This is a genomic window from Halomonas sp. C22, from assembly GCF_007655045.1.
Taxonomy (GTDB): Bacteria; Pseudomonadota; Gammaproteobacteria; order Pseudomonadales; family Halomonadaceae; genus Vreelandella; species Vreelandella hamiltonii.
In genome coordinates this window covers 1-114,079 of the sequence record NZ_VBVC01000003.1, presented here as the reverse complement: position 1 = coordinate 114,079, position 114,079 = coordinate 1, and the positions used below count along the sequence as shown (strand labels likewise).

General features: G+C 60.9%; 98 protein-coding genes, 9 tRNA genes and 1 pseudogene (1 of these 108 cut by a window edge). 61 read left to right on the top strand and 47 right to left on the bottom strand.

Annotation, left to right across the window (positions count from 1 at the left end; genetic code table 11):
- From FEU76_RS07185 to FEU76_RS07165, 5 genes are all read left to right on the top strand, one after another.
- Positions 1-389: the end of a sigma 54-interacting transcriptional regulator gene (locus FEU76_RS07185; protein WP_446718804.1), read on the top strand. The gene continues 1,570 nt to the left of window position 1, outside the view; 389 of the gene's 1,959 nt are visible here — the last part of the coding sequence; the start codon falls outside the window, past its left edge; the stop codon is at positions 387-389.
- A 147-nt stretch (positions 390-536) separates the two neighbouring features.
- Entirely contained in the window at positions 537-2,009 is a 1,473-nt protein-coding gene (locus FEU76_RS07180) for a TolC family outer membrane protein (protein ID WP_144981681.1), read from the top strand.
- 66 nt (positions 2,010-2,075) lie between these two features.
- Positions 2,076-3,356 (top strand): efflux RND transporter periplasmic adaptor subunit, encoded by a 1,281-nt coding sequence (locus FEU76_RS07175; RefSeq protein WP_039176416.1) that lies wholly within the window; start codon positions 2,076-2,078, stop codon positions 3,354-3,356.
- Positions 3,356-6,544: an efflux RND transporter permease subunit gene (locus FEU76_RS07170; RefSeq protein ID WP_144981677.1), complete on the top strand. Its 3,189-nt coding sequence runs from the start codon at positions 3,356-3,358 to the stop codon at positions 6,542-6,544. Before FEU76_RS07175 ends, FEU76_RS07170 begins: the two co-directional genes overlap by 1 nt.
- Before the next feature lie 220 nt (positions 6,545-6,764).
- Positions 6,765-7,439, top strand: coding sequence for a hypothetical protein (locus tag FEU76_RS07165; RefSeq protein WP_096922566.1), 675 nt, complete (start codon positions 6,765-6,767; stop codon positions 7,437-7,439).
- A 6-nt stretch (positions 7,440-7,445) separates the two neighbouring features.
- Here the strand turns inward: FEU76_RS07165 and FEU76_RS07160 are convergent, their stop codons facing one another.
- Entirely contained in the window at positions 7,446-8,375 is a 930-nt protein-coding gene (locus FEU76_RS07160; RefSeq protein WP_096922567.1) for an alpha/beta fold hydrolase, read from the bottom strand.
- Between the two features lie 61 nt (positions 8,376-8,436).
- Positions 8,437-9,048 (bottom strand): TetR family transcriptional regulator, encoded by a 612-nt coding sequence (locus FEU76_RS07155; protein ID WP_039176404.1) that lies wholly within the window; start codon positions 9,046-9,048, stop codon positions 8,437-8,439.
- A 199-nt stretch (positions 9,049-9,247) separates the two neighbouring features.
- On the opposite strand from FEU76_RS07155, the gene FEU76_RS07150 reads away from it, so the two are divergent.
- Positions 9,248-10,279, top strand: coding sequence for a succinylglutamate desuccinylase/aspartoacylase family protein (locus FEU76_RS07150; RefSeq protein WP_039176399.1), 1,032 nt, complete (start codon positions 9,248-9,250; stop codon positions 10,277-10,279).
- A gap of 187 nt (positions 10,280-10,466) precedes the next feature.
- Positions 10,467-11,918 carry a catalase gene (locus tag FEU76_RS07145; protein ID WP_081137447.1) on the top strand — a complete coding sequence of 484 codons (1,452 nt, stop codon included), beginning with the start codon at positions 10,467-10,469 and terminating at the stop codon, positions 11,916-11,918.
- Between the two features lie 65 nt (positions 11,919-11,983).
- Here FEU76_RS07145 and dusA read toward each other — a convergent pair whose 3' ends face one another.
- On the bottom strand, positions 11,984-13,030 hold the full coding sequence (gene dusA, locus FEU76_RS07140) for a tRNA dihydrouridine(20/20a) synthase DusA (RefSeq protein WP_144982400.1): 1,047 nt from the start codon (positions 13,028-13,030) through the stop codon (positions 11,984-11,986).
- 133 nt (positions 13,031-13,163) lie between these two features.
- Here dusA and FEU76_RS07135 point away from each other — a divergent pair, with 133 nt between their 5' ends.
- A complete protein-coding gene (locus FEU76_RS07135) occupies positions 13,164-13,640 on the top strand; it encodes a hypothetical protein (RefSeq protein WP_144981675.1) in 477 nt (158 codons plus the stop codon).
- Between the two features lie 24 nt (positions 13,641-13,664).
- Here the strand turns inward: FEU76_RS07135 and FEU76_RS07130 are convergent, their stop codons facing one another.
- The 3 genes from FEU76_RS07130 to FEU76_RS07120 all read right to left on the bottom strand — a co-directional run bounded on the left by FEU76_RS07130 (position 13,665) and on the right by FEU76_RS07120 (position 14,895).
- Positions 13,665-14,249, bottom strand: coding sequence for a DUF2335 domain-containing protein (locus FEU76_RS07130; RefSeq protein ID WP_144982397.1), 585 nt, complete (start codon positions 14,247-14,249; stop codon positions 13,665-13,667).
- A complete protein-coding gene (locus FEU76_RS07125) occupies positions 14,197-14,424 on the bottom strand; it encodes a hypothetical protein (protein WP_144981672.1) in 228 nt (75 codons plus the stop codon). The genes FEU76_RS07130 and FEU76_RS07125 overlap by 53 nt, the downstream gene beginning before the upstream one ends.
- A 129-nt stretch (positions 14,425-14,553) precedes the next feature.
- Positions 14,554-14,895: a type II toxin-antitoxin system HicB family antitoxin gene (locus tag FEU76_RS07120; RefSeq protein WP_260851368.1), complete on the bottom strand. Its 342-nt coding sequence runs from the start codon at positions 14,893-14,895 to the stop codon at positions 14,554-14,556.
- 69 nt (positions 14,896-14,964) lie between these two features.
- Here FEU76_RS07120 and FEU76_RS07115 point away from each other — a divergent pair, with 69 nt between their 5' ends.
- Positions 14,965-15,540, top strand: coding sequence for a hypothetical protein (locus tag FEU76_RS07115; protein WP_186299112.1), 576 nt, complete (start codon positions 14,965-14,967; stop codon positions 15,538-15,540).
- A gap of 21 nt (positions 15,541-15,561) precedes the next feature.
- Here FEU76_RS07115 and FEU76_RS07110 read toward each other — a convergent pair whose 3' ends face one another.
- Entirely contained in the window at positions 15,562-16,086 is a 525-nt protein-coding gene (locus FEU76_RS07110; RefSeq protein ID WP_016914537.1) for a helix-turn-helix domain-containing protein, read from the bottom strand.
- 287 nt (positions 16,087-16,373) lie between these two features.
- Here FEU76_RS07110 and gltX point away from each other — a divergent pair, with 287 nt between their 5' ends.
- The 3 genes from gltX to FEU76_RS07095 all read left to right on the top strand — a co-directional run bounded on the left by gltX (position 16,374) and on the right by FEU76_RS07095 (position 18,182).
- Positions 16,374-17,852: a glutamate--tRNA ligase gene (gene gltX, locus FEU76_RS07105; protein ID WP_144981665.1), complete on the top strand. Its 1,479-nt coding sequence runs from the start codon at positions 16,374-16,376 to the stop codon at positions 17,850-17,852.
- 130 nt (positions 17,853-17,982) lie between these two features.
- A tRNA-Ala gene (locus tag FEU76_RS07100) sits at positions 17,983-18,058 on the top strand.
- Positions 18,059-18,106: 48 nt separating this feature from the next.
- A tRNA-Glu gene (locus FEU76_RS07095) sits at positions 18,107-18,182 on the top strand.
- A 376-nt stretch (positions 18,183-18,558) separates the two neighbouring features.
- Here FEU76_RS07095 and FEU76_RS07090 read toward each other — a convergent pair.
- Together FEU76_RS07090 and gltA are read right to left on the bottom strand one after the other, a co-directional pair.
- A complete protein-coding gene (locus FEU76_RS07090; RefSeq protein ID WP_144981662.1) occupies positions 18,559-19,440 on the bottom strand; it encodes an NAD(P)-dependent oxidoreductase in 882 nt (293 codons plus the stop codon).
- Between the two features lie 114 nt (positions 19,441-19,554).
- Positions 19,555-20,841: a citrate synthase gene (gene gltA / locus FEU76_RS07085; RefSeq protein ID WP_039176356.1), complete on the bottom strand. Its 1,287-nt coding sequence runs from the start codon at positions 20,839-20,841 to the stop codon at positions 19,555-19,557.
- A 486-nt stretch (positions 20,842-21,327) separates the two neighbouring features.
- Between gltA and sdhC the strand changes: the two genes are divergently transcribed.
- The 9 genes from sdhC to sucD all read left to right on the top strand — a co-directional run bounded on the left by sdhC (position 21,328) and on the right by sucD (position 33,062).
- A complete protein-coding gene (sdhC, locus tag FEU76_RS07080) occupies positions 21,328-21,705 on the top strand; it encodes a succinate dehydrogenase, cytochrome b556 subunit (protein WP_186299111.1) in 378 nt (125 codons plus the stop codon).
- The gene (gene sdhD, locus FEU76_RS07075; protein WP_016914532.1) at positions 21,699-22,046 is read left to right on the top strand and encodes a succinate dehydrogenase, hydrophobic membrane anchor protein; all 348 of its coding nucleotides are present in this window, start codon (positions 21,699-21,701) and stop codon (positions 22,044-22,046) included. Before sdhC ends, sdhD begins: the two co-directional genes overlap by 7 nt.
- Positions 22,047-22,049: 3 nt before the next feature.
- On the top strand, positions 22,050-23,822 hold the full coding sequence (gene sdhA / locus FEU76_RS07070) for a succinate dehydrogenase flavoprotein subunit (RefSeq protein WP_016914531.1): 1,773 nt from the start codon (positions 22,050-22,052) through the stop codon (positions 23,820-23,822).
- Positions 23,823-23,849: 27 nt separating this feature from the next.
- On the top strand, positions 23,850-24,560 hold the full coding sequence (locus tag FEU76_RS07065; RefSeq protein ID WP_016914530.1) for a succinate dehydrogenase iron-sulfur subunit: 711 nt from the start codon (positions 23,850-23,852) through the stop codon (positions 24,558-24,560).
- 333 nt (positions 24,561-24,893) lie between these two features.
- Positions 24,894-27,728: a 2-oxoglutarate dehydrogenase E1 component gene (locus tag FEU76_RS07060; RefSeq protein ID WP_039176946.1), complete on the top strand. Its 2,835-nt coding sequence runs from the start codon at positions 24,894-24,896 to the stop codon at positions 27,726-27,728.
- Between the two features lie 38 nt (positions 27,729-27,766).
- Positions 27,767-29,308 carry a 2-oxoglutarate dehydrogenase complex dihydrolipoyllysine-residue succinyltransferase gene (gene odhB / locus FEU76_RS07055; RefSeq protein WP_144981659.1) on the top strand — a complete coding sequence of 514 codons (1,542 nt, stop codon included), beginning with the start codon at positions 27,767-27,769 and terminating at the stop codon, positions 29,306-29,308.
- A 113-nt stretch (positions 29,309-29,421) separates the two neighbouring features.
- Complete coding sequence (gene lpdA / locus FEU76_RS07050) at positions 29,422-30,861, top strand: dihydrolipoyl dehydrogenase (protein ID WP_039176345.1); 1,440 nt, start codon at positions 29,422-29,424, stop codon at positions 30,859-30,861.
- Positions 30,862-31,023: 162 nt separating this feature from the next.
- Positions 31,024-32,190, top strand: a complete 1,167-nt coding sequence (gene sucC, locus FEU76_RS07045; RefSeq protein WP_016914526.1) for an ADP-forming succinate--CoA ligase subunit beta — start codon at positions 31,024-31,026, stop codon at positions 32,188-32,190.
- Entirely contained in the window at positions 32,190-33,062 is an 873-nt protein-coding gene (sucD, locus tag FEU76_RS07040; RefSeq protein ID WP_016914525.1) for a succinate--CoA ligase subunit alpha, read from the top strand. Before sucC ends, sucD begins: the two co-directional genes overlap by 1 nt.
- Positions 33,063-33,149: 87 nt before the next feature.
- On the opposite strand, the gene FEU76_RS07035 is transcribed toward sucD, so the two are convergent.
- From FEU76_RS07035 to FEU76_RS07025, 3 genes are all read right to left on the bottom strand, one after another.
- Positions 33,150-34,178, bottom strand: a complete 1,029-nt coding sequence (locus FEU76_RS07035; RefSeq protein WP_144981656.1) for a lysylphosphatidylglycerol synthase transmembrane domain-containing protein — start codon at positions 34,176-34,178, stop codon at positions 33,150-33,152.
- Entirely contained in the window at positions 34,156-35,274 is a 1,119-nt protein-coding gene (locus FEU76_RS07030) for a glycosyltransferase family 4 protein (protein WP_144981653.1), read from the bottom strand. The genes FEU76_RS07035 and FEU76_RS07030 overlap by 23 nt, the downstream gene beginning before the upstream one ends.
- A 143-nt stretch (positions 35,275-35,417) precedes the next feature.
- On the bottom strand, positions 35,418-37,358 hold the full coding sequence (locus FEU76_RS07025) for an exoribonuclease II (RefSeq protein WP_039176939.1): 1,941 nt from the start codon (positions 37,356-37,358) through the stop codon (positions 35,418-35,420).
- Positions 37,359-37,529: 171 nt separating this feature from the next.
- On the opposite strand from FEU76_RS07025, the gene FEU76_RS07020 reads away from it, so the two are divergent.
- The 7 genes from FEU76_RS07020 (at position 37,530) to FEU76_RS06990 (ending at position 45,068) form a co-directional block, all read left to right on the top strand.
- On the top strand, positions 37,530-38,333 hold the full coding sequence (locus FEU76_RS07020) for a Cof-type HAD-IIB family hydrolase (protein ID WP_039176336.1): 804 nt from the start codon (positions 37,530-37,532) through the stop codon (positions 38,331-38,333).
- 95 nt (positions 38,334-38,428) lie between these two features.
- Positions 38,429-39,145: a response regulator gene (locus tag FEU76_RS07015; RefSeq protein WP_016914522.1), complete on the top strand. Its 717-nt coding sequence runs from the start codon at positions 38,429-38,431 to the stop codon at positions 39,143-39,145.
- A 53-nt stretch (positions 39,146-39,198) separates the two neighbouring features.
- Positions 39,199-40,602, top strand: coding sequence for a sensor histidine kinase (locus tag FEU76_RS07010; protein WP_260851388.1), 1,404 nt, complete (start codon positions 39,199-39,201; stop codon positions 40,600-40,602).
- 168 nt (positions 40,603-40,770) lie between these two features.
- Complete coding sequence (locus FEU76_RS07005) at positions 40,771-42,045, top strand: ABC transporter substrate-binding protein (RefSeq protein ID WP_039176330.1); 1,275 nt, start codon at positions 40,771-40,773, stop codon at positions 42,043-42,045.
- Positions 42,046-42,141: 96 nt separating this feature from the next.
- Complete coding sequence (locus tag FEU76_RS07000; protein ID WP_016914519.1) at positions 42,142-43,056, top strand: carbohydrate ABC transporter permease; 915 nt, start codon at positions 42,142-42,144, stop codon at positions 43,054-43,056.
- On the top strand, positions 43,049-43,927 hold the full coding sequence (locus FEU76_RS06995) for a carbohydrate ABC transporter permease (RefSeq protein WP_039176323.1): 879 nt from the start codon (positions 43,049-43,051) through the stop codon (positions 43,925-43,927). Before FEU76_RS07000 ends, FEU76_RS06995 begins: the two co-directional genes overlap by 8 nt.
- A 19-nt stretch (positions 43,928-43,946) precedes the next feature.
- Positions 43,947-45,068, top strand: a complete 1,122-nt coding sequence (locus tag FEU76_RS06990) for an ABC transporter ATP-binding protein (RefSeq protein ID WP_039176318.1) — start codon at positions 43,947-43,949, stop codon at positions 45,066-45,068.
- Between the two features lie 27 nt (positions 45,069-45,095).
- On the opposite strand, the gene FEU76_RS06985 is transcribed toward FEU76_RS06990, so the two are convergent.
- From FEU76_RS06985 to FEU76_RS06970, 4 genes are read right to left on the bottom strand one after another with little or no spacing between them, the layout of a single operon-like run.
- Positions 45,096-46,136, bottom strand: coding sequence for a YcjF family protein (locus tag FEU76_RS06985; RefSeq protein ID WP_144981647.1), 1,041 nt, complete (start codon positions 46,134-46,136; stop codon positions 45,096-45,098).
- Positions 46,133-47,521: a YcjX family protein gene (locus tag FEU76_RS06980; protein ID WP_096922581.1), complete on the bottom strand. Its 1,389-nt coding sequence runs from the start codon at positions 47,519-47,521 to the stop codon at positions 46,133-46,135. The genes FEU76_RS06985 and FEU76_RS06980 overlap by 4 nt, the downstream gene beginning before the upstream one ends.
- A 46-nt stretch (positions 47,522-47,567) precedes the next feature.
- Positions 47,568-47,759 (bottom strand): hypothetical protein, encoded by a 192-nt coding sequence (locus tag FEU76_RS06975; protein WP_016914514.1) that lies wholly within the window; start codon positions 47,757-47,759, stop codon positions 47,568-47,570.
- 60 nt (positions 47,760-47,819) lie between these two features.
- Positions 47,820-48,689 carry a D-hexose-6-phosphate mutarotase gene (locus FEU76_RS06970; RefSeq protein ID WP_144981644.1) on the bottom strand — a complete coding sequence of 290 codons (870 nt, stop codon included), beginning with the start codon at positions 48,687-48,689 and terminating at the stop codon, positions 47,820-47,822.
- 129 nt (positions 48,690-48,818) lie between these two features.
- Between FEU76_RS06970 and FEU76_RS06965 the strand changes: the two genes are divergently transcribed.
- From FEU76_RS06965 to FEU76_RS06950, 4 genes are all read left to right on the top strand, one after another.
- Positions 48,819-49,061 carry a GlsB/YeaQ/YmgE family stress response membrane protein gene (locus tag FEU76_RS06965; RefSeq protein WP_009098790.1) on the top strand — a complete coding sequence of 81 codons (243 nt, stop codon included), beginning with the start codon at positions 48,819-48,821 and terminating at the stop codon, positions 49,059-49,061.
- 172 nt (positions 49,062-49,233) lie between these two features.
- Positions 49,234-51,699: a DUF1266 domain-containing protein gene (locus tag FEU76_RS06960; RefSeq protein WP_144981641.1), complete on the top strand. Its 2,466-nt coding sequence runs from the start codon at positions 49,234-49,236 to the stop codon at positions 51,697-51,699.
- Between the two features lie 211 nt (positions 51,700-51,910).
- Positions 51,911-52,453 (top strand): C40 family peptidase, encoded by a 543-nt coding sequence (locus tag FEU76_RS06955; RefSeq protein WP_144981639.1) that lies wholly within the window; start codon positions 51,911-51,913, stop codon positions 52,451-52,453.
- A gap of 54 nt (positions 52,454-52,507) precedes the next feature.
- The gene (locus FEU76_RS06950; protein WP_039176294.1) at positions 52,508-53,698 is read left to right on the top strand and encodes an MFS transporter; all 1,191 of its coding nucleotides are present in this window, start codon (positions 52,508-52,510) and stop codon (positions 53,696-53,698) included.
- On the opposite strand, the gene FEU76_RS06945 is transcribed toward FEU76_RS06950, so the two are convergent.
- Genes FEU76_RS06945 through FEU76_RS06925 form a run of 5 tightly spaced genes read right to left on the bottom strand, consistent with a single transcriptional unit; the run spans position 53,695 to position 58,502 of the window.
- The gene (locus FEU76_RS06945; protein WP_144981636.1) at positions 53,695-54,309 is read right to left on the bottom strand and encodes an ABC transporter ATP-binding protein; all 615 of its coding nucleotides are present in this window, start codon (positions 54,307-54,309) and stop codon (positions 53,695-53,697) included. The two genes, FEU76_RS06950 and FEU76_RS06945, sit on opposite strands and share 4 nt — an antisense overlap.
- Positions 54,302-55,123, bottom strand: coding sequence for an ATP-binding cassette domain-containing protein (locus FEU76_RS06940; RefSeq protein ID WP_144981633.1), 822 nt, complete (start codon positions 55,121-55,123; stop codon positions 54,302-54,304). Before FEU76_RS06940 ends, FEU76_RS06945 begins: the two co-directional genes overlap by 8 nt.
- Positions 55,124-55,156: 33 nt before the next feature.
- Positions 55,157-55,954, bottom strand: a complete 798-nt coding sequence (locus tag FEU76_RS06935) for an ABC transporter permease (RefSeq protein ID WP_144981630.1) — start codon at positions 55,952-55,954, stop codon at positions 55,157-55,159.
- Positions 55,951-56,946 (bottom strand): ABC transporter permease, encoded by a 996-nt coding sequence (locus FEU76_RS06930; RefSeq protein ID WP_096922587.1) that lies wholly within the window; start codon positions 56,944-56,946, stop codon positions 55,951-55,953. Before FEU76_RS06930 ends, FEU76_RS06935 begins: the two co-directional genes overlap by 4 nt.
- Positions 56,925-58,502 carry an ABC transporter substrate-binding protein gene (locus tag FEU76_RS06925; RefSeq protein ID WP_144981627.1) on the bottom strand — a complete coding sequence of 526 codons (1,578 nt, stop codon included), beginning with the start codon at positions 58,500-58,502 and terminating at the stop codon, positions 56,925-56,927. Before FEU76_RS06925 ends, FEU76_RS06930 begins: the two co-directional genes overlap by 22 nt.
- Before the next feature lie 106 nt (positions 58,503-58,608).
- Between FEU76_RS06925 and nikR the strand changes: the two genes are divergently transcribed.
- Positions 58,609-59,010: a nickel-responsive transcriptional regulator NikR gene (gene nikR / locus FEU76_RS06920; RefSeq protein ID WP_016914504.1), complete on the top strand. Its 402-nt coding sequence runs from the start codon at positions 58,609-58,611 to the stop codon at positions 59,008-59,010.
- Between the two features lie 63 nt (positions 59,011-59,073).
- Here the strand turns inward: nikR and FEU76_RS06915 are convergent, their stop codons facing one another.
- A complete protein-coding gene (locus tag FEU76_RS06915) occupies positions 59,074-59,556 on the bottom strand; it encodes an FKBP-type peptidyl-prolyl cis-trans isomerase (protein ID WP_081195595.1) in 483 nt (160 codons plus the stop codon).
- 178 nt (positions 59,557-59,734) lie between these two features.
- Here FEU76_RS06915 and FEU76_RS06910 point away from each other — a divergent pair, with 178 nt between their 5' ends.
- The gene (locus FEU76_RS06910; protein ID WP_039176271.1) at positions 59,735-60,016 is read left to right on the top strand and encodes a hypothetical protein; all 282 of its coding nucleotides are present in this window, start codon (positions 59,735-59,737) and stop codon (positions 60,014-60,016) included.
- A gap of 174 nt (positions 60,017-60,190) precedes the next feature.
- On the opposite strand, the gene FEU76_RS06905 is transcribed toward FEU76_RS06910, so the two are convergent.
- From FEU76_RS06905 to FEU76_RS06865, 9 genes are all read right to left on the bottom strand, one after another.
- A complete protein-coding gene (locus FEU76_RS06905; protein ID WP_144981624.1) occupies positions 60,191-60,658 on the bottom strand; it encodes a glycine zipper 2TM domain-containing protein in 468 nt (155 codons plus the stop codon).
- Between the two features lie 259 nt (positions 60,659-60,917).
- Positions 60,918-62,516, bottom strand: coding sequence for an isocitrate lyase (locus tag FEU76_RS06900; RefSeq protein ID WP_016914500.1), 1,599 nt, complete (start codon positions 62,514-62,516; stop codon positions 60,918-60,920).
- A 384-nt stretch (positions 62,517-62,900) separates the two neighbouring features.
- Complete coding sequence (locus FEU76_RS06895; protein ID WP_144981621.1) at positions 62,901-63,326, bottom strand: GNAT family N-acetyltransferase; 426 nt, start codon at positions 63,324-63,326, stop codon at positions 62,901-62,903.
- Positions 63,327-63,329: 3 nt separating this feature from the next.
- Positions 63,330-64,508, bottom strand: a complete 1,179-nt coding sequence (locus FEU76_RS06890; RefSeq protein ID WP_144981619.1) for a cupin domain-containing protein — start codon at positions 64,506-64,508, stop codon at positions 63,330-63,332.
- 48 nt (positions 64,509-64,556) lie between these two features.
- On the bottom strand, positions 64,557-65,942 hold the full coding sequence (gene purB / locus FEU76_RS06885) for an adenylosuccinate lyase (protein ID WP_100731185.1): 1,386 nt from the start codon (positions 65,940-65,942) through the stop codon (positions 64,557-64,559).
- A gap of 107 nt (positions 65,943-66,049) precedes the next feature.
- Positions 66,050-66,688, bottom strand: a complete 639-nt coding sequence (gene hflD / locus FEU76_RS06880; protein ID WP_081195600.1) for a high frequency lysogenization protein HflD — start codon at positions 66,686-66,688, stop codon at positions 66,050-66,052.
- Positions 66,685-67,842, bottom strand: coding sequence for a tRNA 2-thiouridine(34) synthase MnmA (gene mnmA, locus FEU76_RS06875; RefSeq protein WP_144981616.1), 1,158 nt, complete (start codon positions 67,840-67,842; stop codon positions 66,685-66,687). Before mnmA ends, hflD begins: the two co-directional genes overlap by 4 nt.
- A 73-nt stretch (positions 67,843-67,915) precedes the next feature.
- On the bottom strand, positions 67,916-68,362 hold the full coding sequence (locus FEU76_RS06870; RefSeq protein ID WP_144981613.1) for an NUDIX domain-containing protein: 447 nt from the start codon (positions 68,360-68,362) through the stop codon (positions 67,916-67,918).
- The gene (locus FEU76_RS06865) at positions 68,359-68,961 is read right to left on the bottom strand and encodes a pseudouridine synthase (RefSeq protein ID WP_144981610.1); all 603 of its coding nucleotides are present in this window, start codon (positions 68,959-68,961) and stop codon (positions 68,359-68,361) included. The genes FEU76_RS06870 and FEU76_RS06865 overlap by 4 nt, the downstream gene beginning before the upstream one ends.
- A 240-nt stretch (positions 68,962-69,201) precedes the next feature.
- Here FEU76_RS06865 and FEU76_RS06860 point away from each other — a divergent pair, with 240 nt between their 5' ends.
- The 3 genes from FEU76_RS06860 to clpA all read left to right on the top strand — a co-directional run bounded on the left by FEU76_RS06860 (position 69,202) and on the right by clpA (position 74,473).
- A complete protein-coding gene (locus tag FEU76_RS06860; RefSeq protein WP_144981607.1) occupies positions 69,202-71,436 on the top strand; it encodes an NADP-dependent isocitrate dehydrogenase in 2,235 nt (744 codons plus the stop codon).
- A 281-nt stretch (positions 71,437-71,717) separates the two neighbouring features.
- On the top strand, positions 71,718-72,041 hold the full coding sequence (clpS, locus tag FEU76_RS06855; RefSeq protein ID WP_371317426.1) for an ATP-dependent Clp protease adapter ClpS: 324 nt from the start codon (positions 71,718-71,720) through the stop codon (positions 72,039-72,041).
- A 155-nt stretch (positions 72,042-72,196) separates the two neighbouring features.
- Positions 72,197-74,473 (top strand): ATP-dependent Clp protease ATP-binding subunit ClpA, encoded by a 2,277-nt coding sequence (gene clpA, locus FEU76_RS06850; RefSeq protein WP_016914490.1) that lies wholly within the window; start codon positions 72,197-72,199, stop codon positions 74,471-74,473.
- 198 nt (positions 74,474-74,671) lie between these two features.
- On the opposite strand, the gene infA is transcribed toward clpA, so the two are convergent.
- The 3 genes from infA to aat all read right to left on the bottom strand — a co-directional run bounded on the left by infA (position 74,672) and on the right by aat (position 76,542).
- On the bottom strand, positions 74,672-74,890 hold the full coding sequence (infA, locus tag FEU76_RS06845; RefSeq protein ID WP_007111068.1) for a translation initiation factor IF-1: 219 nt from the start codon (positions 74,888-74,890) through the stop codon (positions 74,672-74,674).
- Positions 74,891-75,026: 136 nt separating this feature from the next.
- Positions 75,027-75,761 carry an arginyltransferase gene (locus FEU76_RS06840; RefSeq protein WP_039176223.1) on the bottom strand — a complete coding sequence of 245 codons (735 nt, stop codon included), beginning with the start codon at positions 75,759-75,761 and terminating at the stop codon, positions 75,027-75,029.
- Between the two features lie 31 nt (positions 75,762-75,792).
- Complete coding sequence (gene aat, locus FEU76_RS06835) at positions 75,793-76,542, bottom strand: leucyl/phenylalanyl-tRNA--protein transferase (RefSeq protein WP_081137501.1); 750 nt, start codon at positions 76,540-76,542, stop codon at positions 75,793-75,795.
- A 118-nt stretch (positions 76,543-76,660) separates the two neighbouring features.
- Here aat and FEU76_RS06830 point away from each other — a divergent pair, with 118 nt between their 5' ends.
- Complete coding sequence (locus FEU76_RS06830) at positions 76,661-80,053, top strand: DNA translocase FtsK (RefSeq protein ID WP_144981604.1); 3,393 nt, start codon at positions 76,661-76,663, stop codon at positions 80,051-80,053.
- Positions 80,054-80,202: 149 nt separating this feature from the next.
- The gene (gene lolA, locus FEU76_RS06825) at positions 80,203-80,856 is read left to right on the top strand and encodes an outer membrane lipoprotein chaperone LolA (protein ID WP_016914486.1); all 654 of its coding nucleotides are present in this window, start codon (positions 80,203-80,205) and stop codon (positions 80,854-80,856) included.
- A gap of 62 nt (positions 80,857-80,918) precedes the next feature.
- Here lolA and FEU76_RS06820 read toward each other — a convergent pair whose 3' ends face one another.
- Positions 80,919-82,253 carry a replication-associated recombination protein A gene (locus tag FEU76_RS06820; RefSeq protein WP_144981601.1) on the bottom strand — a complete coding sequence of 445 codons (1,335 nt, stop codon included), beginning with the start codon at positions 82,251-82,253 and terminating at the stop codon, positions 80,919-80,921.
- 237 nt (positions 82,254-82,490) lie between these two features.
- Between FEU76_RS06820 and FEU76_RS06815 the strand changes: the two genes are divergently transcribed.
- The 5 genes from FEU76_RS06815 (at position 82,491) to FEU76_RS06795 (ending at position 91,309) form a co-directional block, all read left to right on the top strand.
- Complete coding sequence (locus tag FEU76_RS06815) at positions 82,491-83,036, top strand: hemerythrin domain-containing protein (protein WP_039176212.1); 546 nt, start codon at positions 82,491-82,493, stop codon at positions 83,034-83,036.
- Positions 83,037-83,181: 145 nt separating this feature from the next.
- Positions 83,182-83,979 (top strand): glutamate racemase, encoded by a 798-nt coding sequence (gene murI, locus FEU76_RS06810; RefSeq protein ID WP_144981598.1) that lies wholly within the window; start codon positions 83,182-83,184, stop codon positions 83,977-83,979.
- Positions 83,980-84,028: 49 nt separating this feature from the next.
- Positions 84,029-85,138, top strand: coding sequence for a tRNA (uridine(54)-C5)-methyltransferase TrmA (gene trmA / locus FEU76_RS06805; RefSeq protein ID WP_144981595.1), 1,110 nt, complete (start codon positions 84,029-84,031; stop codon positions 85,136-85,138).
- A gap of 187 nt (positions 85,139-85,325) precedes the next feature.
- On the top strand, positions 85,326-90,149 hold the full coding sequence (locus FEU76_RS06800) for an NAD-glutamate dehydrogenase (protein WP_144981592.1): 4,824 nt from the start codon (positions 85,326-85,328) through the stop codon (positions 90,147-90,149).
- A 134-nt stretch (positions 90,150-90,283) separates the two neighbouring features.
- Positions 90,284-91,309 carry a quinone-dependent dihydroorotate dehydrogenase gene (locus tag FEU76_RS06795; protein WP_096922604.1) on the top strand — a complete coding sequence of 342 codons (1,026 nt, stop codon included), beginning with the start codon at positions 90,284-90,286 and terminating at the stop codon, positions 91,307-91,309.
- Between the two features lie 105 nt (positions 91,310-91,414).
- Here FEU76_RS06795 and rmf read toward each other — a convergent pair whose 3' ends face one another.
- Positions 91,415-91,624 (bottom strand): ribosome modulation factor, encoded by a 210-nt coding sequence (gene rmf / locus FEU76_RS06790; RefSeq protein ID WP_039176196.1) that lies wholly within the window; start codon positions 91,622-91,624, stop codon positions 91,415-91,417.
- A gap of 410 nt (positions 91,625-92,034) precedes the next feature.
- On the opposite strand from rmf, the gene rlmKL reads away from it, so the two are divergent.
- Positions 92,035-94,245 (top strand): bifunctional 23S rRNA (guanine(2069)-N(7))-methyltransferase RlmK/23S rRNA (guanine(2445)-N(2))-methyltransferase RlmL, encoded by a 2,211-nt coding sequence (gene rlmKL / locus FEU76_RS06785; protein ID WP_144981590.1) that lies wholly within the window; start codon positions 92,035-92,037, stop codon positions 94,243-94,245.
- Entirely contained in the window at positions 94,238-94,573 is a 336-nt protein-coding gene (locus FEU76_RS06780; RefSeq protein WP_144981587.1) for a glutaredoxin family protein, read from the top strand. The genes rlmKL and FEU76_RS06780 overlap by 8 nt, the downstream gene beginning before the upstream one ends.
- Before the next feature lie 6 nt (positions 94,574-94,579).
- Here the strand turns inward: FEU76_RS06780 and FEU76_RS06775 are convergent, their stop codons facing one another.
- Complete coding sequence (locus FEU76_RS06775) at positions 94,580-94,861, bottom strand: hypothetical protein (protein ID WP_039176935.1); 282 nt, start codon at positions 94,859-94,861, stop codon at positions 94,580-94,582.
- Between the two features lie 84 nt (positions 94,862-94,945).
- Between FEU76_RS06775 and pdxB the strand changes: the two genes are divergently transcribed.
- The 3 genes from pdxB to FEU76_RS06760 all read left to right on the top strand — a co-directional run bounded on the left by pdxB (position 94,946) and on the right by FEU76_RS06760 (position 98,232).
- Complete coding sequence (gene pdxB, locus FEU76_RS06770; RefSeq protein ID WP_144981584.1) at positions 94,946-96,091, top strand: 4-phosphoerythronate dehydrogenase PdxB; 1,146 nt, start codon at positions 94,946-94,948, stop codon at positions 96,089-96,091.
- Between the two features lie 98 nt (positions 96,092-96,189).
- Positions 96,190-97,269: a cobalamin-independent methionine synthase II family protein gene (locus tag FEU76_RS06765; RefSeq protein WP_144981581.1), complete on the top strand. Its 1,080-nt coding sequence runs from the start codon at positions 96,190-96,192 to the stop codon at positions 97,267-97,269.
- Positions 97,270-98,232, top strand: coding sequence for a GGDEF domain-containing protein (locus FEU76_RS06760; protein WP_144981578.1), 963 nt, complete (start codon positions 97,270-97,272; stop codon positions 98,230-98,232).
- A 72-nt stretch (positions 98,233-98,304) separates the two neighbouring features.
- Here the strand turns inward: FEU76_RS06760 and htpX are convergent, their stop codons facing one another.
- The 8 genes from htpX to FEU76_RS06720 all read right to left on the bottom strand — a co-directional run bounded on the left by htpX (position 98,305) and on the right by FEU76_RS06720 (position 106,812).
- Positions 98,305-99,210, bottom strand: coding sequence for a protease HtpX (htpX, locus tag FEU76_RS06755; RefSeq protein ID WP_039176182.1), 906 nt, complete (start codon positions 99,208-99,210; stop codon positions 98,305-98,307).
- Positions 99,211-99,336: 126 nt separating this feature from the next.
- Positions 99,337-100,584, bottom strand: coding sequence for a pyridoxal phosphate-dependent aminotransferase (locus FEU76_RS06750; RefSeq protein ID WP_144981575.1), 1,248 nt, complete (start codon positions 100,582-100,584; stop codon positions 99,337-99,339).
- A gap of 55 nt (positions 100,585-100,639) precedes the next feature.
- The gene (gene ylqF, locus FEU76_RS06745) at positions 100,640-101,599 is read right to left on the bottom strand and encodes a ribosome biogenesis GTPase YlqF (protein WP_081137518.1); all 960 of its coding nucleotides are present in this window, start codon (positions 101,597-101,599) and stop codon (positions 100,640-100,642) included.
- 94 nt (positions 101,600-101,693) lie between these two features.
- A complete protein-coding gene (gene msrB / locus FEU76_RS06740; RefSeq protein ID WP_016914471.1) occupies positions 101,694-102,092 on the bottom strand; it encodes a peptide-methionine (R)-S-oxide reductase MsrB in 399 nt (132 codons plus the stop codon).
- A 149-nt stretch (positions 102,093-102,241) separates the two neighbouring features.
- Complete coding sequence (locus tag FEU76_RS06735) at positions 102,242-103,828, bottom strand: gamma-glutamyltransferase family protein (RefSeq protein ID WP_144981572.1); 1,587 nt, start codon at positions 103,826-103,828, stop codon at positions 102,242-102,244.
- Between the two features lie 40 nt (positions 103,829-103,868).
- A complete protein-coding gene (locus tag FEU76_RS06730) occupies positions 103,869-105,194 on the bottom strand; it encodes a TRAP transporter large permease (RefSeq protein WP_039176169.1) in 1,326 nt (441 codons plus the stop codon).
- 3 nt (positions 105,195-105,197) lie between these two features.
- The gene (locus FEU76_RS06725; protein ID WP_026001778.1) at positions 105,198-105,707 is read right to left on the bottom strand and encodes a TRAP transporter small permease subunit; all 510 of its coding nucleotides are present in this window, start codon (positions 105,705-105,707) and stop codon (positions 105,198-105,200) included.
- A 1-nt stretch (position 105,708) separates the two neighbouring features.
- Entirely contained in the window at positions 105,709-106,812 is a 1,104-nt protein-coding gene (locus FEU76_RS06720) for a TRAP transporter substrate-binding protein (RefSeq protein WP_016914467.1), read from the bottom strand.
- Positions 106,813-107,120: 308 nt separating this feature from the next.
- On the opposite strand from FEU76_RS06720, the gene FEU76_RS06715 reads away from it, so the two are divergent.
- The 6 genes from FEU76_RS06715 (at position 107,121) to FEU76_RS06690 (ending at position 107,747) form a co-directional block, all read left to right on the top strand.
- A tRNA-Glu gene (locus tag FEU76_RS06715) sits at positions 107,121-107,196 on the top strand.
- Between the two features lie 25 nt (positions 107,197-107,221).
- Positions 107,222-107,296: transfer RNA gene (locus tag FEU76_RS06710), tRNA-Gly, on the top strand.
- Positions 107,297-107,330: 34 nt separating this feature from the next.
- Positions 107,331-107,406, top strand: a tRNA-Glu gene (locus FEU76_RS06705).
- Between the two features lie 22 nt (positions 107,407-107,428).
- Positions 107,429-107,503, top strand: a tRNA-Gly gene (locus tag FEU76_RS06700).
- A gap of 19 nt (positions 107,504-107,522) precedes the next feature.
- Positions 107,523-107,598: transfer RNA gene (locus FEU76_RS06695), tRNA-Glu, on the top strand.
- Positions 107,599-107,672: 74 nt separating this feature from the next.
- Positions 107,673-107,747: transfer RNA gene (locus tag FEU76_RS06690), tRNA-Gly, on the top strand.
- 185 nt (positions 107,748-107,932) lie between these two features.
- On the opposite strand, the gene FEU76_RS06685 is transcribed toward FEU76_RS06690, so the two are convergent.
- On the bottom strand, positions 107,933-109,561 hold the full coding sequence (locus FEU76_RS06685) for a methyl-accepting chemotaxis protein (protein WP_052196457.1): 1,629 nt from the start codon (positions 109,559-109,561) through the stop codon (positions 107,933-107,935).
- Positions 109,562-109,831: 270 nt separating this feature from the next.
- Between FEU76_RS06685 and FEU76_RS06680 the strand changes: the two genes are divergently transcribed.
- The 6 genes from FEU76_RS06680 to FEU76_RS06655 all read left to right on the top strand — a co-directional run bounded on the left by FEU76_RS06680 (position 109,832) and on the right by FEU76_RS06655 (position 113,751).
- A complete protein-coding gene (locus FEU76_RS06680) occupies positions 109,832-110,794 on the top strand; it encodes an ABC transporter ATP-binding protein (RefSeq protein WP_016914466.1) in 963 nt (320 codons plus the stop codon).
- The gene (locus tag FEU76_RS06675) at positions 110,791-111,564 is read left to right on the top strand and encodes an ABC transporter permease (RefSeq protein WP_016914465.1); all 774 of its coding nucleotides are present in this window, start codon (positions 110,791-110,793) and stop codon (positions 111,562-111,564) included. Before FEU76_RS06680 ends, FEU76_RS06675 begins: the two co-directional genes overlap by 4 nt.
- A gap of 38 nt (positions 111,565-111,602) precedes the next feature.
- On the top strand, positions 111,603-112,436 hold the full coding sequence (queF, locus tag FEU76_RS06670; RefSeq protein WP_039181225.1) for an NADPH-dependent 7-cyano-7-deazaguanine reductase QueF: 834 nt from the start codon (positions 111,603-111,605) through the stop codon (positions 112,434-112,436).
- A gap of 26 nt (positions 112,437-112,462) precedes the next feature.
- The gene (locus FEU76_RS06665) at positions 112,463-113,023 is read left to right on the top strand and encodes a nitroreductase family protein (RefSeq protein WP_144981569.1); all 561 of its coding nucleotides are present in this window, start codon (positions 112,463-112,465) and stop codon (positions 113,021-113,023) included.
- A 25-nt stretch (positions 113,024-113,048) separates the two neighbouring features.
- Positions 113,049-113,555: a YiiD C-terminal domain-containing protein gene (locus FEU76_RS06660; RefSeq protein WP_144981566.1), complete on the top strand. Its 507-nt coding sequence runs from the start codon at positions 113,049-113,051 to the stop codon at positions 113,553-113,555.
- Between the two features lie 108 nt (positions 113,556-113,663).
- Positions 113,664-113,751, top strand: a tRNA-Ser gene (locus FEU76_RS06655).
- Positions 113,752-113,941: 190 nt separating this feature from the next.
- On the opposite strand, the pseudogene FEU76_RS06645 reads toward FEU76_RS06655, so the two are convergent.
- Positions 113,942-114,079, bottom strand: a pseudogene (locus tag FEU76_RS06645) (ISL3 family transposase); the annotation flags it as partial.

The following is a 114,079-nucleotide window of genomic DNA, read 5'->3' as shown; positions in this document are numbered from 1 at the left end:
GCTATCCATGGCCTGGCAATATCCGCGAGCTCGAAAACGTCATCGAACGACAGGTGATCGTGACCCAGGACCGCCGACTCTGCTTCGACGACCTGTTGCCGCCTGAGCCCAGTGTGCCGGGGCAGGTCATGGCGGAGCGTGACAAGGGCGCCGAGCCTCTTGCCGAGACACCGATGACCGAACAGGCGCTACAGCAGCACCAGCGGGACAACGTGTTGAAGGCGCTGGCAGCGACACAGGGCAAGATCTCTGGCGCGGGCGGGGCGGCTGAGCTATTGGGCGTCAAACCGACGACGCTGGCCTCCCGGCTGCAAAAGTGGGGCATCGACCCGCGTCGATTCAGGCGTCGTGAATGTAAAAAGCCCCCTGCCAACGGTGCATTGGACTAAGGTAAAAGGTGCTGGACTGGGCAGGCACTTTGTACACACAAATTCGCCAAGTTCAAGGCTAGCATACATACATGAATGTAACTATAATGCCCACTCTTTCAGACTGGCGCTGCGCGTCTTCCAACGTTGACACCTAGAGGCAATCCCATGCGACTAGCACACTGGGCAGTCAATGCCCCTTTACGCCCCTTGCTACTGGCCGTGCTGACCTCCTCCTTCATTCTGCCTGCCCAAGCGGCCGACCTGGTCACCATCACCCGCGATGCGTTGAACAACAACGCTGCCCTTGCCTCGGCACGCGCCGAATTTTCTGGCGTGGAAGCGGGCCGGGACGTGGCGCGCGGCGGCTTGCTGCCTCAGGTGAATGCCTCCGGTAGTGTCGTGCACAACCAGCAGTACGAAAGCCAGGGTTCTGCGCGGGGGGCGGGCGTCGGCGTGGGTGCCGACCAGGCCGCGGTGGGGGTCAGCGATGACCGTTACAACACCGCATCGCTGTCGTTGGAAGCGACTCAGGCGCTGTTCAATGCCGTGACGCGCCAGGAGCTCAACCAGGCCGAGCGCCAGATCGATCAGCAGGTCTACCTTTTGGCCGCGACGGAACAGCAGCTGCTCATCGACGTGGTCAGCGCCTACTTCGATATTCTGCGTGCCCATGAGGTTCTGGAAGCGCGTCAGGCGCAAGAGCGCGCCATTGGCCGCCAACTGGAACAGGCCCGCGAGCAGTTCGAGGTCGGGCTGATTGCGATTACCGAAGTGGAAGAGGCGCGGGCCAGCTTCGACCAGTCTCGGGCCGACCGCATTGCCGCCGAGAGCAGCCTGCAAGTGGCGTTCGAAGCGCTGGAACAGTTGACCGGGCAGCGTTACGCCAACATCGATGCCTTGGGCGACGCCATGCCGATTGCGCTCCCTGCGCCCACCGACCGTGACTATTGGGTCGACCAGGCACTGGAGCGCAACCCGCAGGTACTGGCCCAGCGGGCAGGTATCGAGCTGTCTCGGGCCGGTGTGGAAATCGCCCGGGCAGGGCGTCTACCCACCGTGCAGGCGTTCGCCAACTATCAATACTCGGACAGCGACAGCGATGTGGTCAGTGGCTACAACTCTTCTAGCCAGGTAGGCGTTTCCGCCAACCTGCCGATTTACACCGGTGGCAGCACCAGTGCGCGTATTCGCCAGGGCACCTTCCAGCTCGAAAGTAGCCAGTACGACTTCGAGTCCCAGCGCCGCACCACGATTCAACAAGTGCGCTCGCTGTACACCCAGGTCAGCAATAACGTGGAAACCGTGGATGCTCGCCGCCAGGCCATCGTGTCTACCCGCAGTGCTCTGGAAGCGACGCGCGCAGGCTACGAAGTGGGTACCCGCAATATCGTCGATGTGCTGAATGCCGAGCAGAACCTCTATAACGCCATCGCCAGCTACGCCGAAGCGCGCTACGACTACGTGGTGAATCTGATGTCGCTGCGCCAGCAGTCGGGCATGCTGGACGTGGCGGCCATCGAGGAAGTCAATGCCTGGCTGACCGGTGACAGCGTCAACTTCACCCTGCCTGAAAGCAACGCGCCTGATACTTACCAGCGCGCGATGGACATTGGTGCTCCTCCTACCCCAGGCGCCTGAGAGCGGCCAACGGGGGCACGCCTGCGATCCGTCAACGTACAGAAAAAATGAATGGGAATTCGACGCATGAAAAGAGTGATGCACTCCACCCGGGCGAGCCTGGTGACGCTGATCGCCGTGCTGGCGCTGACCGCTTGTGGCCAGGAACAGCCGTCCCAGGAGCAGCAGGGCCAGCAGCAGGAAGCGCCACCCCACGCGGTGGAAGTCGCTGAAGTAAGCCGTCAGGACATTCCGCTCAACAAGTCCTATCCTTCGCTGCTGCGTAGCGACAGTGAAGTCACGCTGGTGGCGCGGGTCAACGGCTTTCTGGAAGAGCGGCATTTCGAACCCGGGCAAATGGTCGAGGAGGGAGATCGCCTCTACACCATCGAGCCGGACTTGTACCAGGCCACGGTGAACCAGCGTGAAGCAGACCTGCAGAGCGCCCGGGCAGAGCTGGCACGCGCCCAGCGGGATGCGCAGCGTTTCGAGCAGCTGCTGAGCCAGAACTCGGTCAGCCGCCAGCAGTACGACCAGGCGCTGGCAGAGCAGCGGGTTGCGCAGGCCAGCGTGGCACAGGCGGAAGCCGCACTCACCAGTGCCAATCTGGACCTGGGCTACTCCAACGTCACCGCGCCCGTGTCGGGCATGATCAGCTTGAGCCAGATCAACGTGGGCAACCTGGTCACGTCAGGCACTGAGCTGGCCACCATCACGCCCCTGGACCCGCTGGAAGTGCGCTTTCAGCTACCCCAGCGCGATGCCTTCGAGCTGCGTCGCCAGTTGGCCGACAGCGCCGGTGACATGTCCTCCATTACCGCCCATCTCAGCGTGCCCGGGTTAGCGGGTAGCGCCGGTGGTGAGCTGGCGGGCCGCCTGAATTTCCTCGGTTCCCGTGTGGATACCGGCACCAGTACGGTGCAAGCATCGGCCACGTTCGACAATCCTGACGGGGAAGTACTGCCGGGCCAGTTCGTGCGCGTACGCCTTGAAGGCCTGAAGCGCTTCGACGTCATGGCGGTGCCTGAAATTGCCGTTACCCAAGGGTTGATGGGCCCTCGTGTCTTCGTGCTGGATGACGAGAGCAAGGCGCGTGAGCGGACGGTTCAACTGGGCGATGTGGCTGGCCCCTGGCAGATCATCCTGGATGGCCTGGAGCCTGGCGAGCGTGTTGTGGTAGGTGACCCGGCGGGTATCGAGCCGGGCATGGAGATCGACCCGGTGCGTTTCGATGGCGATGCAGAACAGCTGGTCGATGACGTGGAAGAAGCCGAAGCGCAGGAGCAGCAGGAGCAGGCCGAAGCGGCTGCCGAGATGTCCGAAGGCGCCGGTGATGCGCCCGCGGAAGGGGAAGAGGGTGCTCAATAATGAATTTCTCTAACTTCTTTATCAGTCGTCCGATATTCGCCACGGTGCTGGCGATTATCCTGACGCTGGTAGGCGCGATGGCGATGCGGATATTGCCCATCGAGCAGTATCCCAGCGTGGTGCCGCCCACGGTCTCGGTACAGGCGCAGTTCCCCGGTGCCGATGCGGAGACCGTGGCACAGACCGTGGCCGCGCCCTTGGCGGAAGCCATCAACGGCGTGGAGGACATGCTGTACATGACCTCCAACAGCGCCGACAACGGCCTGATGAGCCTGAGCGTGGCGTTCAACATCGGCACCGATGGTGATATCAACACCATCAACGTCAACAACCGCGTGCAGGGGGCCTTGTCCCAGTTGCCAGAGGCCGTTCAGTCTCAGGGTGTCACCGTGGAGCTGCGTTCCGACTCCATTCTGATGCTGGTCGCGCTGACCTCGCCCAGCGGTGACTACAACAACGTTTACATGCAGAACTATGCCACGCTCAACATTCTCGATGAGCTGCGCCAGGTGCCTGGCGTGGGCAACGCCGAGGTGCTGGGGGGCGGCGAGTTTGCCATGCGGATCTGGATGGATCCCGACAAGCTGGCCCAGTACGACCTGACCCCGAGCGAAGTGGCCAGTGCCATTCGCGCTCAGAACACCGAAATTCCGGCCGGTAATCTTGCCGCGACGCCCCAGAGCGAGCCGCGTGCCTATACCTACACCATTACCGCTGGCGGGCGCCTTTCCAGCCCGGATGATTTCCGCAACATCTTCCTGCGCACCAATGCCGATGGCTCTTCACTGCGCCTGGATGACGTGGCACGGATCGAGCTGGGCGCCTCTTTCTACGGCGTGGATGCGCGGTTGAACGGCGCGACCATGACGCCCATCATCATCAACCAGCAGCCGGGCGCCAACGCGCTGGAGACGGCCAACTCGGTTCGGGCGACCATGGAAGAGCTGGCTGAACGCTTCCCGCCGGGGCTCGAGTACGTGACGCCTTACGATACGACGCTGTTCATCGATGCGTCCGTCGAGACGGTGCTCAAGACGTTCATCGAAGCGTTCCTGATCGTTATCGTGATTCTGTTCATCTTCCTGCAGAACTGGCGCTTTACGGTCATCGCCATGTCGGTGGTGCCGGTCTCGGTGATTGGTACCTTTGCCGGCTTCTACCTGTTCGACTTCTCGATCAACCTGTTGACGCTGTTCGCGCTGGTGCTGTCGATCGGTATCGTGGTTGATGACGCGATTCTGGTGGTGGAGAACGTCGAGCGGGTGCTCAGCGAAGAGGACGATATCAGCGTTCGCGATGCCACCATTCGCGCCATGAAAGAGGTCGGTGGGCCGGTCATCGCCACGTCGCTGATCATGGCGGCGGTGTTCGTGCCGGTGGCCTTCATGGGCGGCTTCACGGGCCAGATCTACCAGCAGTTCGCGATTACCGTGGCGATCTCGGTGGCGTTGTCGGCGCTGATGGCACTGACCTTCACCCCGGCGCTGTCCGCGATCTTCATCAAGCACAACCTGCACAAGACCCGTCAGTCCGCTTTCAAGCGAGCCATTACCACGCCGCTGCGCCTGTTCGATCGTTTCTTTGCAGGCTTCACGGCGCTCTACATGTGGTTCGTGAAGAAGCTGGTGCGCTTCTGGGTGCTGGCGCTGGCGCTGACCGTGGCGGTAGGGGCGGGCTCTTACTGGCTGTATGCCAATACGCCCTCCACGCTGGTGCCCGAAACGGACCAGGGGATCGTGCTGGTCAGCGTGTCGCTGCCGGACGCTGCCTCGCTGGATCGTACCCAGAACTACATGGCCGAGCTAAGTGCTGCCATTGAAGATATCCCTGGCGTGCAGTACTCCTCGGCGGTGGCGGGGTATGACATTCTGTCCAGCGCGGTAAACACCGCACGCGGGATCATGTTCGTCAACATGCAGCCTTGGTCGGAGCGCGACCTGACCGCCAATGAGCTGGTGGGCCGTATCATGCAGCTGGGTGCCAGCATCGACGGTGGTTCGGCCATGGCCTTCAACGTGCCGCCCATCATGGGGCTGTCGACCACTGGGGGCTTCACCGGCTACCTGCAATCCTTCGACGGCGCATCGCCCCGTGAGCTGTATGAAGCTTCGCTGCAGATCATGGGGGCGGCGAACCAGCACCCTGCGCTGAATCAAGTATTCTCCACGTTCAACGTGAACGTTCCCTCGTTCCGGGCGGAGATCGACCAGCAGAAGGCGTTGAGCTACGGCGTGGCCCTGGAGAATATCTCTTCGGCACTTTCCAATACCTTTGGTAATGGCTTCGTCAACTTCTTCAGCTACCAGAACCGTAACTTCCAGGTGTATCTGCAGAACGAGGACGAGTTCCGCAAGACCCCCGAAGACATCAACAATGTCTACGTGCGGGGCGGCAACGGTGAGCGCATTCCGTTATCCGAGTTCGTGACGCTGGAGCGCCAGGTAGGGCCTTCGGTAGTGTCACGCTTCGGGGTGTACACCGGGGCGCAGTTCCAGGGCGGGGCGGCTCCGGGCTACAGCTCGGCACAAGCCATCGCGGCCATGGAAGAAGTCGTGCTGGAAACACTGGGGCCGAACTGGGGCATGGGCTGGACCGGTACCGCGTATCAGGAGGCCAACTTGGGCAATACCGCCATGCTGGCCATCGTGTTCGGTATCCTGATGGTGTTCCTGATCCTGGCAGCCCAGTACGAGAGCTGGTCCTTGCCGCTGGCGGTCTTGACGGCCACTCCGTTTGCCTTCCTCGGGGGGATTGGCGGTATCGTGCTGCGCGGGCTGGATACCAGTGTCTACGTGCAAATCGGTATGCTGGTGGTCGTGGGGCTGGCGGCCAAGAACGCGATCCTGATCGTCGAGTTTGCCGAGCTGCAGCGTAAAGAGCAGGGCAAGACGATTCGTGAAGCCGCGATCACGGCGGCCGAGCTGCGCTTCCGGCCCATCGTCATGACCTCGCTGGCGTTCATCTTTGGTACGCTGCCGCTGGCCTTGGCCACCGGGGCCAGTGATGTCAGTAGCCACCATATCGGCACCACGGTGGCCGTGGGCATGGCGTCCGTCGCTATTCTGGGCAGCCTGTTCATTCCCAGCTTCTACGCCATGATTGCCACTGTTTCTGACTGGCTCTACCGCAAGCGTCATCCTGAACGCAAGGAGGATGAGCAGGCGGCGCTGGGTCACGATCAGACTTGACCTGATCGCCAGCGATCCACCAGACGGGCACCCCACGGGGTGCCCGTTTTTTGTGGGCGTCGGGCCAAAGGCTGACACGGGTCAATGCCCGAGCTACTGACATGGCTAAGATGAGCTAAGCTGAAAGTGACCATCGTTTTAGCCTGAGTAGCACAATAATGGTCGAAAATAGGCTCAGGCGAGAACAAGACCGGGCAACTTGCCCGGAGGAGAACACGCCATGCAAACCTTCATGTCTGCTGCTCTGCAGTTTCCGTCCATCGTCTTTGCCCTGCTGCTGATACTGGGCATTCTCTATTGGCTGCTGGTGTTGTTGCGACTGGCGCCGTTGGAGCTGTTCGAACGCGATAGCCTGCGCGATGACCACATGGCGAGCACGCTCGTCTCGCTGGGCTTTGCGGGTGTGCCCGCCTCACTGGCGCTGAGCCTGCTCGTTCTATTGGCAGGCGCCATATCGCTGGCCGTCGAGCTGCTGGTGCTGCGCTGGCTACCGCTGGGCATGTTGAGAGTGCCTGTGGGTGTGCTGGTGCTGTGGGCTTCCTTTGCCGTTGCTTCGCCGCTGGCGGCTGCCGTGTGTCACGCCCTGCAGCGTGGGCTGCATCGCTACCCGCCGTTCCAGCGCCGTTGCCTGCTGGGCGCCACGGCGGTAGTGGCCGAGCGCGACCAGCAGGGCGTTGCCACTGCTCGGCTGCTCAATGAGCCAAACAGCGTGGTGCGCCTGCATTGCAAGGCGGGGGATTGCCCCCAGCCGGGTGAGCATCGGGTATTGGTCAAATATCTGGCCAGTGAAGGGGCCTACCGCAGCGTCATGGAGCAGGACTACCTGGATACACGGGTACGCCTCAACAAGCTGCGCTTGCAGCACAAGCACCACCCCAATGGCTACCCGACGTAACCAGCCCTATCTACTGCCTCTCAGGTAGCGCCACACATCTGCCAGCCACTGGCTGAACGTGCCAGTTGGCTGGGCAGGTGTTGCCGTGGAAGAGGCGGCTAACGGAGTCGTCAGAAAGTGCTGTATGGGCTTGACCTGCTGAGCGTCGTTGAGCATCGGCGCATGCCCGCAGCCCGGCACGGTCATGGTCACCAACGACGGCTGTGACTCGGCCATTTTGGGCAGCGTTTCGGCGGCCAGCAGGGTAGAGGTTTCACCGCGAATGACCATGAGCGGGCAGCGTATCTTCGCCCAGTCGGCCCAGGTATCCCGTGGTGTATCGTGAATAAACTGCTCGCCTATGCGTGGGTCGAAGTGGTAGGTCCAACTGCCATCGGGCAGGCGTCGTGAGCTATTGAGCGCCAGCTCGCGCCACTCCGCTTCGCTGGTGATGCCGAAGCTGGCATAGTGCTTGACCAGCTCTGCCTGCAGGTTGGCAAAGTTGTTGAAACGGTGGGTGACGCCAAAGTAGCTCGACAGCGCAATCAGCCCTTCCTTATCGAGCTCAGGCCCAACGTCATTGAGGACCAGACGAGCAATGCGCGCTGCGTGTTGCTCGTCGGCGGCGATCAGCATACCAAGCAGCCCTCCCATGGAGGTGCCCAGCCAGTCCACCTGTTCCAACTGGTAGTGGTCCAGCAGCGCGATGGCAACGGTGACATAGTGGCTGTAAAGGTAGTCATGGGCGGGAAACAGCGACCAGCTCGATAGGCCGCGCCCTGGGGTGTCCGGGGCCAGTACGCGCCATTCGCTGCCGAGCTCGCGGGCCAGGGCGGCAAAATCACCGCCGTGGCGAGCCAGCCCGTGCCAAGCAATCAGGGTTCGTTTGGCGTCAGGGTTCCAGATGCGAACCGCAATCTCCAGCTCACGTACGCGTACAAACTCCAAGGCATCCATACACGGCTCCTGTCATGTGGTGCCTGTAGTATAGATGCAATGCTGCGGTGCAGTAGAGCGTTTACTTGCGCATCATGCGGATCAGCGTATCGATGATTTCTGCGCCGCGCTCGGAGACAGAAAAAGCATCCGGCGTGCGCAGCCAATCATGAAACAGGCCGCCGAGCGCGCACTGCATCAGGCGGGTGGCGGTTTCCGGGCTGATATCTTCGCGCATATCCTGCTGTTGCTGGGCCAGTTGGAACACCGGCAGCATTTCGTCGAAGCACTCTTCGCCGATTTCATCCTGCATGGCAATGGGGTTGATATCGCTGAAGAATTCACAGCGATGGAGCAGGATCGACAAAATACGCTGATGGGAAGGTTGTTCGATACGCTGCAAGCCCGCGTGGCAGGCCAGGCGAATGGCTTCCAGCGGTGAAACGTGTGGATCGGCGTTATTGACTTCATCGATCAATGACTGGAAGGGCATGCGCACCCGCTCCACCAGCGCCATGAACAGATCGCCCTTGTTCTTGAAGTGCCAATAGACGGCACCGCGGGTCAGCCCCGCATGGCGGGCAATCTGCTCAAGCGAGGTGCGAGCAACGCCTTTTTCGAAAAACACCTCTTCAGCCGCATCCAGCAGCGCTTCGCGCGTTGCCGCAGCCTCCGCTTTGGTTTTTCTTGCCATGGAACCTCACCTCACTCTCGACACGTATGCGGCGTATTTTATATGAACTCGCCGGTTTTTTACATTCAAAAGTGTATGGTTAATCAGAGAACTTCATAGCGTGCGTTAACAAAGATGTCGGATAATGCTAAATAGAGTTTTCAGACATCAGATTTTCCAACCTTTTAGCTACTGCACGATGCTTGATCGAGGAGTTGTCATGGCGCGAGCGCCTTTTACGCTAGCCGGGCATACCGTACTGCCCGGCCAACGGTTACAGATCGATGTGCCGGTGGCACGCCTCTACACCCACACACCGCTGCATATTCCCGTCGAGGTGGTGCATGGCCGCAAAGAGGGGCCGGTCATGCTGGTCTGTGGCGGTATCCATGGGGATGAAATCAACGGCGTGGAAATCGTGCGGCGCGTGCTGCGCTCGAAGTCCATCAACAGCCTGCGCGGAACGCTGATTGCCGTGCCGGTGGTCAATGTGTTCGGTTTCTTGCAGCAAACCCGCTACCTGCCCGACCGCCGCGACTTGAACCGCTGCTTTCCAGGCAGCGAAAAGGGCTCGCTGGGGGGGCGTATTGCCGCGCTGTTCAGAGATGAGATCGTCGATCATGCGACGCATATCATCGACCTGCACACGGGGGCGATTCATCGCACCAACCTGCCGCAAATTCGTGCGCAGTTGACCCCTGGCAGCGAAACCGAGCGCATGGCCGATGCCTTTGGGGCCCCGGTCATTCTGAATGCCGAACTGCGGGAAGGCAGCCTGCGCCACTATGCCCAGAACCTGGGCATTCCCGTGCTGACTTATGAAGCCGGTGAGGCACTGCGTTTCGATGAGTGGGCGATTGCGCCAGGTGTCAAAGGCATTCTCAGAGTCATGCGCCGCCTGGGGATGCTGAGTGGCGAGCAGCGCCGCCGTACCCCCGCCCCCGCCGAGTTGGCCAATGGCTCCAGTTGGGCGCGTGCGCCTATCGATGGCATTTTACGGCCCCAGGTGCGCCTGGGGGCGCGCGTGGCCAAGGGCGAAGTGCTCGGCAAGGTAGCGGACCCCTTCGGCAATGATGAGGGCGAGGTGCTGGCCATGGCCGATGGCATCGTGATTGGCATGAGCCGCCTGCCGCTGGCCAATGAAGGCGAAGCGCTTTATCACATCGCTCGCTTCGATGAGATAGAAGAAGCCGAGACGGCCATCGAAAGCTTTCAATCCAGCCTGGAACCGCCTCCCGACTCCCTGTATTGAGCTTTTTTGATAGCAAATATTGATCGCTTCAATAGCCAACGTTAAGGCGCCATGGATGGCGATATGCCTGCTTGTTGACTATACCTGTGGGGGAGCCAGCCAGCGCAAAGGCGAAATGCCTCGTGCGCTGTGGGCCATTTCCAACGACGCAACGGCGTCTGGTCGAATGTGACAAGGAGGAAGCGCCATGAGTAGCCACCAGCACCCCACCACCAATGAAGCCGGTATTCCGGTTGCCAGCGACGAGCACTCGCTTTCGGTCGGGGCCGATGGTCCCATCGTCATGCATGACCACTATCTGATGGAGCAGATGGCGGCCTTCAACCGTGAAATGATTCCTGACCGTCAGCCCCATGCCAAAGGCAGCGGGGCGTTTGGTCATTTTGAAGTGACTCAGGATGTCAGCCAGTACACCAAGGCTGGCTTTCTACAGCCTGGCAAGAAGACCGATGTGCTGATCCGCTTCTCGACCGTGGCAGGCGAGAGCGGAAGCCCGGACACTTGGCGGGACCCCCGCGGGTTTTCCATCAAGTTCTACACCGAGGAAGGCAACTTCGACATGGTGGGTAACAACACCCCCGTGTTTTTCGTTCGCGACCCGATGAAGTTTCAGCACTTCATTCACTCCCAGAAACGCCGGGCTGACAACGGCCTGCGAGACCACGACATGCAGTGGGATTTCTGGACGCTGGTACCCGAGTCGGCCCACCAGGTGGCATGGCTGATGGGAGACCGTGGCGTTCCTGCCACGTGGCGGCACATGAACGGCTATTCCAGCCATACCTATATGTGGGTCAATGAGGCAGGCGAGCGGTTTTGGGTGAAGTATCACTTCAAGACCGACCAGGGCATCAAGTGCATGACCCAGGAGCAGGCCGACCAGATGGCCGGTAGCGATGCCGACTACCACCGTCGTGACCTCTTCGAAGCCATTCAGCGGGGGGATCACCCTACCTGGACTTTGAAGATGCAGATCATGCCCTTCGAAGATGCCAAAACCTACCGCATCAACCCTTTCGACCTGACCAAGATCTGGCCCCATGACGACTACCCGCTGATCGAGGTGGGCAAGCTGACGCTGGACAGGAACCCCACTGATTTCCACAGTGAAATCGAGCAGGCCGCTTTCGAGCCCAACAGCATGGTGCCGGGGACGGGGCTGTCGCCGGACAAGATGCTGCTGGCAAGGGCGATCTCCTATGCCGACGCGCACCGTGCTCGACTGGGGGTGAACTACAAGCACATTCCGGTCAATACGCCCAAATGCCCGGTGCACAGCTATGGCCAAGGGGGCGCAATGCGTATTCGTCACGCCACCGATCCTACCTATGCACCCAACAGCAAAGGTGGCCCCAAGGCGGATGGGCAGCGCTTCCCGGAAGACGCCGTGTGGTCGACCGACGGGCAATTCATACGGACGGCCTACACGCTCAGAAAAGATGACGATGACTGGCGCCAGGCCCACGCGCTGGTGCGCGACGTGATGGACGACGCCCAGCGCGAGCGGCTGGTGTCCAATGTGGTCGGGCATCTCTCGGGAGGCGTCTCTGAGCCGGTATTGGCCCGGGCGTTCGAGTATTGGCGCAATATCGACCAAGAGGTGGGAGAGCGTATCGAGCAAGGCGTTCGCGAACAGTAGCCTCTTGAACGAAAACGCCCAGCGATCAGCTCGCTGGGCGTTTGCTCGGAACAGCCCGTTGGCCGTCAGGCCACGGGCTGTTTTGTTGTCTGCTCATCCACTGGCGGTGTATCGGTATCCGGCTCGCGCACCAGGCCGAGCGCGTCATCGAACAAGCGTAATCCCGCACCCTCTTTATGGGCGTGTTCCGACAGGTGACGGCGGAACCGGCGCCCGCCCGGGCAGCCCTGAAACAGCCCCAGCAAATGCCGCGTAATATGATTCAGCTTGGCGCCCTCATCCAGGCGCTGCTGAATATAGGGGCGGAAGGCCGTGGCCGCTTCCAGACGCGTGCGGGCCGGGCCGGGCTCACCAAACAGCTGCTCATCGACACCGGCCAGTAGCCACGGGTTCTGGTACGCCTCGCGGCCTACCATCACGCTGTCCACATGCTCCAGCTGCGCCTGGCACTCGGCCAGGGTTTTAATCCCGCCGTTGATGCCAATGTGCAGCTCGGGGTGGCTCTGTTTCAATCGATGCACCCGAGGGTAGTTCAGCGGTGGAATGTCACGGTTCTCTTTCGGGGATAACCCCTGTAGCCAGGCTTTGCGGGCGTGAACGGTAAACACGCTGCAGCCTGCCGAAGCTACGATATCAATGAACCGTGCCAAATCGGCGTCTTCATCCTGGTCATCGATACCAATACGGCATTTCACCGTCACCGGAATCGACACCGCCGCCTGCATGGCCTTGACTGCGGCGGCCACTTTTTCGGGGTGGCCCATCAGGCAGGCGCCAATCATGTTGTTCTGCACCCGGTCACTGGGGCAGCCCACGTTCAGGTTGACCTCGTCATACCCCCACGCCTCAGCGATCGCAGCACACTCCGCCAACTCTCCCGCATCGCTACCCCCCAACTGCAGGGCTATCGGATGCTCCACCTCGCTGTACCCCAAAAAGCGCTCACGCGGGGAGCCGTGCAGCACCGCACCGGTGGTCACCATCTCGGTATACAGCAGCGCACGCCTAGTCAGGGTGCGAGCGAACGCACGGTAGTCTCTTGTAGTCCAGTCCATCATCGGCGCGACGGAGAAAGTTCTATCCAGCGCTGGGCGGGCGGTGCCAGACTTCATGCGGGTTTGAGCGTTTGTGGTATCATTCATAACTGTTCATATTTACAGTGGTTAAGCGGCGTTTTACATGGTTCGTTGGTACATATCTGGTACTTGAGCCGCTTTGAATTTGGTACATCGAGGGGGGGCAAGTATGGCAACGATTCGCAAGCGCCGTAAGAAGGACGGCAGTTTCTCATATCTGGTGCAAATTCGCATTGCCCGCCGTGGGCAACCAGACTACTCAGAGTCGAAAACATTCCCCAGAAAGGCAATGGCTGAGGAGTGGGCGAAGCGCCGGGAGTTGGAGCTGGCCGCGCCTGGTGGCGTGCTTACCGCTAAGTGGAAAGGCGTTATTTTACACGATGCCATCGAGCGCTACCTGCATGAATTTGCCGACGGCGCAGGCCGTAGCAAGCGAGCCACCATCGAGCAGCTGCAGCGTTTCCCCATTGCCCGCGTCAAGATCACCGAGCTCAGCAGCGAGCAGATCATCGAGCACGCCCAGATGCGGCGGCGCAGTGGTATAAAGCCTTCGACCACCGCGCAAGATATCACCTGGCTGGGCATCATCTTAAAAACGGCACCCACGCCTCTGGGCATGAGTTGGTTGGGAGCTTTTGGTGAATAGCTCTAGGGGGTTTTTCTGATGTGCCTAGTCTTCAGTACGGCGTCGACCATAGATGAAGGCCGCGACCATGCCGCCTATATCCATGGCTGTGATCATCGCAGCTACGCCTGCATGGCCTAAGTACAAAGCAAAGGCAGCTACGCTGAAACCTGCCATTGCTACTGCTGCGGCCAGCAATTGGCCACGTAAATCACGAGTGGTTTCAGCACGTACAATAGTCGTTTCCGTACGATGTCTGTGTTCGCGTTCGCTATCCGCCCAATCGATTATTTTGGCTGCCGAACCAGGTACTATGTCCTCATAGCCGCGCAAAATGCTAGGAGGAGGTAGAGGCCCTTGGAATGCCGAGGTAGTACGTCGGCTTATGGCCACAGCAACGTCTGATTTATGGCGCTGCAATAGCTGGGTAAGTACTTGCTGCTCTTCATCTGAGAGCTCGTCTTTGCTTAGCAGAGAGCCAAGCTCGGCTAGCTCTTGTTGATCCTCAATCGAATCAGTTTCCTGATTCAACCGAAGGTTTTGATGATGCGGCGTGTGCTCGTCGTGATCCGTTTGATCAGGCTTCTGTGACTCGCTGCCGGGCTGTGGGCTTGATGAAGGTTTGGTCATATCGTTCAACAGCGCGATCCATGTCTTTACCGATCTGCTCCCAGTCAGAGCCGAGTCGTTCAAGATCAGTTTTATGAGCGTCAATCAAATCACGGTAACGAGTGTTTGGCTGGATGTCGATAAGGCTACCGACGGCGCTCAGTAGACGTTGACGGCGTGAAGATGAAATCTTCATGGTCTTGGCCTCCTTTGCAGCCTTTCTTTCACATCGGTTCACGGAAAATTCCGCCATGTCTGATGATCAGTTGGATATCTCAGTTATCTATAGTCTGACACTTTAAGTGGACAGCGCAAGGGTTGTCCATCACAACGCAGTGCTGCTGTGCCACCTGTTGGGGTGCACTTCGTTGATCTTGTGGCTTTTGTCCTGGTACGGGGTCACGTCGATATCGACGACGGCCCAGATCCAGCCGGTGAGGTCGGGGCTGTCCATATGGTGTTCGATGGACGTGGCTTCGGGGAGGGGGTCGCCGTACTCGACCGCGACTTCCAGCCAGCCATCGATGGCTTCTTTGGCGTTGGCCAGGGCCTCTTCGAAGCTGTCGCCTGCGGAGTGGCAGCCGGGCAGGTCGGGTACGATGATGCCATAGGCGTGTCCTTCAAAGCGCTTCTCAAGCCTGGTCTGATATTGGGTAAATGCTTGCATCACTTTGCGTTTTTTGTGGTCAAAAGCGGTATGGTAGGTATCCGCCAATAACAAGGGGAAGACGTGGTGATGGGGAAAGCGCTAGGTTACGCAGGAGCCGCTCTGCTGGGTGCATTGATGTTGCAGGGCTGCAGTGGTCCCGAAGAGGAGACGCCGGCAGAGACGGTTCAGGTGGAAGAGACCGCCGCGGCCGAGCCAGTGGCGGAAGCCGAGCCTATCGAGCCGCTGGAGGTGGAAGTCTCGACCTCTGCTCAATTACTCTCTGACCGCCGATTGATGATTGCGGGCCGGACCAACTTGCCGGACGGAGCCCAGGTACAGGTCGTGGTCGAGCGTGAGCTGAGCCGCGTGCGCTGGCAAGCGCGTACTCAAGTCAGGGAAGGGCAGTTCGAAGTCGGGCCGCTGGGTACGGGAAGTGGGTTGCCGGATGGCGGTTACGTGGTGCGAGTACAGCTTTCCGAAGCCGCTGTTCAGCCAGCCAGCGTGCGGGCACGCATTGGTGATCTGGGTGAGCATTTGGCGGGAGAGCTGGTCAGCCAATCCCGCCATGGGTTGGGTCAGGTGGCCACCTACTCGCGGCGTCTCTTGATAGGCAGTGAACCAAGACGAACGCGCGACCAGGTGGACGTGTTTGAGGACAATTAGGGACGGGGAGGTAAAGATGCTTTAGGCAGCACACCAGTGGGCAAGCAGAACGGCATGGATCGACGTGCTATTGGGCGCTTTTGTATAGTGCTCAATGACGTATTGATCATCCCGTTGTACCAGGTAATGCCCAGCCTTGTGAAACACGTGTGTCGGGCCGAGGAGCAGCAGGTCTCCCGCCGACGCTGGTGAAAAATCTGCTTCCTTGGCAGGTGTCACCATCACGCAAGGTGCTTTCCAGTCGATCTTCAACGGCAGGTGATGCGGCACGGTGATAGCAGTGGCCTGAACCTGTTCCCAGGGGAGGGGACCAGTATGGTTCAGGGTGAGCAGTTGCGGCGCGCTGTCTCCTTCCAATAGGGTAGCAAGTGAGCAATCCAGTGCGTCCGCGAGCGCCACCAGGCGTTCATGGCCGATCTGTTTGATTGCCCCAGATTCCCAATAAGAAATGGTGACATCCGACACGCCAACTTTACGTGCTAGGGCAGCTTTGTTGAGCTTGGCCCTAAGCCTCAGTTGCTTGATACGTGAGCCTAGCGATTCCATTTCATCTTCCTATCGATGAGCTAAATCAGCTCGTTAAATGTACTTCCACCTATTCGGTGGCGCTCAGAACACGCTGTAAACGATGAGAATCGTTCGCATGCATGAACACGAATCATGGGTACTTCACCATACTAAGCGATTGTGCTTTAACGCGCATCTTCCACACCGTGAACATTGAGCTTGGGTTATGACGCTTTTGAGGCAAACTCGTTCCCCTGCGGGTGCTGTTGGATATAGCTGGGGCGCGTATAATGTGGCGATGCATTTTCCGCCACAAGGATAGATTGATGACCGTACGTACTCGTATTGCGCCTTCCCCCACTGGGGACCCGCACGTAGGCACGGCCTACATTGCGCTGTTCAACCTCTGCTTTGCCCGTCAGCACGGTGGTCAGTTCATCTTGCGCATTGAAGATACCGATCGGGTGCGTTCTACCCCTGAATCAGAACAGATGATTCTCGACTCGTTACGGTGGCTGGGGCTCGAATGGGACGAAGGCCCTGATGTAGGCGGCCCGCATGGCCCTTACCGTCAAAGCGAGCGCGGCGAGATCTACGCCCAGTATGCGCAGCAGCTTTTGGATGCAGGCCATGCCTTCAAGTGCTACCGCACCAGTGAAGAGCTGGACGAGCTGCGTGAATCCCGCAAGGAAGCAGGCCTGCATCTGGCCCTGAAGCCTGCAGACCTGGCGCTGGATACCGCCGAGCAGGCGCGTCGTGAGCAGGAAGGCTGGCCGTATGTCATCCGCATGAACGTGCCCAGTGAAGGCGTCTGCGTGGTCAGTGACATGCTGCGTGGCACAATAGAAGTGGACTGGACGCAGGTGGATGCACAAATCCTGATGAAGTCCGATGGTATGCCCACCTATCACCTGGCCAACGTGGTCGATGACCATTTGATGGGCATCACCCACGTGCTGCGTGGCGAAGAGTGGATCAACTCGGCACCCAAGCACCAGCTGCTCTATGACTACTTCGGTTGGGAAATGCCCCAGCTCTGCCACATGCCGCTGCTGCGCAACCCGGACAAGTCGAAGCTTTCCAAGCGCAAGAACCCGACCTCGATCAACTATTATCGTCGCATGGGTTTCCTGCCCCAGGCCGTCACCAACTATCTGGGTCGGATGGGGTGGTCGATGCCGGACGAGCGCGAAAAGTTCAGCCTGAGCGAAATGATGGCTGAGTTCGACATTCAGCGGGTATCGCTGGGTGGGCCGGTATTCGATCTGGAGAAGCTGACCTGGCTGAACGGCGTTTATATTCGTGAAGACCTGGATGACGATGCGTTGCTGCTGGCGCTGCGCGAGTGGGCGTTCAACGATGCCTATGTCAAACAGATCCTGCCCCAGGTTCGCCCGCGGGTAGAGACGCTCTCGCAGGTGGTTCCGCTGGCGGGCCATTTCTTCTCTGGGCTGCCCTCGTTGGAAAAGCAGGATTTCGATGCTATCAAGCTGGAAGACGAAGAGCTGGTGAAGCTGCTGCAATTCCTGGTATGGCGCTTCGAAGCCGTCAATGCCTGGCACAAGGAAGCGCTGCTGACGGAAGTCAAACACCTGGCGGAACACTTCGAGCTCAAGATGAAGGCGTTTCTGGCGCCGGTGTTCATTGCCATTACGGGCAGTGCTTCCAGCACGTCCGTCATGGACGCCATGGCGATTCTCGGGTCGGACGTGACGCGGGCTCGCTTGCGCCACGCTATCGAGGTATTGGGTGGCGTATCGAAAAAGCAGGCGAAACGCTTCGAAAAAGAGTTCCGCGACCTGTAAACACTCGACCTGTACAGAGGGGCAGGGAGCGTCAGATGAGCGGCAAGCGAGATATTTGACGCTTCTTGCGAAAACAGGGTTGACGAAGGCGAGCGTAATCAGTAATATACGCTCCGTCTTCACGACATGTGGGGCCTTAGCTCAGCTGGGAGAGCGCAACACTGGCAGTGTTGAGGTCAGCGGTTCGATCCCGCTAGGCTCCACCATCATTAGCCCATGCTAACGATGTACCATGATGTAAAAAAGGTAGATACGTCCCATTCGTCTAGTGGTCTAGGACACCGCCCTTTCACGGCGGGAACAGGGGTTCGAACCCCCTATGGGACGCCACCTTCTTCTGGTTTTTTGTATTTCCCCCTTTTAAAAGTCTCGATAGCAACCCAATGTCGCGTTGCTTTTTCGGCTGCTTCCTGTTTGGCGTTTTAGCCAATTTATCGCTTTTTTTGTCAATATTGTGCTTGACTTGTCCACTTTTGCTCGTCTGGGTAAAGGGTTGTGCACAGCCTCGTGAATATGACATAAAAAATCAGCGTCTTAGCTTAATCTCTTTTAAATCAACGGCTTATGAGAGGTTAAAAAATGACCAATTTAAGGCTGGGTCACTGTTCATGGCGATTACGGGACGTTTTGTAGTGGTTGTGAACAGGGTTATCCACAGATAGTGTGGAAAACCCTGATCCGGCTGTCAGTGTCAAAATGTCAAGTGCTATTCGCCTTTGCGGAGACGCTTCAACAGCGAAGAGGTGTCCCATCGGCCACCCTGCATACGCTGGACGTCGGCATAGAACTGATCCACCAGTGCGGTGACGGGTAGCGTGGCGTCCAGTCTGCGCGCTTGCTCCAGGCAGATGCCCAGATCCTTGCGCATCCAGTCGACGGCAAAGCCGTGCTGATACTCATCGGCGATCATGGTCTTGTGGCGGTTTTCCATCTGCCAGGATCCTGCGGCACCTTTCGAAATCACCTCGATCACTTGATGCTGATCCAGTCCTGCCTGTTCGGCAAAGTGCAGCCCCTCTGCCAACCCTTGTACCAGGCCGGCGATGCAGATCTGGTTGACCATTTTGGTGAGCTGGCCGCTACTGGCGGGGCCCATGAGCGTGACAGCGCGAGCATAGTGGTCAAGCACGGGGGCGACGGCATCGAAAGGGGCCTGTTCACCGCCGCACATGATGGTCAGCGCGCCGTTTTCTGCGCCCTGCTGGCCGCCGGATACCGGGGCATCGATAAAGTGAAGGCTCTTCTGGCGACAGGCGGCATCCAGCTCCAGTGCCAGGTCGGCTGAGGCCGTGGTGTGGTCCACCAGATAGCTGCCTGGGGCCATGGACTGCAGCACGCCGTGTTCGCCGGTGGTGACCTGACGCACGTCGTCGTCATTGCCCACGCACACCAGCACCAGATCGGCGCCCTGGGCCGCCTCGGCGGGCGTGGCGTGGGCCGTGCCGCCGAACTGATCGGCCCATGCCTGGGCTTTGGCGGCCGTGCGGTTATAAACGCGGGTGGTCAGGCCCTGCTTGGCCAGGTGTCCTGCCATGGGATAGCCCATGACGCCCAGGCCGATAAAGGCAACGGTAGTAATAGAAGACATAAAGCACCTTTGTTGTTGATGGGGGAGTGGTGTCATGAAGGGGGTAGGCTGCACGCAAAAGGCCACCCGTGGGTGGCCTTTGTGTCGTTCAGTCATCGCCGTACAAGCCGCCGATTACTTCTTGGGGTAGTCACGCTGGTCATGACCAATGTAAAGCTGGCGCGGACGACCGATCTTGTAGCTTTCGCTGAGCATTTCGTGCCAATGGGAGATCCAGCCAATGGTACGGGATACCGCGAAAATCACGGTAAACATGTTGGTCGGAATGCCCATGGCCTTGAGGATGATGCCGGAGTAGAAGTCGACGTTCGGGTACAGCTTGCGCTCGATGAAGTATTCGTCTTCGAGGGCGATCTGCTCCAGGCGCTTGGCGATCTTCAGCTGCGGGTCATCGGCCAGGCCCAGCTCGGCCAGTACTTCGTCGCAGGTCTCTTTCATGACCTTGGCGCGCGGGTCGAAGTTGCGGTAAACGCGGTGGCCGAAGCCCATCAGCTTGAACGGGTCGTTCTTGTCTTTTGCCTTGTCCACGAAGCGCTGAATATTCTCTTCGGAATCGTCGCCGATTTCGTCGAGCATGTTCAGCACGGCTTCGTTGGCGCCGCCGTGTGCTGGGCCCCAGAGTGCCGCGATGCCCGCACTGATACAGGCAAACGGGTTGGCGCCGGTAGAGCCTGCCAGGCGTACGGTGGAGGTGGAGGCGTTCTGCTCATGGTCCGCATGCAGCATGAAGATGCGGTCCATGGCTTTGGCGTACACCGGGTTGATCTTGTACTCCTCGCAAGGGTTGCTGAACATCATGTAGAGGAAGTTCTCTGCATAGCTCAGGTCGTTGCGCGGGTAGTTGAAGGGTTGGCCAACGTTGTACTTGTGCGACATGGCGGCCAGGGTAGGCATTTTGGCAATCAGGCGAATCGCGCTGATGACGCGGTCTTCTTCCTGAGTGATGTCCATGTGGTCATGGTAGAACGCTGCCAGACCACCGACCACGCCACACAGGATCGACATCGGGTGTGCGTCGCGACGGAAGCCCTTGAAGAAGTTGTTGATCTGGTCATGCACCATGGTGTGATTGCGAATGCGCGATTCGAAATCGGTGTACTGCTCTTTTGTGGGCAGTTCACCAAACAGCAGGGTGTAGCACACTTCGACGAAGTTGGATTCTTTTGCCAGTTGGTCGATGGGGTAGCCGCGGTGCAGCAGTACGCCCTTGCCGCCATCGATGTAGGTGATTGCGGACTGGCAGGAAGAGGTGGCCATGAAGCCGGGGTCGTAGGTAAACAGGCCTTCGGCGCCCAGGCCGCGCACGTCGATGACGTCGGGGCCAAGTGTGCCGGAATACATGGGTAGTTCGATCGTCTTGTCGAGACCGTCTACCGTCAATGTCGCTTTCCTGTCAGCCATGATGGCCTCCTTTCGAGTTCGGTTTGGGACGTAAAGTCGTTGTTTCGCATGCCGCGCCGGCGAAAAGGCTTGCCCACTATAGAAGTGTGCGACATTTTGTCAATTAGCCTAAATGCTAGACATGCTTATACAGGATGTGTTGTTTTGGATAATAATTGTATATGATTGATCGGGATCTATAGTACCGAAGTGACAGAGGATTGACGATACGTTAACAGGCTTATCAAACCGTCCATCTAATGTCACTATAACCATGCTGCATCGCAAAATCGACTCAGACCATTGGCTATTTTCTTGCACCATGGTCGAGTTAAGTCTGAGATCGGTTTGTCAGCAGGGGCTAAGGTTCTTATAATCCACGGCGCGCGACCGGCAGGTAGGTGGTCGTGCCCGACTTGGCAACGGCCGAGCCCCTTCCAGCAACCACTGCCCGCTCGGGTTATGCCCGACCGTCGCTGAGCGGGCCAAGAGAGTGTGTATAACGCCGTGAATAGCAAACGACCCGTAAACCTAGACCTGACTACGATACATTTCCCACTGCCAGCGCTGACGTCGATTACGCACCGTATCACCGGCGTGATCCTGTTTGTCGGCCTGATTTTCGCTTTCTGGGCGCTGGGCAAATCCCTGTCATCTCCGGCTGGCTTTGACGCTGTCAGCAACGCCCTGGCGAACAACGTCTTCGCCAAGTTCGTTGCCTGGGGCCTGCTGTCTGCCCTGGCATTCCACTTCGTGGCAGGCATCAAGCACCTGCTCATGGATGCCAACATTGGCGTGACCCTGGAGGGTGGCGTGAAAAAAGCACAGGCTACGGTCGTAGTCAGTGCGGTTCTGATTATTCTGGCAGGAGTTTGGGTATGGTAACCAACATCACGAGTTTTGGCCGTAGCGGTCTGTCCGATTGGTTGATGCAGCGAGTATCTGCGGTCATCCTGGCCCTTTACACGGTCTTCATCGTCGCCTACCTGCTGTTTAACCCGAACCTGGATTACTACACCTGGAGCGGGCTGTTCGAGCAAACCTGGATGCGTATTTTCTCGCTGCTGGCCTTCATTTCCATTGCAGCGCACGCCTGGATCGGTTTGTGGACAGTCACTACCGATTACCTCAAGTCCACTCGCCTGCGCGTGGGTGCCCAGACGCTGATCATTCTGGCCATCTTCGTATACCTGGTGTGGGGCATCCAAATCCTGTGGGGAGCTTGATCTATGTCTAACCTTCGTAGCCTGACGTTTGACGCCATCATCGTGGGTGGCGGTGGCTCTGGCCTGCGTGCCGCTCTTGAACTGGCCAAGTCCGGTAAAAAGACAGCGGTACTGTCCAAAGTGTTCCCGACACGCTCCCACACGGTTTCTGCTCAGGGCGGTATCACCTGTGCGATTGCCTCCGCCGACCCGAACGACGACTGGCGCTGGCACATGTATGACACCGTCAAGGGCGGCGACTATATCGCTGACCAGGACGCTGCCGAGTACATGTGTTCAGAAGGCCCCAAGGCCGTCTTCGAACTCGAGCACATGGGCCTGCCGTTCTCGCGTTTCGACAATGGCCGCATCTATCAGCGTCCGTTCGGTGGTCAGTCCAAGAACTTTGGTGAAGGTGGTCAGGCCGCACGTACCTGCGCCGCCGCCGACCGTACCGGTCACGCGCTGCTGCACACCCTGTACCAGAACAACCTGAAGAATAACACCACGTTCCTGAACGAGTGGTACGCGGTGGATCTGGTCAAGAACGCCAACGGTGACGTGGTGGGCTGTATCGCCATGTGTATCGAAACCGGCGAAGTGGTGCACGTCAAGTCGAAAGCCACCGTGCTGGCGACCGGCGGTGCCGGACGCATCTACGCGTCGACCACCAACGCCCTGATCAACACGGGTGACGGCATCGGCATGGCGCTGCGCGCTGGTTTCCCGATGCAGGACATGGAAATGTGGCAGTTCCACCCGACCGGTATCTACGGTGCGGGCACGCTGGTCACCGAAGGTTGCCGTGGTGAAGGTGGTTACCTGGTCAACAAGGATGGCGAGCGTTTCATGGAGCGCTATGCGCCCAACGCCAAAGACCTGGCGGGCCGTGACGTTGTGGCGCGTTCCATGGTCATGGAAATCCTCGAAGGCCGCGGCTGTGGCGAGAAGGGCGACCACGTGTTCCTGAAGCTGGATCACCTGGGCGAAGAAGTACTTGGCAAGCGTCTGCCCGGCATCGTCGAGCTCTCCAAGACCTTTGCTCACGTCGACCCGGCCAAGGACCCGATTCCGGTCGTACCGACCTGCCACTACATGATGGGCGGTATCCCGACCAACATTCATGGTCAGGCGATCACCCAGGACGAGAGCGGCAACGACAAGATCGTCAACGGTCTGTTCGCGTGTGGCGAAGCTGCCTGTGTATCGGTACACGGTGCCAACCGTCTGGGCGGCAACTCGCTGCTGGATCTGGTGGTCTTCGGTCGCGCTGCGGGCATGTTCATCGAAGGCGCGCTGAACGAAGGTATCGAATATCTGGATGCCTCCGAGTCGGACATCGAAACCGCCATGAAGCGCATCACTCGCTGGAACGAATCTGAAGGCGGTGAAAGCATTCCTGAGCTCAAGGCCGAGCTGCAAAGCATCATGCAGAACTCTTTCGGTGTATTCCGTGAAGAGAAAAACATGCAGGAAGGTGTCAAACAGCTGGCGGAACTGCGTGGCCGCATCGACAATGCGCACCTGCCGGACAAGTCCAACGCCTTCAACACTGCCCGTGTCGAAGCGCTGGAGCTGGACAACCTGATGGAAGTGGCAGAAGCAACGGCGATTGCTGCCCTTGAGCGTAAAGAGAGCCGTGGTGCCCACTCGCGCTACGACTACCCCGACCGTGATGATGTCAACTGGCTGAAACACTCGCTCTACTTCCCGGCTAGCAAAGAGCTGAAGAAGCGCGACGTCAACTTCAAGCCGAAAACAGTCGATACGTTCGAGCCGAAGGTTCGCACCTACTAATCTCCGCACCGACGAGAGGGAGACACCATGTCAAATCTTCAGGTATCCGTGTATCGCTACAACCCGGAAACCGACTCCGCGCCCTACATGCAGGAGTTCCAGGTCGATACCAAAGGTCGCGATCTGATGGTGCTGGATGTACTGCACCTGATGAAAGAGCAGGACAGTGGCCTGGCCTATCGCCGCAGCTGCCGTGAAGGCGTGTGCGGCTCCGATGGCATGAACATGAACGGCAAGAACGGCCTGGCGTGCATCACGCCGCTGTCGGACGTCGTGAAAAACAACAAGCTGACTCTGCGTCCGTTGCCTGGCCTGCCGGTCATCCGTGACATGGTCGTGGACATGGGCTTGTTCTACAAGCAGTACGAGCGCATCCAGCCGTATCTGCAAAACGACACGCCAGCGCCCGCCATCGAGCGTCTGCAGTCGCCAGAAGAGCGCGACAAGCTGGACGGCCTGTACGAGTGTATCCTGTGTGCCTGCTGCTCCACGTCCTGCCCGTCGTTCTGGTGGAACCCGGACAAGTTCGTGGGCCCGGCGGGTCTGCTGCAGTCATACCGCTTCCTGGCCGACAGTCGCGATACCGCCACCCGTGAGCGTCTGACCAGCCTGGAAGACCCGTTCTCGGTATTCCGTTGCCGCGGCATCATGAACTGCGTGGCGGTATGCCCGAAAGGTCTGAATCCGACCCGTGCAATTGGTAAAATTCGTGAAATGTTGCTCGCAGATGCGACGTAACTCATTAATCCTGTGAAAAAAAAGCGACTACCACGTAAGTTGCATCACAAAGCTACTTAAATCGTGGCGCTTCGCTTGTTATCATAGGGGCTGCCATGGTGCGGCGACGCGCCGCACCATGGATCAGCCAAGTTTAAAAGCCGGTGCGACGAGTACCGGCTTTTGAGCATGAACTGGTAATGAAACGCGTCATCATACGTGTATGAACAAGGGCTACCGGCCTCAGGTCGGCGCCGCCGGCAAACGTCCCGCCCCGCCGGCAGGGCAATAGCGATGTCGTTGCACGCATGCAGCGATGCCGATACCACCCCATCAGTGCAGGGTGACCGAGAGATGCAACAAGGCATAATGGAGTTGATGTGGCGTTCCTCTCACGTTAGTGGTGGCAATGTCCACTACGTGGAAGCGCTTTACGAGCAGTACCTCGCCGATCCTGATTCTGTCTCAGACGAGTGGCGCAGCTATTTCGATCAGTTGCCGCGTGCTGAAGGCAGTGCCTCCCACGATGTTCCACTAAGCCCCATTCGTGATCAGTTCTACCAGCTTGGCCGTGAAAGTCGCCCAGGCCGGGTAGTCGCCGCGTCCGACAGCGGTGAAAACAAAAAGCAGGTCAAAGTCCTGCAGCTGATCAACGCGTATCGCTTCCGTGGCCATCAAAAGGCCAATATCGACCCGCTTGGTCTGCGTAATCCCACCCCCGTCCCCGACCTCGACCTGTCATTCCATCAGCTGTCCAAAGCTGATCTTGATACCGAGTTCCAGACAGGTTCTTTCTTCCTGGGTATTGATAAAGCACCGCTGCGCGAGATCGTCGACGCGCTGGAGCAGACCTACTGCCGCTCCATCGGCTGCGAAATCATGCACATCGTGGATACCGAAGAGAAGCGCTGGCTGCAGCGTCGTTTCGAATCGGTACGCAGCGCGCCCAAGTTCAGCGATGACGTGCGCAAGCACGTATTGGAGCGCCTGACGGCTGCGGAAGGTCTGGAAAATTACCTGGCCTCCAAGTACCCGGGTACCAAGCGCTTCGGCCTGGAAGGTGGCGAGTCGTTCGTACCGATGATGGACGAACTGATTCAGCGCGCCGGTGGCTACGGCACCAAGGAAGTCGTTATCGGCATGGCCCACCGTGGCCGCTTGAATCTGCTGGTCAACATCCTGGGCAAGAACCCTGCGGATCTGATCGACGAATTCGATGGCAAGAAAGTCATCGAGCGTGGTTCTGGTGACGTGAAATACCACCAGGGCTTCAGCTCCAACGTCATGTCGCCTGGTGGCGAAGTCCACCTGGCCATGTCGTTCAACCCGTCGCATCTCGAAATCGTCGCGCCGGTGGTGGAAGGCTCGGTTCGTGCCCGCCAGGATCGCCGCAACGACGCTGACGGAAGCAAAGTGCTGCCGATCAACGTTCATGGCGATGCTGCCTTCGCGGGGCAGGGTGTGGTCATGGAAACATTCCAGATGTCCCAGACCCGCGCCTACAAGACCGGTGGTACGGTACACATCGTCATCAACAACCAGGTGGGGTTCACGACCTCCAACCCGGCCGATGCACGCTCCACCGAATACTGTACTGACATTGCCAAGATGGTTCAGGCGCCGATTTTCCACGTCAACGGCGATGATCCGGACGCGGTCATTCACGCCACCCAAGTGGCCCTGGATTACCGTCAGCAGTTCAAGAAAGACGTCGTCATCGACCTGGTATGCTACCGCCGTCGCGGCCATAACGAGGCCGACGAGCCATCGGGCACCCAGCCGCTGATGTACGCCAAGATCAAGGACCACCCCTCCTCACGCACGCTGTATGCGCAGCGCCTGATCGAGCAGGGCGTACTGTCCGAAGACGACGCCAAAGCCATGGTGGAAACCTACCGCGATGATCTCGTGGCAGGCAATCACGTGGCCAACGCGCTGGTTCAGGAACCCAACAAGTCGCTGTTCGTCGACTGGGCTCCCTACCTGGGCCATGAGTGGACCGGCAATGCCGACACCACCTTCGACATGAAACGCCTGCAACAGCTGGCGGCGAAGATGTGTGAGATCCCCGACGGTGTCGAAGTACAGCGTCAGGTCGCCAAGATCTATGAAGACCGCCGCAAGATGCAGGCGGGCGGCATGGGGCTCAACTGGGGCTTCGCCGAAACGCTGGCCTATGCCACGCTGCTGGATCAAGGCCACCCGATCCGGATTACCGGTCAGGACGTTGGCCGTGGCACGTTCTCGCATCGTCATGCGGTGGTGCACAACCAGAAAGACGCGACGACCTACGTGCCGCTGCAGAACATGGCCGATGGTCAGCCCCGCTTCACCATCCACGACTCCTTCCTGTCGGAAGAAGCCGTGCTGGCGTTCGAGTATGGCTACTCCACCACGGCTCCCAACGATCTGGTGATCTGGGAAGCGCAGTTCGGTGACTTCTTCAACGGTGCCCAGGTCGTGGTCGACCAGTTCATTTCCTCTGGTGAGACCAAGTGGGGTCGCCTGTGTGGCTTGACCATGCTGCTGCCCCATGGCTACGAAGGCCAGGGCCCCGAGCACTCTTCGGCACGCCTTGAGCGCTTCTTGCAGCTGTGCGCCGAGCACAACATGCAAGTGTGCGTACCGACGACGCCTGCCCAGATTTTCCATCTGCTGCGCCGTCAGGTGATTCGCCCGCTGCGCAAGCCGCTGGTGGTCATGTCGCCCAAGTCGCTGCTGCGCCACAAGGAAGCCGTGTCCAGTCTCGAAGATCTGGCCCATGGCAAGTTCCACATGGTGCTGCCCGACCAGGGCAACCTGGATGCCGAGAAAGTCACTCGTGTGATCATGTGCGCTGGCAAGGTCTACTATGATCTGGCCAACTGGCGTGCTGAGAACGAGCGTGACGATACGATCATCCTTCGTCTTGAGCAGCTCTACCCCTTCCCGAAAGAAGAGCTTCTGGAAGTGCTCCAGGCATATGCCAATGTGGAAGACATCGTCTGGTGTCAGGAAGAGCCGCTGAATCAGGGCGCCTGGTACTCCAGTCAGCACCACATGCGTGCCGTGGCCGACCTGTTGAAAGACGGCCTGGGTCGTGAGTTGAAATTCGCAGGGCGTCCTGCCTCGGCTGCTCCGGCAGCGGGCTACATGTCCGTCCACACTGAACAGCAGCGCCAGCTGGTGGAAGACGCTTTTAATATTTAAGCGTCCGCCAGGCTTAGAGAACATATAAGGGAAACGACATGGCTACTGATATCAAAGCGCCAACCTTTCCGGAATCCGTTGCCGAAGGCACCGTGGCCGCGTGGCACAAGAAGCCGGGTGACAGCGTCGAACGCGACGAGCTGATCGTTGAAATCGAGACCGATAAAGTGGTGCTTGAAGTCGTCGCACCGGAAGCGGGAACCCTGACCGACGTGATGGCCGAAGAAGGCGATACCGTCGAGTCCGAGCAGGTATTGGGCAAGATCGGCGAAGCGAGCGGTGCTGGCAGCAAGAAAGAGAGTGCCGCCAGCGATGACAGCGCCGAGAAGGCCGAGTCCAAAGAAGCCGCCAAGCCAGCCGGTGGCAAGCAGCACGACGTGAAGGCGCCCAGCTTCCCTGAGTCCATTCAGGAAGGCACCGTGGCGACCTGGCACAAGAAAGTAGGCGAAGCGGTCAAGCGTGATGAAGTGCTGGCCGACATCGAAACCGACAAGGTCGTGTTGGAAGTCGTGGCGCCTGCAGATGGTGCCCTGGCGGAAATCAAGGCAGAAGAGGGCAGCCAGGTTGAGTCCGAAGCGATTCTGGCAACCTTCGTAGAAGGCGGTGGCAGTGACCAGGCCAGCGCTTCTTCTAGCAGCGCTTCCAACGACGCTGACGATGAAGGCGCCGATGAGAAGGTAGGTGACAAAGTGCTGGCACCGGCTGCTCGCAAGATGGTTGCCGAGCACGATCTGGACGTTTCCAAGATCGAAGGTACCGGCAAAGGCGGTCGCATTCTGAAAGAAGACGTTCAGAAAGCCGTCAAGGATGGTTCGGCCAAGAAAGCTGCCAAGTCCTCTGCGCCGGCCAAGGCTGCGGCGGCTCCGGCGGTGGCGGGTGAGCGCGAAGAGAAGCGCGTACCGATGACCCGTCTGCGCCAGACCATCGCCAAGCGCCTGGTTCAGGCACAGCAGACCGCGGCGATGCTGACCACGTACAACGAAGTGGACATGACGGAAATCATGGCCCTGCGTGCCCAGTACAAGGACACTTTCCAGAAGACCCACGATGTCAAACTGGGCTTCATGGGCTTCTTTGTAAAAGCCGCTTCCGAAGCGCTCAAGCGCTTCCCGGACGTCAATGCCTCCATCGACGGCACCGACATCGTCTACCACGGTTATCAGGATATCGGTGTCGCCGTCTCCACCGACCGTGGCCTGGTGGTACCGGTATTGCGTGATACCGACAGCATGAAGATCGCTGACGTCGAGCGCAGCATCGTCGACTTCGGCAAGCGTGGCCGTGACGGCAAGCTGGGCATGGACGACATGATCGGTGGTACCTTCACCATCACCAACGGTGGCACCTTCGGTTCACTGATGTCGACGCCGATCATCAACCCGCCGCAGACCGCTATCCTGGGCATGCACAAGATTCAGGATCGCCCCATGGCGGTGAATGGCAAGGTCGAAATTCGCCCGATGATGTATCTGGCGCTCTCCTACGACCACCGCATGATCGACGGTAAAGATGCGGTAAGATTCCTGGTGACTATCAAAGAGCTGCTGGAAGACCCGGCTCGCTTGCTGCTGGACGTATAACGAAGCGCGTTGATCCGCCTTCGCTGTTGATGAAACGTTCTCTGCAATCGCACTTTGCCTCCTGCCCGGTTTAGATCAACCCGGGAGGGGGCAACCAAGCTAAAGGAGCCAACATGGCTGACAAGTTTGATGTGATCGTTATCGGTGCTGGCCCTGGTGGCTACGTAGCGGCTATCCGCGCTGCGCAGCTGGGCCTGAAAACCGCCTGTGTTGAAAAATGGATTGGCAAGGAAGGCAAGGTCGTCCACGGCGGCACCTGCTTGAACGTAGGCTGTATCCCGTCCAAAGCGTTGCTTGAAGCGTCGCACAAGTTCGTCGAAGCCAAGCACGATTTCGACGACATGGGTATCGAAGCCGGTGACGTCACCATGGACGTCAAGAAAATGATGGCCCGCAAGGACAAGATCGTTAAGAACTTGACCGGCGGCATCTCTGGCCTGTTCAAGGCCAACGGCGTGACCGCCATCGAAGGTACCGGCAAGGTCGTATCTGGCAAGCAGGTCGAAGTCACCGATCTGGACGGCAACACCACCGCCTACGACGCCGACAGCATCGTCATCGCGGCAGGCTCCGTGCCGGTGGAAATTCCGCCCACGCCGCTGACCGAAGGCCTGATCGTCGACTCTACCGGCGCACTGGAATTCCAGGAAACGCCCAAGCGCCTTGGCGTGATCGGCGCTGGCGTCATCGGCCTGGAGCTGGGCAGCGTCTGGAACCGTCTGGGTTCTGAAGTCACCGTTCTGGAAGCGATGGACTCCTTCCTGCCGATGGTCGACACCACGATTGCCAAAGAGACTCAGAAACTGCTCAAGAAGCAGGGCCTGGATATCAAACTGGGCGCCCGTGTGACCGGCTCCGAGACCAACGGTGAAGAAGTCATCGTCAAGTACACCGATGCTGACGGCGAGCAGGAAATCACCTTCGACAAGCTGATCGTATGTGTCGGCCGTCGTCCTTACACCAAAGGCGTTGTGGCCGATGGCGTGGGCGTCGAGCTGGACGAGCGTGGCTTCATCTTCGTGGACGACCAGTGCCGTACCAACGTGCCGGGCGTTTACGCGATTGGCGACTGTGTACGCGGCCCGATGCTGGCCCACAAGGCCTCTGAAGAGGGCATCATGGTGGCGGACATCATCGCCGGTCACAAGGCCGAGATGAACTACGACACCATCCCCAGCGTCATCTATACCTTCCCGGAAGTGGCCTGGGTCGGCATGACCGAGCAGGACGCCAAAGCCAAGGGTATCGAAGTCAAGACCGGTAGCTTCCCCTTCGCAGCCAGCGGCCGTGCCATGGCCAACAACGCCACCGAAGGCAGCGCCAAGATCATTGCCGATGCGGAAACCGACCGTATTCTCGGTATGCACATCGTGGGTCAGCACGCCGGTGAGATGATCGCCCAGGGCGTGATCGCCATGGAATTCGGCTCCAGCGCCGAAGACCTGGCATTGACCTGCTACGCGCACCCGACCATGTCGGAAGCCGTGCACGAAGCTGCTCTGGCGGTAGAAGGTCATGCCATTCACATGGCCAACCGCAAGAAGCGCAAGTAATTCGCTAAGCAACAACCAAGCGCCACCGTCAGGTGGCGCACCACTTTCATGGCGGTGTGGCAACTCGCCGTCATGAAAGTACGGGGATGACCAGCACCTGCAAGATGTTCTTCAGGGCGACTGATCATCGTTCGAGTCACATGCAACCAATGGCATGAATCGATGAACCTTCACGAGTATCAAGGTAAACAGCTGTTTGCCGATTATGGTCTGCCAGTGTCCAAAGGCTTTGCCGTGGACACTCCCGAAGAAGCAGTAGAAGCGTGCAAAAAGATCGGCGGCGACATGTGGGTCGTCAAAGCCCAGGTTCACGCTGGCGGCCGCGGTAAAGCGGGCGGCGTCAAGCTGATCAAGGACCCGGCAGAAGCCAAAACCTTCGCCGAGCAGTGGCTGGGAAAGAACCTGGTCACTTACCAGACTGACGAAAAAGGTCAGCCGGTTGCCAAGATTCTGGTAGAGACCTGCACCAACATCGCCGACGAGCTGTACCTGGGCGCGGTCGTTGACCGTACCACTCGTCGCGTCGTGTTCATGGCCTCCACCGAAGGCGGTGTCGAGATCGAAACCGTCGCCGAAGAGACGCCGGAGAAGATCCTGAAAGCGGAAATCGATCCGCTGGTCGGCGCACAGCCCTATCAGGCGCGTGAGCTGGCGTTCGCGCTGGGTCTGGAAGGCGATCAGGTGAAGCAGTTCACCAAGATCTTCCTGGGTCTCTCCAAGCTGTTCCACGACAAGGATCTGGCGCTGCTCGAGATCAACCCGCTGGTGATCACCGACGAAGGCAACCTGCACTGCCTGGACGCCAAACTGGGCCTCGACAGCAACGCCCTGTACCGTCACCCGGACCTGCAGGCGATGCGCGATCCTTCCCAGGAAGATCAGCGTGAAGCCGACGCCGCGAAGTGGGAACTGAACTACGTGGCCCTCGACGGTAACATCGGTTGCATGGTCAACGGCGCTGGCCTGGCCATGGGCACCATGGACATCGTCAACCTGAGCGGCGGCAAGCCGGCCAACTTCCTGGACGTTGGCGGCGGCGCGACCAAAGAGCGCGTAGCCGAAGCGTTCAAGATCATCCTGTCTGACGACAACGTCAAGGCCGTTCTGGTGAACATCTTCGGCGGTATCGTTCGTTGCGACATGATTGCCGAAGGCATCATCGGTGCCGTTGAGCAAGTCGGCGTCAACGTGCCGGTCGTCGTTCGCCTGGAAGGTAACAACGCTGAATTGGGCGCTGAGAAGCTGGCGTCCAGCGGTCTGAACATCATCGCTGCTACCAGTCTGACCGACGCGGCTCAGCAGGTTGTCAAAGCAGCGGAGGGCAAGTAATGAGTATCCTGATCGATAAGAACACCAAGGTCATCTGCCAAGGGTTCACCGGTGGCCAGGGCACGTTCCACTCCGAACAGGCGATTGCCTATGGTACGCAAATGGTCGGCGGTGTTACGCCGGGCAAAGGCGGCCAGACGCACCTGGGCCTGCCCGTGTTCAACACCGTGAAAGAAGCGGTCGAGAAAACCGGCGCAGAAGCCAGCGTGATCTACGTACCGGCAGCGTTCTGCAAAGACTCGATCCTTGAAGCAGCCAACGCTGGCATCAAGCTGATCGTGTGCATCACCGAAGGCATCGCGACCCTCGACATGCTCGAAGCGAAAGTAAAATGCGACGAGCTGGGCGTACGTCTGATCGGCCCGAACTGCCCCGGCGTGATCACTCCGGGCGAATGTAAAATCGGTATCATGCCGGGTCACATTCACCAGCCGGGTAAAGTGGGCATCGTATCGCGTTCCGGTACCCTGACCTACGAAGCGGTCAAGCAGACCACTGACCACGGTTTCGGCCAGTCTACCTGTGTCGGCATCGGTGGTGACCCGATTCCGGGCTCCAACTTCATCGACATCCTGGAGATGTTCGAGAAGGACCCGAAAACCGAAGCGATCGTGATGATCGGTGAAATCGGCGGCACCGCTGAAGAAGAAGCCGCGGCCTACATCAAGGCCAACGTTTCCAAGCCGGTGGTTTCCTACATTGCCGGTGTGACAGCACCTCCTGGCAAGCGTATGGGCCATGCAGGCGCCATCATCTCTGGCGGTAAAGGTACTGCCGACGAGAAATTTGCTGCCCTGGAAGACGCCGGTGTCAAAACCGTACGCTCCTTGGCGCAAATTGGCGATGCACTGAAAGAAGTGACCGGCTGGTAAGCCGCGTACTTTTTCAGAGCGCTAAAAAAGGGCACCTTCGGGTGCCCTTTTTGCGTTTTATGAAGGCTGTCGGAGTATTGGAGTGGGTCAACCCTGGCGCAATAGGCGAGTGCTGTAGAGCAGTAGCAGCGGTGCTCCGGCAGCAAGATAAAGGTGGTAGCTGATGAGCCGCCACACCAATACGGCGGCCGCGGCCTGCTCACGTTCCATCAAGGGTAGCAGCAGGCTTCCCACCCCCACTTCAGCAGCCCCGGCACCGCCAGGAAGAAAGCTGAACTGGCTGGCAGCCATGGCCAGCATCTGGGTTAGAAAGGTCCAAAGCCAATCGGCATGCCCGCCGATGCCAATCACCGCCAGATAGAGCAAGCTGTAGCGCAGCAGCCAGTGCATGGCCGTCAGCACCAGCATGGCTGCCAGCGTGGCGTTAGGTAGTGCCAGTGTGATACGCAGCGCGTAGCGGCAGCGCAACAGTCGCCGGACCAGCCAGCGCCTGCGGCCAGGGCGGAGCCATGCCAACAGTCCGATCAGCCATTGACGACGAGTCCGCAGCAACTTGGGTAGGTAGCTCATCATCAGCGAGACACCTACCGCTAACAGCACGAGCCCTAGTAGCGAAAGCTGAACCAACCCTTGGTGCGGCCATTGGGCGTTACCGAAAACTGATATTGCCATCAAGCCACTGAGCATCACCAGAAAGAACAACAGGTCGCACCCCTGGTCGATGAGGAACACCGCTGCGCCTTTTGAGGGAGAAAATCCCCGCTGGGCAAGTAGCAGCAGCAAGGTGGCCGGGCCGCCGCTGCCGCCGGGTGTTGCGCATAGTGCGCACTTGGCGGCCAGTTCAATGCCCAGCGCACCACGCTGACCAAGCTGACCAGCACGGCCGTTGAGCATCAGGCGCAGACGGGTGGCGTTCAAATTCCAGCATAGCGCCGCCATGGCGATCATGAGCAGCAGCAGGCCCAGAGGGAACTGCGCTACGTGTTCGAATGCCTGTCTGCCTCCTGCAAGCGATGTCAGTACCAGCGGTGCCACCAGAGCTACTAGCAGTAGCACACCGTGAAGCGGGCGAAAGCGCAGCAGTCGTTGAGGTTTAGCGACGGAGGGCGAGGGCATGGGGCTGTTCGAGTCCACAGAGGTCGACATAGTGTGTGAGCAGCGAGCCAATCACGCTATCCCAGCTGAACTGACGCTCCACATAGTGGCGTGCGAAGCGTCCGCTGGCGACAATGTCATTGCGAAACAGCGCGGAACAGGCGTCCGCCATCGCGGCTGGGTCAAGTGGCTGGCAGAGCACCCCGGCTCCAAGCGGTACGTTTTCCATCAGTGCGCCCGCCCGGGCGCCAATCACTGGTATGCCACTGGCCATTGCTTCCTGTGCCACCAGTCCAAAGGTTTCCCGAGTCCCTGCATGCAGCATCGCATCGCTGCTGGCAAGCGCCCTGGCGACCTCATGGCTTCCGCAGCAACGGTTCACCACCGTGACATTGCTTGGCACTTGGGTGGGCATTCCAGGGCCCATCAACAGCAGATGGTAGTCGCTGCCAAGTGCTCGCATGGTGGCTAGCAGCACATCGATATTTTTTTCCCGAGAGAAGCGGCCAACAAAAATCAGCAGCTTCTTATTCTCAGGAATGCTCATGGCTGCTCGAAAGTCGGGGTCGCGTCGAGAGGGATGGAACTGCTCCAGATCGACCCCTAGTGACTGCACGCGTACGTTGGGAACACCCCATTCAGTCAGGCGTTCAGCCATGGCGTGGCACGGCGCCAGCACGCTATCAAAACGCTGGTAAAGGTCCACCACATAGCGAACCAGCCGCTGACGAACATGGCGGCCAAATCGGTCACCCATCAAGTGAGGTAAGTCAGAGTGGTAGAACCCCACGACTGGCACGCCCAAGTGTTGGCCAGCTTCCAGCGCTGCCCAGGCGGTGACGTAAGGGTCGCCTGCTTCGATCAACGTGGGGGAGAGATTGATCAGCGCATCTTGCCAAGGGCGACGGCGGACTGGAAATCGATAGCCTTGGCCAAGAGGTAGATGCAGCGCTGGCAACGTATGGTGATCCCCTAAGCTATCACGCTCAGCTCCAGGCACCAGCAGGCTTGTGCGCAGGCCTGCCGTTCGGGAGAGCACGCGATGCTTGGCCTGCAAGTAGGTGCGAACCCCGCCACTTGCTGGGGCGTGAAACATGGTCACATCGGCGATATGCAAGGTAACCTCCGAGCCACATAAGGGTCAAAGAATCACCTTAGGGAAGAATTACGTCAATTCTGCGACAATATCCTGGCGCGGTAGAAATAAAAACGCCACGGACGAACCGTGGCGTTAGCAGACGCTGGGCTGCAAATGAGTGATTAAACAGCGGGTTTCGCCACCAGCGAGCGGGTCTCTTCACGGGCTTCCGTGAGCGAGACACGCAGGCTGTCGCCCAGTTTGAAGCGCTCTTCGCCTTCGATCTGAATGCGGCCCTCTTTATCGTCGATCACCACCTTGTCGCGGTCGCTATGCATCAAGGGGGCTGGCACGAAGGCCGTGGCGCCGTTTTCGATCAGACGCACCCGCATGCCGCCACGATTGATGGCCATGATTTCGGCCTCGAAGGTATCCTGGTTCTGTGCTGCCGGGGTCAGGTAGCGAACGTAGAGCCAATCTTTCACGTCACGCTCGGCCATACGGTTCAGGCGGCGGCGTTCGGTGAGCTGCTCGGTGAGCTGCTGGCTGGCCTCTGCCGGGGCCTGTTCACCCTTGAGCACGCGCTTGATCAAGCGGTGGTTGACCATATCGCCATACTTGCGGATCGGCGAGGTCCAGGTGGCGTAGGCGGGCAGCCCCAGGCCGAAATGCGGGCCAGGCTGGGCCGACATGCTGGTGAAGCCCTGGAAACGGCGCAGGCGGGCATCCAGCCAGGCGTCGTCACGGCTTTCCAGTGCGCGCTTGAGCTCTTTGTAGTGCGCCAGCTCGGTCAGTGCTTCCTGGGCCACGTCGATCTCCTGACTGGCGAGGAACTCCTGAGCCGCTTCGGCTTTTTCGGGCTCGAAGGCGCGGTGCACGTTGAAGATGCCGTGGCCGATATGGCTGGCTAGGAAGTCTGCACAGCAGGCGTTGGCCGCAATCATCGACTCTTCGATCATGCGGTTGGCGATGCGTCGGTCTTCGGTACGCACGCCCAGCACGTTGCCTGCTTCGTCCAGATCGAACACGTAATCCGGGCGGTCCTTGAACACCAGCGCGTGCTCGTTGCGCCAGGCGGTGCGGGCTTCCGTCATGGCCTGCAGCGCTTTGAGCTGCTCGGCAATCTCTTCGGCCGGTGCCCAGTCGCCCTGGCCTTCGATCCAGTCAGAGACGCGCTCGTACACCAGCTTGGCGTGGGAGGTCACGTTGGCGGCAAAGAAGCGGTAGTCGCCCAGGCTGCCGTCGGCGTTGATGTCCAGCGTACACGCCAGGGCCGGGCGCTCCTGGCCTTCCCACAGCGAGCACAGGTCATCGGCCAGCTGCTCAGGCAGCATGGTGACGTTCTGGCCCGGCAGGTAAACCGTGAAGGCACGCACACGCGCTTCCAGGTCGGCCGCGTGCTCCTCATCCACATACGCCGTGGGGTCGGCAATGGCTACGCTCAGCTGCCAGCCGCCTTCCGGACGCGCCACCACGTGCAGGGCATCGTCCATATCGCGGGTCTTCTCACCATCGATGGTGAAGAAGGGGCGTTGCGTCAGGTCTTCCCGAGTCAGGCCCTCATCGCGCAGCGGCCAGTCGCTACCGGCATCCGGGCACTCCTGCTCCAGCGCGTGGCGCGCCAGGGTGACACGCCACGGCACGGCGGGGTTGTCGACCTTGGCGACCAGCTCGTCGATTTGGGCAAAGAAGCCGCGATCGTTCTCCTTGAGCGGGTGACGCACCAGACGCGCCACGACCCAGTCGCCGTCGCCAATGCTGTCTTCGTCCAGGCTGTTCTTGATGCGGGCTTTCAGCACATTGCGAATCGAGGGGTGATCGGGCACCACTGCCAGGCGGCCTTCGCGCTTTTGCACGCGGGCGATGAAGCGGTCCAGGCCCGCTTCGATCAGCTTCTCCGGCTCGACGGATTTTTTGTCGCCGTTCTCATGAATCACGGCTTCGACGCGGTCGCCGTGGAGCACCTGCTTCATGGCAGGCGGCGGCACGAAATAGGATTCGCCGCTGTCGGTTTCAAGAAACCCGAAGCCTTTTTCGGTGGCTTTGATCACCCCTTCGGCGCGGGGAGTGGTTTCACGGATCTGTTGCTTGAGCTGGGCAAGCAGGGAGTTATTTTGAAGCATGTGTTCGATCAGTTGGCGAGAGTAGGGTGCCACTATACGGATTCCCGTTGGCTGCGCCAATCGTTGCCCTTGGGTAAGTCACGCCCGCTCAGGCGGGTCAATGACTTACCCGCTTGCGGATGAATCGGTTAAGCTGAGGCTCACTTCATGCGCCACGCCCAAGGAGCCTGTATGACCCCACGCCTGATTGTTTCCGACCTGGACGGTACGCTGCTGGGTAGCGACCACCGGTTACACGACAGCACGGTAGACGTACTGCGCGCCCTGGTGCAACAGGGTCACCATGTGGCGCTGGCCTCGGGCCGTCATTACCACGACATGCGGGTGTTTCGTGAGGAACTGGCCATTCCGGCCCATTTGATCAGCACCAACGGTGCTTACACCCACGCCCCGGATGACCGCTTGATCAGCGCGTCTCACCTGGCACCTGAACATGCACACACCTTGATTCATCTGCCCCGGCCCCCGCAGGTGCGCCTGAGCCTGTATCGCGATGATGGCTGGCATGTCGATGCCGAAGCGCCGCACCTGCTGTCGCTGCATGCCTCCACCGGGTTCACCTATGACGTGGTGCCACCCGAACAGATGGACCGCCACGGGGTGGGCAAGGTGCTCTATCTGGGTGACCCTCAGGCGCTGGCCGAACTGGAGGCCCAGGCCCACGCGGCACACGGTGAGGGGCTGCACATCACCTACTCCACGGTGGACTCACTGGAGATCATGGCGGGTGGGGTGAACAAGGGTGTTGCGCTGGCGGCGCTGCTGGAGTCATTGGGCCTCACCGCCGCCGACTGCCTCGCCTTTGGCGACAACCTCAACGACACCGAGATGCTGACCCTGGCCGGGGAGGCGCAGGTCATGGCCAACGCCCACCCGGCGCTGTTCGACCGTGTACCCGATGCCCGGCGCATTGGCCATCACGGGGAAGCGGCGGTGGCCCAGTGGTTGGCTGAGCGTTTCGGGCTGTCGGGTTAGCTCTGCCACCTTAGTCGAGAGCCGCTTGCGGTAGCGACAGCGCTCCACCATCATCTAGCCCCTAAAACGATAACAACCCAGGGGCGCTTTCCACGATGACAACCACGCCTGCGACCTTGATGGTGGTCGATGATGACCCGGAAATCCGCGAGCTGCTGGCGGATTATCTGGGGCGCCACGGTTATCGGGTGTTCACGGCCGAAGGAGCGCAGGCGCTCTATCAGCAGCTTGCCGAGCAGACGCCGGATTTACTGATCGTCGATGTCATGATGCCGGGGGATGATGGCTTTACCATCTGTCGCGAGCTGCGCAAGCACAGCGACCTGCCGATCATCATGCTCACCGCCAGTGCGGACGATACCGACCGTATTCTGGGGCTGGAACTAGGCGCCGACGACTATCTTGGCAAGCCCTTCAACCCCCGAGAGCTGCTGGCGCGTATCAAGGCCGTGCTGCGTCGAAGCCGCACGGCAGTGGGCCCTCAGGAGGCTCGCTGGGTGCGCTTTGGCGAGTGGCAGCTGGACCGCATGACCCGCGAGCTGGTGGACCAGGCGGGCGAGCGTACGGCTCTGTCAGGTGCCGACTTCCAGCTGCTTCAGGTGTTTCTGGAACGTCCCGCCCAAGTCATTACCCGTGACGACCTGTACGCCTTGACCCGGGGCCGAGACGCCCCGCCTCTGGACCGTTCCATCGACGTGCACGTGTGTCGGCTACGCCAGCGGCTGGGTGAAGATGCCCAGCACTCGCAGCTGATTCGTACGGTGCGCGGGGCGGGCTACGTGTTGACCGCTCAGGTAGATACCGCCCTGTGAAGCGCTGGCGACGCTGGCTGCCAGCCAGCCTGCGCGGCCGTTTCGTGATCATCATGATTGCAGGGGTACTGGCCGCCCAGGTGGCCAGCTACGCGATCTGGACCTCGCAAATGCGCGCTAGCCAGCTGGAGCAGCTCGATGAGCTCTCCAGCAACATGGCCTTCAGCATTGCGTCCACCATGCGCTTTTTTCGTTCGCTGCCGGTGGACTATCGCCATATCGTGCTCGACCAGCTGCGCAACATGGGAGGCACGCGCTTTTTTGTCAGCGTCAATCAGCGGCGCATCCCCGTGGAGGACATTGGCAGCGGCCCCGAAAAAGCGGTGGTGGTGAACAATGTCCACACGATCCTCACCCAGCAACTGTCGATCGACGATGTCGTGGTGGAGTTCTCCCGCCCCGAGACCCTGCGGGTATTCAATAATGAAGTGCTGCTCTACGACCTGCCGCCGCGCTGGGGCCAGCACAGCCTGCTGATGGAGCCGCTGTCGCCGCCCATTCTGGTGGTGCAACTGGAGCTGGCCCCGGATACCTGGCTCTACGTGGCGACCCTGTTAGGCGTACCGGACATTTTCAGCGGTTACCGCTGGCTCTCTGAAGAGCGTCTGCTGGCGGGGCTGGTGGTACTGCTGACCGTGCTGGCGCTGTCGCTGTTGGGCATCACCAGCGTGACCCGACCATTGGCACGGCTGTCGCGTGCAGCCCGTCGGCTGGGCGATGATCTGGACAGCCCGCCGCTGAGAGAGAGCGGCCCCAGAGAGGTGGCCGCCACCGCCGTTGCCTTCAACCGCATGCAGCGGCGTATTCGTGAACAGGTAGAAGAGCGCGAACGGCTCTTTTCGGCGATTTCCCACGACCTTAAAACGCCCATCACCCGGCTGCGCTTGCGGGCCGAGATGCTCGATGATCCGCAGCAGCGAGAGCGCTTCTGCGCCTCACTGGATGAACTGGCGGAGCTGGTCAAGGGCGCGCTGGCCTCCGTGAAAGGGCTGGACCTCCACGAAGAGCCCGAACCCACTGACGTGACGGCGCTTCTCGAGGCGTTGGCAGACGAGCTGCGTGTGCAGGGGAGCGACGTGCGGATCAGCGGTCAGGTGCCGCCGCTGATCGTCAAGCCGCTGGCCATGAAGCGGTGCCTGGCGAACCTGCTGGAGAATGCCGTGTTCTACGGCCAGCACGCCAACGTGGTATTGGAGGAGCAGGCGGGTGAGGTCAAGGTTCAGATTCATGATCGTGGCCCCGGTATCCCGGCGGAACAGAGGGAGCGGGTGTTCTCCCCCTTCGTACGCCTGGAAGCTTCGCGCAGCCGCCATACCGGGGGCAGTGGGCTGGGCCTGGGCATTGCGCGGCACATTGCTCGTGCCCATGGCGGCGACATTCGCTTGGCCAACCACCCCGCAGGGGGCCTCGTGGCCACCTTGACCCTGCCGCGCCAACCCACCGTGACAACCCTGTAAGCCTGACTATTACAAGGTTGTAATACTATGCAGGATTCGGTAACTCCCGTTGTGACGTAGGGTGACGTACTCTGCCATGAGCCGCTGCCTGCCAGTTGGGTTGTACAGGTGGCGCGTCACTCTGTGTTCTTCATGACACCTCATAACAACAACAGCAGGAGCTATCTCATGCGTATTCTCTCACCCGTCTTCAAAAAATCTGCCCTCGCGCTGGCCTTGGCGGCTGGAACGGCCATGGCAAGTACTGCCCAGGCCAGCGAGGTGGAAGTGCTGCACTGGTGGACCTCTGGCGGTGAAGCCCGCGCCGCCAACGTGCTCAAGGAGCTGCTCGAAGCCGAAGGCTATGGCTGGCAGGATTTCGCCGTGGCCGGGGGCGGCGGTGAAACCGCCATGACGGTGCTGAAGTCTCGGGCCATGTCGGGCAATCCGCCGTCGGCTGCACAAATCAAAGGGCCGGAAATTCAAGAGTGGGGCGAGCTTGGCCTGCTGGGTGACTTGAACGACGTCGCCGAGGCCGAAGGCTGGAACGACCTGCTGCCGGGCATCGTGGCCGATATCATGCGTTACGACGGCCAGTACGTGGCCGTCCCCGCCAACGTGCATCGGGTCAACTGGCTGTGGGCCAACCCGGACGTGCTGGAGGCCGCAGGTGTCGAGATGCCCACCACGCTGGAAGAACTGTTTGCTGCCGGAGAAGCAATCCGTGAAGCGGGCTTCGTGCCGCTGGCCCATGGCGGCCAGGCGTGGCAGGACGCCACCGTGTTCGAAAGCGTAGTGCTGGGCAGCCAGGGCACCGAGTTTTATCAGCAGGCGCTGGTGGAGCTGGACCCGGAAGCCCTGGGGGGCGAGCAGATGGTTGCCGCGCTGGAAGATTTCAAACGCCTGCGTAGCCTGATGGATGAAGGCATGCCGGGGCGCGACTGGAACATTGCCACGGCCATGGTGATCGAGGGAGCCGCCGGTTTTCAGCTGATGGGCGACTGGGCGAAAGGCGAGTTCACCGCAGCGGGCCTGACGGCGGGAGAAGATTATCTGTGTGCTGCCGCCCCGGGTAGCGAAGACGCCTTTACCTTCAATATCGACAGCCTGGCCATGTTCCGCGTCACCGATGACGAGGAGCGGGATGCCCAGCACACGCTGGCCCGGCTGGTGCTGGAACCCACCTTCCAGGAAGCCTTCAACCTGGCCAAGGGGTCCATCCCCGCGCGGCCTGACCTGGACATGAGCGATTTCGACAGCTGCGCACAGCAGTCGCTGGCAGATTTCCAGCGTACTGCCGAGCAGGGCGGGCTGGTGCCCAGCATGGCCCATGGCATGGCCGTGCGTGCGGATGTGCAGGGCGCCATCTTCGATGTGGTGACCAACTACTTCAATGACGCCAACATGCCCGCCGAACAAGCCGCCCAGCGGATGGTCAGCGCCGCCCAGGCAGCGGCCTTTTGATCACGTCACCCTGACGCGAAGCGCCAAACGCGCTTGACCTTGGTGATCGGCGCCGCCGCAATGGCGGCGCCGACGGATGACGGGTGAGGAATTCCCATGACGAAACCTACTACGCGTGCCGCGTTGCCGCCCACGGCGTCCGGTCGGCTGCAGGCGTGGCTGCCGAAGCTGGTGCTGGCGCCCTCTGTCGCAGTGTCGCTGTTCTTTGTCTATGGCTTCATGCTATGGACGTTCGTGCTGTCGCTGACCAACTCACGCATGCTGCCCAGCTACCAGTTCGTCGGATTTGGCCAGTATGCCCGGCTGATGGCCAACGAGCGCTGGTGGGTCGCTTCCACCAACCTGATGGTATTTGGCGCGCTGTTCATACTGATCTGCCTGGTGCTGGGAGCGCTGCTGGCCATTCTGCTGGACCAGAAGATTCGCCAGGAAGGCGCGCTGCGCACGGTCTATCTCTACCCCATGGCGCTGTCGTTCATCGTCACGGGGGTGGTGTGGAAGTGGCTGCTCAACCCGCAGCTGGGCATTCAAGCCATGGTGCGCAGTTGGGGCTTCGAGTCGTTTCGCTTTGACTGGATCGTGGACCCCAATATGGCCATTTACACCCTGGTGATTGCCGCCGTCTGGCAGGCCTCCGGGTTCGTGATGGCGCTGTTTCTGGCGGGGCTGCGTGGTATCGACGACAGCATCGTCAAGGCCGCCCAGCTCGATGGGGCCAGCCTGCCGCGCATCTACTGGCGGGTGGTGATGCCCTGTCTGCGTCCGGTGGTGTTCAGCGCGGTGATGATTCTGGCGCATATCGCCATCAAGAGTTTTGACCTGGTGGTGGCGCTCACCGGCGGTGGCCCGGGCTATGCAACGGACCTGCCGGCCACGTTCATGTATACCCATGCGTTCAACCGGGCGCAGATCGGGCTGGGGTCGGCCAGCGCCATGCTGATGCTGGGGGGCGTGCTGGCCATCCTGATTCCGTACCTCTACTCCGAATTGAGGAGCCGCAAACATGGCTAACGTGATTCGTCGCCAAACGCTGGGCGCGCGGCTGCTGCGCGGGGTGCTTTATGGCGTGCTGGCATTGGCCGCCCTGTTTTACATTCTGCCGCTGGTGGTCATGCTGATGACCTCCATCAAGCCACTCAGCGAAATCAGCGCAGGCACCTTGCTGTCGCTGCCGCAAAACCCGACGCTCGAACCCTGGGCCAAAGCCTGGGGCGAGGCGTGTACCGGCATGCGCTGCGAGGGCGTGGGTGGCTACTTCTGGAACTCCTTTGCCATAGTCATCCCCGCCGTGCTGATCTCCACCGCCGTGGGTGCGCTGAACGGCTATGCGTTGACCAAATGGCGCTTCAAGGGCTCTGAACTTGTCTTCGCGCTGATGCTGTTTGGCTGCTTCATTCCGTTTCAGGTGGTGCTGCTGCCCATGGCGCAAACCCTGGGCTGGCTGGGGCTTTCCAGCTCGCGGGCGGGCTTGATCCTGGTGCATGTGGTATTCGGTATCGCCTTTACCACGCTGTTTTTCCGCAACTTCTACGTGGGCATTCCCAACGAGCTGGTGTCTGCGGCCAAGCTGGACGGGGCTGGGTTCTTTCGTATTTTCTGGCGCATTCTGCTGCCGGTGTCGGCGCCGATCATCGTGGTGTCGGTGATCTGGCAGTTCACCCAGATCTGGAACGACTTCCTGTTCGGTGTGGCGTTCTCTTCCCATAACACCCAGCCGGTCACCGTGGCCTTGAACAATCTGGTCAACACCTCCACAGGCGTACGTGAATACAACGTCGACATGGCCGCCGCCATGATTGCCGCGCTACCGACGCTGGTGGTCTACGTGCTGGCGGGCAAATACTTCGTGCGTGGGCTCACGGCAGGCTCCGTAAAGGGCTAATAACAATAGGATTTTGATCATGGCAGCGTTAGAAATTCACAACGTACGCAAAGAGTTTGGCAGCGAACGGGTACTGAAGGATGTCAGCATCTCCATCGACTCCGGCGAGTTTTTGATTCTGGTGGGGCCGTCCGGGTGTGGTAAATCCACCCTGATGAACGCCATTGCCGGGCTCGAACCCGTCACCAGCGGCAATATCTATATCGACGGCGAGGATGTCACCTGGCGGACCCCCGCCGAGCGCGATATTGCCATGGTGTTCCAATCCTACGCCCTCTACCCCAGCATGACCGTGCGCCAGAACATCAGCTTTGGCCTGGAGATGCGCAAGGTGCCCAAGGCCGAACGGGAAGCCGCCGTGGAGCGGGTGGCCGACCTGCTGCAGATTTCCCACCTGCTGGATCGCAAGCCCGCCCAGCTGTCCGGTGGCCAACGCCAGCGGGTGGCCATGGGGCGCGCGCTGGCGCGGGAGCCCAAGGTCTATCTGTTCGACGAGCCGCTCTCGAACCTGGACGCCAAGCTGCGGGTAGACATGCGTACCGAGATCAAGAAGCTGCACCAGCGCCTGGGCACCACCATCGTGTACGTCACCCACGACCAGGTAGAGGCCATGACCCTGGCCGACTGCATCGCGGTGATGCGCGATGGGCATATCTTGCAGTTGGGTAGCCCCGACGAGGTCTATAACAACCCCGTGGACATGTTCGTGGCGGGCTTCATGGGCTCGCCGTCGATGAACTTCATCCGTGCCACGCTGGTGGCGGCCGGGGAGGGCTACGCCCTGCGCATTGCCACGCCGGGGGAGACTGATCTGCTGCTGCCGTGGCCTGCCTCTCGCCATTCGCCAGGGCTGGTCGAGCGGCTGGAGAAATCGGTCATTCTGGGCCTGCGCCCGGAGCATTTCAGCGAAGAGGACCTGCGGCTCGCCGAGCAGGCGGAAGGCACCTTGCTGGAGGCCACGGTGAGCGTGGTAGAACCTACCGGGGCAGACATCCTGCTGCGTCTGCCGTTGGGCGAGCAGGAGATCACCGTGCGGGTCGGCCCCAAGTGCCCGGTCGCACCCGGCGAGCGTTTGGCACTGCGGGTGGATATGTCCCGGGCGGTACTGTTCGATGCCGACACCGAGCAGCGGCTGGCCTGAATCGCTGCCTGACGCGCTGTGACAGGCTTACTCCTTGTGCCGCGTGGTGGCAGGGGCGGGCTCTTTGTCCAGCCGTTTGAGCTGTCGCCAGAGATCCTGGCGCAGGTCGGCCAGCCGCGGCTGCTCTTCCGGGCTGAAAGCCACCGGCCGACACAGGCGCTGGGCGCGCAGCCCCAGGCGGGCGCTCAGCAGCCCCGTGGCCAGCCCCTGACCTGCGCGTGCCGACAAGCGCCCTGCCAAATCCAGCGAGAGCATGTTGACGCTGGCATCGGTGGCCAGTTCGCTGGCTCCGGCAAAGGCCATGTTGTGCAACACATGGCGAAACAGCCGTAAGCGGCTGGCGTAGCCGAGCTCCAGCCCGTACAGGCGGCTGAGCCTGTCTACCATGGCCAGGCTGCGCCAGGCCACCAGGGCCATATCTACCAGCGTCAGCGGGCTGACCGCCACCATGATGGCGGTTTCACCCGACATGCGGGTAATCAAACGCTGGGCTTCCCGGTCTCGAGGGGCCAACAGGTGGTAGCGCAGCAGCGTATGGATCTCTTCCCCGCTATGGTGGGGCTGGCAGGCGCGCTGAAAGGCTAGCCAGTGAGGGTCGTCGTTGCCGAGCTTCAACTGCTGGCGGAGCTGTTCGGCCATGGCCAGCGCCTGCTTGCCGGAGCGCTGGGGCAGTTCGGCCAGGTTGGCCCGCAGCCGGTCATGGCGCTTGAGCCGCCCCAGACGGCCAATTTCCTTCAGCAGCGAGACACCGCCCAGGCCAATCAGGCTGATACCGAAGAGCTGCCAGGCCATGGTCAGCCACTGGGACTGCGCGAGCGCATCGGGGATACCGGTGACCAGTTCCACGGTGCCCAGCGTGGCACCGCCTGCCAGCGCAAACATCAGCCCCCAGCGGCGCTTGCGGGGAGCGCCCAGGGTTTCTTCCGGCAGGGCTTTCAGCTCGGCCTGTGTGGCCAGCGGCTGGTGGGTGTCCGTGGCGGCAAAGCGCTCGCGCTGACGCAGAGTCTCTGCGGCGGGCTCGGGGGGCGCTTCGCTATGAAAGTCGCGGCGGGGCTGAGGGTTGCTCATGACAGTTTATCTCCAATCAGCCAGTCGATCACGGCGTCCATACGGATGTGGGGCAGCGCCTCGCCGTTGGCGGGCATCGGGCGGAAACTCGGGAAATCGAACCCCTGCTGCTGCCAGAAATCGGCCTTGGGCAAGCGGCTGGGCACGTCGCCTGGGTAGACCAGCACCTCTTCGCCTTCCAGGGTGGTGCCTTTGAGGGCCGGGCTGCGCTGGCCGTCGTGGAGCACTTCCCGGGCCTCGGTAGCGCGGATGGCGGCCAGCGACAGCGCTTTGACGGGAATGTCCGCGTAGCGCAGGTCCTTGAGCGGCTCCGCCAGCAGCGCCTCCAGCAGGGTCACCACATGGGGGTGCTGGTCGGGGGTGACGTGGTCGGCTTTGGTGGCGGCAATCGCCAGCCGGTCGATTTTGGGCGCAAACAGCCGGGTCAACAGGCTGCGCTTGCCGTAATCGAAGCTCTGCATCAGCTGATGCAGCGCTTTGGAAAGGTCCTCGAAACGCTCCGGCCCCGCGTTGAGCGCGCCGAGCACATCCACCAGCACGATCTGTCGGTCAAAGCGCCGGAAGTGGTCGCGGTAGAAGGGCCGCACCACTTGCTGCTGATAGTAACGAAAGCGCGATGCCAGCGTGGCGTAGAGGCTCGTGGCCGGAAGCGCGTCGAGGCGCTCCTGGGGAGTCTCCAGTCCAGGCAAGGGAAAGAACTGCAGCACCGGCGCGCCGTCCAGCTCGCCCGGCAGCAGGAAGCGGCCCGGCTGCAGGTCGGAAAAGCCCGCCTGCTTCGCGCGACGCAGCCCCAGCGCATAGGCCTCCGCCAGGCGCGCCAGGTGCGCTTCATCCGCCTCGGCGCTGGGGTCCAGCTGTTCGGCCTCAGCCAGCCACTCACTGAACAGCGCCCGGCGGTGCGGCCCCAGATGCTGGGTCTGCTGCTGGCTCCAGCTGTAAAAGTCATGCTGCAGCAGGGGAAGATCGAGCAGCCACTCGCCGGGATAATCGAACAGGTCCAGGGTCAGGTGGGCGATCTCGGGGGTGAGCCAGCCCGGCCTTGCTGGGCGATAACGCAGCTGCAGGCGCAGCTCGCTGATGCCTCGGGTCGGCTCCGGCCAGCGCGGCGGGGTGTCGTTCAGCGCGCTCATGCCCGGGTCGTAGGGGAAGCGCGGCACGCCCAGGTCAGGCTGGCTCAGCCGCTGGGCGCCCAGCAGCCTGCCTTCCCGGGCCACGGGCAGCAAGTCAAGCTGTGCTTCCACGCCGGCGTGGCGTAGCTGATTGACCAGCGAGGTCAGAAAGGCCGTCTTGCCCGCCTGGGAAAGGCCGGTGACGGCCAGCCGCAGCTGGCGATCCCGGCTGCGTTCCAACAGGTTGCCTAGTTCACGACTCAACGGCTGGCGCATAACGACTCTCTCGCAGGCAGGGCATGGGAAGCAGGGCAGGGCGGCATCAGTAGCGTAGCATCAGCGTCAGCTGATAGAACATCGGCATCGTGGCAATCTGAAAGCCGATGACGGCAATCACATAGCCTGGCCACTTGCGCGACATTTTTTGTGCCAGCGTCAGCCCCACGATACACACCACCATACCCACAAGATTGAACGCGATAGTCGCGGCCTCAAGCATATCTTGAGGGTTCATAGTAGCTCCTTACTCGATGGCAGACAGGCCTACCTTACCAAGGGCTGGATGAATCCAGCATTAACCGCGACTTAATGTCGTACCCAGCAGGTGCTGGGCGCCGGGCACCAGCCATACGGGGTCCAGGCGCGTATTGGCCGCCTCTACGCAGACGAAATGGCGGCCTGCCTCGGCGGGGGTGTCGCTGGGCAGGTCGCTGTCGGGATGCCATACCACCGTCGAGTCGCTGGACTGCTTGGCGATGCGCAGAGCGCGTACACCGTCGTTGAGCAGGACGGCTTCGTTGGTGTGGTAGATGCGGTCGACGGCGCCCCGGATGGCCAGCGTGCCTTGCTGCTGTGCTTCGCTGAAGTCGCGCAGCTTGTCCAGATAGCGGGCGCCGGAAAGCCCTTCCAGGCGGCACTGATGCACGTCATCGACAGCCAGGTAGGTATGCAGCGCGCCGCTGGTCTTGACCGGTGCCTCGCCGATGTTTTCGGTAATCAGTTCGACATTGAGGCGCTGGGCGTTGGCTTGAACCACCAGCCGAGCGGTCAGTTGGCTGTGCAGGGGCTGGGTGGGGGACAGATGCACCTCGATGCCTTCCGCATGATCGTCCACAGCGTCGAGGTGCCACTGGGCGTGGCGAGCCAGGCCGTGGAAGGGGCCGTTGCGCTCGGGGCTCTCGTCGGCATAACGCTCGTCGGCAAACCAGGGCCAGCACAGTGGGATGCCGCCACGAATCGCTCCCGGCATCGCCTGGGGCGTGGGCGTCACCCATAGCCAGGCCTGCTCGTTGCGCGGTTGAAAGTGCAGCACTTGGGCACCCTGCAGGCTGATCACCATGCTGCCCCAGTCCATGTTGAACAGCGCGACGTCGCGCCCTTGCCAAGTAGCCGGTTGGTGGCCATCGACATCGGCAAGCAGCTGTGTGAGGGAGTCGGGAATCATGGGAAGTCCTTGTAAGAAGGCCTTGTGAGTAAAGGCAACAAATGGGCAGCACCCTGGCGCTGTGTGCTATGGTAGAACAACCATAGGCGAAAGTTAAAACCCCAGGCTAGGTAAAACCAAGGAGGATGTATGGGCTTTATTGCGTGGTTGATCATTGGTGGTTTGGCTGGCTGGATTGCTGGCAACATCATGCGCGGCGGCGGTTTTGGCGTGCTGGGCAATATCGGGGTAGGTATCATTGGCGCCTTGGTCGGGGGCTTCTTGTTCAGTCTTCTGGGCCTTCAGGCGGGCGGTTTCATTGGTTCGCTGGTGACGGCGACCGTGGGGGCCGTGGTGTTGTTGTGGGTCATCAGTAAAGTCAAAAGCGCTTAGCGCTTCTCTCGGTTGTTCCCTACGCTGCCCGGCCCTTGTGCCGGGCAGCGTTGTTTTGTGCGCGGGCTATCGGTCTTGGCGTTAGTTTCCGTTACACTATGGCGCTTTTGGCAGCCCTGCCTCCGCGCGGTATTGCTTTCATGGATCGCTTTCTGTTTCTTCGAGGTGTCTTTTGGCCGATGCACTAAATGCCTGGTGGGCTCAACAGCTGGTGCTGTGTGATTGGGCTTTCACACCGCACCCCTTGGCGGTAGATGCAGTGGCGGCCGAACAGCGCCTGCTGCAGCTGGGCATCACGGACCGCGGGACGTTGGCGGATCAGCTGTTTTTTGCACTGGGCGCGCCTGCCGGTCACGCAGACCGACTGCTGAGCGCCCTCGAGTGGGCCGCATTGGGTGGCGCCGCTGGCTGGCTGGCACCGGATCAGGCTCAGCGCTGGGCGCATCACGTGGCGCGGCGTATCACCACGGATTACAGCGACCTGCGCGGCTGGCTGGCCGACCTGCGCCGGGCCATGGGTGCCAAGGGCTGGGAAACCGGCGCCGATGACCGATTCATCGACGCCTGCCAGGCGCTGGCCGACCTTGAAAGCGACGGTGAGGGCATCACCTGGCCTGCGCTGGAGGCGGCTTTGGCTAAGTTGCCGCCGCCCGCCTCGCTGTGGCCCGATGCGCCTGAGGCGCGGCCCTGGCGGCTGGGCGCCCTGTTCCGGCCGGTGATGTGCTATCCCGCCAGCGCCGCCGACTGGCCCGAGGCCCGCGCCTGGATGGAGCGTGTCTGGCAGGTCTACGACCGCGAGCAACTGCTCGAAGTGATGCTATGGCTGAGCGCTCAGGGCGAGCGTCAGCGCTGGGACATCGAGGCCCGAGAGCTGTTGAGCATGGATCATGCCCAGCGTCAGGAGTGGCAGCGCGGTGTCGAGCAGGAGTCTGCCCATGCGCCCGTATTGACCACCTTCGTACATCAGGGGGAGCCCCTGGAGTGGGCGGCCTGGGACTGGCTGCGGCTGGTCGAACTGGCCTGGGCGGGCGTTTGCAGCGGCTGGCTGAGCCAAGCCGAAGCAGACGATCTGGCGGCCCATGCGGCTGACCTGATTGGCCGTCGTTACCATGACTGGCATGCCATGCTGAAGGCTTACCTGCGTGGTCAGAGCCTGTTCGAGGGTGTCGATCGCCGGGGCATGACGCCTTCGCCACGCCACAAGCTGTTGATGCACGCCCCGTTCAGCCCATGGAAACAGGCGCCCAGCGCCCTGCTGGACGATGCCACCCGCGACGCTTCACGTCAGCGCATCCGCAGCTGGCGCAATACCCCTCATCATTGGCTGCTTGCGCTGGCAGGGGTGCGTGAACCCGATGTAATGCTGCGCCAACTGAACCCTGCGGCACCGATCAGCGAGCAGCGCCGCACCGACGCAGCGGTGTATCTGCAAGAGTCGTTGGGGCTGCATGCCGACGAAGGGCATCAAGTGCTGGCGCGCTACTGGTTGCCCGCTCAGGCACACCACCTGAACCAGCTGGCGGCGGATGCCGTCCATGGGGTGATGCCGCCTTCGCAGACCCATTTCGGCCAGCCTACTCCCGACGAGCTGAAGCAGCGCAATGCGGTGAAAGGCGTCAGCCGCCACGCCGCCACCATTCACATGGCCGAGAAGTTCGCGTTCTATCTCCACATGGCGCTGGACAGTGGGCTGTTCGAGCGCGATCCGCTCATGGAGCATGCCAGCGCGTTGCGCAGCTGCCTGTGCCGTTTCTATGCCTCGCCCAAGCGCTTGCTGGACGCATGGTTTGCCTGGGAAAGCTGCCTGCCGGAGCCCGAACACGACTCCTTGATCAGTGAAATTGCCTGGCACCTGGAGGATCCCGGCAGCCTGTTTCACTGGCTGAACTGGCAGCCAGACGCCTGGTGTGAACCAGGTGAGCGGCCTACGCTGAGCCACTTCACGGCGATGTCTCTGGTGGGGCCATTGAATAGCGCCGTGTGGAGCGAGCCACAGCTGGAGAGCCCGCGCGAATGTGCAGATATTCGCGAGTGGGTCGAAAGCCACTACCACCTGACCAGCGCCGACGACATGCAAGAGTTCCTCAGCTTCATGCTGGAGGCCGGGGACCGTCAGGAGTACCAGATCAATTACGCGCCCTACACGTTGAACCCTGAGCGGCTGGCGGCAGAAATCGCCATTCTCGAATCGGGCGACTGCGGCGAAGAGGAGCGCCACCATCTGCTACGGTTGCGCCGAGTGAGCGCCAACGAGGACGGCTGTAACGACGTCGACATGGCCGCGTGGGATATTGCTCAGCTCGTGGATCTGGCCATCGCTGCCCGGCAGTTGGGCTGGCTGGACAAGCAGGCCTTTGCCGACGTGCTGGATCGCGCCTATCAGCTGGCCGCAGACCATTATGCCGGTTGGCAAGAGTATGCGGCGGGGATGTACGCCGGGTTCTCGTTCTTCATGGGGGAAACTCCCGAGCGTGAGAGCTTTCTGGCGGGCTTTCGGCAAGCGCTGGTGGCCTGGCTATGCGGCGCCCCCATTCTGGCGGGGCCCTGGGCCAGCCTGGATTTTCCGGGCAATAAACCGCGCCATTTTGCGCCGCTGCATATCGATACGTTGCCGGGAGATCAACGTATTTTGCATTGAGACTCGCCAAGCATAGGAGAACTGGCTTATAGTCCAGGCTTTGTGTAAATGAGTTTTCTCATGCTCTGCCCACTTTTTCTTATACATTTGTCAAGAGGTTAATCGCATGGTTGCGTTGCCACACCCCGCTGTGACCGCTGTCCGTGTTGTAAGTGTTTGTGTTTTCGTAGCGTTGTTGGCTGGTTGTGCAGGCTCCGGCACACGCCAGAACATGGAGCCCCCCGAGGATTACTTCTCGATGGTGCTGCCAGGCATGGGTGGCGCCACGCCGCAGATGTCGCCAGCCGATCCGATCATGGCGCAATTGCGCAGCATGCAGACCCCACCACCTACGGTGATTCGCCAAGCCCTCCTCGAACAGCACCAGCGTTGGGCAGGCACTCCCTACCGAGTCGGGGGAACCACCGAAAGGGGTATCGACTGCTCTGCACTGGTCAGACATGTTTTCCGCGATACGTTCAATATGGAGCTTCCGCGCTCCACCCAAGATCAGGTGCATGAGGGACGCTCGATCGACCGCCAAGAGCTGCAGGCGGGCGATCTGGTCTTCTTCCGCCCCCCAGGACGCTACAATCATGTCGGGATCTACGTCGGTGACGGCCACTTCCTGCATGCTTCCACCTCGCAAGGGGTGATCATCTCGAGCCTGGATAACAGCTATTGGCAGCGCTACTACTGGCAGTCACGCCGAACGCTGGAACCGACCAATCTTGCTCAGCTGAATGGTCGGTTCGAACAATCCTATCTTCCGTAGCCTTGGGCCCCTTGTGTATCGGGGGCCATCGCGCCAATTGACCATGGACATGGCATGATTGAAGCGAAAACGCGCGCCTGGTGGCGCGCGACGGCAGCACTCTGCCTCGGCTCTTTTCTGGTATTCATCAACCTGTATGCCCCGCAGCCCTTGCTGCCCGAGTTGAAAGAGGCATACGGCGTTTCTACCCTGGGCATCAGCCTGCTGATGTCGGCTTCCACCTTGTCGTTGGCACTGGCCCTGCTGGTCTTTGGGCCGCTTTCCGATGCCATTGGCCGTGAAGCGATCATGCGTTTCACGCTGCTGTTGGCGGGTGGCCTGTCCCTGGCGCTGGCTTTCGCGCCCACCTTTGAAAGTCTGCTGCTGCTGCGCTTGCTGCAGGGCTTCGTGCTGGGTGGACTGCCCGCCGTGGCCATTGCTTGGATGGGCGATGAGTTCGACAAGCCCGCCCTGCTGAGCGCCGTGGGGCTCTATATCGGGGCCAATTCGCTGGGGGGCATCAGCGGCCGCATCGTTGGCGGGGGAGCGTCGGCAGTGGGTGGCCCAGGCGCTGCGTTTCTGGCCGTGGGCGCCATGACGATCATCGGCTGCGTGCTGTTCTGGCGGCTGCTGCCCAACAGCCGGGCCTTCCAGCCCAAGCGGTTCGAACTACGCCAGGCGCTGAGTGATCTGGCAGGCCACCTGCGTACGCCCGTATTGCTGGCAGCTTACTGTCTGGGCGGCATCAATTTTCTCATTTTCATCAATCAGTACAGCTACATCACTTTTCGCTTGGCAGAGGCGCCTTATCATTTGGCGGCCAGCGGGTTGGGGCTGATCTTCCTCACTTACCTGGGCGGTACTCTAGGCTCGACGGTCTCCGGTAAACTGGCCGGGCGTTTCTCTCCCGCCAGCTGTATTGGCATGGGCATCGTCATCCTGATGCTGGGGACGGCCATTACTCTGGCGGAGTCGCTGGTGGGGATTCTGGTGGGATTGACCATCAATGCGTTTGGCTTCTTTCTGGCCCACTCGCTGGCTTCCAGCTGGGTGGGGCGCTACGCCCAGGGCGCCAGGGGCAGTGCATCGGCGCTGTATCTGGTGTTTTACTACCTTGGGGCGAGTATCGGGGGCTTCTGGCTGGAGCCGTTCTGGCGTTGGGCGCAGTGGCAGGGGGTGGCCGTAGGGTCCTGGCTACTGCTGGCCGTGACCCTGATGATTGCGCTGGGGATGCGGCGCGTCGAGCGTCGTCTGGCCAGCGCTTAGTCGCTCCTTAGCTGTCCGTCGGCCAGGTGCAGGTGCCGGGTACAAAGCCGGTTCAATAGCGCCGTGTCGTGGCTGATGACCAGCACGCCCAGCCCCTGGCGTTCGGCGTGGGCCTTCACGGCTTGCCACAGGCTGAGTTGGGTCAGTGGATCCAGCATCGTCGAAATCTCATCGGCGATCAGATAGCGCACACCCGGGGCCAGGGCGCGTAGCACACACACCCGCTGCAGCTCGCCCCCGGACAGCTCCCCCGGAAAACGCTTCAGCCACGCGGGCCGAATACCGAACGCTTCCCTCAGCGTCTGTGGCGGTGTCCAGGCCTCTTCCAATAATCGTGCCACCCGCCAGCGCGGATTGACCGCCCGTTCCGGCGATTGAGGCAGCCACTGCACGGGGCGCAGGCCTCGTGAGGGCAAGGGCTTTCCATCGATGTGCAAAAAGCCGTGACGTGGTGCCCAGTGGCCCGCCAGTACTCTGCCCAGCGTCGACTTGCCTGCCCCGGAAGCACCGCTCAAACCGACCCACTCGCCCCGTGCCAGCGCCATCGACAGCGCCTGGAACAGCGGTGGCTCGCGGCCAAACCCGAAGGTGAGCTGGTGGGCTTCAAGCAAGGCTGGGCTCCTGAACATGAGGCTGGATGGGTAAGGTGCCGAAGGCGTTGTCGGGCAGCGCTTGCCAAAGTGCTTTGGCATAGGCGCTGTGCAGCTGCTCCCCTTGGCCATGAAAGGCCCGGGCCGAGGTCGTTTCCACGGCGCGTCCCTGGCGCATGATGGTCACCCGGTGGGCAATGGGCAAGGCATGGCGCAGGTCATGGGTGATCAGCAGGACAGCTTTGCCCTCTTTGGCCAGTGCCTGCAGGGTAGCCAGCACGCGGTCTCGCTGGGCCGGGTCCAGCCCGACGCTGGGTTCGTCGGCAATCACCACGCGGGCATGGCCGGCCTGGGCCATGGCCACCAGCACCCGCCTGGCCATGCCGCCGGAAAGCTCATGGGGGTAGCGCCGCGCCGCATGGGCAAGCTGGTAGTGCTGCAGCAGGTCGTGGCTGCGTGCTTGAGCGCTGACGCGGGAAAGGCCTGCGCGGCGAGCAGCCCAGCGTATCTGGTGCTGGCTGCGGGCCAATGGGTCCAGGGCGTTCAGGGTCTGTGGAATCAGCGTCAGTTCACGGCCACGCAGCTGGCGCTGGCGCTCGGGCGTCAAGAGGTCGCCCTGGAAGGTCAGAGTGCCGTGCTGCCGTGCTGCGGGCGGCAGCAGGCCCAGCAGGGCGTGGGCCAGCAGGCTTTTGCCGGATCCGGACGCGCCGACCAGGGCGTGTACTTCCCCCGCCTGAATGTCCAGCGAAAGCGATTCGATCACGGGTGACCACTCGCGCTTCCACCAGCGGGGGTAGTGGGGCAGGCTCAGGCTCCAGTCGGTGATCTCCAGCATGTTTGGCTCCCTTGATGGTTGAAAACGCTGGCCTTACAGGGCCTGGCGCAGCTGTGTGGCCAGCCGTTGAATGGCCAGCACCATCAGCAGCAGTCCTAGCCCCGGAAACACGCCCAGCCACCAATAGCCGCCGCTGAGATAGCGCATGGCGTCGGCCAGCAGCACGCCGATGGCGGGCTGGTTGGGGTCCAGGCCGACGCCGAGAAAGGTCAGCGCCGCTTCGTGCAGAATGGCGTGGGGAAACAGCAGTAACGCACCCACTACGCAGTGGGGCCAAAGGTGGGGCACGAAGTGCTGGGCGACGATGTACCCCGGCCCTTTGCCAAAGCCTTTCGAGAGCGCCACGTACTCGGCCTCGCGCAGGCTGAACAGCTCGGCGCGAAACACCCGCGCCAGGCCAGGCCAGTGGGTAATGGCCACGGCGATGATCACGGCCTGGGTGCCCCCGCCCAGCGCAAAGGCGATGAGCAGCAGTAAAATGAGGTGGGGCACGCTGAGCAGCGTATCGATCAGCAGCGACACCAGTGCATCCAGGGTGTTCGATAGCGCGGCCAGGCTGGCCAGCAGCAGGGCGATGGCCGTGCCCAGCAGGGCCGCGCTCAAACCGACCCAAAAACTCAGCGCCAGCCCCGCCAGGGTACGCGCCCATAGCTCCCGGCCCAAGGCATCGGTACCGAACCAGTGGAGCAGGCTGGGTGACTGTAAACGTGCCTCGAACTGCATCTGCTGGGGGCTGTCACCCAGCCACAAACGGCTGCTCAACAGCAGCATCAGCAGGGCACTGAAGAGCACCAGGTAAACGGCGGCGGCCAGGCGTGGCTGTGTGTTCATGGGCTGTGTGCCAGACGGATGCGCGGGTCGGTCACCCGTGCCAGGGCATCGGCGGTCAGGTTGCCGATACTCACGAACAGCGCGGTGAACAGGGCGATGGCCAGCAGCAGGGGAACATCGCTGCGCAGCCCCGCCGCCACGGTGGCCTGGCCCAGCCCCGGGTAGGCGAAGACCTGCTCCACGAGAATGGAGCCGCCAAACAGCTCGCCCAGCGAGGCAAAGGCCAGGGTGATGGCCGGGAGGCTGGCGTGGCGCAGCCCGTGCCGCCAGGCGATATCGGTGCGGCTAGCGCCCTGGGCAAAGGCGTGTAGCGCCGTGTCCGAGCGCATGAAGGCCACCATTCTGGCGCGGGTGTGCAGGGTGATGGTGGCCATGCTCAATAGCGCCAGGGTCGTCACCGGCAGCACCAGATGGTGCAGACGAGTGGCGAACGTGACGTCGCGGCTGACCACCCCCGTGGGGCCTGCGCAGCAGGTGGGGGTCCAGCCCAGGGTCACCGAAAACAGCAGCAGTGCCAGAATGGCCAGCCAGAAAGTGGGCGTCGAGGCGGTCACGAAGGCGTAACCGCTGATCAAGCGGTCGAGCAGCGAGCCTTCCCGGCTGCCTGCCACGATACCCAATGCCACGCCCAGCACCAGTGACAGCAGCCAGGCACTGAACAGCAGCCAGAACGAGCGCTGAAAGCGCAGGCTGATGACGTCACCTACCGGCTGTTGGTACACATGGCTCCAGCCCAGCTCGCCGCTGGCCAGTTGACGCAGCCACTGGCCGAACTGCACGGCTGCCGGTTCATCGAAGCCCCATTGTGCGGCGATCAGGGCGCGCTGCTCGGGGCTTACCTGGGCCATCTGCGGGCCCAGGTAGGCGTCGATGGGGTCGATGGGCGAGAGCATCATCAGGCCGAAGGCGAGACCGGCCACGCACAGCATGACCAGCCCCAGCCGCAGGCTTCTCAATAGCAGCCAGCGGGCTAGTGGCACGTCCAGCGCCACTCGAGCAGGTTGGCGGTAATCGGCCAGCCGTGTCCATGGGGGGCCACGCCCAGCTCGCCAACGTCCAGACACGGGTCAGTGGCATAGACATGGGTCAGGTTGACCATCCAGGCCCAGCTGGCGTCGCCCTGCAGGCCATAGCCGGTGCTGCCATCCCATTGGGCTGCTTGCCAGTGTGGGTTGGCTTCTTCGGCGCTGGCGGCGGCCTGGGCGGCCTCCAAGTGCTGGTCGACGCGCTCATTGGTGTAAAAGCCGCTGTTGTAGAAGCCAAACCCGGCGTGTTCGCTGTGGAAGAGATAGTAGATCTCTTGCGGGCTATGGCTGCCAAAGCCAAATACGATGGCATCCTGGTGCAGGGCTTCCCGCTGAATTTCATCCCAATGGCGGCCGGTGGGCTGCATCTCGATGCCCAGCGGGCGTACCATCTCCGCGCTGATTTGCGCGAGCTGCTGGCGAGTCGTATCACTGGCCGGGTAGGTGAGCCGGAAGCGAGCAGGCTGCCCTTGCTTGTAGCGCAGGCCATCGTCTGCGCGCAGCCAGCCTGCTTCCTCCAGCAGCGCATTGGCCTGCTCCAGGTCGAAATCGATGGTTTCATCGGGGTGCCCCCAGGGCAGGCCATCGGCAGGGCCATACGCCGGGCGGCCAAACCCGTTCAGGGCCACGTCCACCAGCGTGTCGCGGGATAGCGCCAGGTTGATGGCCTGGCGAATGGCCGGATCGGACGTGACATCGTTGCCAATCGGGGCACCGTTGGCCGCGCGCTCCCCGCTGTCGGGCTGCATGGGAAACAGAATCCCGCGATTATCGACGCTCTCCATCAGGACCCGCTGCATCTGGCCCGGCATGGTGCTGGCCAGCGCCTGGGGAATGACGGCCAGGTCGAGCTGACCTGCCTGAGCAGCGCTTAGCGTGCCTGCCTCATCGGTAAACAGAAATACCAGGCGCTCGAAGGCCGGAGCAGGGCCGTAAAAATAGGGGTTACGCTCGACGATCAGCTGCTCACCTTCCTGCCACTCCACCATGCGGTAGGGGCCAGAGCCCAGCGGCTGGCGGCCGTAACCCGCATGATGGCCATTTTCCCGCTCGGCATCAGGTACAATGCCCAGGGTCATCAGCTGGTCGATGAAGGTGATGCGAGGGGATTTCAGGGTAAGCGTGACGGTGTGGTCATTCACGGCGTCGGCATGTGCCAGCGCGCTGAGGTCGGCTCGGCCTCCCGCCGTGGCGGCGGCATTGAAGGTATATGCCACATCCCGAGCGGTGAGCGGCGTGTCATCGGCAAACCGAACGTCCTCGCGCAGATGCAGTGTCCAGGTCAACTGGTCGTCCGACAGGGACCATTCGGTGGCCAACCCCGCTTGAGGGGTAAAATCCTGGCCACGGGTGAGCAGCGTGGACTGAAACAGCGGGCTACCGTATTGCCCCCAGCCCAGCAGCGGGTCGAAGCCCTGGTCTGGCTCGCCGCCGATGGCAAGCACCAACTGCTCTTTGGCCAGCGCGGGAGCGCCGAGCGCCAGACATGTGCTGGCAATGGTCAGTAGTATCGAACGACGCATGGAGCACCCTGTGATGAATAAGTATGATGTTTTTACAATAACATCATACTCGTGCGGCGGGTAGTCAACAGGTCCATTCTACGCTCGGGTGAGCAAAGGAGAACGTATGCAACGTATTACCGTGACGCTGGATGAAGAGCTGCTGCGCGAGGTGGATGCCTTGATGCAGCAACGTGGCTATCAGAACCGTTCCGAGGCCATTCGAGACCTGACCCGCAGCGGGCTGACTCAGGCCAAGGAAGAGGTCGCGCCGGATGCCCCGTGCATGGGGGCTTTGGTGTATGTCTACGACCATGCGGCACGGGAGCTTTCCAAACGGCTGACCCGGCACTCCCACGACCACCACGACCTCACGCTGTCGACGCTGCATGTGCATATCAATCATGACAGCTGCCTGGAAGTGGCGCTGCTCAAAGGGCAGGGGAGTGCCCTGAAGCAGTTTGCCGACGAAGTGACCTCGTCACGCAGCGTACGCCATGGGCAGCTGGTACTGATTCCTGGCGAATAAGGGGCAGGGAAACGGCCACAAAAAAGGCGGCCTGCAGGCCGCCTGGATGACGATGGCTTACGCTCAGTGGTGAACGCCGCCTTCGCCGTGCACGTGTCCGTGCTGAACTTCTTCTTCGCTTGCTTCACGAACGGTAGCAATCTCAACGTCGAAGTTCAGGTGCTGACCTGCCAGCGGATGGTTGCCATCCACGACGACGGTGTCACCTTCCACTTTCGTGACGGTGACCATCAGCGGGCCGCCCTGGGTCTGGGCCTGGAACTGCATGCCCGGCTCGATGCTCTCGACGCCCTGGAAGGCATCGCGAGGAACTTCCTGCATCAGCTGCTCCTGAACTTCACCGTAACCCTCGGCAGGGGCTACCTTGACGTTCAGTTTGTCGCCTGCGGCGCGGCCTTCCAGCTCTTTTTCCAGGCCCGGGATGATGTTACCGGCACCGTGGAGGTAGGTAAGCGGCTCACGGCCTTCGGAACTGTCCAGCACTTCACCTGCATCGTTGGTCAGAGTGTAGTGAAACGCGACAACCGAGTTTTGCGCAATTTGCATTGAATAACCTTTCGGTGAGTGCATGTCCCAACATGGTAACGCGTGTGGGCTGGCTTGTCAGGGGGTAAGCCGGGTTTTTAACCCCCACGCCTTTGGCACTATTGCGCCCGGCAGTGACCAGCGATACCCTACCTTTACCCTTTTTCCATAAGCTAACGAAGTGTGATCGGAGCTTGATATGACTGTTTTCCTGATTTGGGTGGTAGCCTTCGTGCTGATTGCCTACTTTGCCAACAAGCGTTGGGACAATGGCTTTAGCCAAGGGCTGGACAAGCTGTTGCCCGGTGTCTTGAAGACCCATGGCGAGAATCGCCACTTGTGGGTAGCGGCCATTGCGATCCTGGGGGCCACCACACTGGTGCGTCCGGTCGATATTCTGCTGGTGGCTCTGCTGCTGGCGTTGATCGGATTCATCGTGTTCAAGCTGGCCAACTGGGCCAGCAACAAGGTGACTCACTAACCCTGCCCAATGGGTGGCATGTGCTGTACCTCGCCACCCGTTGTTCACGAATGGCCTGAAATGGCTTGAAGCAGACATGAAAAAGCCCGTCCACTCTGGTGGACGGGCTTTTTTTTCGAGACCGCACTTTTGCAGGCGCTGGTCAGCCATGACCCGCGCGGGTGCGAGGGGCGATCAGTAGGGGGCAACGCTCAGATTGGCGCCGCTGCCAATCAGGCGCACACGCTGGCCAGCCTGGAACTGACGGTCGGCACGTTGAACGACGACCACATCGGTACCGTCGTCACGACGCACTTCCATTTCCAGTGCATTGACGCGGTTGACGCGGTCTTCTGCCGCCGTGCCTGCTACGGCACCGCCCAGCGCGCCTGCCACGGTGGCCAGTTGGCGACCTGTGCCACCGCCCACCTGGTTGCCCAGAATGCCGCCAATCACGGCGCCACCACCACCGCCCAGCAGGTTGCCGGTGCGGCTATCGGCCTGAATCTGTACCGGACGAACGGCCACGATGGTGCCATAGCTGACGCTCTGGCCCGTCTGCGCCTGGTTGCCGCGGTACACATCGCCCGAGTAGGTGGATGTGTTGGCGCAGCCAGCCAGTGCCAGGATGCTCAGCGCTGCAACGGGTAGTAAACGTTTCATTCAAACCTCCAGTAAGAATCAGCCCATCTGGCTGTGAACGTCCGCAGATCAATGCGTGCGTCTCATTATAGAACGGCGTTCGCTAAAAGATACCCAAAGCGTACGCTTTTGACCAGCCGTTTGGAAAAAAGGTCACAAAGTAGAGTGTAGACAGGCATTAAGAAAGCAGTGTGCAAAAAATCGACAGACCATGAAGTACGCTGCAAAAAACACCAAGGGGAGCCGTGGCTCCCCTTGGTGCGCTGCAGTGGCTAGGTGCTTAGCCAAACTGGTTCATGGTGTTGTCCTTGCCGCCAGCTTTCAGTGCGGCCTCACCATGGAAGAACTCCTTGTGATCGTCGCCGATGTTGGAGCCCGCCATATCCTGGTGCTTGACCGTGGCGATACCCTGGCGAATTTCCTGACGCTGGACGCCTGCCACGTAGGCCAGCATGCCTTCGTCACCGAAGTAGCCCTTGGCCAGGTTGTCGGTAGACAGCGCCGCCGTGTGGTAGGTGGGCAGGGTGATCAGGTGGTGGAAGATACCCGCTTCGCGCGCCCCGTCACGCTGGAAGTTGCGCGTCCACTCATCGGCCAGTTGCCCCAACTCGGTGTTGTCGTATTCGACGCTCATCAGCTTGTCGCGCTGGTAGGCCGATACGTCCTTGCCCTCTTTCTCCCAGGCATCGAAGACCTGCTGGCGGAAGTTCAGCGTCCAGTTGAAGGAGGGTGAGTTGTTGTACACCAGCTTGGCGTCCGGCACGACCTCGCGGATGCGGTTCACCATGCTGGCGATCTGGCCCACATGGGGCTTCTCGGTTTCGATCCACAGCAGGTCGGCACCGTTTTGCAGGCTGGTGATACAGTCCAGGATCACGCGGTCTTCGCCGGTGCCTGGCTTGAACTGGTAGAGGCCAGAAGCCAAACGCTTGGGCTTGACCAGCTTGCCGTTCTGCTTGATGACTACGTCGCCGTTGTTGATGTCCGAGGCGTTCTCGATGACATCGCCATCCAGGAAGCTGTTGTACTGGTCGCCCAGGTCGCCTGGCTCATTGGTGACGGCGATCTTCTGGGTCAAGCCAGCGCCCAGCGAGTCGGTACGGGCCACGATGACGCCATCTTCGACGCCCAGCTCCAGAAAGGCGTAACGTACGGCGTTGATCTTGGCCAGGAAGTCTTCATGGGGCACGGTGACCTTGCCATCCTGGTGACCACACTGCTTCTCGTCGGATACCTGGTTTTCGAGCTGGATACAGCAGGCACCCGCCTGGATGAATTTTTTGGCCAGCAGGTACGTGGCTTCGGCGTTACCAAATCCGGCATCGATGTCGGCAATGATCGGCACGATATGGGTTTCGTAGTTGTCGATCTTGCTGATCAGCTCTTTTTCTTTGGCGCTGTCGCCTGCTTCCTTGGCGTCGTCCAGCGCACGGAACAGGTGGTTGAGTTCCCAGGCATCGGCCTGCTTGAGGAAGGTGTAGAGTTCCTCGATCAGGTTGGCCACCGAGGTTTTCTCATGCATGGACTGGTCAGGCAGCGGGCCAAACTCGGAGCGCAGGGCTGCCACCATCCAGCCTGAAAGGTACAGGTAGCGGCGCTTGGTGGTGCCAAAATGCTTCTTGATGGAAATCAGCTTCTGCTGGCCGATGAAGCCGTGCCAGCAACCCAGCGATTGGGTGTACTGGGAGGTGTCGGCATCGTAGGCGGCCATGTCGTCACGCATGATCTTGGCGGTGTAACGAGCAATGTCCAGGCCAGTATGGAAACGGTTCTGGGCACGCATCCGAGCGGCGTATTCAGGTTTGATCGCTGACCACTTGCCGCCTTGGGCTTCGCGCAGTTGGGCCATGGCTTTGATATCGTCGAGCAGTCCTGACATGAGCTGATTCCTCCAGGGTTATCGTCGTTCGCAGGCTAGCTTGTTGTTATGCTGCACCTGCGAGATAGCGTTCAGCATTGTGCAATTTTGCGGCGCTGTCTCTAGGCCAATCGTCTCTCAGTAAAACGTCGTGCCTCGGCGCTTGGCGTCATACAGCGACATGGCGTAAGAGCTGAGAACCAATGTCGCTGCAGTGCAATAACTATCGGTCAGGCAGCTGCATTCAACAATTGTCACTTCGGGGCAGAAGGCGTTGTAGTCCGACGACATCGACTACGCCGAACGCCCTGTTTGTGTAGTCGTTTTTCGCCTGTTGAGCGCAAACAAAAAAAGCGCCGCTGTCTTAGCGGCGCTGTAACGCGTATTCGATGGTCTGGTGACGGGTTACAGCACCAGGGTCATCTCGCGGTGGGGGATGCCGGCATCCATGAAGACCTCGCCATGGGCTACGAAGCCTAAACGCTCATAGAAGGCGAGGGCGTGTAGCTGGGCGCTGAGGGCCGCGTGGCGATGGCCTGCCTCGCGGGCAGCGGTGATGGCAGCCTCCATGAGTTGATAGCCAATGCCCGCGCCCCGTGCGCTGCTCAACACCGCTACGCGACCAATATGGCCGTCGGGCAGCAGGCGTGCGGTACCCACCGGCTCGTCATTCAGCGTGGCGAGGAAGTGCAGGCATTCGCTATCCCGGCCATCCCACTCCTCTTCCTGAGAAACCTGCTGCTCATCGATGAAGACCACGCGGCGAATCAACGACGCCGCGTTGCCCAACTCATGCCAGTTGCCTTGTTGCACGGTGGTGGCTGCGTTCACGCCTTACTCCTCGTCGTCTTCACTCATGAAACCCAGGCTGCCGCTATTGATCAGCTGCGTGAGCAGCGCTGCCGCACCGTCCAGTTCCAGCACCTCGTCGTACATGGGTTCCGGGTCGGCGACCCGCTTGGCCAGCGCTTCCGAGCAGAAGTACCCGTCGCCATCCACGAACAGCGTGGTGCCGGCGGCATCGCTGCGCCAGGCAAAGCGCGAGCCCGGCATATGGAACAGCGGTTCGCCCTGTTGTAGCTGAGCAACAAGGGTGGCTTCGTCCAGCGGCTCGTCCAGCGGCATCAGCTGGTCGACGTACTTGGGCTGAGTCATGACGCGGCCAAACCACTGGGCTATCTGCTCGGGTTTGTCCAGCGTCGAGAGGATGAACTGACGCATACGCTCGATGGCGGCGTCGTCCAGCTCGCTCTGATGTTGGGCCGGTGCCATGCCCGCATCGCTGTAACGCTGGGATTCCGACATCTGCTCGCCCACGTAGTCGGCGTAGGAGGTGATGGCTTCGTCGGCCGAGGGAGCGCGAAAACCCACTGAAATGGTCATGCAGTCGTCGGTCTGGCTGACACCGTGATGCGCCCAGCCCGGCGGCAGGTAGAGCATGTCGCCCGGTGCCAAGGTCCAGTCGGAGCCGGGTTCTATCTCGAAGGTTTCCAGAATACGCAGGTCGATGCCCTGCACGATCGGCGCGTTGTCCGGCTGCTTGCCGCCCAGCTGCCAGCGGCGATGACCGCGGGCCTGCAGCAGGAACACATCGTACTGGTCGATGTGCGGGCCGACGCTGCCACCGGGGGGCGCGTAGCTCACCATGATATCGTCCATGCGCCAGCGGGGCAGGAAGTCGAACTCGTCCATCAGCGCAGCAATGGAGGGCACGTAGTGGTCGACGGCTTGCACCAGCAGGCTCCAGTGGCCTTCGGGGAGGCGCTCGAAGGTAGCGTCATCGAAGGGGCCGTGGGATACCTGCCAGGGGCCGTCAGGGCCGTTCTCTTCCACCAGCCGCGCTTCCACGCCCGGCTCGCAGGCCAGGCCTGCCAGCTCATCGGGGTCGATGGGGCTGACGAAGTCCGGGATAGCGCCACGAATCAGCAGGGGCTTCTGCTGCCAGTAGTGGGCCAGGAAGTCGGCGGGTGTTAAATCACCCAGCAGGGTGAGTGGCTTATCGTGATGACTCATGGCGTTATCCTGAAGTGAGTGAGCGGCACGGATCGAAACGGCGTGCGTTTATAGGGACGCAAGCCGTTGCGGAAGGGCTTCGGCCTGCGCCTTCGCATTACCAATATAGCTGGCTGGCGAAAGAGATTTCAGCTCTTGTTTCACATCGTCGGGCAGTGCCAGGGTGTCGATGAAGGCTGCAAAGCCTGCCTGGTCGATCTGCTTGCCGCGGGTCAGCTCCTTGAGCTTCTCGTAGGGCTTCTCGATGCCGTAACGACGCATGACGGTCTGAATGGGTTCGGCCAGCACTTCCCAGCTGTTGTCCAGGTCTTCGGCGAGTCTGGCCGGGTTGGCTTCCAGCTTGCTGATGCCTTTCAGGCTGGCGTGGTAGCCAATCAAGCCGTAAGCCAGGCCGACGCCGAGGTTGCGCAGCACCGTGGAGTCGGTCAGGTCGCGCTGCCAGCGGGAAATCGGCAGCTTCTGGGCCAGGTGGCTGAGGATGGCATTGGCCAAGCCAAGGTTTCCTTCGGAGTTTTCGAAGTCGATGGGGTTGACCTTGTGCGGCATGGTGGAGGAGCCGATTTCGCCCTCGACGGTGCGTTGCTTGAAGTAGCCCAACGAAATGTAGCCCCACACGTCACGATCGAAATCGATCAGGATGGTGTTGTAGCGGCACAGGGAGTCGAACAGCTCGGCAATGTAGTCGTGGGGTTCGATCTGTGTGGTGTAAGGGTTGAAGCTCAGTCCCAGCCCTTCCACGAACGTGCGCGCATTGGCTTCCCAGTCGATATCCGGGTAGGTGGTCAGGTGAGCGTTGTAGTTGCCCACGGCGCCGTTGATCTTGCCCAGAATCTCGACGCTTTCGATCTGCTTGAGCTGGCGCTTGAGGCGGTAGGCCACGTTGGCCATTTCCTTGCCCAGGGTGGTGGGGCTCGCCGTCTGACCATGGGTGCGCGACAGCATGGGCTGGCCAGCGTGGGCGATGGCCAGCTTACCGATTTCATCGGCCACTTCATGCAGGGTAGGCAGCATGGCTTTCAGGCCATCGGCCAGCATGACCCCGTAGGAGAGGTTGTTGATGTCCTCGGAGGTGCAGGCAAAGTGGATGAATTCGGTGACCGCATGCAGCTCGGCCTGATCGGCAATCTTCTCCTTGAGGAAGTATTCGACCGCCTTGACGTCGTGATTGGTGGTGCGCTCGATCTCCTTGATGCGTTCGGCATCGGCCACTGAAAACTCACGAATCAACTGCTCCAGGAAGGCCGTGGCGGCTGCCGAAAGCGGCGGTACTTCGACGATCTGGCTGTGCTCTGCAAGGCGTTGCAGCCAGCGCACTTCCACGATCACACGGGCACGGATCAAACCGAATTCGCTGAAGTGTTCACGCAGCGCTGCGGCTTTGGCACCGTAGCGGCCGTCAACAGGGGAAAGTGCGGTCAAGGCTGAGAGTTGCATGGCTTGGTTTCCAGGTTGGTCGAGAGTCAGTGATCGAGAGTCGGTGATCGAGAGTCGGTGGTCGAACATCAGTGGTTGGGGCGTCAGGCTGGCGAGGCAGCGTTTGTCTAGCCCAGCTCATCCAGAGCGCGGCGCAAGGCCTTGCGCTGAAACACCAGTTTCCAGCGCCGTCCACCCTGCTGGTGCCACAGCAGCGCAAAGCGGATACCGGCCATGAGACAGGCGCGTACGCGTTCGGGCATCATGCGGGTCTGCAAGAGCGAGGGGTCACCCTGTACCACGATGCGGGTCTTTAGCGTGGAGAGGGTTTCCTGATAGGTTTCCCCCAGGCTTGCAATCACGTTTTCGTGGGTCGTGCCGAAGTGCTCTGCCTGCCCCTGCACGTGGGTGAGTTTCTGGCCCAGCAGGTCCATCATGGCCGTGTCGTTACGCAACTTGTTCATCAATAGCAGCAGCGAAAAGCCGTAGCGCAGCACCACCGGATTGGCCTGCTTGCGGCCTACCAGGGCTTCCAGTGTGTCGAGCCCCCGGCGCAGGTTGTTGGGGTGTCCGCCGTAAATGGCTTCGAAGCTTTCAGGGTTGGTATCCACCGTGGCATGGATCAGCGTGTCCCAGGCGCGGGTGTCTACCTGCCCGGTGCGGGCCAGTTCGTCCACCAGGCTGGCGGCCTGAAAGACCCCGGCCAGAGCCAGGGCCTGGCGCGCTGCCGGAGAGTCGGGAGCACGATAAATGGGGGTGGCGCTCATGCCGCGGCCTCCGTGGTGTTCCAGGTGGCGCGAATTACGCCGCCGCCCAGACAGATGTCGTTGTCGTAAAGCACCAGCGATTGGCCGGGCGTCACGGCCCACTGCGGGTCATCGAAGATGACTTCGACGCTGCCGTCGGCCTGGGCGCGGATCTCGCAGGGGCAGTCGCTCTGGCGGTAGCGCGTCTTGGCGGTAAACCGGCCCTGCTGGGCAGGTGGCTCGCCCGCTACCCAGTCCATCGCTTCGGTGGCCAGCGCATTGGTATACAGCAGGGCGTGCTGCTTGCCTTGCACGGCGATCAGCACGTTGCGCGTCAGGTCCTTGCCTGCCACGTACCAGGGGTCTTCAGGGTAGTTGGCTAGCCCGCCAATTCCGAGGCCCTGGCGCTGGCCGAGGGTGTAGTACATCAACCCCATGTGCTGGCCAATCACATCGCCTTCCGGTGTTTCGATGGTGCCTGGCTGAGCGGGCAGGTACTGCTGCAGGAAATCACGAAAGCGACGCTCACCGATGAAGCAGATACCGGTGGAGTCCTTTTTCCTGGCCGTCACCAGGTCGTGTTGTTCGGCCAAGGCGCGCACGGCGGGTTTCTCCAGCTCGCCGACGGGGAACAGCGTACGTGCAATGGCCGCTTCAGGTACGGCGTGCAGGAAATAGCTCTGATCCTTGTTGGCATCCAGCCCCTTGAGCAGCCGTGGTCGACCTGCGCGCTCGCCCTGGCGCACGTAGTGGCCGGTCGCGATCTTGTCGGCGCCGAGCATTTCGGCGTACTCCAGGAACACCTTGAACTTGATTTCTCGGTTACACAGGATATCCGGGTTGGGAGTGCGCCCCGCCTTGTATTCGGCCAGGAAATGCTCGAATACGTTGTCCCAATATTCGGCGGCGAAGTTGGCCGTGTGCAGTTTGATGCCCAGCTTGGCACAGACCGCTTCTGCGTCGGCCAGGTCTTCCTTGGCAGTGCAGTATTCGGTGCCGTCGTCTTCATCCCAGTTCTTCATGAACAGGCCTTCGACCTCGTACCCCTGCTGAAGCAGCAGCAGAGCCGAGACGGATGAATCGACGCCTCCTGACATGCCCACGATGACCTTGCCAGTGGCGTGAGCGGCGGTGTCGGGGGTGGCCTGGGTAGCGGTGCCATGGGTGGATGTCATGGGCATCCTCAGTTGAAGTGGTATGCAAGTGGGCGGCGATTATACACGATGGGAGCCGGATGCTTCGAGTGCTTCACTCGCGGATCACGTCCAGCGGGTAGTGACGACCTGCCAGGGCATCGTCGATACGCTGGAGCACCAGCGGGCTGCGTAGCCGACGCTCGCTGGCCAGTGCGGCAATCTCGGCGCGGGTCAGCCAGTGAGTGGCCAGGATGTCGTTATCCAGCGGTGTGCCGAGCGAGTGGAGTGGAGCGGCCACGAAGCCGTGGCTGTGAAAGGTCTCGCCCTGTTCGGTATGCAGCACGTAGAGGCCCAGGTAGCCGGTGAGTGAAACGTGCCAGGCGGTCTCTTCCCGAGCTTCGCGCAGCATGGCGGCCATAGGGCCTTCACCCAGTTCGATATGGCCCGCGGGCTGGTTGAACAGCGTCAGCGGGCCACCCTTGTCCTCTTCGACCATCAGGAAGCGCTCCCCCTCACGAACCACGCAGGCCACCGTGCTGCGAATGATCGGGCGGTTCATCGCGGCTTTCTCCGAGTCGGGCGGGGGCGCGCCGTTTTCGCCGGTGCCTGACGCGGCGCGTGGAGGGTCTCCTTGTGCCATTCGCCGGGCGCCAGCCCCTCCAGCCGCCAGGGCCCAATGGCCGCGCGTATCAGGCGCAGGGTAGGGAAGCCTACCTCCGCCGTCATGCGGCGTACCTGGCGGTTGCGGCCTTCACTGATGGTCAGCTCCAGCCAGCTGGTCACCGGGTGCCGTTTGGGGTCGACGGCGGGGGTTCGCCCTGGCAGGTCGGGGGGCGCTATGCGCCGCGCCTTGGCGGGCAGCGTTGGGCCATCCTTGAGCATCAGCCCGGAGCGCAACCCGTGAAGGGCATCGTCGGTGAGCTGGCCTTCCAGCTGTACCCAGTAGGTCTTGGGCTGCTTGTGGCGAGGATGGGCAATGCGGTGAATCAAGGCTCCATCATCGCTGAGCAGCAGCAGGCCTTCGGAGTCGTAATCCAGCCGACCTGCGGCGTAGACCCCGGGCACGCTGATCACGTCGGCCAGGGTGGCGCGGCCCTCCCGGTCAGTAAACTGGGAAAGCATTCGGTAGGGCTTGTGCAGTAAATATAGCGTGCTCATGGGCTCGAATAGCGGGTCAGTTGATTTGTCGACAATCGCTCATGCGATTACCGTGCAGCGCTGGTATACTCCGGCGCAGCCGTTTGAGATGTACCGGCGTCGTTTTACCACCGAGTGACCATAAGGGGCAGCGCATACAGGATGCTCCACCCGCTTCGCGGCAAGGCTATTCGTTGTATGAGCCGCGTAGCTCAGGGTTTTTTATAATCACAGCGACTGAAAAGAAGAGGTTAACGCAAAATGTCTAAAACGCCGAAGATCATTTATACGCTCACCGATGAAGCTCCTGCGCTCGCTACCTACTCCTTGTTACCGATTATTGATGCCTTCACCGACTCGGCCGGTGTCGAAGTAGAAACCCGTGATATCTCTCTGGCGGCGCGTGTCCTGGCGCAGTTCCCGGACGTGTTGAGCGACGAACAGCGGGTCAGCGATGACCTGGCAGAGCTGGGCCAACTGGCCACTACGCCGGAAGCCAACATCATCAAGCTGCCCAACATCAGTGCCTCTGGCCCGCAGCTGAAAGCGACCATCAAAGAGCTGCAGAGCCAGGGCTACCCGCTGCCCGAGTATCCTGAAGAGCCCAAGAACGACGAAGAAGCCTCCATCAAGGCGCGTTACGACAAGGCCAAGGGCAGTGCCGTCAACCCGGTTCTGCGCGAAGGCAACTCTGACCGCCGTGCGCCGAAGTCGGTCAAGAACTACGCCCGCAAGTACCCGCATCGCATGGGCGCCTGGAGCGCCGACTCGAAATCCCACGTCGCTCACATGAGCGAAGGCGATTTCTACGGCAGCGAACAGTCGGCGGTCATGGAAAAAGCAGGTACGCTGAAGATCGAACTGCAGCAGAAAGATGGCGGCACCGTCGTGCTGAAAGAGGGCCTGGCGGTAAAAGCAGGCGAAGTCATCGACGCTGCCAGCATGAGCAGCCGTCGTCTGCGCAGCTTCATCGCCAGCCAGATCAGCGATGCCCAGCAGAGCGGTGTGCTGTTCTCGCTGCACCTGAAGGCCACCATGATGAAGGTGTCCGACCCGATCATGTTCGGCATCGTGGTCGAAGAGTTCTACAAGGACGTGCTGGAGAAGCATGCCGAAGCGCTGAAGAGCGCAGGCTTCAACCCGAACAGCGGCATCGGTGACCTGTACAGCGCCATCGAGAAGCTGCCCAGCGACCAGCAGGATGCCATCAAGGCCGATGTGGATGCGCTCTACCAGCAGCGTCCCGCCATGGCCATGGTCAACTCCCATAAAGGCATCACCAACCTGCACGTGCCCAGCGATGTCATCATCGATGCTTCCATGCCAGCGATGATCCGCGATTCCGGCAAGATGTGGAACGCCAACGACGAGCTGCAGGATGCCAAGGCAGTGATCCCGGACCGCTGCTACGCCACCATCTACCAGGCGGTGATCGAGGATTGCAAGCAGCACGGCGCCTTCGACCCCACCACCATGGGCAGCGTGCCCAACGTGGGTCTGATGGCCCAGAAAGCCGAAGAGTACGGCTCTCACGATAAAACCTTCCAAATACCTGCCGATGGGACTGTCGTAGTCACCGACGATTCAGGCCAAACTGTGTTTAGCCATACGGTAGAAGCAGGCGATATCTGGCGCATGTGCCAGACCAAAGACGCGCCGATTCAAGACTGGGTGAAGCTGGCCGTTACCCGTGCCCGCGACAGCGGTGCCCCGGCACTGTTCTGGCTCGACGCTAACCGTGCCCACGACGCGCAACTGATCAAGAAGGTCGAGACGTACCTGAAAGATCACGACACCGCTGGCCTGGATATCCGAATTCTCGCGCCGGTCGATGCGATGAAGGTTTCTTTGGAGCGTATCCGTAAAGGCGAAGACACCATCTCGGTCACTGGTAACGTGCTGCGCGATTACCTCACCGACCTGTTCCCGATCATGGAACTGGGCACCAGCGCCAAGATGCTCTCCATCGTACCGCTGATGAACGGTGGTGGCCTGTTTGAAACCGGCGCTGGCGGTTCTGCACCTAAGCACGTTCAGCAGTTCCTGGAAGAGAACCACCTGCGTTGGGATTCGCTGGGTGAGTTCCTGGCCCTGGCGGCGTCGCTTGAGCACCTGGGCAGCACCTTCGGCAACACCCGTGCGTCTCTGCTGGCCAAGGCGCTGGACGAGGCCAACGGCAAGTTCCTCGACAGCAACAAGTCGCCATCGCGTAAAGTGGGTGAGCTGGATAACCGTGGCAGCCACTTCTACCTGGCGATGTACTGGGCAGAAGCGCTGGCCGCTCAGGACCAGGACGCCGAACTGAAATCCCTGTTTGGCCGTCTGGCCGAGACGCTGCAAGCTAACGAGAGTGCCATCGTCGACGAGCTGAACAGCGTGCAGGGGCAGCCGGTGGATATCCAGGGATACTTCCACCCCAACGGTGAGCTGGCCAGCCAAGCCATGCGTCCGAGCAAGACCTTCAACGACGCGCTGGCCATGGTGGCCAAGGGCTGATCATGCGCTGAGCCGTCGCGCCTCAACGGTTGATCGATCCCTCGCCCGCCTTGCGGGCGAGGGTTTTTTACTCTCTCCTGTATGATAATTTTTTACCTTTCATGAACCCTTGTTGATGGCAGGCGTCTTATACATGGGTGTACAGTCTGTAGAAGCCTGGACTGTAAAAGCCTTGTCTTTGAATTGATCCAAGGCCCTGACTGTCAGCAGCAAGAAGATGATGCATGTGACTTATGCCTAATACACAACGTCTGGACGTGACAGCGACTCTGCATGCAGGCATGACGCGTCCTGGTATGCCCGAGTATGAAGATGATCTGGCCGTACAGCCCGCCGAGCCTGCGCTGGCCCAGCCGCCTCTGTACAAGGTGGTGCTGCATAATGACGACTACACGCCGATGGAGTTCGTCGTCGAAATACTGCAGGGCTTTTTCAATATGGATAATGAAAAAGCCGTACAAGTGATGTTGGCGGTGCATACCCAGGGGAAGGCAACCTGCGGCATCTTTACCCGCGACATTGCAGAAACGAAGAGTTATCAGGTGAATGAGTATGCCCGTGAGTGCGAGCACCCGCTGATGAGCGACATCGAGGCTGCGGATTGATCATGCTGCACCGCATGCAGCGTTGAAAAAAAGTAGCCTTGGGGCTTGCAACCACGCCATTTGTACCCGATGTTGAAAGTGCCGGTCGATTAAACTGATCCGACGCAAGCCCTAGGTGGCAACATGCCCTAGGTAGTAGCGAAAAGGGGACTGCCATGCTGAGCAAAGAACTTGAACTGACCCTGAACACGGCCTTCACCGTGGCTCGCTCGAAGCGCCACGAATTCATGACCGTCGAACATCTGCTCCTGGCACTGCTGGACAATGCCTCGGCGGTCGATGTACTGAAGGCGTGCGGGGCAAACCTCGACAAGCTGCGGTCCGATCTGCAGGATTTTATCAACTCGACCACGCCGCTGATCCCGGAAGGGCAGGGCGACCGCGAAACGCAGCCTACGCTAGGCTTCCAGCGTGTGCTGCAGCGTGCCGTATTCCACGTCCAATCCTCGGGCAAGAGCGAAGTGAGCGGCGCCAACGTGCTGGTGGCGATCTTCTCCGAGCAGGAGAGCCAGGCGGTCTACTTCCTCAAGCAGCAGAGCGTTGCTCGAGTGGATGCCGTCAACTACATCGCCCACGGCATTTCCAAAGTGTCGGGCCACGGTCCTGCGCCTTCGCCCTCCTCTCAGGAGAACGAAGACGCCGAGGAGGGCGGCACCGAAGGGGCTGCGCATCCGCTGACCGGGTATGCCACGAACCTCAACGAGCACGCGCGTCAGGGCAAGATCGACCCGCTGATCGGTCGTGACCACGAGCTCGAGCGCGTCGTGCAGATTCTGGCCCGGCGCCGCAAGAACAACCCGCTGCTGGTGGGTGAGGCGGGCGTGGGCAAGACGGCCATTGCCGAAGGGCTGGCCAAGCGTATCGTCGAAGAAGACGTACCGGACGTGATCGCCGATGCCGTCGTCTACTCCCTCGACATGGGCGCGCTGCTGGCCGGCACCAAATACCGCGGCGACTTCGAAAAACGCTTGAAGAGCCTGCTGGGCGAGCTTCGCAAGCAGCCCAATGCCATTCTGTTCATCGATGAGATTCACACGGTCATTGGTGCAGGGGCAGCGTCCGGTGGCGTCATGGATGCCTCCAACCTGTTGAAGCCGCTGCTCTCGTCGGGCGAACTGCGCTGCATCGGTTCGACCACCTTCCAGGAGTTCCGCGGCATCTTCGAAAAAGACCGTGCCCTGGCGCGTCGCTTCCAGAAGGTCGATGTGCTGGCGCCCTCGGTGGAAGATACCATCAAGATTCTCAAGGGGCTGCGTTCGCGCTTCGAAGAGCACCACGAGCTGAAGTACACCGACGGTGCGCTGGAGAGTGCCGCTCGTCTGGCGGATCGCTACATCAATGATCGTCATTTGCCCGACAAGGCCATCGATGTCATCGACGAGGCTGGTGCACACCAGCGCATGCTGCCGCCGGAAGTGCGTGCCAAAACCATCGATGTGGAGCAGGTCGAAGCCGTGGTGGCGTCGATTGCCCGCATACCGCCCAAGAGCGTGTCGAGTTCGGATCGTAAACTGCTCGAGAAGTTGGATCGCGACCTGAAAATGCTGGTATTCGGCCAGGACGAAGCCATCGATACGCTGTCGGCCGCCATCAAGCTGTCGCGCGCCGGACTGAAATCTCCTGACAAACCGGTGGGCAGCTTCCTGTTCGCTGGCCCGACCGGCGTGGGCAAGACGGAAGTGGCCAAGCAGCTGGCGCACATCATGGGGATCGAGCTGGTACGCTTCGACATGTCCGAGTACATGGAGCGTCATACGGTGTCGCGTCTGATTGGCGCACCTCCCGGCTACGTGGGATATGACCAGGGTGGCTTGTTGACCGAGGCCGTCACCAAACAGCCGCACTGCGTGCTGCTGCTCGATGAGATCGAAAAGGCGCACCCTGAAGTCTTCAACCTGCTGCTGCAGGTCATGGATCACGGTCGCCTCACCGACAACAACGGGCGCGAAGCCGATTTCCGCCATGTCATCCTGATCATGACGTCCAACGCAGGGGCCGAGCAGGCGTCACGGCGCTCCATTGGCTTCCAGAGTCAGGATCACTCCACCGATGCCATGGAGGTCATCCGCCGTACTTTCTCACCCGAGTTCCGCAACCGCCTGGACGGCATCATTCAGTTCCATGCTTTGCCGACCTCGGTGGTACGCAACGTCGTCGACAAGTTCCTGATCGAGCTACAGGCGCAGTTGGACGAGAAACGTGTGCAGCTGGACGTGGACGATATCGCCCGCGACTGGCTGGCAGAGAAGGGCTATGACCCGGACATGGGCGCGCGCCCTATGGCTCGCTTGATTCAGGAGAAGCTCAAGAAGCCGTTGGCCGAGATGATCCTGTTTGGCGAGTTGGCCGAGCAGGGAGGCATCGTACATGTCAGTCTGGAGGAGGGGGAACTGCATCTCTCCACCGAGACGGAGATGGCGGACGCGCCCTGACGGGCGCGGTTCCTACGACACGCAGCGCCCTGTCTTCGACGGGGCGTTGTCGTTTTTAGCGAGCGGCGCATTACGGTAAAGCGCGATGCAGTACGGCACTATACGGCGCTACCGTGGCAGTACGGCAAGTGCGGTACAGCCTGCAGAGAAAGGCAGGGGGGTAAAGCGCAGGCAAGAAACTGCGTTGCCTGCAGGCGATTAGCGCGAGCGATAAACGATACGGCCTTTGGAGAGGTCGTAGGGCGTCAGTTCGACCTTGACCTTGTCGCCGGTCAGGATGCGGATGTAGTTTTTACGCATCTTGCCAGAGATGTGGGCAGTGACCACATGGCCGTTTTCCAGCTCTACACGGAACATGGTGTTGGGAAGGGTATCGACAATAACGCCTTCCATTTCAATATGATCTTCGCGTGCCATATTAGGCAGATCCTCACTTTTTTACGTCGTGGTTGGTCAGAAATTCACTCATCGCGCATCGGCAAACGCCGAGGCGCTCAGGAACAGCGCTATATTGTGCCGTAAGCCTGGCGTCAAGGCAAAAAAGCTGGCCTGTTTAGCGAATCAAAGGCCGCCAATGACGCCCGTCCAGCACCTCGATGGGTGAGAATGCCTGCTTGTAGCGCATTTTGCGGCACTCCTCGATCCAGTAGCCCAGGTAAAGGTGCGGCAACTGTCTGCTTTCACAAAGCGCGATGAGCTGCAGGATGGCGTAGGTACCCAGCGAGCGTTTCTCCAACGCGTCATCCACTTTGAAAAACGTGTAAATGGCCGACAAGCCGTGCTCCAGCTGATCGAACGCGGCCACGGCCACCAGCTCATCCTCGAGGCGCAGCTCCATCAGATGGGCGTAGGGCTCCTGCAGCGTCAGGAAAGTACGGTACTGGTCACGACTGGGCGGGTACATGTCGCCGTCGGCATGGCGTAGCCGAATATAATCGGCGTACAGCGCGTAGTGGCCGGGGTCGAAGTGGGCAGGCATGACGCGCACCGTGATATCCGTATTACGTTGCCAAACCTTGCGCTGGGTGCGGTTGGGCTTGAAGCCGTTGACGGGAATGCGCACCGAACGACATGCATTGCAGCCTTCGCAGTGTGGGCGGTACAAGTGTCGCCCGCTGCGACGAAACCCGAGCAGGGATAGCGAGTCGTATACCCCGGGGACAGGCGACTCTTGCGGGTCGAGAAATAGCGTGGTCGCTTCCTTGTCGGGAAGGTAGCTGCAGGCATGAGGAACGGTCAGGAAGAAGCGCAGATCCCGCACGGGGCGGCGAGGAGCGTTACTACTCACGGCTTGCCTCCTTGAGTGGATAGTGACGCCATCATCTCGCCTCGATGGCATTCGGCAGCGCATCAAGCCAGAGCGAGGCGGGCACGACAGGCGTCTGATCAGGGGTTGAGGGTAAGCAGAATGTTTTTTCCGGTAACCACTGTTCAAGATAGTTGATGAACGTGCGGCGAGCGACAGTTGTTGCGCCCAGGCTGGCCAAGTGGGGGGTGTGCATCTGGCAATCGATCAACTGGCCGCCATGGGACTGCATGGCATATGCCAGGTGGGCGAGAGCGATCTTGGAGCCATCGGGTACGCGCGAGAACATGGATTCGCCGAAGAACACCGGCCCCATGGCCAGGCCATACAGGCCACCCACCAAATTCCCCGCCTGATGCACTTCGATGCTATGGGCGATGCCCAGAGTATGTAGGGTGTGATACGCGTGGCGCATCTCGGCGGTGATCCAGGTGCCGGGTTCGCCCCGGCGCGGCGCCGCGCAGGCATCCAGCACGGCTAAAAAGTGTTGATCCAGGGTCACACTGAAGCCACCATGGCGCAGGCGTTTAGCTAAGCTGCGACGTAGCTTAAACTGTGCAGGCAATAACACCATGCGTGGGTCCGGGCTCCACCACAAAATGGGGTCGTCATCGCTGTACCAGGGAAAAATACCCTTTCGGTAAGCCTCGACCAGCCACGCTGGGGTAAGCTCTCCACCGGCAGCCAGCAGGCCGTTGGGCGACGCCAATGCCTGCTCGGTCGACGGGAAAAAAGGGGTTGGCGAAGAGAGCCAGGGTAGCATCGCTTGCTCCTGTGACATGTAGCTTGATTAGAAGCGCTGTGACGGCGGAAGGATGCTCGGTATGATGCCAACTCGCAAGTGGATTAAAGACACCAGTGTGGTGTAAAGGGAGAATCGCTTGAAAGTAAATAAGACGGTAGACAAGCGAACGCAGCGTAACGCGCGCCAGTCACCATCTCGTTCATCGACGCGTGTCACGGCGGCAAAGGACAAGGCGCGCCGGTTCGGCCTGCGCCTGCAGGGCTCGGCCCGTGAAGGCGTCGTGGTGGTGATGTTGGCCGTCTGCGTCTTCTTGCTGTTATCACTGTTTAGCTATCACCCGGCAGATCCGGGCTGGTCTTACCAGGGGCCTGAGACGCAGGTACGTAACTGGATGGGCCCGGTCGGCGCCTGGCTGGCCGACATGCTCTATTCACTGTTGGGGGCCAGCGCTCTATGGTGGCCTGCCATGTTTGGCTATTCGGCCTGGTGGTTGATGCGCTCACGCCAGGTGCGTTTCGAGCTGGACCCGGTGGCCATTGCCGTGCGGGCGGGTGGCCTCGTGCTGCTGATGTTTGGCACCACCACGCTGGGTGCACTGCATTTTTATCATCCCAACAGTATTTTGCCTTACGCTTCTGGAGGAATTCTGGGAGAAGGGTTGGTGGGGACGCTGAAGCCGCTGGTGGGCAGCGGTGGGGTGGGCTTGATTGCTGCGGCGTTGATTCTGATTGGTTTTCCGCTGTTCAGCGGTACTTCCTGGCTGCAAGTGGCCGATGAGGTAGGGCGCAGGCTCTGCCGAGTGGGCGGCTGGTTCAGTGCGCGTCGTGCCAAAAGCCGCGAAAAGCGTGCCGAACGTGCAGCCGTTCGCGCGGCGGGAAAAGCGGCGGCCAGCAAGGTGAAAAAGCGCTCCTGGGTCGAGCCCAGCGATACCAGTACCGACCCAGAGCCCGCCCCGGACGATGCCTTCTATGCCACGCCCGAACCTCAGGGAAGCAGTACACCCATTTCAGCCCGCCGTGGCGATGACGAGGTAAGCGAGCGCTCACCTGCGTCGCGTCGTGAGCGCCGCGAACCCAGTTTTACGGCAACGGCTCCCGATAGCGATACCTCCATTCCCTGGGAAGCAGCGGCCGTGTTGAGCGAGCGCCATGCTGCACCGTCGAGCGCCTCATCGGCACCGAGCCCCGAGCCTGCTGCACAGGCGCCTGTTGCGCCCGTGCAGGAAGAGGCCGCTCCCGAGGCCGCAGTGCCTGCCAAGGAGCCGGTCGAGCCGCCTCGTGAACCAGTGATGTCGTTTTCCGCCACGGAGAAGCCGTCTGCCGCGCCGCAGCCGACAGCGTCCGCTCAGCAGTCAACGCCCTTTGTCGAGCCCGCCAAGGTGCCGCGAGAGCCGAGCTTTACTCTGGCAGAGCCGGAAGAAACCGACACCTCAGCGCCCTTGGCGGAACCGCGTATTTGGGCTGCACAGCCCCAGGTGACGCCGACTGCCGAGCCGGAGCCTGCCCAGGAGCCCGCTCTCAAGGCAGAACGAGTGCCCGAGCCGCCACAGGCGCAACCGGCAGCACCCGGCTCAGAGGTTGACGAGCCGGTGATCGATAAACCAGTGGTCGATGAACCCGTTTCTGAAGGGTCGCCGCTGAGAGCTTCCCGAGAAGACGATGCCGCGATGGCCGCGCCCACGTCGCTGAGCGCCCGCGACCCGGACGATGAGACACGTCAAGAAGCGCCTCTGGCCGTCGTTCCCGAACAGGTGGCTGCTTCGACATCGGTTGAATCGGCCCCGGTGCCCCTGGCGGCGGAGCCACGCCGCGAGCGGGTGCCCGAAGTCGTGCCCGAGCCGGTATGGGACGAGGATGACGAAGAGCTGCCCGTCAGCCCGGCGCCGATAGCCACAGGGCCACGCCATGAGCCAACCCTGGCGGCAGATACGCCGCCGGATGCAGAGCCTGATAATGGCCCTACGCTGTGGACCGTCGAACATCTGCAGAGTCAGCGACCCAGTTTCGAGACCCAAGATGAGCCCGAGGGGGAGGTGCCCAGCCTGCAACTGCTGACCCCGCCCGAGCCCCATCAGCCCAACTACACCGACGAGCAGTTGGCGGACATGGCCGAGCTGCTGGAAGTCCGGCTGCGTGAATACGGGGTCAAGGCAGAAGTGGTGGACACTTGGCCTGGGCCTGTCATCACGCGTTTCGAAATCAAACCCGCCGCTGGGGTGAAGGTCTCCAAGATCAGTAACCTGGCCAAGGATCTGGCACGCTCGCTGATGGTGAAAAGCGTGCGCGTGGTCGAGGTCATCCCGGGTCGTCCTACGGTCGGTATCGAAATACCCAACCCTCATCGGGCCATGATTCGATTGCGCGAAGTGATCGACTCCGACCGCTACCAGCAGGAGAGCTCACCGCTGACCATGGCCCTTGGCCAGGACATCGGTGGCGGGCCCGTGGTCGCCAATCTGGGCAAGATGCCGCATCTGCTGGTGGCCGGTACCACGGGGTCGGGTAAGTCGGTCGGGGTCAATGCAATGCTGATCTCGATGCTGCTGAAGGCCAAGCCTGACGAGCTGAAGCTGATCATGGTCGACCCCAAGATGCTGGAGCTGTCGGTATACGATGGCATACCGCATCTGCTGGCCCCCGTGGTGACGGACATGAAAGAGGCCGCCAACAGCCTGCGCTGGTGCGTGGCGGAAATGGAGCGTCGTTACAAGCTGATGGCTGCCATGGGGGTGCGCAACATTGCGGGCTTCAATGGTCGGCTGGAGGAGGCCGCCCGCGCCGGTGCCCAGGTGGCGGACCCCCTGTGGGAGCCAGAGCCCTGGGAGATGCACCAGACGCCCCCGATACTGGAAAAACTGCCCTATATCGTGGTGGTCATCGACGAATTCGCCGACATGTTCATGATCGTGGGCAAGAAGGTGGAGGAGCTGATTGCCCGGCTGGCCCAGAAAGCACGGGCGGCCGGTATCCACCTGATTCTGGCCACCCAGCGCCCCTCGGTGGATGTAGTGACGGGCTTGATCAAGGCCAATATTCCCTCGCGGATGGCGTTCCAGGTATCGTCACGGATCGACTCGCGCACCATTCTCGACCAGGGCGGTGCAGAGAGCCTGCTGGGGCATGGCGACATGCTCTACCTGCCTGCCGGGTCGGGCCCGCCCAACCGGGTCCATGGCGCGTTCGTGGATGACGATGAAGTGCACCGGGTCGTCGATGACTGGAAGCGTCGCGGTGAGCCGGAGTACATCGACGAGATTCTCTCGGGCGGTGTTTCAGCCGATGCGCTGACGGGCCTCGAAGCCGAAGGCGTGGAGGGTGACGATGCCGAGCAGGATGCACTGTACGATGAGGCGGTCCAGTTCGTCACGGAAACGCGCAAGGCGTCCATCTCGGCGGTTCAGCGCCGTTTCAAGATTGGCTACAACCGCGCGGCACGCCTGGTGGAAGCCATGGAAGGGGCAGGCGTGGTTTCCTCCATGGGGGGCAACGGCTCCCGCGAGGTGCTGGCACCGCCGCCGGTGGGCCATTGAGCCATCGATATTCGTCAATCATGCAACAAGCGTGAAAGTCGCGCCGCAGGTGCAACCCTGCGGCGTCTTTCGCGTCTGAATGGCATCAGGAGCAGCGCTTGCTCCGTGCCTCATCCGCTTTTGGCAATGACTGCCTAGGGAGAATCACTATGCGCGAACCTACTCAACGTCGCTCGCCTGCATTGGCATTGGCTGCTAGCGCACTGGGGCTTACCTTTGCCGCACCCATGGCCTGGGCCAACGAAGCGGCCGAGCGTCTCACCGAGCGTCTCGACCCTCTCGAGAACTACCATGCCAGCTTCGAGCAGCGGATTCTCGATGGCAGCGGCCAGCGCCTGCAAAGTGCTCATGGCGAGATGTGGCTGTCACGTCCTGGCTTGCTGCGCTGGGAAGTCGACGCTCCCTATTCGCAAACCGTCGTGTCCGATGGGGAAGACGTTTACCTGTACGACCCGGACCTGGAGCAGGTCACCGTTCAGGCCATGGATGACCGTGTCACGCACACGCCGGCGCTACTGCTTTCCGGAAGTGCCACCGAGCTGACGGCCAGCTACGACGTGTTCTACGAGCAGCAGGATGGCGATGACGTCTTTACGCTGATTCCCACCTCTGCCGATACGCTGTTCGAAGAGCTCAGCATGGTGTTCGACCAGCAAACCCTGACCGAGCTGTGGATGATGGACAGCACCGGGCAGCGTACTTCGATCACCTTCAGCGATATCACCCGCAATGGCAGCATCGACCGCAGCCTGTTCGACTTCGACATCCCGGACGGCACCGACGTCATCCGTGAAGAGTGGTAGGCAGCGTGCTTGCTGTTTAAAACGCTCTTTCCGCTCAGCGTATCTCGCTGAGCGTATCTTGATCAGGCACCTTCGGGTGCCTGATCTGCTTGTTGGTCCTGCTGTGCTCGCCACGCCATGATCTCGGCAAAGCGCTTCTCCTGACCCAGCTCACTGGGTTCGTAAAAGCGGGCGGCCGGTATCTCGTCTGGCCAGCAGTCGTGTGCGCTACCGGCCGGGTAGCCGTGGGGCTCATTATGGGCGTAACGGTAGCCTTGCCCATGGCCCAATTGCTCCATGAGCTTGGTCGGGGCGTTACGCAGGTAGCTGGGGACGTTCAGCTGAGGCTGCTGTGCCACGAACTGTCGAGCACTTTTCCAGGCCTGGTCGATCCGGTTGCTCTTGGGGGCCACCGCCAGGTGAATGGCGGCATGGGCAATGGCGCGCTGGCCTTCGTAATCACCCAGCCGCAGGTAGGCATCCCAGGCGGCGATCACCAGTGGCAGTGCCCGTGGGTCGGCATTGCCCACATCTTCCGAGGCAATGGCCGTCAAACGGCGCACGATATCCAGCGGGTCACCGCCTCCCTGAAGAAAGCGCGCCATGTACAGCAGGGCAGCGTCCGGGCGCGATGAGCGAACCGACTTGTGAATGGCCGAGAGCAGGTCGTAGTAGGCATCCCCCTGTTTGTCGAAGGCGCTGGCCTGATGGCCCACCACGTCGGCCAGTACCGCTTTATGCAGCACTTCATGGCCTTCGACGGTGTCGGTGAAGTCGCAGGCCGTCTCCAGTAGCCCCAGAGCCCGCCGGGCATCGCCAGCGCTGGCGTGGGCCAGCGCTTCCAGCACCCCCGATTCCACCTGAATGCGCCGTTTGCCGAGCCCTCGGCTGTCGCTGTCGAGAGCCTGCTGCATCACCTGCATCAGCTCTTGCTGAGAGAGCGATTTGAGCACGTAGACCCGAGCACGGGAAAGCAGCGCCGAATTCACCTCGAAGGAGGGGTTTTCCGTGGTTGCGCCGATCAGGGTCAGCAGCCCTGACTCCACGTGGGGCAGCAGCGCGTCCTGCTGGCTCTTGTTGAGCCGATGAATTTCGTCCAGAAACAGCAACGTGGGTGTTTGCCGCTGGCGGGCGCCGTCGACCACCAGCCGAATCTCCTTGACCCCGGCCATCACGGCACTCAAATGCTCCAGGTGCGTGTCGGAGGCGCGGGCCAGCAGTTCGGCTAGGGTGGTCTTGCCCACGCCGGGTGGCCCCCAGAGAATCATCGAGCGAACGACACCCGATTCGGCCATGCGGCGCAGCGGCTTGCCTGGCCCCACCAATGCCTGCTGGCCAACGTATTCGTCCAGCGTCAGGGGGCGCATGCGGTAAGCAAGCGGTGCCTCTTCGGTGGATTGAGTATCAAAAAGATCCATGGCAACTTCCGTTGTAAATCGTTACGTTGAACATTCAACGCTTAACAAGTGTCTGTGGTAAATAGCGCTGCGTCAGGCTACCTTTTGGCGTGACTGGGACGTTCGGCGTTGGTTGGTCAAATCCCCAGGCGCAAGACAAGGATTAACGCTAGTGTAGTAGAACCCTGCTCATGGTCGCGTACCTTGGCTTCTGTAGGGGAGGCATGAGGTATGACACTTATCAAAGGAGACGGCACGATGTTAAACCAACTGCGTCTGGATCATGCCAATATGGCGCGCATGCTGCATGTGCTTCAGCTCAGGCATAAAACGCTGGCTGACGGAGAGCGCCCGGATTTTCAACTGATGCGTGAAGTAGTCGACTACATCTTGTCTTACATGGATGGTTTTGCCGCACCTCTAGAGCGGATCTGTGTCGAGCGGCTACAGGTTCAAGCGCCGGAGCATCAGCCGCTGATGACCCAAATGGCCGATGACTACCGTGAGCTCAAGCCTCGGTTGATGCGCCTGTCCCATGATATCGACATGATCCTCATGGACAACATTCTACCCATGGACCGTTTCGCAGACGACCTGAAGGCGTATCTGGAAGCGCACCGCGCCTATCTGCGCCACGAGCGGGAAGGGCTGTTCCCGCTGATCGACCAGCACTTCACCTCCGACGAGCTGGAAGAGCTGCGCCAGGCACTGCCGGATGGCGCGGAGCAGGAGCTGGAACGTCTCCAATTGGCCTACCCTGACCTTTACGCCGAGTTGCGCGGTGCCGAGGTGCCCTCGCTGTAATTCCTGCGTTGCCCCCTTCAGCGCTGGACGGGGCGTGTTAAACTAGCGCCCCGTTTTGATTATCTATGCAAACGTTCATGCAAAGAGGGTAGCGCAGGGTGGGCAACGTATCCCCAATATCGATTGATCGGCCGGATAACCGCTGATGCCAGGCCCCGTACTGGTATTCGACTCTGGTGTGGGCGGGCTGTCCGTGGCTCAGTCGCTGCGTCAGCACTATCCCCATGCCTCGCTGTGTTACGCCTGCGATAATGCCTGGCTTCCTTACGGTCTGCGCGATGACGTCGTGCTGGCCAAACGCATCGTGACCGTTTGCCAGGCCGCCGTGGCCGCCTGCCAGGCCAGCGTGCTGGTGGTGGCGTGTAACACGGCCAGCACGCTGGCGCTGGAAGCGCTGCGTCAGGCGCTGTCGGTGCCGGTGATTGGTACGGTGCCCGCCATCAAACCCGCCGCGCAGGTCAGCACGACGCGCCATATTGGCCTGCTGGCCACCTCGGCCACGGTCAACCGCCCTTACACCCAAGGATTGATCGAAAGCTTCGCCAGCGATTGCCGCGTCACGCGGCTGGCGGCAGACCCGTTGGTGGTGGAAGCCGAAGCCTGGTTGGCGGGCAAGCCGCTGAACGCCGCCCGCATTCAGCAGGCGCTGGCCCCGCTTTGGGAGGCGACCCAGGCGACCCCTGCCCTCGATACCGTGGTATTGGGGTGTACGCACTTTCCGTTGCTGCAGCCGCTGCTGGTGTCGCTCTCCCCCGTGCCGCTGGCCTGGGTGGACTCCGGGGACGCCATCGCGCGGCGCGTTGGACAGGTAGCCGCCACGCTGATCAGCAGCGTGCCGGATGGCCGCTGCTTTACCACGGCGCCCGCCGTTGCCCTGGCCGATGGCATGGCGCGGTACGGTTTCAGTGCCCCCCAGCTGCTCGCGCTGCCCGACGCTGATTAACGGCGAACCGCTGCCGCTAAGTTCAATTTTCCAGTCAATAGGAGCCACCTTGGCCATCCCCTCCGTCGATCCGGCACGCTACGCCGAACAGCTGGCTGACAAACAAGCCTACGTGGAACAGATGTTCGCGGACTTTGCGCCGCCTGGGCTCGAAGTGTATCCCTCGCCCGCCAGCCATTACCGGCAGCGCTGCGAGTTTCGTATCTGGCATGAAGACGATGATCTGTTCTATGCCATGTTCGAGGTCGATCCTGACAACCCCAAACAGAAGCGAGTCATTCGTCTGGACCAGTTTGCCGTGGCCAGCGAACGCATCAACGAGCTGATGCCGCAGTTGCGGGATGCCTTTCTGGCCAGCGATGTGCTGCGCCGTCGGCTGTTTCAGGTGGAGTTTCTGACCACGCTGTCGGGAGAAGCGCTGGTCACACTGATTTACCATCGTCCGCTGGACGACGCCTGGGAAGAGCAGGCGCGCGCCCTGGAAACCGAGCTGGGCATCATGATCATTGGCCGTTCGCGCAAACAGCGCCTGGTGCTCAGCCGTGACCACGTCTGGGAGCGCCTGGAGGTGGATGGTCGTACGCTGCACTATCAGCAGGTCGAAAACAGTTTTACCCAGCCCAATGCGCATATCTGCCAAACGATGTTGAGCTGGGCCCGTGAAGTGACGGCCGGGCATCATCAGGAAGACCTGGTCGAGCTTTATTGCGGAAACGGCAACTTCACCATTGCGCTGGCGGAGAATTTCCGACGCGTGCTGGCCACGGAAATCTCGCGCACCTCGGTGGCCAGCGCCAATGTCAACCTGGAAGCCAACGGGATCAACAACGCGCACGTGGCGCGCATGTCGGCAGAGGAGTTTGCGCTGGCGCTGAAAGGCGAAAAAGTCGGACGGCGAGTGGCGGAGATGGGGCTGGACGATTACCGTTTCTCCACCGTGCTGGTCGACCCGCCCAGAGCCGGGTTGGACGAGCAGAGCTGCGAACAGCTCAGCGAGTACGCGCAAATCGTCTATATTTCATGCAACCCGGTCACGCTTGCCGACAATTTGGCGCAGCTCACCAAAACCCATCAGATCGAGCGTTTTGCCTTGTTCGACCAGTTTCCGTTTACCCATCACTGTGAGTGCGGGGTGCTGTTGACACGGCGTAGCGCTTGAACGCAAGTGTCATGGGCCGCTTGTCAATAGTGCTTATGATGCACAAGCGGCATACACCATGAATAACATGCCAGATGGTTAGGGTGCTGGACGAGGGTAGCGTAAGCTATCTGGTAGCGTGGCCTAAAGGCCTATTGTCCTTCGTTTTTTTGGCCCAGGTTGTGGCCCCAGGCAGTCGAGGTGATGGATGCATTACGTTGCGATTGAAGAGAGTCGGCGGGATCTTTTGAAGCAGCTACAAGAGCGCCTGGAAGCGCGACTGGAGCCTGCGCGAGCGGCGGATGTCGAAGCCTTCGCGCGCCATTTCTACGCGACGGTGCCGGTCGAGGACCTGATCGACCGTCGTCTTGACGACCTCTATGGGGCCACGCTCTCGATCTGGCAGTTTCTCCAGCATCATGACCGTCAACACCCTAAAGTACGTATTTTCAACCCCGATTTCGAAGAGCACGGCTGGCAGTCCAACCACACCTTCGTGGCCGTGCTGCATGAAGACATGCCGTTTCTGGTCGACTCGGTACGTATCGAGCTCAATCGGCGCGGATTGACCGTACATGCCATTCAGAACGCAGTGTTTGCGGTTGCCCGCGATGGCCAGCACCAGCTCAAGGTACTGACCTCGCCCAAGGATGAGCATGCCCCCGAGGCCCGCGAATCCTTGATCGTCATCGAGGTGGATCGTCATACCGATCCTGAATCCCTGGCCAATATCGAGCGCAACCTGCACGAAGTGCTGCGCGACGTGCGCACGGCAGTGGGTGATTACGACGCCATGTGCGGGCAGATCACCTCCGCCATCCAGGAGCTGGAAAAGAACTGTCCGCCGCAGATCGACCCCGACGACCACGAAGAAGCGATTGCGTTTCTCGAGTGGTTGCTGAAGGACAACTTCACGTTCCTGGGGTATGACGAGTATTTGCTGGAAGGCAGCGAGCTGCAGCGTGATCCCAACAGCGTGTTGGGCGTGTTCCGCCTGGACCAGCCCCGCTACCGGGAGCGCATTCGCACCGAAGAGGGGGTGGATGAGCACAATGACTACGTGCTGGTGCCGCAGCTGCTCTCGTTTGCCAAGAGCGCCCATCACTCTCGCGTGCATCGTCCTACGTACCCCGACTACATCACCGTGGACCGCTACGATGATGATGGCAACGTGATCGGCGAGCGTCGCTTCTTTGGTCTGTTCACCGCGACCGTCTATAACGAGTCGCCGCGCAACATTCCGCTACTGCGTCGCAAGCTGAAAGCCGTGACCGACATCGCCGGGTTCAACCCTCAGGGCCACAATGGCAAGCAGCTGCTGCAGGTGCTGGAAGTGTACCCGCGGGATGATCTGTTCCAGATCGGCACCGACGAGCTGGCCACTACCTCACTGGGCATCTTGAACATCCGTGAGCGTCGTCAGGTACGCCTGTTCATCCGCGCCGATGTCAGCGGCAAGTTCTACTCCTGCCTGGTCTTCGTGCCCCGCGACGTGTTCTCGACCGACCTGCGCCAGCGTATTCAGAACATGCTGTGCGACGAGCTGGATGCGCACTTTGGCGATTTCAACACTTACCTCTCCGAATCGGTGCTGGCGCGTATTCAGCTGATCCTGCGCTTCAATGGCGACACGCCCAGCCAGTACGACCTGAAGCGTCTGGAGGGCAAAGTGGCACGGCTGTCGCGCAGCTGGCGTGACGACCTGCACGCGGCCATGATCGAAGGGTTTGGAGAAGAGCGCGCCAACCACCTGCTGGATAATTTCCACGATGCCTTTTCGGCCAGCTACCGCGAAGACTTCAACGCCCGCACGGCGGTGTTCGACATTCAGCACCTGCTGAATCTGGACAATGGCGACACGCTTTCGCTCTCCCTGTATCGTCCGCTGGAAGAGCAGGCAGGGGGCATGAACCTGAAGCTGTTCCATCGCGAATCGCAGATCCCGCTCTCGGACGTGCTGCCGATGATGGAGAATCTCGGCCTGCGGGTGATCGGCGAGCGCCCCTACGACATCAACGCGCCTCAGCAGCGCTACTGGATACACGACTTCGAGCTGGAGCATAGTCAGGGCGCCAATCTGGGCGACATGCGCGACACGTTCAGCGAAGCGTTCAAGCGTATCTGGGCCGGCGAGGCCGATAACGATGCCTTCAATCGCCTGATCGTCGGGGCCGGTCTGGACTGGCGGGAAGTGGCCATGCTGCGCGGCTACGCGCGTTACCTGAAGCAGATTCGCTTTGGCATGTCCCAGGATTACATTGCCGCCACGTTGGCCAACTACCCGGTGATCACCCAGACGCTGGTAGAGCTGTTCCGCCTGCGCTTCGACCCGGCCCAACAGCAGCCCGGCCAGACCGACGACTGTCTGGCGCGTCTGAACGAGCACCTGGAAGGCGTTGCCAGCCTCAATGACGACCAGCTGCTGCGCCGTTTCATGGAGCTGATCCAGGCCACGCTGCGCACCAACTATTACCAGAAGACCGACGCGGGCCGCTTCAAGGATTACATTGCCTACAAACTGGAACCGTCGAAAGTGACCGGTATGCCCAAGCCGCGTCCGGCCTACGAAATTTTCGTCTGCTCGCCACGTGTCGAAGGCGTGCACCTGCGGGGTGGCAAGGTGGCGCGCGGTGGCCTGCGCTGGTCGGATCGCCTGGAAGATTTCCGCACCGAAGTGCTGGGGCTGGTCAAGGCGCAGCAGGTGAAGAACGCGGTCATCGTGCCGGTAGGCGCCAAGGGCGGCTTCGTGTGCAAACGCATGCCTGAAAATGCCGACCGTGAAACCCAGCAGAAAGAGGGCATTGCCTGCTACCAGATCTTCATTCGGGCGCTGCTGGACGTCACCGATAATCTGGTCGGGGGAGAGGTCGTGCCGCCGAAGAACGTGGTGCGCCACGATGACGACGACACCTATCTGGTGGTGGCTGCCGACAAGGGCACCGCAACGTTCTCGGATATCGCCAACGCCATTTCCGTCGAGTATGGCCACTGGCTGGGGGATGCGTTCGCCTCTGGTGGCGCCAATGGCTACGACCACAAGAAAATGGCGATCACCGCACGGGGCGCCTGGGAGTCGGTCAAGCGCCACTTCCGCAACCTGGGCGTGAACACCCAGCAGGACCTGTTTACCGTGGTAGGCATCGGTGACATGGCCGGGGACGTGTTCGGCAACGGCATGCTGCTGTCGGACAAGATCCAGCTGGTGGGGGCGTTCAACCACCTGCATATCTTCGTCGACCCCAACCCTGATGCGGTAGCGGCGTTTGCCGAGCGTCAAAGGCTGTTCGACCTGCCGCGCTCCAGTTGGGAAGATTACAGCGCCGAGCTGATCTCTCAAGGAGGCGGGGTGTTCAGTCGCAGCGCCAAATCCATCGCCATCAGCCCGGAAATGCAGCAGGTGTTCGGAATCACCGAGGCGCGTCTGTCGCCCAATGATCTGATTCGCGCCATGCTCAAGGCCCAGGTCGACCTGATCTGGAACGGCGGTATCGGCACCTACGTGAAAAGCGCCGATGAAACCGATGCCGACGTGGGCGACAAGGCCAACGATGCGCTGCGTATCAACGGCAAGGAGCTGAACTGCCGAGTCGTGGGAGAAGGCGGTAACCTGGGTCTCACCCAGCGTGGCCGGATGGAAGCAGCCGCCAACGGCGTGCGGGTGTACACCGACTTCATCGACAATGCCGGGGGCGTCAACTGCTCCGACCATGAGGTCAATATCAAGATATTGATCGACGAAGTGGTCAAGCATGGCGACATGACCGACAAGCAGCGCAACCAGCTGCTGGCCGACATGACCGACGAAGTGGCCAACCTGGTCATTCTGGACAACTATCGCCAGACCCAGGCGCTGGACCTGTCGGAAATTCTTTCCCATCAGGGCATGGGGCCGTATCGCCGCTTCATCAGCGAACTGGAAGCCGCTGGTCAGATCGACCGCGAGCTGGAGTTCCTGCCCACCGACGAGGTGCTCAAGGAGCGTGCCAGCAGCGACCAGGGCATGCGTTTGCCGGAACTCTCGGTGCTGATCTCCTACGCCAAGAGCACCTTGAAGGGGGATTTGATCAATTCCGAGGTGCCCGACGACCCCTACATCCATCGCCATCTCGAGCGGCTCTTCCCGGCGGTGCTCACCGAGCGCTACCAGGGCGAGATGTACGAGCACCGCCTGAAGCGTGAAATCGTGGCCACTCAGGTCGCCAACGATCTGGTCGACCACATGGGCATCGTCTTCGTGCGCCGCTTGATGGACTCCACCGGCGCCGGCCGGGCCGATATTGCCCGGGCCTACGTGGTCGCCCGCGATGCCTTCAACCTGGCGGACCTGTGGGCGCAAATCGAAGCGCTGGACAACCAGGTCTCCAGCCGGGTGCAGTACTCCATGATGCTGGACCTGATGCGTCTGGTGCGTCGTGCCACCCGCTGGTTCCTGCGTCAGCACCTGGGGCTGTCGACTCAGGACACCATCGAGTACTTCGGGCCGCGTCTGGCCCAGCTGCAGGAGAGCATCGGTGAGCTGCTCAGCGGTGAAGAGCAGCAGGAGTGGCAGGCACGCTGCGACGAACTTCAGCAAGCCGGCGTGCCGGAGTCCCTGGCCGCTACGGTGGCTGCGGCACCGCGCCTGTACGCCAGCCTGGGGATCATTCAGGCGGCTCGCTTGACCAACGAGAAGCCCCAGCGGGTGGCGGAAGTCTTCCACGAGATTGGCAGCCGTCTGGAGCTACCGTGGATGATCCAGCAGGTCACCCAGCTGGAAGTGCGCGATGCCTGGCAGGCACAGGCCCGTGAAACCTTCCGTGACGATATCGATCGCCAGCAGCTGGCGCTGACCACCAGCGTATTGAAGCTGGAAGCGGGCAGCCGCGACACCCAGGAGCGCGTGGCCCAGTGGCTGGAGCAGCACGCCGAGCTGCACCGTCGCTGGTGCCGCTTGATCGAAGAGGTCCGTAGCGGCAGCGAAGGCGGTTTTGCCCTGTTTGCGGTCGCCGTCCGTGAGCTGGTGGACCTGGCCGAGAGCGACAGCGAAGCCTGACGCCTGACGAAAGGCCCACTCAAGGCCGCGCCCTGGTTCACCAGGGCGCGGCCTTTTCATTCTGCCTCGCTGGGCCAAGTGCGTTATACTGCGGCCGCCTCGCCAACAGCCCATCGCCCAGGAGTGTCTCGCTGATGTATACCCTTGCCCGCTCGCTCATGTTCCGCCTGGATGCGGAAACGTCCCACGGTCTGGCGCTTGGCGCGCTGGATACGCTGCACCGAGTCGGTGGCGTGAAGCGGCTGTATGGCGAGCCGATCAGCGACCCGGTCGAGCTGATGGGGCTGCGCTTTGCCAATCGCGTCGGCCTGGCAGCCGGGCTGGACAAGAATGCCGATCACCTGGATGCCCTGGGTGAGCTGGGCTTTGGGTTCGTGGAAGTGGGCACCGTCACGCCGAAAGCGCAGCCGGGAAACCCCAGGCCGCGTCTGTTTCGCCTGGCCGAACACGGGGCCATCATCAACCGCTTCGGCTTCAACAACAAAGGCGTCGAGCACCTGGTGGCACAGGTCAAGAAGCGCCACTATGGCGGTATCGTAGGCATCAACATCGGCAAGAATTTGACCACCTCGGTGGAGCAGGCGCTGGATGACTACCTGCTGTGTCTCGACGCCGTGCATGGGGTGGCCGATTATATCGCGGTCAATATCTCGTCGCCCAACACGCCGGGGCTGCGCACGCTGCAGTTCGGCGAGCAGTTGGATGCACTGCTGGGGCCGATTCGTGCCCGCAGCCAATCGCTGGACGACGCGCTGGGTCGCAAGGTGCCGCTGCTGGTGAAGATTGCCCCCGACATGAACGCAGAGGAAGTGGCGCTGGTGGCGGGCAGTATTTCTCTCAATAGGTTGGATGGGGTGATCGCCACCAATACCACGGTGTCTCGTGAGGCCGTTCAGCAGGACCCCCAGGCGCAGGAAGCCGGTGGGTTATCGGGCCGACCGGTGTTCGAGGCTTCCAATACGGTCATCCGGCTGCTGCGTGCCGAACTGCCTGACCTGCCGATCATCGGCGTGGGCGGCATCGACAGCGCGGCGGCAGCGCAAGCGAAAATCGAGGCAGGTGCCGACCTAGTGCAGCTCTATTCAGGCTTGATTTATCAGGGGCCGACGCTGGTGAAACAGTGTGCCGAGGCGCTCAAGGAGCAGGCTTCTGCCCACTGACAGGACAAGCGCGGGGGAGAGGTGGGCAATAAAGGGGGTAGGCAATAAAAAGCCCGCTGGCTAGCGGGCTCCGTACTCCAAATGTCCGTGTAAAAGGTAAATAAATCAGGTCATGACCATGGGGTTTTTATGGATGCCGGAAACGCCGACCATGCCATCCCACTGGTCTCCGCGACCTTCACGCCAACCGCTCATCCAGTACTCGCGTAAATTGACATCTTGACTGGGGCAATCATCACGGGAGCGACCCGTAATACCCGCTTTATAGCCGTGAACATAAGCCCGCTGGAAGCGATCACGTTTTTGTCGTTTCATTGGCTAACCTCTTTTCACGAAAACCTTTGATAAGAAGCAAATGGCCAGCAAACGGGCAGCTCATTGTCTACCGAGCTCCTTTCAAGCGTCATCACGACGCCGACCATTGCTGCCAACTCTGCTTCGAGAGGTGACTTCAAGTCCAAGAGTGAGTCTTCGCCAGTACCTTGGTGTCTAGCACTCACGTGCTGAACAGGTAAAGCCGCCGACTCGACAAGCCGTGGGTCGTTACAGGAGTCTCCTTGCGGAAGTGCACAGTAATGACCCAGACAAGCAACGCATGCGTTTTTAGTAGCTACCCTTTTATTGATAGACCATCATGGGGTCACTTGTCGACCATCAAATTGTCATAAGACGTAAACTCATTTGACATATACAGGAATATCGCGCGGTGACGCGCGGCGAAGAACATGACCGAGCTGAGCCAAACACCCTCTTTGAATCTGCTGGCCACCTGCCCCAAAGGCATCGAAGGCCTGCTGGCAGACGAGCTGCAAGCGCTGGGCGCCGAGCCTGGTAAAACCACCGTGGCCGGTGTCTATTTCACTGCCGACCAGGCCACCGCCTATCGGGTCTGCCTGTGGTCGCGACTAGCCAACCGCGTCATTCTGCTGCTGGCCCGGGAAAGCATGATCGAGACCGCCGAGCAGGTGCGCGATGTGGTAGCACGCATTGCCTGGCGTCAGCATCTTGCACCAGGACGCACCCTGGCGGTGGATTTTCATGGCCGTAGCGAGCACATTCGCCACACCCGGTTTGGCGCGCAAACCGTCAAGGACGGGGTGGTGGACTCGCTGCAGCTCTCGGGGCAGGAGCGCCCCAATGTGGATACCAAAACGCCAGACCTGCGCCTTTATGCGCACCTGCATCGCGCCAACCTGAGCCTGGGTATCGACCTCTCCGGCGAGAGCCTTCATCGGCGCGGCTACCGGCGTGACGTCGGGCATGCGCCGCTCAAGGAGAACCTGGCCGCTGCCTTGCTGGTACGTGCAGGCTGGCCCGAGCGCGCCAAGGCTGGCGAGCCTTTGCTGGACCCTTTGTGCGGGGCTGGCACCCTGCTGATCGAGGCCGCATTGATGGCCGCCGACCAGGCCCCCAACCTCAACCGTGAGCGTTTCGGCTTTCATGGCTGGGCGGGGCATGAGCCTGCGCTCTGGAGTGAGCTCAAGCGCGAAGCCGAAGCGCGGGCGTCGATTGGCCGCAAGCGCTGCAGGAACCCACTGATCGGCTTTGACCAAAGCCCTGCAGCGCTGAGTGCCGCCAAGTCGAACGCTATGCGCGCGGGCATTCCTGCGCTGATCAGCCTGCATGGCCAAAGTCTGGCTCAGCTCACTCGCCCCGTCGACCTCACCGCAGAGCAGGGCCTGTTGATCACCAACCCGCCCTACGGCGAGCGTTTGGGCGAATTGCCGGAACTGGTCAGGCTCTATGCCCAGCTTGGGGAAAAGGCCAAGGCGTTGTTCCCCGGCTGGATGCTGGCGCTGTTCACCGGCAATCCCGACCTGGGGCATCGCCTGGGGCTGCGCGCCCATAAGCAGTATGCGCTGAAGAATGGTGCGCTGGATGCCAAGCTGCTGATGATGCAGATCGGCGCAGCCAGGGAGTCTGCCGTGCCCAGCGATTCCGCCACGACAGAGGCCCTGGCGCCGGAACGGCCTGCCAAGCCAGCGGTGTCGGAAAATGCCCAGATGTTTGCCAATCGCTTGGCAAAGAATCAGAAACGCCTGAAAAAGTGGCTCAAGCAGAGCGGTGAAACCTGCTATCGCCTCTACGATGCCGATATGCCGGAGTATGCGCTGGCCATCGACCGCTATGGCGATCGCGTTCACGTGCAGGAGTATGCCGCGCCGGGCTCCGTGAACCCTGCTCAGGCACAAAAGCGGCTGTTCGACGCGCTGGAAGTGCTGCCTGAGGCGCTGGACGTGGACCCCAGCAAGATTTATGTGAAGCGTCGTGAGCGGCAAACCGGCGCCGCCCAGTACCAGAAGCGCGATGCCAGCGGTGAGCGTTTCGAAGTGCGTGAGGGGAGTGCGCGGCTGTGGGTCAACCTGCGCGACTACCTGGACACCGGGCTGTTTCTCGACCACCGCCCCGTGCGGCGTATGCTGGGCGACATGGCCAGCGGCAAGCGCTTCCTGAACCTGTTCTGCTACACGGCCACGGCTACCGTACAGGCGGCGCTAGGCGGGGCCAGCGACAGCGTCAGCGTCGACATGTCCAACACCTACCTGGAGTGGGCCAGAGACAACTTCAGCCTGAACCAGCTGGATCACCGGCGGCACCGGGTGGTCAGGGACGACTGCTTCCGCTGGCTGGAAACGGCCAATGCCGATTTCGACCTGATCTTCATGGACCCGCCGACGTTCTCGAACTCCAAGAAGATGCGCGATACGCTGGATATCCAGCGGGATCACCCAAGGCTGGTCGAGCTGGCCATGGCGCGCCTGGCGCCGGGTGGCGTGCTGGTGTTCTCGAATAACCAGCGGCGTTTCAAGCTGGACGATGCGCTGGTGCAGCGCTACGCAGTGGAGGAGATCACCGCGCGCACCTTCGACCCGGATTTCCAGCGTCGTACCAACCTGCATCACGTCTTTTTGATCAAGAGCCGAGCCGATGATTAAACTCTCCATCTACACCACTCTGGGCTGCCACCTGTGCGCTCAACTCGAAGCGCTGGTGACCACCCTGGCCAACCAGCCAGTGGACTTGCGGCGCATCGAAATCAGCGAAGACGACGCGCTGGTCGAGCGCTACGGCGTGCGTATACCGGTGTTGCTGGATGAGCAGGGCGAAGAGCTGGACCGGGGCTTCGACCTGGCGCGGCTGAGCCAATGGCTGGAGCAGCGAGGCTGGCTGGACGAAGCGGCGCTGGCGACCCTGACCAACCCGCCAGCCCCGACGCCCCCAGTGGGGGCGCACCAGCGTAATGGGCGTCGGTTTCTGGGGTAGGCGTGCCTACAGCACGTCCAGCAGCGACAGCTGGCGCATGGCCTCTTGGCCTTCGGGGGTGTGGTCGGCGGCTTCCAGTACCTTGCGAAAGCCTCGCGAGGTCTGGATGGTGGACTCGTCCTCCAGCCACATCTGTGCCTGCGCCAAGGTGTCGGCCAACTGATGTTTCAGCCCGCCAAACTGGGTGCCGATCTGCCCCCAGGCGCGGCTGAAAATCCAGTCGCCGAACATATCCTGGTGAATGTGCACCAACACATAGTCATGGTCGGTTTCCCAGCGTACGATCACACCCATCTCCTTAACGCCATCATGTTCACGCCTGCACAGCAAGCCGTTGCGGGCGTATTGTAAAGCCCGGAAATCAAAACGCCTATGAAACTTGTCATCGATGCCAACATCCCCGCCGCCGACGCGTGCTTTGGCGGGCTGGGCACCTTGCACCGCCTGCCCGGGCGCGAGATTCGCGCAGCCGACGTGGCCGATGCCGACGCGCTCATCGTGCGCTCCATCACCCGGGTCGATGAGGCCTTGCTGGCCAACAGCCGTGTTGCTTTCGTCGGCACCTGCACCATCGGCACCGATCATATCGACTTGAACTACCTCTCAGCCCAGGGCATCGGGTTTGCCAGTGCGCCTGGCTGCAATGCCGACGCTGTGGTGGACTATGTGCTCAGCAGCCTGTTGACCGTGAGCGAGCGGGAAGGGTGGCCGCTGCTGTCGCGCCGTGTGGGAGTCGTCGGGGCCGGTAACGTCGGCAGCCGCTTGCTGACGCGGCTGAGCGCGCTGGGCATGGAAGTGCTGGTATGTGACCCGCCCCGCGCCGAGCAGGAAGGCCCTGAGGGCTTCGTGGACCTGGATACCCTGATCGAGCAATGCGATGTCATTTGCCTGCATACGCCGCTGGTCAAGCACGGCCCCCACGCGACGTACCATTTGTTGAGCGCCGAGCGGCTCCAGGAACTGGCCCCGCAAACGGTGCTGGTCAACGCCGGGCGCGGGGACTGCATCGATGGGCTGGCACTGCGCAGCCGCCTGGCAGGCAAGGGCGACATCACCGCCATTCTCGATGTGTGGGAAGACGAGCCGGGCATCGATGCCGGCCTGAGGGATCTGGTGGCCCTGGCAACCCCGCACATTGCCGGCCATAGCCTGGACGGCAAGCTGCGCGGCACCTGGATGATTCAGCAGGCGCTGGCCAAACATTTCAATATGGCTGCTGGGCCTGCATTCGCCGATATCTGCCCACCACCAGCGCTTGCCTCGCTGACGCTACAAGCCCCTTTGACACCTGAAGAGGCCCTTGAACTGTGTATTCGCGCGGTGTACGACATTCGTCGTGACCACGACACGCTCGTTCGCAAGACGCATCTTTTCGGCACGGCTAAAGGCTTCGACGATTGTCGGGCGAACTACCCGTTACGGCGTGAGTTCGCCTCGCTGACGGTTCGGCTGTCGGGGCAGGCGCAACCCCTCGAGAGCCTGCTGAGAGGGGCGGGATTTAGCGTAATGTTAGAATAAAAACCTACTGGTGGGGCTATGCATGTCTCTTTACACTGGCTAAAGCGAACTATATTTACCGAGAAGGCACATAAACGCAGTGACGCTAGGGGGCAATAATGATACTACCTACAGAATCCATTGGCAGTATTCCCCGTTCAGAGAAGCTGATGGAAGCGCAGCGGCGCTTTGACGCTGGCGACATCGACAAGCCCACCATGGAGGCGTTTTATTACGAAGCCATCCAGCAAACGATCAGAGAACTCGAGGCGACAGGCTCTCCTATCATCACCGACGGCGAACAACGTAAATCCCATAGTTTCGCAACCTATTCGGTAGAGGGCGGGAAGAACTTCGCGCCGGATGGCCTCGAAATCCCCTTCAGCGACGGTCATGTACGGCGTTTGCCCCGTTTGACGGCTGGGCCATTTCGCTATGCCTTGTCTGCTGCTGACACGCTTTCGCTGAGCATGCCGCTCACGAGCTTGCCCATGAAGCAGGCCATTATTTCAGCCTCGGCGCTGAGTCTCATGTATCCCGTCAACGAACTCGAAGGCTACGACCGCGAAACGTTTCTGAACGATCTGATCGATGAGCAGGAAAAGGAGATTCGAGGCTGTTTCGATGTGGGTGCACAAAAGGTGCAGATCGACTTCACCGAAGGGCGATTGGCACTCAAACTCGATCCCAGTGGGAGCGTATTGAGCAGTTTCATCGAACTCAATAACCGCGTACTGGAGAGGTTCTCCAAGGACGAACGCCAGCGCATCGGTGTTCATACCTGCCCCGGGGCCGATCAGGACTGCACACATAGCGCCGATGTGGATTATGCCGAGCTTTTGCCAAGCCTTTTCGAACTCAAGGCCGGCAACTTTTATATTGCGATGGCCGGAGAGTCCAACCCGGAACGCGCGCTCAAGATTGTCGCGCGCTATTTGAAGCCTTGGCAACGCGCCTTCATTGGTGTCATCGACGTCAATCATCCGCGTATCGAAACGCCGGAAGAGGTGTGCGAACGGGTCCTTCAGGCCGCACGTTTCATTCCCCTTGAGCAGCTTGGCACCACTGACGACTGCGGTTTCTCACCATTTTGCGACGATGTGTCCACCTCCCGTGAAACGGCTTACGCCAAAATTCGTGCACGCGTGGAGGGAACGGCCATGGCACGAGAGCAACTGACGTCCCCACGGATGGCTTGAATGGGGGGCTCGTTATCCCAAAGCGTCGCCGTTTTTGATGCCCATGGTCGCTTGATCGACTGGAACTCAGGGTTTATCGAAGAGTTTGGCGATGCCGTCAAGGTGCTAGGCAAGGGCGCCAGCGCGCGCGATATTTACAATGCTTGCCTGCTGCCTGAGCGAGCCCTGGATCTCACCTGGGCGTTAGACGGTGCGCCACCGCCGCCGTTCGAGTATATCAATCACCGTCGTCGGCTTTTGGTCACTCAAAGCCTGGGGGGCAGTGGCCATGTCTTTCGCGTGGCTCATGATATGCAAGGCTCGCCCCCTCTTCATCCGGCGATGCTCGATGAAAGCGCCGAGCTTTTACGCTCTACGGCGCTCAGGATCTCTGCAGCGATCATCAAGCGCCGTGAGCAGGAAACCCTGCGCCTTCATGAGCTGGCGCTCAAAGATGAGCTGACTGGAGTGGCCAATCGGCGTTACTTCAATACATTGCTGGATATCGAATGGCAGCGCTGCCGACAGGGAAGCTTGCCGATGTCGATGATCTTCATCGATATAGACTTCTTCAAGCACTACAACGATTTCTATGGACATCCCAGTGGAGACGAATGTCTCAAAGTCATCGCAGCAACATTGGCGGCGAACTTGACTCGGCCGGATGGCCTGGTCGCCCGCTACGGGGGGGAAGAGTTTACCTGTTTGCTGCCGGGCACTGATCTGGCCGAGGCGACGCGCAAGGCCGTCGAGCTCGAGTTGGCCGTCAGGGCGCTGGCCATGGAGCATAAAAAATCGCTGGTTGCTCCAGTGGTCACCATTAGCCTGGGGGTCGCTACGGCGCTTTCTTTGAAGGATCATCCTTCATCGATGCTGGTACGTGCCGCAGATCAGCAGCTTTACGCAGCCAAGGCGGCGGGCAGGGGATGTGTGCGTGCGTCGCTTTCTGACAACGCAGTATTTCCGAATCAGAGATGGGTCTGAAACGTTACGGCGACCTTGAGACTTGCGTATCAAGGTCGCCGTGGTGCTAAGAAACCGGCGTGGCTAGCAACATCACTGACGGTAGGCGGCTTCTTTCAGGGCGCGAATGCGGTCGTCCAGCGGTGGGTGGCTGGCGAACATGCGCTCCATCAGCGAGCGGGTCTGGCCTTTGGTGATGGCCATGGCGCGCATCTGGTCGGGCATCTGGTCGGGCATTTCGGTTTCGGCCTTCAGGCGTGCCAGGGCGTTGACCATGGCGCCGGTGCCCGCCAGGCGTGCACCCGCTTCGTCGGCGCGGTATTCGCGGTAGCGCGAGAACCACGCCACGATGGCCGACGCAATGATGCCAAACACGATCTCGGCAATCATGACCACGGCAAAATAACCCATGAAGCCCAGACCGCCTTCACCGTCGCTGCGGCTTTTCAGGAAGGTGTCGATCAGGTGGGCGACGGCACGGGCAAAGAACATCACGAAGGTGTTCACCACGCCCTGGATCAGCGCCAGGGTGACCATGTCACCGTTGGCCACGTGGCCAATCTCGTGGGCCAGTACCGCGCGGACCTCTTCGGGGCGCATGCGGTTGAGCAGGCCCGCCGAGACGGCTACCAGCGAGTCGTTCTTGTTCCAGCCGGTAGCAAACGCATTGGACTGCTGGGCCGGGAAAATGCCCACTTCGGGGGTCTTGATCCCGGCTTCACGGGAAAGCTCGGCCACGGTGTCCACCAGCCACTTTTCGGTGGCATTCGAGGGCGTTTCGATGATCACCGTGCCCGTGGAGCGCTTGGCCAGCCATTTGGACATGAACAGCGAGATGATCGAGCCCGCCATGCCGACGATGAAGCAGAACAGCAGCAGGCCAGTGAAGTTGATTCCCTGGCTGCGCAGATAGCCCTCGACGCCGAACAGGCGCAGCGTAAAGCTGGCCACCAGTACGACGGCGAGGTTGGTCGCCAGAAACAGCATAATTCGCATCATGGGTGGGTTTCTCCCTTCAGGTTTATAACGGGGTCTTGCTGGAATATGGCTTAGATGCGTGCCTGTCGCTACAGTTTCAAGTAGCTGTTTTTAATGCTGTAGCGACGGACATGAAGACTGAAATAACTACTGCCGATAGCGTGACAGGAAATTGGCAAAGCGATCCAGCGCGTCGCCCAGCTGGTCGGCCCAGGGCAGCGTCACGATGCGCACGTGGTCCGGGTCTGGCCAGTTGAAGGCCGTGCCTTGCACCAGCAGGATCTTTTCTTGCAATAACAGGTCCAGCACCAGCTGCTGGTCATCCTTGATATTGAAGACCTTGGGGTCCAGGCGCGGAAACGCGTAGAGCGCCCCTTTGGGTGTCACGCAGGAGACACCGGGAATGGCGTTGAGCTTCTCGATGGTGATGTCCCGCTGCGCCAGCAGTCGCCCGCCAGGCAGGATCAGGTCATTGATGGATTGGTAGCCGCCCAGCGCCGTTTGAATCGCGTGCTGGGCAGGTACGTTGGCGCACAGCCGCATGGAGGCCAGCATGGTCAGGCCCTGAATGAAGTCCTTGGCCCGCTGTTTGGCCAGCGTGCCGGAAATGGTCATCCAGCCGGAGCGAAAGCCAGCGCAGCGGTAGCTCTTGGAAAGCCCGTTCATGGTGATGACCAGTTGATCGTCGTCGGCCAGCGCGCCCGTGGCGGTGTGCTCGACCCCGTCGTAGAGAATCTTGTCGTAGATCTCGTCGGAGAACACCACCAGGTTGTGCTGTCTGGCGATCTCGAGGGCTTCCCGCACCACTTCCGGAGAGTACACCGCCCCGGTGGGGTTGTTGGGGTTGATGATCACGATGGCCCGGGTACGGCTGGTGACCTTGGCACGAATGTCGGCCATGTCCGGTGCCCAGTCGGCCTGCTCGTCACACAGATAGTGAACGCCGTGGCCGCCCGACAGGTGGGCAGCGGCGGTCCAGAGCGGGTAGTCCGGGGCCGGGATCAGTACTTCATCGCCATCGTTGAGCAGCGCCTGCATGGCCATGACGATCAGCTCGGACACGCCGTTGCCGATATAGATATCCTCGATACCGACGCCGGGGATCTGCTTGCGCTGGCACTCCTGCATGATGGCCTTGCGCGCAGAGTAGAGCCCTTTCGAATCACAGTAGCCCTGGGCGGTGGGCAGGTTGCGCATGACGTCCTGGAGAATCTCTTCCGGTGCCTCGAAGCCAAAGGGGGCCGGATTGCCAATGTTCAGCTTGAGAATCCGCTGGCCTTCCTCTTCCAGGCGCTTGGCATGGTCGAGAACCGGGCCGCGAATGTCGTAGCAGACATTGTGCAGTTTATGGGACTTCTTGAGCGTGTGTGATTCGTTAGGCTGCGCGGTGTCCATGGGGTGCGTTATCCAAAAGTGTCCATTGCCGTGGGAGTGACTGATTATTCGCCCATTATGCGTTGCTTGATGGCGAGCTGTCTTGGTCGATTTGCTCCACGGGCGGTGGAATGTCCTCGGGGGTTTCCAGCGTTAGCCTGCCCACCTTGCCGTCGCGCAGTTCATGCAGCAGCACTTCGGCGCCCCGGTGCAGGTCCACGGCGCCGCCAGGGCGCAAACCACCGCGCTTGCTGGCAATTTCGGTGAGGATGGCGTGGCCATCGAACCCGGCAATGGCCATAAAGTCGGGCTTCTGGGGGCCATCGGCATCGACCTCTGCCTGAGGGGTGGCAGGGGCTTCATAGCGGGGCAGCGCCTTGAGCTTGTAGCGGGCCGTCAGCGCGTCGGGGTAGCGTTTGGCGAGTTCGGCACAGGCCACCATGGCCACATCGGTATACTCGATGGCCGTGTCGCGAATGGCACCGCTGGCCGCCAGCCGGTAAGCACTGGCCTGATCCTCGATTTTGGGCCACAGCACACCAGGCGTATCGATCAGTGCCACGCGGCCATCGATGCGTACCTTTTGCTGGCGCTTGGTCACGGCGGGCTCGTTACCGGTCTTGGCGATCTTGCGTCCTGCCAGGCCGTTGATCAGCGTCGACTTGCCGACGTTGGGAATCCCCATGACCATCACACGAACATCACGGTCGGCACGCACCGCACCGGCCAGCTCATGGCAAAGCCGGGGAATGCGCTTCAGTTCCCGGGTGTTGGTGGTGGTGATGGCCAGCGCCCGTGTGTCGGCTTGGGCATCGAAAAACGCGACCCACTCGTCGGTACGCGCAGGGTCGGCCAGGTCGGCACGCGACAGAATCTTGAGGACCGGCTTGTGGCGGGTCAGCTCGGCCAGCATCGGGTTGGCGCTGGAGTAGGGGAGCCGCGCATCGAGCACTTCGATCACGACGTCGATTTCCGGCAGCGCGTCCTTGATCTGGCGGCGGGCCTTGTTCATATGTCCTGGGAACCAGCCGAGCATGGGGATCTCCTGCAAGCACTAACATTCGGCATAAAAAAGCGGGCCGCCATTCTAACAGATGGTGCCCGCCTTGCTGCGCTTCGTTTGGGATCAATTATTCGTCGGGGTGAAACTCCAAAGAGACCGAGTTGATGCAGTAGCGCAGGCCCGTCGTTTGCGGGGGGCCGTCGGGAAACACGTGTCCCAGGTGGGCATCGCAGTGGGAACACACTACTTCGGTGCGAATCATGCCGTGGGAAGTATCGCGATGCTCTTCCACGCAGCGGATGCCCAGTGGCCTGTCGAAACTTGGCCAGCCACAGCCTGCATCGAACTTGTGTTCGTTCTCGAACAGCGGCGCATGACAGCAGACGCAGTGGTAGATGCCCTGGGCATCGCTCACTTGATAGTCACCGGTAAACGGACGCTCGGTACCCTTCTCCCGGGCGACGCGGTACTGCTCCGGGGTCAACTGTTGGCGCCACTCTTCAGGGGATTTCGCTATTTTCGCCATGGGGCTCTCCTCTCCCTCCGGTTGCTGATAAGCAGAGGCTTATTGGGCAGGCAGGATACCACCGTTGTGCCTGACGCTATGCCAGTGACAACGGTAGCCCTGCTCAGGTTCAGCATGTGCGAAAGTGGGCGATAGCGCCAGTGCCGGGCCTAAACGCTGGCGGCGCCGCCGTTGCTGCGGGGGTCATGGGCGCTTTCGATCAGGCCATCCGGGTGGCGTACGATGCCACCGGCATGGCCCATGGTGTCGCTGAAGGCCTCGGGCAGTACTTCTACATCGTGGCCCGCCGTGGCGAGGGCGGTCACCAGGGCATCGTCGAAACGCGCTTCCAGCTTCAAGTTGGTGCTGGTCTCGCCCCAGGTGCGCCCCAATAGCCAGCGTGGCGCGGTGACCGCCTGCTGCAGTGGCATGCCATGTAGTGCGTAGCGGGAGAACACCGCAGCCTGGGTTTGTGGCTGGCCTTCGCCGCCCATGGTGCCGTACACCATGGTGCGCCCGTCTTCGAACAGGGCCAGTGCCGGATTGAGGGTGTGAAATGGCTTGCGCCCCGGGGCCAGGCCGCGCAGATGATTGGGGTCGAGTGAAAAACTGATGCCTCGGTTTTGCCAGAGCACGCCGCTTTCCGGCAGCACGACGCCACTGCCGAACTCCCAGTAGATGCTCTGAATGAAGCTCACCGAGCGGCCCTGGCTATCCACGGTGCCCATCCAGATGGTGTCGCCCGGCGCGGGCTCATGGGGCCAGGGCAGGGCGCTGGCCGGGTCAATGGCGGCAGCTTCTTCGGCCAGGCGCTCGGCGCTTAGCAGCGACTGCAGGGGGGCAGGCACCCGCTGGGGGTCGGTTACGTGGCTATCGCGCAGCATGAAGGCGCGTTTGGTGGCCTCGATCAAGCCGTGCAGATGCTCGAAGCCGTTGGGCTCGGCAGCCTTGAGGCGTTCGTAGATGCCGAGAATCATCAGCGAGGCCATGCCCTGGGTCGGGGCGGGCAGGTTGTAGAGTGTCGCGTCCTGCAGCTGTACCTGCAGCGGCGTGACCTGCTGGGCGCGATAGGCGTGGAAATCCTCCAGCCGCAGCGGGCTGCCCAGCGCGGCCAGGTCCTGGGCCATGCTGGCGGCCAGTTCGCCACGGTAGAAGTCATCCAGCCCTGCACTGGCCAGGCGTTCGAGGGTACGAGCCAGGCGCGGCTGGCGCAGCCGCTCGCCTTCCCGGGGGACCTTGCCGTCGAGCAGGAAGGCTTCGTTGAAGCCGGGGCTTTGGCCGAGCCGGGCAAGGTGCTTGGCGGTCAGCGCCTCCTGGCTTTGAGAAACCGCCACGCCGTCGTCGGCATGGCGAATGGCATCGGCCAGCAGGGTCGTCAGTGGTAGCGCCGTGCCCCACTGGGCGGCCACGTTGAGTGCTTCCTGCCAACCGCCAATGGTGCCCGCCATGGTCAGGGCTGCCTGGGGACCACGTTCCGGGATGTGTGATTCGCCAGCGTAAAAATCGGCGCTGGCCAGCGCGGCGGCTGGCCCGCAGGCATCGATGGCAATGGGCGGCTTGCCTGGTTCGTGAATCAGCCAGAAACCGTCGCCACCCAGCGCGTTCATGTGCGGGTAGACCACGGCGATGGCCGCTGCGGCGGCCACCATGGCTTCTACCGCATTGCCGCCTTGTTTGAGCACATCGCGACCGGCACTGGCGGCCAGGTGGTGGGGGGCAACACAGCTGCCGCCGTAACTACGTTGTGTATGAAGCATGACGTTATCCTTTGTTATTAAGGGCTACTGTTATCAAGGGCTACCAGCCAATGGCGTCGGGTAGCCAGGTGGCAATGGCCGGGAAGGCGAAGACCAGCGCCACGGCCAGGAATTGCAGGCCAATGAAGGGCAGCGCGCCTTTGTAGATATCGAGGGTCGAAACCTCCTTGGGGGCCACGCCCTTGAGGAAAAACAGCGACCAGCCAAACGGTGGCGTGAGAAACGAGGTTTGCAACACCAGGCCCACCAGAATGCCCAGCCATACCATATCGATGCCCATTTGTACGAAGAAGGGCAAAAACAGCGGCAGGGCAATATAGGTAATTTCTATCCATTCCAGGAAGAAGCCAAGCACGAACATCAGCAGCAGCATGAACAGCAGCGCGCCGAGCTCGCCCCCGGGGACCCAGTCGAACATGCGGCCCACGAGATGCTCGCCACCCAGCCCACGGAAGGCCAGGCCAAAGACCTGAGCGCTGATCAGAATGAAGAAGACCATGGCAGAAATGACCAGCGTGGCCTTGGCGACCTCGCTCAGCAGAGCCACCGTGAGCCGCCCAGAGCACGCGACGAAGACCAGCGCCCCGAGTGCCCCCATGGCAGCGGCTTCGGTGGGGGCGGCAATCCCGCCGATGATCGAACCCAGCACGGCAAACACCAGCCCCACCGGCGGCCCCACCACGGTAGCCACCTTGAACAATAGCTGCTTTTTGCTGAGCAGCGCGCGCTCTTCGGCGGGAATGGGGGGCATCATGTTGGGGTAGAGTCTGGCCAGCACCAGAATCGCCAGAATATAGATCCCGGCCAGGGCCAGCCCCGGCACCATGGCCGCCGCAAACATGGTGCCTACGGATTCACCGAGGATCTCCGCCAGCAGAATCAGCACCAGGCTCGGGGGGATGATTTGCCCCAGCGTGCCCGACGCACAAATCATGCCGGTGGCCAGGGTTTTCGGGTAGCCACGGCGCAGCAGGGTGGGGAGTGTCAACAGGCCCAGCGTGACGATGGTCGCCCCGACGATGCCCGTGGCAGCGCCCAGCAGTACGCCCACGAAGATGATGGCCACCCCCATGCCGCCGGAGAGTCCCCCGAACAGGTGACCGACCACGTCGATCAGCTCTTCGGCCAGCTTCGACTTCTCCAGCATGACCCCCATGAACACGAATAGGGGGATGGCCATGAAGGTGTAGTTGGTGACCACGCCGTAGATGCGCGAGGGCAGCAGGTTGAACAGCATGGGGCCAAACCCCAGGTAGCCAAACACGAAGGCCGTGACGGCGATGCTGATGGCCACAGGAATACCGATCAGCAGCAGTACGAAAAAGGCGACGATCATGCCGATCGCTAGCCACTCATTAGGAGACATGCGTTATTCACCTCGGCTTGGAAGGGCCAACCCCTGGCGCAGTGCGTGGGCCAGGCCTTGCAGTGCCAACAGAAGAAACCCCAGAGGGATGAGCGATTTGAGCAGCCAGCGGAAGGGCAGGCCGCCTGGGTTGGGTGAGGTTTCGTTACGCAGATATGACTGCTCTACCCAGGGCAGGGTCAGCCAGGCGATGTAGAGCCCCATGACCAATAGCAGCAGGCCGCCAATCACTTCGATGGTGCGCTGTACCGCGACCGGGAAGCGCTCGTAAAACACATCCACCCGCACCTGTTCGCCCACGAACAGCAGGTACGACATGCCGAACAGGGCGATGGGGGAAATCAAGTGCCACTGCAGCTCCTGGAGCCAGACGGCGCCAATGCTGAACAGGTAGCGCATGACCACATCGCCCGCGACCAGGGCAACCAGCACCACGCAAATCCAGGCAGCGATCAAGCCAAACAGCCGGACCACCGCCTCGATTCCGTGGACAAGACGTTCCACGGCTTGCATATCACACCCCGATGATGTCGTTTAACCAGGCGCGTTCGCTGGGGCCTGCCCAGCGGTCATGGTTGGCCTTGAAGGCCATGTAGCTGTCGTGGACCTTGCGTACCAGCGGGTCGGCGTTGGCTTCGGTGGCCAGGGTATCCATCGTGGCTTCACGCAGCGCTTCGACCACCGGGGCTGGCAGGGGGCTTGCGGTAACGCCGTGGTTGTCCACCAGGTCGGCCATGGCCTCGCCGTTGACGGCTTCCGACCAGGTGACGCTTTCCAGACACGCCGCCATGCAGGCACTTTTCACGATCATCTTGAGGTCGTCGGGCAGGGCATCCCAATGCTGTTTGGAAATCAGCAGCTCACCGGTGGTGGCAGGCTCGTGCCAGCCGGTGGTGTGATAAAACTTCGCGGCATTTTGCAGCCCCATACGGCGATCCTGGTAAGGGCCCACGAACTCTGCTGCATCGATGACGCCCCGCTCCAGCGCCGGGAAGATTTCACCGCCGGGCAGTACACGGGCATCGACCCCCAGCGCGGCATAGACTTTCCCGGCCAGGCCCGGAATACGCATGCGCAGCCCGTTCAACTGGCCGATGTCCTCGATGGGCTCACGGAACCAGCCGGTCATCTGCACGCCTGTATTGTTCAACGGCAGGGCGATCATGCCGTAAGGCTCATACACTTCTTCCCATAGCTCCAGGCCACCGCCGTGATACAGCCAGGCCATATGGCCCATGAAGCTCATGCCGAAGGGCACGGTGGTGAAGTATTGTGCGGCGAACGTGGTGCCCGACCAGAAGTAGCTGTTGGCGGCGTTCATTTCGATGGTGCCGCTCTGCACGGCCTCGAAGCCTTCGAAGGCCGGGATCAGTTCTCCTGCTGCAAAGTGCTGAATATTGAGCCGTCCGCCCGACATGGCGTTGATCTTGGCAATCACGTCCCGCGGGCTGCCGGGCCCTTCTACATAGAACGGAGAGCCTGGGCTGTAGGCATTGGTCATTCGCCAGTTGAACTGTTCGCTCGACTGCGCCTTGGCCAAGGAAGGGGCGCCCAACACCAGCCCCGCAGTGGATGTCAGAGCAGCGCTGGTAAGAAACTTGCGACGGGTAAAGGACATACAGCACCTCATGCAGTAAGGAAAGACGGCAGTGGTAGGGGAGCACCAATCGCCGAGGGACGCTGTGTACAAAGCAAGGGATATGCCAAAAAATCGATTTTATTTTAAATAAAAGATTTTTAGGGCTTTGTAGGATGCGCTGAACGGGTGGCGTGGTGTGCATGGGCAAGTTTCGTGCACCGTTATCGCGCAGGTTATTGCCGTCAGGCACCTTCGTTGCGCAGGCATAAAACGTTTCGATATCAGAGGGCTTGACAGTAAGAGGTGCGCTGATTAATATACGCGCCACCTCGACGAGGCAATGAAACGTCCCATTCGTCTAGTGGTCCAGGACACCGCCCTTTCACGGCGGGAACAGGGGTTCGAACCCCCTATGGGACGCCATCGTATCGTTTAGGTCATCGGAGTTGCGGGAATAGCTCAGTGGTAGAGCATCGCCTTGCCAAGGCGAGGGTCGGGAGTTCGAATCTCCTTTCCCGCTCCATAACGCGTATGTAATGAATCATACGTGTTTATACGTCCCATTCGTCTAGTGGTCTAGGACACCGCCCTTTCACGGCGGGAACAGGGGTTCGAACCCCCTATGGGACGCCAATCCGATTTTTAGCGACATCAAGCGGGAATAGCTCAGTGGTAGAGCATCGCCTTGCCAAGGCGAGGGTCGGGAGTTCGAATCTCCTTTCCCGCTCCAGTCGTCTGCGTGTACATGTGTCCCATTCGTCTAGTGGTCCAGGACACCGCCCTTTCACGGCGGGAACAGGGGTTCGAACCCCCTATGGGACGCCACTCGCATGACGCTGACACTTGGTTGTCGTCATCGGTTGCTGTAACCGGTTTCCATAAGTAATGCCGTTCATGTTGCGGGAATAGCTCAGTGGTAGAGCATCGCCTTGCCAAGGCGAGGGTCGGGAGTTCGAATCTCCTTTCCCGCTCCAGTTCAACGGTCCTCCCTCCTGTGTCTTCGTCTTTGCTTTTCCATCGTTTTTTCTGATTCTGCTTTGCCAGATCCTCTTCGTTTCTGTTGTCCGTTCGATAACTGCCTTGAGCAGCGCTTTGTCGTGGGCGCCGTTCGGAAGAGAGTAAGCGGAATGCCCGGGCGCATGCGCCCGGGCCAAGTGGTTCAATCCACCAGAGTGAAGTGGCCGACCACGCTGTTGAGCGACTGTGAGCGCTGTTTGAGGTCCTGGGCAGAGGTGGCGGTCTGCTGCACCATCGAGGCATTGTCCTGGGTGGCCTGGTCTAGCTGGGCGATGGCCACGTTGATCTGTTCGATACCGCGGGTCTGCTCGTAGGTGGCGGCGGTGATCTCCTCGAACAGGTCGTTGACCTTCTGAATTTGCAGGTCGATGTCCTGCATCCGTTGTTTGGCCGTATCGACCAGCCCGGCGCCGTTGCTGACCTGGGCGTTGGAAGCGTTGATCAGCCCTTTGATCTCGTGGGCGGCCGTGGCGGAGCGGTTGGCCAGTTGGCGAACTTCACCGGCCACGACGGCAAAACCGCGGCCATGTTCGCCGGCGCGGGCCGCTTCCACCGAGGCGTTGAGCGCCAGAATATTGGTCTGGAAGGCAATGCTGTCGATCAGTGTGACGATATCGGTGATCTTGTCAGCCTCGGCGCTGATCTCCTGCATCGAGTTGACGGCATTGCCGATGGCCTGCTGGCCTGCCTGCGAGGTTTCGCCTGCGCTGCGTACCAGCTCTTTGGCCTGTGCCACGCTGTCGGCGGTTTGGCGAACGGTCGCCGTGACTTCTTCCATGCTGGATGAGGTCTGCTGAAGGGCGGCGGCCTGCTGCTCGGTGCGTGATGACAGCTCCTGGTTGCCCGCAGCAATATCACCGGCATTGCCATCCACCGCCTCGCTGGTGGTGTAGATGTCGATCATGGCTTCACGCAGCTTGTCGCGCATTGAGCGGATGTCGTAGAGCAGGCTACTGGTGTCGTTGGCATGCAGGACCACGGGGGCGGTCAGATCGCCCTGGGCAATGCATGACACCACGCCAGCGGCGTAGTTGGGCTCCCCGCCCAGGCGGCGCAGGATCAGCGTTATCATGCCCCAGAAAGCCAGGGTCACCAGCGCACCGGCCACAATGCCCACCACGATGGTTTCAATGAGTTGGCTGACGATGGTGCTGTTGACGTCACCTACAAAGACGCCACTGGCCACGTACACATCCCAAGGTGCAAAAGCTTCGGAGTAAGTGCGTACTAGCGGGCTGCCATCGTTGCCGCGCGCGAAGTTGGAGTAATATTCGGTGAAGCCGCTGCCATTGGCCCGTGTGTTATCCAGCATGCTCTGGAAAATCAGCGTGCCTTCGGGGTCGCTCACCTGAGAGATGTCTTCGCCTACTTCTCTGCGCGGATGAGCAAGCATACGCAGGCTGCCGTTGAAGGCGAAGAGGTAGTTGTCATCTTCGCCAAAGCGTATGTCGCGCAGCATGTTGAAGGCGAGGCGCTGGGCATCGGGAACGGACAGCTGACCTTGCTCGGCCAGGTGGTGGTAGTGTTGCAGCGTGGAAATGCCGATGTCGACTGCCGTCACCATGCGCTGTTCGCGTTCGCTATAGAGCAAGTTACGGCTTTGCCAGGCATTGATGGCGATCATGACGGCCAGGATCAGCCACAGTACGCCGACGCCGATCAGGCGCTGACGACGCAGGGGCAGCGTGGAGAGTCGATGGCGCGCAGGTGAGGTCGTCGCGTGCTCCGTCGATGGCGGCGCAACGCTGGAAGAGGTAATGGCAGTGCTCATTATCAGGCAAGCTCTCTGTTATGTTCGATTGTTCCCTTGGCACCGGTGCTGACGCAGCGCCCGGTGCGCGCGTCATACTAAAGTATTAATTGCCTGGGTTCTGCTGCAATAGCGTGGCAAAGTGTCGCCTAATGTAGCCTTAACCTTTGTAAAACAGTCATCTGGCTCGCCGTGAGGGCATCGAGTTCGTTAGCTTGAAAAAATATGCGTTCGCCCCGATATCTTCCCATCTAGCTTCATAAGCTCTCATTTTGCTGACAGGACATGTTCATGGCCGAACCGGCATTGTCGATCCGTGGCCTTACCAAGGTGTACGGCAACGGCTTTCAAGCGTTAAAAGGGATTGATCTGGACGTTCAGCAGGGCGACTTCTTTGCGCTGCTGGGCCCCAATGGGGCAGGTAAATCCACCACTCTGGGCGTGGTATGTTCCCTGGTGCAGAAAACCGCGGGCAAGGTGTCGATTTTTGGTATCGACATCGACAAGGATTTTGCCAAAGCCAAGTACCAGTTGGGCGTGGTGCCGCAGGAGTTCAACTTCAACCAGTTCGAGAAAGTGCTGGATATCGTATTGGCCCAGGCGGGCTATTACGGCATGCGGCGTAGTGAAGCGCTGCCCCGTGCCCAGCAGCTGCTGACCGACCTGGGGTTGTGGGAAAAACGCAACGGCAGCGCGCGGATGCTCTCCGGCGGCATGAAGCGCCGCCTGATGATTGCGCGTGCGCTGATGCATCGCCCCAAGCTGCTGATTCTCGATGAGCCCACGGCAGGGGTGGATATCGAGCTGCGTCGCAGCATGTGGGAGTACATGCGGCGCATCAACCGCGACGAAGGCACGACGATCATTCTGACGACCCACTATCTGGAAGAAGCCGAAAGCCTGTGCCGCAATATCGCCATCATCAATCACGGCGAGATCGTGCGTAACACCAGCGTGCGCGAGCTGCTGGCCGAGCTGGATACGGAAACCTTCCTGCTGGACCTGGCGGCTCCCGTCGCGCAAGCGCCGCAGGTGCCGGGTTTCGAGGTCCACCAGGTGGAGCCCTCTCAGCTTTCGGTGGCCATTCACCGAGGCCAGCAGCTGAACGACGTGTTCTCATCGCTCAGTGAGCAGGGCATTCAAGTGGTTTCCATGCGCAACCGCGCCAATCGTCTGGAAGAGATGTTCGTTTCCATGGTAGAGAGCAGCCAGGCGGCTCTGGATCAACGTGAGCAGCAGGAGGCCAACGCATGAATGCCACACAAACCCTGGTCGCGCTGTGGACACTGGTGCTCAAGGAGATCAAGCGGTTTACCCGTATCTGGCCGCAAACCCTGCTGCCACCGTCGATCACCATGGCCATGTACTTCATCATTTTCGGCAGCCTGATCGGCTCGCGCATTGGTGAGATGGATGGCTTCAGCTATATGGATTTCATCGTGCCCGGGTTGATCATGATGTCGGTGATCACCAACAGCTACTCCAACGTGGCCTCCAGCTTCTTTTCCAACAAGTTTCAGCGCTCGGTGGAAGAGATGATGGTCTCGCCCATGCCCAATAGCGTGATTCTTTCTGGCTTCATTCTGGGCGGCATGGCCCGAGGCCTGGGCGTTGGGCTCATCGTGACGCTGGTATCGCTGTTCTTCACCCGCTTGACGGTGGAGCATCCGCTGCTCACGATACTGGTCGTGGTGCTGACCTCGGCGCTGTTCTCCATAGGTGGCTTCATCAATGCCCTGCTGGCGAACAAGTTCGATGACATTTCCATCGTGCCGACGTTCATCCTGACCCCGCTGACCTACCTGGGCGGCGTGTTCTACTCGATTTCGATGCTGCCGGACTTCTGGCAGGGCGTCTCGATGCTCAACCCGATTCTGTACATGGTCAACGTCTTCCGCTATGGCTTTCTGGGGGTGTCTGACATTCCCGTCGGCTGGGCGCTGACGGCGATCATGGCGTTCATCGTGGTGCTGTTCATGGTGGCGCTGACCATGCTGGAGCGTGGCAAAGGTATTCGCAGTTAAGTGCCCCAAGGGCCCCTGGTTTGATGGAGACGTTTTGCATGGCACACCGCCCTGATACTCTGGAACACGCGCCGCTGGGGCGCGATTCTGCCTACCCCGAGCAGTACGATGCGGCACTGCTGTACCCCATTCCTCGGGCGGCCAATCGCGCGCCGCTAGGGATCGAAGAAAGCGCGTTGCCCTTCGTGGGTGAAGACGAGTGGCACGCCTTCGAAGTCTCCTGGCTGAATGGACGCGGCAAGCCGGTGGTGGCGGTGGCGCGCTTTCGGCTGCCGGCAAGCTCGCCGCAGTTGATCGAGTCCAAATCCTGGAAGCTCTACCTCAACAGTCTCAACCAGACGCGCTTTGCCAGCCAGGCCGAGGTGGAAGCCATCCTGGTGCGCGACCTGAGCGGTGCGGCGGGTGCCCCGGTCAGCGTCGAGCTGTTGCCGGTGGATGACGAAGCGCTGGCCCCGCGACGCTTGCCGGGGGAGTGCCTGGACGACCTGGATATCGAGGTCAGCCACTACACCCCCAGCGCCGAGCACCTGACCACCCACGATGATATCGTGGAAGAGACGCTGCATTCGCATCTGCTCAAATCGAACTGCCCTGTGACCGGGCAGCCCGACTGGGGGAGCGTGCTGATTCGCTATAAAGGCCCGCGCCTCGACCGCGAAGGGCTGCTGCGCTACCTGATTGGCTACCGCCAGCATCAGGATTTTCACGAGCACTGCGTCGAGCATATCTTCACGGATCTCATGCAGTACGCCCAGCCAGAATCACTGCTGGTGCTGGCGCGTTACGTGCGCCGTGGTGGGCTGGACATCAGCCCCTGGCGTGCCACGCCGGGCATGGCGCCGCCCAGCCCGCTACGCCTGGCGCGCCAGTGATACCGACCCAGGACAAGGAGACACCAATGGACGCTCTTACGCTGCTGCACGAACGTAGCTCCATGGGCAAGCTCACCGAGCCTGCCCCCAGCCCGGAACAGCTCAGCGCCATCTACCGCGCCGCCCTGCGTGCCCCCGACCACAAGGAGTTACGCCCGTGGCGATTTATCGAGTTCGTCGGAGAAGGGCGCGAGCGCCTGGGAGAACTGTTCGCCGAAGCGGAGTTCCAGGAAGACCCGCACGCCAGCGATGACACCCTGAACGCTGCCCGCAAAAAGCCCCTGCGCGCGCCCATGGTGATCGCCGTGATTGCCAAGGTGACGCCAGATATTGCCAAGGTGCCCAAGGTCGAACAGGTCATTTCAGCGGGCTGTGCTGCCCACGGGGTTCTGTTGGCCGCACACGCCCTGGACTTGGGCGCCATGTGGCGCAGCGGCAAGTATGCCTTCGACCCGGTGGTACGCAAGGGAATGGGGCTGGACAAGGAGGATGAAGTAGTCGCGTTCATCTACCTGGGCAGCCTGGCTGGTCGTCACAAGCCGGTGCCCGAGCATAACGCCGCCGATTTCGTCGAACGTTGGGATTGAGCGCTTAACCGCCGAGGAGCCCCCCATGAGCCCGTCACGCCAGCCAGGCCTACCGCACCCGCGTCTACCGCTGCCAGAGGGCAAGGAAGACCTGCACGCCTTCCACCGCTGGCTGGGCGAGGCGATTCCCATGGTGGCAGCCTTGGGCATCAGTGACGTGAGCCACGCCAACGACGCGTTGACCTGGCACCTGGCACTGGCGCCTAACCTCAATGATAAAGGCACCGGCTTCGGCGGTGCCCTGGCGGCACAAGCCACCCTGCAAGGATGGTGCTGGGTGACCCTGTGGCTGCGCCAGCAGGGAAGGGCACAAGACGTGGTCGTGGCGGAGGCCAACCAGCGCTTCGTTGCCCCGGTGACCGGCGACTACCACCTCATCTGTACGCCCAGCAGCAGCGACGGCCCTGCAACGCTGGCAGAACGGCTGCACGAACGCGGCAAAGGCAGCATCGCGCTCAGCCAGCAGCTCTACTGCGGCGACACGCTATGTCTGGAAGCCAGCAGCCGCTATGCCGTGCTGCCCAGCCCTTGATGTGAAAAAGCCCTGACGTGAAAAAGGCTTGCTATTTCACAGCTTAACGCATAGTATATGCGCCGTTCTGTTGAGAAAGGCAACGCCCTGCAGCAGAGCACACAATGTGGAGAGGTGTCCGAGTGGTCGAAGGAGCACGCCTGGAAAGTGTGTAAGTCGAAAGGCTTCGAGGGTTCGAATCCCTCCCTCTCCGCCAAGAATATAGATTAAGCCGCTGATTTCAGCGGCTTTTTTGTGTTTGTAATTTACTTAGCCCATACTACAGCCCATACTTTGGTTTTGGCTCTTACTGAACGGTATCAAGCTTCTCTGGACGCTAAATCTCTTCGGGTATACGGATTTAATGGTTGATGGGGCACCTTCACCCCATCAATCTGATACCACCCTCAGATGGTTGATAGATCGACTCCGTAGTTGAGTTCCTCTGCGACGTCCGGCAGTCCGTAACCGATGGTTTTCTTGTAGAAAGGAGAGACCTTCGCAGTCGGTGCCTTCTTCTTGTGCTTCGTGGTGTAGAGCATTCG

Excerpts from the sequence above, each read along its gene's own strand:
- FEU76_RS07035 (WP_144981656.1), bottom strand. The coding sequence starts at position 34,178 with ATGCCCTCGCCCTCCGTCGCTAAACCTCAACGACTGCTGCGCTTTCGC.
- FEU76_RS06905 (WP_144981624.1), bottom strand. The coding sequence starts at position 60,658 with ATGAAACGTTTACTACCCGTTGCAGCGCTGAGCATCCTGGCACTGGCT.
- FEU76_RS06800 (WP_144981592.1), top strand. The coding sequence starts at position 85,326 with ATGCATTACGTTGCGATTGAAGAGAGTCGGCGGGATCTTTTGAAGCAG.
- FEU76_RS06660 (WP_144981566.1), top strand. The coding sequence starts at position 113,049 with ATGAGCCCGTCACGCCAGCCAGGCCTACCGCACCCGCGTCTACCGCTG.
- FEU76_RS07145 (WP_081137447.1), top strand. The coding sequence starts at position 10,467 with ATGAGTAGCCACCAGCACCCCACCACCAATGAAGCCGGTATTCCGGTT.
- FEU76_RS06685 (WP_052196457.1), bottom strand. The coding sequence starts at position 109,561 with ATGAGCACTGCCATTACCTCTTCCAGCGTTGCGCCGCCATCGACGGAG.
- FEU76_RS07025 (WP_039176939.1), bottom strand. The coding sequence starts at position 37,358 with ATGCTTCAAAATAACTCCCTGCTTGCCCAGCTCAAGCAACAGATCCGT.
- rmf (WP_039176196.1), bottom strand. The coding sequence starts at position 91,624 with ATGAAACGACAAAAACGTGATCGCTTCCAGCGGGCTTATGTTCACGGC.
- FEU76_RS06890 (WP_144981619.1), bottom strand. The coding sequence starts at position 64,508 with ATGAGTCATCACGATAAGCCACTCACCCTGCTGGGTGATTTAACACCC.
- queF (WP_039181225.1), top strand. The coding sequence starts at position 111,603 with ATGGCACACCGCCCTGATACTCTGGAACACGCGCCGCTGGGGCGCGAT.
- FEU76_RS06995 (WP_039176323.1), top strand. The coding sequence starts at position 43,049 with ATGGCTAACGTGATTCGTCGCCAAACGCTGGGCGCGCGGCTGCTGCGC.
- FEU76_RS06760 (WP_144981578.1), top strand. The coding sequence starts at position 97,270 with ATGGGGGGCTCGTTATCCCAAAGCGTCGCCGTTTTTGATGCCCATGGT.
- FEU76_RS06765 (WP_144981581.1), top strand. The coding sequence starts at position 96,190 with ATGATACTACCTACAGAATCCATTGGCAGTATTCCCCGTTCAGAGAAG.
- FEU76_RS07015 (WP_016914522.1), top strand. The coding sequence starts at position 38,429 with ATGACAACCACGCCTGCGACCTTGATGGTGGTCGATGATGACCCGGAA.
- FEU76_RS06975 (WP_016914514.1), bottom strand. The coding sequence starts at position 47,759 with ATGAACCCTCAAGATATGCTTGAGGCCGCGACTATCGCGTTCAATCTT.
- FEU76_RS06865 (WP_144981610.1), bottom strand. The coding sequence starts at position 68,961 with ATGAGCACGCTATATTTACTGCACAAGCCCTACCGAATGCTTTCCCAG.
- FEU76_RS07125 (WP_144981672.1), bottom strand. The coding sequence starts at position 14,424 with ATGAAGATTTCATCTTCACGCCGTCAACGTCTACTGAGCGCCGTCGGT.
- lolA (WP_016914486.1), top strand. The coding sequence starts at position 80,203 with ATGCGCGAACCTACTCAACGTCGCTCGCCTGCATTGGCATTGGCTGCT.
- FEU76_RS07010 (WP_260851388.1), top strand. The coding sequence starts at position 39,199 with ATGATTGCAGGGGTACTGGCCGCCCAGGTGGCCAGCTACGCGATCTGG.
- FEU76_RS07155 (WP_039176404.1), bottom strand. The coding sequence starts at position 9,048 with ATGGCAAGAAAAACCAAAGCGGAGGCTGCGGCAACGCGCGAAGCGCTG.
- FEU76_RS07005 (WP_039176330.1), top strand. The coding sequence starts at position 40,771 with ATGCGTATTCTCTCACCCGTCTTCAAAAAATCTGCCCTCGCGCTGGCC.
- FEU76_RS06860 (WP_144981607.1), top strand. The coding sequence starts at position 69,202 with ATGTCTAAAACGCCGAAGATCATTTATACGCTCACCGATGAAGCTCCT.
- FEU76_RS07180 (WP_144981681.1), top strand. The coding sequence starts at position 537 with ATGCGACTAGCACACTGGGCAGTCAATGCCCCTTTACGCCCCTTGCTA.
- FEU76_RS06940 (WP_144981633.1), bottom strand. The coding sequence starts at position 55,123 with ATGCTGGAGATCACCGACTGGAGCCTGAGCCTGCCCCACTACCCCCGC.
- FEU76_RS06935 (WP_144981630.1), bottom strand. The coding sequence starts at position 55,954 with ATGAACACACAGCCACGCCTGGCCGCCGCCGTTTACCTGGTGCTCTTC.
- FEU76_RS06675 (WP_016914465.1), top strand. The coding sequence starts at position 110,791 with ATGAATGCCACACAAACCCTGGTCGCGCTGTGGACACTGGTGCTCAAG.
- ylqF (WP_081137518.1), bottom strand. The coding sequence starts at position 101,599 with ATGCTCGGCTGGTTCCCAGGACATATGAACAAGGCCCGCCGCCAGATC.
- clpA (WP_016914490.1), top strand. The coding sequence starts at position 72,197 with ATGCTGAGCAAAGAACTTGAACTGACCCTGAACACGGCCTTCACCGTG.
- FEU76_RS07120 (WP_260851368.1), bottom strand. The coding sequence starts at position 14,895 with ATGCAAGCATTTACCCAATATCAGACCAGGCTTGAGAAGCGCTTTGAA.
- FEU76_RS06915 (WP_081195595.1), bottom strand. The coding sequence starts at position 59,556 with ATGCAAATTGCGCAAAACTCGGTTGTCGCGTTTCACTACACTCTGACC.
- hflD (WP_081195600.1), bottom strand. The coding sequence starts at position 66,688 with ATGAGCGCCACCCCCATTTATCGTGCTCCCGACTCTCCGGCAGCGCGC.
- FEU76_RS06720 (WP_016914467.1), bottom strand. The coding sequence starts at position 106,812 with ATGTCCTTTACCCGTCGCAAGTTTCTTACCAGCGCTGCTCTGACATCC.
- murI (WP_144981598.1), top strand. The coding sequence starts at position 83,182 with ATGCCAGGCCCCGTACTGGTATTCGACTCTGGTGTGGGCGGGCTGTCC.
- FEU76_RS07160 (WP_096922567.1), bottom strand. The coding sequence starts at position 8,375 with ATGGATGCCTTGGAGTTTGTACGCGTACGTGAGCTGGAGATTGCGGTT.
- FEU76_RS07115 (WP_186299112.1), top strand. The coding sequence starts at position 14,965 with ATGGGGAAAGCGCTAGGTTACGCAGGAGCCGCTCTGCTGGGTGCATTG.
- FEU76_RS06990 (WP_039176318.1), top strand. The coding sequence starts at position 43,947 with ATGGCAGCGTTAGAAATTCACAACGTACGCAAAGAGTTTGGCAGCGAA.
- gltA (WP_039176356.1), bottom strand. The coding sequence starts at position 20,841 with ATGGCTGACAGGAAAGCGACATTGACGGTAGACGGTCTCGACAAGACG.
- FEU76_RS06815 (WP_039176212.1), top strand. The coding sequence starts at position 82,491 with ATGTTAAACCAACTGCGTCTGGATCATGCCAATATGGCGCGCATGCTG.
- FEU76_RS07135 (WP_144981675.1), top strand. The coding sequence starts at position 13,164 with ATGGCAACGATTCGCAAGCGCCGTAAGAAGGACGGCAGTTTCTCATAT.
- FEU76_RS07000 (WP_016914519.1), top strand. The coding sequence starts at position 42,142 with ATGACGAAACCTACTACGCGTGCCGCGTTGCCGCCCACGGCGTCCGGT.
- FEU76_RS07090 (WP_144981662.1), bottom strand. The coding sequence starts at position 19,440 with ATGTCTTCTATTACTACCGTTGCCTTTATCGGCCTGGGCGTCATGGGC.
- nikR (WP_016914504.1), top strand. The coding sequence starts at position 58,609 with ATGCAACGTATTACCGTGACGCTGGATGAAGAGCTGCTGCGCGAGGTG.
- sdhD (WP_016914532.1), top strand. The coding sequence starts at position 21,699 with ATGGTAACCAACATCACGAGTTTTGGCCGTAGCGGTCTGTCCGATTGG.
- FEU76_RS06870 (WP_144981613.1), bottom strand. The coding sequence starts at position 68,362 with ATGAACCGCCCGATCATTCGCAGCACGGTGGCCTGCGTGGTTCGTGAG.
- htpX (WP_039176182.1), bottom strand. The coding sequence starts at position 99,210 with ATGATGCGAATTATGCTGTTTCTGGCGACCAACCTCGCCGTCGTACTG.
- sdhA (WP_016914531.1), top strand. The coding sequence starts at position 22,050 with ATGTCTAACCTTCGTAGCCTGACGTTTGACGCCATCATCGTGGGTGGC.
- FEU76_RS06900 (WP_016914500.1), bottom strand. The coding sequence starts at position 62,516 with ATGTCAGGACTGCTCGACGATATCAAAGCCATGGCCCAACTGCGCGAA.
- FEU76_RS07110 (WP_016914537.1), bottom strand. The coding sequence starts at position 16,086 with ATGGAATCGCTAGGCTCACGTATCAAGCAACTGAGGCTTAGGGCCAAG.
- FEU76_RS06970 (WP_144981644.1), bottom strand. The coding sequence starts at position 48,689 with ATGATTCCCGACTCCCTCACACAGCTGCTTGCCGATGTCGATGGCCAC.
- FEU76_RS07130 (WP_144982397.1), bottom strand. The coding sequence starts at position 14,249 with ATGACCAAACCTTCATCAAGCCCACAGCCCGGCAGCGAGTCACAGAAG.
- FEU76_RS06965 (WP_009098790.1), top strand. The coding sequence starts at position 48,819 with ATGGGCTTTATTGCGTGGTTGATCATTGGTGGTTTGGCTGGCTGGATT.
- FEU76_RS06985 (WP_144981647.1), bottom strand. The coding sequence starts at position 46,136 with ATGAGCAACCCTCAGCCCCGCCGCGACTTTCATAGCGAAGCGCCCCCC.
- FEU76_RS07170 (WP_144981677.1), top strand. The coding sequence starts at position 3,356 with ATGAATTTCTCTAACTTCTTTATCAGTCGTCCGATATTCGCCACGGTG.
- FEU76_RS07175 (WP_039176416.1), top strand. The coding sequence starts at position 2,076 with ATGAAAAGAGTGATGCACTCCACCCGGGCGAGCCTGGTGACGCTGATC.
- FEU76_RS06750 (WP_144981575.1), bottom strand. The coding sequence starts at position 100,584 with ATGGACACCGCGCAGCCTAACGAATCACACACGCTCAAGAAGTCCCAT.
- lpdA (WP_039176345.1), top strand. The coding sequence starts at position 29,422 with ATGGCTGACAAGTTTGATGTGATCGTTATCGGTGCTGGCCCTGGTGGC.
- FEU76_RS06665 (WP_144981569.1), top strand. The coding sequence starts at position 112,463 with ATGGACGCTCTTACGCTGCTGCACGAACGTAGCTCCATGGGCAAGCTC.
- FEU76_RS06735 (WP_144981572.1), bottom strand. The coding sequence starts at position 103,828 with ATGCTTCATACACAACGTAGTTACGGCGGCAGCTGTGTTGCCCCCCAC.
- sucD (WP_016914525.1), top strand. The coding sequence starts at position 32,190 with ATGAGTATCCTGATCGATAAGAACACCAAGGTCATCTGCCAAGGGTTC.
- FEU76_RS06980 (WP_096922581.1), bottom strand. The coding sequence starts at position 47,521 with ATGCGCCAGCCGTTGAGTCGTGAACTAGGCAACCTGTTGGAACGCAGC.
- rlmKL (WP_144981590.1), top strand. The coding sequence starts at position 92,035 with ATGACCGAGCTGAGCCAAACACCCTCTTTGAATCTGCTGGCCACCTGC.
- aat (WP_081137501.1), bottom strand. The coding sequence starts at position 76,542 with ATGCTACCCTGGCTCTCTTCGCCAACCCCTTTTTTCCCGTCGACCGAG.
- dusA (WP_144982400.1), bottom strand. The coding sequence starts at position 13,030 with ATGAAGTCTGGCACCGCCCGCCCAGCGCTGGATAGAACTTTCTCCGTC.
- mnmA (WP_144981616.1), bottom strand. The coding sequence starts at position 67,842 with ATGACATCCACCCATGGCACCGCTACCCAGGCCACCCCCGACACCGCC.
- FEU76_RS06925 (WP_144981627.1), bottom strand. The coding sequence starts at position 58,502 with ATGCGTCGTTCGATACTACTGACCATTGCCAGCACATGTCTGGCGCTC.
- FEU76_RS06680 (WP_016914466.1), top strand. The coding sequence starts at position 109,832 with ATGGCCGAACCGGCATTGTCGATCCGTGGCCTTACCAAGGTGTACGGC.
- FEU76_RS06780 (WP_144981587.1), top strand. The coding sequence starts at position 94,238 with ATGATTAAACTCTCCATCTACACCACTCTGGGCTGCCACCTGTGCGCT.
- pdxB (WP_144981584.1), top strand. The coding sequence starts at position 94,946 with ATGAAACTTGTCATCGATGCCAACATCCCCGCCGCCGACGCGTGCTTT.
- FEU76_RS06730 (WP_039176169.1), bottom strand. The coding sequence starts at position 105,194 with ATGTCTCCTAATGAGTGGCTAGCGATCGGCATGATCGTCGCCTTTTTC.
- FEU76_RS06795 (WP_096922604.1), top strand. The coding sequence starts at position 90,284 with ATGTATACCCTTGCCCGCTCGCTCATGTTCCGCCTGGATGCGGAAACG.
- FEU76_RS06910 (WP_039176271.1), top strand. The coding sequence starts at position 59,735 with ATGACTGTTTTCCTGATTTGGGTGGTAGCCTTCGTGCTGATTGCCTAC.
- FEU76_RS07020 (WP_039176336.1), top strand. The coding sequence starts at position 37,530 with ATGACCCCACGCCTGATTGTTTCCGACCTGGACGGTACGCTGCTGGGT.
- FEU76_RS07065 (WP_016914530.1), top strand. The coding sequence starts at position 23,850 with ATGTCAAATCTTCAGGTATCCGTGTATCGCTACAACCCGGAAACCGAC.
- gltX (WP_144981665.1), top strand. The coding sequence starts at position 16,374 with ATGACCGTACGTACTCGTATTGCGCCTTCCCCCACTGGGGACCCGCAC.
- infA (WP_007111068.1), bottom strand. The coding sequence starts at position 74,890 with ATGGCACGCGAAGATCATATTGAAATGGAAGGCGTTATTGTCGATACC.
- FEU76_RS06950 (WP_039176294.1), top strand. The coding sequence starts at position 52,508 with ATGATTGAAGCGAAAACGCGCGCCTGGTGGCGCGCGACGGCAGCACTC.
- FEU76_RS07165 (WP_096922566.1), top strand. The coding sequence starts at position 6,765 with ATGCAAACCTTCATGTCTGCTGCTCTGCAGTTTCCGTCCATCGTCTTT.
- FEU76_RS06725 (WP_026001778.1), bottom strand. The coding sequence starts at position 105,707 with ATGCAAGCCGTGGAACGTCTTGTCCACGGAATCGAGGCGGTGGTCCGG.
- purB (WP_100731185.1), bottom strand. The coding sequence starts at position 65,942 with ATGCAACTCTCAGCCTTGACCGCACTTTCCCCTGTTGACGGCCGCTAC.
- FEU76_RS07060 (WP_039176946.1), top strand. The coding sequence starts at position 24,894 with ATGCAACAAGGCATAATGGAGTTGATGTGGCGTTCCTCTCACGTTAGT.
- FEU76_RS06955 (WP_144981639.1), top strand. The coding sequence starts at position 51,911 with ATGGAGCCCCCCGAGGATTACTTCTCGATGGTGCTGCCAGGCATGGGT.
- msrB (WP_016914471.1), bottom strand. The coding sequence starts at position 102,092 with ATGGCGAAAATAGCGAAATCCCCTGAAGAGTGGCGCCAACAGTTGACC.
- FEU76_RS07150 (WP_039176399.1), top strand. The coding sequence starts at position 9,248 with ATGGCGCGAGCGCCTTTTACGCTAGCCGGGCATACCGTACTGCCCGGC.
- clpS (WP_371317426.1), top strand. The coding sequence starts at position 71,718 with ATGACGCGTCCTGGTATGCCCGAGTATGAAGATGATCTGGCCGTACAG.
- odhB (WP_144981659.1), top strand. The coding sequence starts at position 27,767 with ATGGCTACTGATATCAAAGCGCCAACCTTTCCGGAATCCGTTGCCGAA.
- sucC (WP_016914526.1), top strand. The coding sequence starts at position 31,024 with ATGAACCTTCACGAGTATCAAGGTAAACAGCTGTTTGCCGATTATGGT.
- FEU76_RS06820 (WP_144981601.1), bottom strand. The coding sequence starts at position 82,253 with ATGGATCTTTTTGATACTCAATCCACCGAAGAGGCACCGCTTGCTTAC.